Annotated in this window: 119 protein-coding genes, 1 tRNA gene and 1 riboswitch (2 of these 121 only partly in view); of the genes, 61 read left to right on the forward strand and 59 right to left on the reverse strand. The window is 63.8% G+C overall.

Annotation, left to right across the window (positions count from 1 at the left end; translation table 11 throughout):
• Window positions 1–372 carry the 5' end (the start) of a phage tail protein gene (locus tag U4Z64_RS22905; RefSeq protein WP_321821170.1) on the reverse strand. 594 nt of this gene lie to the left of the window's left edge, so 372 of the gene's 966 nt are visible here — the first part of the coding sequence; its start codon is at window positions 370–372; the stop codon falls past the left edge of the window.
• Between the two features lie 121 nt (window positions 373–493).
• Here U4Z64_RS22905 and U4Z64_RS22910 point away from each other — a divergent pair, with 121 nt between their 5' ends.
• From U4Z64_RS22910 to U4Z64_RS22930, 5 genes are all read left to right on the forward strand, one after another.
• On the forward strand, window positions 494–1,339 hold the full coding sequence (locus tag U4Z64_RS22910; RefSeq protein ID WP_321821171.1) for a M15 family metallopeptidase: 846 nt from the start codon (window positions 494–496) through the stop codon (window positions 1,337–1,339).
• Between the two features lie 301 nt (window positions 1,340–1,640).
• Window positions 1,641–5,582 (forward strand): type VI secretion system membrane subunit TssM, encoded by a 3,942-nt coding sequence (gene tssM, locus U4Z64_RS22915; protein ID WP_321821172.1) that lies wholly within the window; start codon window positions 1,641–1,643, stop codon window positions 5,580–5,582.
• On the forward strand, window positions 5,579–6,568 hold the full coding sequence (gene tagF, locus U4Z64_RS22920) for a type VI secretion system-associated protein TagF (protein ID WP_044845917.1): 990 nt from the start codon (window positions 5,579–5,581) through the stop codon (window positions 6,566–6,568). Before tssM ends, tagF begins: the two co-directional genes overlap by 4 nt.
• A 4-nt stretch (window positions 6,569–6,572) precedes the next feature.
• Window positions 6,573–7,523, forward strand: a complete 951-nt coding sequence (locus U4Z64_RS22925) for an OmpA family protein (protein ID WP_321801752.1) — start codon at window positions 6,573–6,575, stop codon at window positions 7,521–7,523.
• Window positions 7,524–7,659: 136 nt separating this feature from the next.
• Entirely contained in the window at window positions 7,660–8,235 is a 576-nt protein-coding gene (locus tag U4Z64_RS22930; RefSeq protein WP_321821173.1) for a DUF3592 domain-containing protein, read from the forward strand.
• Window positions 8,236–8,567: 332 nt separating this feature from the next.
• On the opposite strand, the gene U4Z64_RS22935 is transcribed toward U4Z64_RS22930, so the two are convergent.
• The 12 genes from U4Z64_RS22935 to U4Z64_RS22990 form a co-directional block, all read right to left on the reverse strand.
• Window positions 8,568–9,029 carry a hypothetical protein gene (locus tag U4Z64_RS22935; RefSeq protein WP_321810688.1) on the reverse strand — a complete coding sequence of 154 codons (462 nt, stop codon included), beginning with the start codon at window positions 9,027–9,029 and terminating at the stop codon, window positions 8,568–8,570.
• Window positions 9,030–9,041: 12 nt separating this feature from the next.
• The gene (locus U4Z64_RS22940) at window positions 9,042–10,484 is read right to left on the reverse strand and encodes a LysM domain-containing protein (RefSeq protein ID WP_321821174.1); all 1,443 of its coding nucleotides are present in this window, start codon (window positions 10,482–10,484) and stop codon (window positions 9,042–9,044) included.
• Window positions 10,481–13,273, reverse strand: coding sequence for a type VI secretion system Vgr family protein (locus U4Z64_RS22945; RefSeq protein ID WP_321821175.1), 2,793 nt, complete (start codon window positions 13,271–13,273; stop codon window positions 10,481–10,483). Before U4Z64_RS22945 ends, U4Z64_RS22940 begins: the two co-directional genes overlap by 4 nt.
• Before the next feature lie 67 nt (window positions 13,274–13,340).
• Window positions 13,341–14,462: a type VI secretion system protein TssA gene (tssA, locus tag U4Z64_RS22950; protein WP_321810691.1), complete on the reverse strand. Its 1,122-nt coding sequence runs from the start codon at window positions 14,460–14,462 to the stop codon at window positions 13,341–13,343.
• A gap of 44 nt (window positions 14,463–14,506) precedes the next feature.
• The gene (gene tssH, locus U4Z64_RS22955; protein ID WP_321821176.1) at window positions 14,507–17,176 is read right to left on the reverse strand and encodes a type VI secretion system ATPase TssH; all 2,670 of its coding nucleotides are present in this window, start codon (window positions 17,174–17,176) and stop codon (window positions 14,507–14,509) included.
• A 40-nt stretch (window positions 17,177–17,216) separates the two neighbouring features.
• Entirely contained in the window at window positions 17,217–18,317 is a 1,101-nt protein-coding gene (tssG, locus tag U4Z64_RS22960) for a type VI secretion system baseplate subunit TssG (RefSeq protein ID WP_044845927.1), read from the reverse strand.
• The gene (gene tssF, locus U4Z64_RS22965) at window positions 18,281–20,116 is read right to left on the reverse strand and encodes a type VI secretion system baseplate subunit TssF (RefSeq protein ID WP_124487868.1); all 1,836 of its coding nucleotides are present in this window, start codon (window positions 20,114–20,116) and stop codon (window positions 18,281–18,283) included. Before tssF ends, tssG begins: the two co-directional genes overlap by 37 nt.
• A 77-nt stretch (window positions 20,117–20,193) precedes the next feature.
• Window positions 20,194–20,679: a type VI secretion system baseplate subunit TssE gene (gene tssE, locus U4Z64_RS22970; RefSeq protein ID WP_044845929.1), complete on the reverse strand. Its 486-nt coding sequence runs from the start codon at window positions 20,677–20,679 to the stop codon at window positions 20,194–20,196.
• Between the two features lie 62 nt (window positions 20,680–20,741).
• A complete protein-coding gene (locus U4Z64_RS22975; protein ID WP_006477093.1) occupies window positions 20,742–21,245 on the reverse strand; it encodes an Hcp family type VI secretion system effector in 504 nt (167 codons plus the stop codon).
• Between the two features lie 70 nt (window positions 21,246–21,315).
• The gene (tssC, locus tag U4Z64_RS22980) at window positions 21,316–22,806 is read right to left on the reverse strand and encodes a type VI secretion system contractile sheath large subunit (RefSeq protein ID WP_006751237.1); all 1,491 of its coding nucleotides are present in this window, start codon (window positions 22,804–22,806) and stop codon (window positions 21,316–21,318) included.
• 15 nt (window positions 22,807–22,821) lie between these two features.
• A complete protein-coding gene (gene tssB / locus U4Z64_RS22985) occupies window positions 22,822–23,337 on the reverse strand; it encodes a type VI secretion system contractile sheath small subunit (RefSeq protein WP_044845930.1) in 516 nt (171 codons plus the stop codon).
• A 44-nt stretch (window positions 23,338–23,381) separates the two neighbouring features.
• Window positions 23,382–24,023, reverse strand: a complete 642-nt coding sequence (locus U4Z64_RS22990; protein ID WP_044845931.1) for a tetratricopeptide repeat protein — start codon at window positions 24,021–24,023, stop codon at window positions 23,382–23,384.
• Window positions 24,024–24,401: 378 nt separating this feature from the next.
• Between U4Z64_RS22990 and tssJ the strand changes: the two genes are divergently transcribed.
• The 3 genes from tssJ to icmH all read left to right on the forward strand — a co-directional run bounded on the left by tssJ (window position 24,402) and on the right by icmH (window position 27,241).
• Window positions 24,402–25,013, forward strand: a complete 612-nt coding sequence (gene tssJ / locus U4Z64_RS22995; protein ID WP_044845932.1) for a type VI secretion system lipoprotein TssJ — start codon at window positions 24,402–24,404, stop codon at window positions 25,011–25,013.
• 102 nt (window positions 25,014–25,115) lie between these two features.
• Entirely contained in the window at window positions 25,116–26,462 is a 1,347-nt protein-coding gene (tssK, locus tag U4Z64_RS23000) for a type VI secretion system baseplate subunit TssK (RefSeq protein ID WP_124487867.1), read from the forward strand.
• Window positions 26,459–27,241 (forward strand): type IVB secretion system protein IcmH/DotU, encoded by a 783-nt coding sequence (gene icmH / locus U4Z64_RS23005; RefSeq protein WP_044845934.1) that lies wholly within the window; start codon window positions 26,459–26,461, stop codon window positions 27,239–27,241. The genes tssK and icmH overlap by 4 nt, the downstream gene beginning before the upstream one ends.
• A 161-nt stretch (window positions 27,242–27,402) precedes the next feature.
• On the opposite strand, the gene U4Z64_RS23010 is transcribed toward icmH, so the two are convergent.
• The 3 genes from U4Z64_RS23010 to U4Z64_RS23020 form a co-directional block, all read right to left on the reverse strand.
• Window positions 27,403–27,702, reverse strand: a complete 300-nt coding sequence (locus U4Z64_RS23010; protein ID WP_321821177.1) for a hypothetical protein — start codon at window positions 27,700–27,702, stop codon at window positions 27,403–27,405.
• Window positions 27,703–27,875: 173 nt separating this feature from the next.
• Window positions 27,876–28,406, reverse strand: coding sequence for a hypothetical protein (locus tag U4Z64_RS23015; protein WP_321810697.1), 531 nt, complete (start codon window positions 28,404–28,406; stop codon window positions 27,876–27,878).
• A gap of 238 nt (window positions 28,407–28,644) precedes the next feature.
• A complete protein-coding gene (locus tag U4Z64_RS23020; RefSeq protein ID WP_321821178.1) occupies window positions 28,645–29,175 on the reverse strand; it encodes an imm11 family protein in 531 nt (176 codons plus the stop codon).
• Window positions 29,176–29,832: 657 nt separating this feature from the next.
• Here U4Z64_RS23020 and U4Z64_RS23025 point away from each other — a divergent pair.
• Entirely contained in the window at window positions 29,833–30,150 is a 318-nt protein-coding gene (locus U4Z64_RS23025; RefSeq protein ID WP_321821179.1) for a hypothetical protein, read from the forward strand.
• Window positions 30,151–30,208: 58 nt separating this feature from the next.
• On the opposite strand, the gene U4Z64_RS23030 is transcribed toward U4Z64_RS23025, so the two are convergent.
• The 3 genes from U4Z64_RS23030 to tssI all read right to left on the reverse strand — a co-directional run bounded on the left by U4Z64_RS23030 (window position 30,209) and on the right by tssI (window position 38,513).
• Complete coding sequence (locus U4Z64_RS23030; protein WP_321801720.1) at window positions 30,209–30,568, reverse strand: SMI1/KNR4 family protein; 360 nt, start codon at window positions 30,566–30,568, stop codon at window positions 30,209–30,211.
• Window positions 30,569–30,639: 71 nt separating this feature from the next.
• Window positions 30,640–35,283, reverse strand: a complete 4,644-nt coding sequence (locus U4Z64_RS23035) for an RHS repeat-associated core domain-containing protein (protein WP_321821180.1) — start codon at window positions 35,281–35,283, stop codon at window positions 30,640–30,642.
• 50 nt (window positions 35,284–35,333) lie between these two features.
• Entirely contained in the window at window positions 35,334–38,513 is a 3,180-nt protein-coding gene (gene tssI / locus U4Z64_RS23040) for a type VI secretion system Vgr family protein (RefSeq protein ID WP_321821181.1), read from the reverse strand.
• A gap of 360 nt (window positions 38,514–38,873) precedes the next feature.
• Here tssI and U4Z64_RS23045 point away from each other — a divergent pair, with 360 nt between their 5' ends.
• Entirely contained in the window at window positions 38,874–39,674 is an 801-nt protein-coding gene (locus tag U4Z64_RS23045; protein WP_044845938.1) for a cystine ABC transporter substrate-binding protein, read from the forward strand.
• Between the two features lie 79 nt (window positions 39,675–39,753).
• Here U4Z64_RS23045 and U4Z64_RS23050 read toward each other — a convergent pair whose 3' ends face one another.
• From U4Z64_RS23050 to U4Z64_RS23065, 4 genes are all read right to left on the reverse strand, one after another.
• A complete protein-coding gene (locus tag U4Z64_RS23050; RefSeq protein WP_044845939.1) occupies window positions 39,754–39,957 on the reverse strand; it encodes a hypothetical protein in 204 nt (67 codons plus the stop codon).
• Between the two features lie 300 nt (window positions 39,958–40,257).
• Entirely contained in the window at window positions 40,258–41,385 is a 1,128-nt protein-coding gene (locus tag U4Z64_RS23055) for an acyltransferase (RefSeq protein ID WP_321821182.1), read from the reverse strand.
• Between the two features lie 278 nt (window positions 41,386–41,663).
• Window positions 41,664–42,149 carry a hypothetical protein gene (locus U4Z64_RS23060; protein ID WP_321821183.1) on the reverse strand — a complete coding sequence of 162 codons (486 nt, stop codon included), beginning with the start codon at window positions 42,147–42,149 and terminating at the stop codon, window positions 41,664–41,666.
• A 21-nt stretch (window positions 42,150–42,170) separates the two neighbouring features.
• Window positions 42,171–43,052 carry a helix-turn-helix transcriptional regulator gene (locus U4Z64_RS23065; protein WP_321821184.1) on the reverse strand — a complete coding sequence of 294 codons (882 nt, stop codon included), beginning with the start codon at window positions 43,050–43,052 and terminating at the stop codon, window positions 42,171–42,173.
• 32 nt (window positions 43,053–43,084) lie between these two features.
• On the opposite strand from U4Z64_RS23065, the gene U4Z64_RS23070 reads away from it, so the two are divergent.
• The 49 genes from U4Z64_RS23070 (at window position 43,085) to U4Z64_RS23310 (ending at window position 80,369) form a co-directional block, all read left to right on the forward strand.
• Window positions 43,085–43,402, forward strand: a complete 318-nt coding sequence (locus U4Z64_RS23070) for a helix-turn-helix domain-containing protein (protein WP_310999048.1) — start codon at window positions 43,085–43,087, stop codon at window positions 43,400–43,402.
• A 61-nt stretch (window positions 43,403–43,463) separates the two neighbouring features.
• Window positions 43,464–43,943: a hypothetical protein gene (locus U4Z64_RS23075; protein WP_310999050.1), complete on the forward strand. Its 480-nt coding sequence runs from the start codon at window positions 43,464–43,466 to the stop codon at window positions 43,941–43,943.
• Window positions 43,943–46,120 (forward strand): DNA-binding protein, encoded by a 2,178-nt coding sequence (locus tag U4Z64_RS23080; protein WP_321821185.1) that lies wholly within the window; start codon window positions 43,943–43,945, stop codon window positions 46,118–46,120. Before U4Z64_RS23075 ends, U4Z64_RS23080 begins: the two co-directional genes overlap by 1 nt.
• A 17-nt stretch (window positions 46,121–46,137) precedes the next feature.
• Window positions 46,138–46,884, forward strand: coding sequence for an ATP-binding protein (locus tag U4Z64_RS23085; protein WP_321821186.1), 747 nt, complete (start codon window positions 46,138–46,140; stop codon window positions 46,882–46,884).
• An 11-nt stretch (window positions 46,885–46,895) separates the two neighbouring features.
• A complete protein-coding gene (locus tag U4Z64_RS23090; RefSeq protein ID WP_321821187.1) occupies window positions 46,896–47,129 on the forward strand; it encodes a hypothetical protein in 234 nt (77 codons plus the stop codon).
• Window positions 47,122–47,748, forward strand: a complete 627-nt coding sequence (locus U4Z64_RS23095; protein WP_321821188.1) for a helix-turn-helix domain-containing protein — start codon at window positions 47,122–47,124, stop codon at window positions 47,746–47,748. Before U4Z64_RS23090 ends, U4Z64_RS23095 begins: the two co-directional genes overlap by 8 nt.
• Entirely contained in the window at window positions 47,735–48,067 is a 333-nt protein-coding gene (locus tag U4Z64_RS23100; protein WP_321821189.1) for a LacI family transcriptional regulator, read from the forward strand. Before U4Z64_RS23095 ends, U4Z64_RS23100 begins: the two co-directional genes overlap by 14 nt.
• Entirely contained in the window at window positions 48,064–48,378 is a 315-nt protein-coding gene (locus U4Z64_RS23105) for a hypothetical protein (protein ID WP_321821190.1), read from the forward strand. Before U4Z64_RS23100 ends, U4Z64_RS23105 begins: the two co-directional genes overlap by 4 nt.
• A gap of 80 nt (window positions 48,379–48,458) precedes the next feature.
• Window positions 48,459–48,887, forward strand: a complete 429-nt coding sequence (locus U4Z64_RS23110) for a hypothetical protein (RefSeq protein ID WP_321821191.1) — start codon at window positions 48,459–48,461, stop codon at window positions 48,885–48,887.
• A complete protein-coding gene (locus U4Z64_RS23115; RefSeq protein WP_321821192.1) occupies window positions 48,884–49,171 on the forward strand; it encodes a hypothetical protein in 288 nt (95 codons plus the stop codon). The genes U4Z64_RS23110 and U4Z64_RS23115 overlap by 4 nt, the downstream gene beginning before the upstream one ends.
• Window positions 49,171–49,797 (forward strand): hypothetical protein, encoded by a 627-nt coding sequence (locus tag U4Z64_RS23120; RefSeq protein ID WP_321821193.1) that lies wholly within the window; start codon window positions 49,171–49,173, stop codon window positions 49,795–49,797. The genes U4Z64_RS23115 and U4Z64_RS23120 overlap by 1 nt, the downstream gene beginning before the upstream one ends.
• The gene (locus U4Z64_RS23125) at window positions 49,790–50,407 is read left to right on the forward strand and encodes a DUF3164 family protein (RefSeq protein WP_321821194.1); all 618 of its coding nucleotides are present in this window, start codon (window positions 49,790–49,792) and stop codon (window positions 50,405–50,407) included. The genes U4Z64_RS23120 and U4Z64_RS23125 overlap by 8 nt, the downstream gene beginning before the upstream one ends.
• A 9-nt stretch (window positions 50,408–50,416) precedes the next feature.
• Complete coding sequence (locus tag U4Z64_RS23130) at window positions 50,417–50,875, forward strand: hypothetical protein (protein ID WP_321821195.1); 459 nt, start codon at window positions 50,417–50,419, stop codon at window positions 50,873–50,875.
• A 78-nt stretch (window positions 50,876–50,953) separates the two neighbouring features.
• Complete coding sequence (locus tag U4Z64_RS23135; protein ID WP_321821196.1) at window positions 50,954–51,355, forward strand: regulatory protein GemA; 402 nt, start codon at window positions 50,954–50,956, stop codon at window positions 51,353–51,355.
• A complete protein-coding gene (locus tag U4Z64_RS23140; RefSeq protein WP_321821197.1) occupies window positions 51,352–51,795 on the forward strand; it encodes a Mor transcription activator family protein in 444 nt (147 codons plus the stop codon). The genes U4Z64_RS23135 and U4Z64_RS23140 overlap by 4 nt, the downstream gene beginning before the upstream one ends.
• Window positions 51,796–51,891: 96 nt before the next feature.
• Complete coding sequence (locus U4Z64_RS23145) at window positions 51,892–52,377, forward strand: lysozyme (protein WP_310999066.1); 486 nt, start codon at window positions 51,892–51,894, stop codon at window positions 52,375–52,377.
• Between the two features lie 5 nt (window positions 52,378–52,382).
• A complete protein-coding gene (locus tag U4Z64_RS23150) occupies window positions 52,383–52,625 on the forward strand; it encodes a hypothetical protein (RefSeq protein ID WP_321821198.1) in 243 nt (80 codons plus the stop codon).
• On the forward strand, window positions 52,615–53,232 hold the full coding sequence (locus U4Z64_RS23155; protein ID WP_321821243.1) for a hypothetical protein: 618 nt from the start codon (window positions 52,615–52,617) through the stop codon (window positions 53,230–53,232). Before U4Z64_RS23150 ends, U4Z64_RS23155 begins: the two co-directional genes overlap by 11 nt.
• The gene (locus U4Z64_RS23160) at window positions 53,233–53,466 is read left to right on the forward strand and encodes a TraR/DksA C4-type zinc finger protein (protein ID WP_321821199.1); all 234 of its coding nucleotides are present in this window, start codon (window positions 53,233–53,235) and stop codon (window positions 53,464–53,466) included.
• A complete protein-coding gene (locus tag U4Z64_RS23165) occupies window positions 53,457–53,738 on the forward strand; it encodes a hypothetical protein (protein WP_321821200.1) in 282 nt (93 codons plus the stop codon). Before U4Z64_RS23160 ends, U4Z64_RS23165 begins: the two co-directional genes overlap by 10 nt.
• Window positions 53,735–53,941: a hypothetical protein gene (locus U4Z64_RS23170; protein ID WP_321821201.1), complete on the forward strand. Its 207-nt coding sequence runs from the start codon at window positions 53,735–53,737 to the stop codon at window positions 53,939–53,941. The genes U4Z64_RS23165 and U4Z64_RS23170 overlap by 4 nt, the downstream gene beginning before the upstream one ends.
• Window positions 53,942–53,946: 5 nt before the next feature.
• Window positions 53,947–54,447 carry a DUF1804 family protein gene (locus tag U4Z64_RS23175; protein WP_321821202.1) on the forward strand — a complete coding sequence of 167 codons (501 nt, stop codon included), beginning with the start codon at window positions 53,947–53,949 and terminating at the stop codon, window positions 54,445–54,447.
• Window positions 54,448–54,456: 9 nt separating this feature from the next.
• A complete protein-coding gene (locus U4Z64_RS23180; protein WP_310999075.1) occupies window positions 54,457–54,654 on the forward strand; it encodes a hypothetical protein in 198 nt (65 codons plus the stop codon).
• Between the two features lies 1 nt (window position 54,655).
• Window positions 54,656–56,434, forward strand: a complete 1,779-nt coding sequence (locus tag U4Z64_RS23185) for a hypothetical protein (RefSeq protein WP_321821203.1) — start codon at window positions 54,656–54,658, stop codon at window positions 56,432–56,434.
• 11 nt (window positions 56,435–56,445) lie between these two features.
• Complete coding sequence (locus U4Z64_RS23190) at window positions 56,446–58,035, forward strand: DUF935 domain-containing protein (protein ID WP_321821204.1); 1,590 nt, start codon at window positions 56,446–56,448, stop codon at window positions 58,033–58,035.
• 133 nt (window positions 58,036–58,168) lie between these two features.
• Window positions 58,169–59,329 carry a phage minor head protein gene (locus U4Z64_RS23195; RefSeq protein WP_321821205.1) on the forward strand — a complete coding sequence of 387 codons (1,161 nt, stop codon included), beginning with the start codon at window positions 58,169–58,171 and terminating at the stop codon, window positions 59,327–59,329.
• 3 nt (window positions 59,330–59,332) lie between these two features.
• Window positions 59,333–59,929: a phage virion morphogenesis protein gene (locus U4Z64_RS23200; RefSeq protein WP_321821206.1), complete on the forward strand. Its 597-nt coding sequence runs from the start codon at window positions 59,333–59,335 to the stop codon at window positions 59,927–59,929.
• Window positions 59,930–60,129: 200 nt separating this feature from the next.
• Window positions 60,130–61,239: a phage protease gene (locus U4Z64_RS23205; protein WP_321821207.1), complete on the forward strand. Its 1,110-nt coding sequence runs from the start codon at window positions 60,130–60,132 to the stop codon at window positions 61,237–61,239.
• A gap of 42 nt (window positions 61,240–61,281) precedes the next feature.
• Window positions 61,282–61,692 carry a hypothetical protein gene (locus U4Z64_RS23210; RefSeq protein WP_321821208.1) on the forward strand — a complete coding sequence of 137 codons (411 nt, stop codon included), beginning with the start codon at window positions 61,282–61,284 and terminating at the stop codon, window positions 61,690–61,692.
• Window positions 61,693–61,733: 41 nt separating this feature from the next.
• Window positions 61,734–62,627, forward strand: coding sequence for a Mu-like prophage major head subunit gpT family protein (locus tag U4Z64_RS23215; protein WP_321821209.1), 894 nt, complete (start codon window positions 61,734–61,736; stop codon window positions 62,625–62,627).
• Window positions 62,628–62,745: 118 nt separating this feature from the next.
• On the forward strand, window positions 62,746–63,297 hold the full coding sequence (locus U4Z64_RS23220; protein ID WP_321821210.1) for a hypothetical protein: 552 nt from the start codon (window positions 62,746–62,748) through the stop codon (window positions 63,295–63,297).
• Between the two features lie 6 nt (window positions 63,298–63,303).
• Entirely contained in the window at window positions 63,304–63,717 is a 414-nt protein-coding gene (locus U4Z64_RS23225; RefSeq protein WP_321821211.1) for a DUF1320 domain-containing protein, read from the forward strand.
• 4 nt (window positions 63,718–63,721) lie between these two features.
• Entirely contained in the window at window positions 63,722–64,390 is a 669-nt protein-coding gene (locus tag U4Z64_RS23230; protein ID WP_321821212.1) for a DUF1834 family protein, read from the forward strand.
• A gap of 3 nt (window positions 64,391–64,393) precedes the next feature.
• Entirely contained in the window at window positions 64,394–64,669 is a 276-nt protein-coding gene (locus U4Z64_RS23235) for a hypothetical protein (RefSeq protein ID WP_321821213.1), read from the forward strand.
• 2 nt (window positions 64,670–64,671) lie between these two features.
• Window positions 64,672–66,099: a phage tail sheath C-terminal domain-containing protein gene (locus tag U4Z64_RS23240; protein WP_321821214.1), complete on the forward strand. Its 1,428-nt coding sequence runs from the start codon at window positions 64,672–64,674 to the stop codon at window positions 66,097–66,099.
• A gap of 36 nt (window positions 66,100–66,135) precedes the next feature.
• Entirely contained in the window at window positions 66,136–66,513 is a 378-nt protein-coding gene (locus U4Z64_RS23245) for a phage tail protein (protein ID WP_321821215.1), read from the forward strand.
• Window positions 66,510–66,905 carry a hypothetical protein gene (locus U4Z64_RS23250; protein WP_321821216.1) on the forward strand — a complete coding sequence of 132 codons (396 nt, stop codon included), beginning with the start codon at window positions 66,510–66,512 and terminating at the stop codon, window positions 66,903–66,905. Before U4Z64_RS23245 ends, U4Z64_RS23250 begins: the two co-directional genes overlap by 4 nt.
• Before the next feature lie 137 nt (window positions 66,906–67,042).
• Window positions 67,043–69,289: a phage tail tape measure protein gene (locus U4Z64_RS23255; RefSeq protein ID WP_321821217.1), complete on the forward strand. Its 2,247-nt coding sequence runs from the start codon at window positions 67,043–67,045 to the stop codon at window positions 69,287–69,289.
• Between the two features lies 1 nt (window position 69,290).
• Window positions 69,291–70,577 (forward strand): DNA circularization protein, encoded by a 1,287-nt coding sequence (locus U4Z64_RS23260; RefSeq protein ID WP_321821218.1) that lies wholly within the window; start codon window positions 69,291–69,293, stop codon window positions 70,575–70,577.
• Window positions 70,561–71,688, forward strand: coding sequence for a phage baseplate assembly protein (locus U4Z64_RS23265; protein WP_321821219.1), 1,128 nt, complete (start codon window positions 70,561–70,563; stop codon window positions 71,686–71,688). Before U4Z64_RS23260 ends, U4Z64_RS23265 begins: the two co-directional genes overlap by 17 nt.
• Window positions 71,685–72,284, forward strand: a complete 600-nt coding sequence (locus U4Z64_RS23270; protein ID WP_321821220.1) for a phage baseplate assembly protein V — start codon at window positions 71,685–71,687, stop codon at window positions 72,282–72,284. Before U4Z64_RS23265 ends, U4Z64_RS23270 begins: the two co-directional genes overlap by 4 nt.
• A 58-nt stretch (window positions 72,285–72,342) precedes the next feature.
• A complete protein-coding gene (locus U4Z64_RS23275; RefSeq protein ID WP_321821221.1) occupies window positions 72,343–72,693 on the forward strand; it encodes a phage GP46 family protein in 351 nt (116 codons plus the stop codon).
• On the forward strand, window positions 72,693–73,757 hold the full coding sequence (locus U4Z64_RS23280) for a baseplate J/gp47 family protein (protein ID WP_321821222.1): 1,065 nt from the start codon (window positions 72,693–72,695) through the stop codon (window positions 73,755–73,757). Before U4Z64_RS23275 ends, U4Z64_RS23280 begins: the two co-directional genes overlap by 1 nt.
• A complete protein-coding gene (locus tag U4Z64_RS23285; protein WP_321821223.1) occupies window positions 73,754–74,350 on the forward strand; it encodes a putative phage tail protein in 597 nt (198 codons plus the stop codon). Before U4Z64_RS23280 ends, U4Z64_RS23285 begins: the two co-directional genes overlap by 4 nt.
• A gap of 1 nt (window position 74,351) precedes the next feature.
• Window positions 74,352–76,940 (forward strand): hypothetical protein, encoded by a 2,589-nt coding sequence (locus tag U4Z64_RS23290; protein ID WP_321821224.1) that lies wholly within the window; start codon window positions 74,352–74,354, stop codon window positions 76,938–76,940.
• 44 nt (window positions 76,941–76,984) lie between these two features.
• Window positions 76,985–77,950, forward strand: a complete 966-nt coding sequence (locus U4Z64_RS23295) for a hypothetical protein (RefSeq protein WP_321821225.1) — start codon at window positions 76,985–76,987, stop codon at window positions 77,948–77,950.
• Window positions 77,951–77,956: 6 nt separating this feature from the next.
• Complete coding sequence (locus U4Z64_RS23300) at window positions 77,957–78,688, forward strand: DUF4376 domain-containing protein (protein WP_321821226.1); 732 nt, start codon at window positions 77,957–77,959, stop codon at window positions 78,686–78,688.
• 141 nt (window positions 78,689–78,829) lie between these two features.
• Window positions 78,830–79,624 carry a DNA adenine methylase gene (locus tag U4Z64_RS23305; RefSeq protein WP_321821227.1) on the forward strand — a complete coding sequence of 265 codons (795 nt, stop codon included), beginning with the start codon at window positions 78,830–78,832 and terminating at the stop codon, window positions 79,622–79,624.
• An 85-nt stretch (window positions 79,625–79,709) separates the two neighbouring features.
• Window positions 79,710–80,369, forward strand: a complete 660-nt coding sequence (locus U4Z64_RS23310; RefSeq protein WP_321821228.1) for a hypothetical protein — start codon at window positions 79,710–79,712, stop codon at window positions 80,367–80,369.
• A gap of 184 nt (window positions 80,370–80,553) precedes the next feature.
• On the opposite strand, the gene U4Z64_RS23315 is transcribed toward U4Z64_RS23310, so the two are convergent.
• From U4Z64_RS23315 to U4Z64_RS23345, 7 genes are all read right to left on the reverse strand, one after another.
• Window positions 80,554–80,629: transfer RNA gene (locus tag U4Z64_RS23315), tRNA-Thr, on the reverse strand.
• 19 nt (window positions 80,630–80,648) lie between these two features.
• Entirely contained in the window at window positions 80,649–81,170 is a 522-nt protein-coding gene (locus tag U4Z64_RS23320; RefSeq protein ID WP_321821229.1) for a ClpXP protease specificity-enhancing factor, read from the reverse strand.
• 71 nt (window positions 81,171–81,241) lie between these two features.
• On the reverse strand, window positions 81,242–81,853 hold the full coding sequence (locus U4Z64_RS23325) for a glutathione S-transferase N-terminal domain-containing protein (protein ID WP_006400565.1): 612 nt from the start codon (window positions 81,851–81,853) through the stop codon (window positions 81,242–81,244).
• A 94-nt stretch (window positions 81,854–81,947) separates the two neighbouring features.
• On the reverse strand, window positions 81,948–82,706 hold the full coding sequence (locus U4Z64_RS23330; RefSeq protein ID WP_257775419.1) for a cytochrome c1: 759 nt from the start codon (window positions 82,704–82,706) through the stop codon (window positions 81,948–81,950).
• A 21-nt stretch (window positions 82,707–82,727) separates the two neighbouring features.
• Complete coding sequence (locus U4Z64_RS23335; RefSeq protein WP_321821230.1) at window positions 82,728–84,110, reverse strand: cytochrome bc complex cytochrome b subunit; 1,383 nt, start codon at window positions 84,108–84,110, stop codon at window positions 82,728–82,730.
• Complete coding sequence (gene petA / locus U4Z64_RS23340) at window positions 84,107–84,727, reverse strand: ubiquinol-cytochrome c reductase iron-sulfur subunit (protein WP_321821231.1); 621 nt, start codon at window positions 84,725–84,727, stop codon at window positions 84,107–84,109. The genes U4Z64_RS23335 and petA overlap by 4 nt, the downstream gene beginning before the upstream one ends.
• Window positions 84,728–84,945: 218 nt before the next feature.
• A complete protein-coding gene (locus U4Z64_RS23345) occupies window positions 84,946–85,692 on the reverse strand; it encodes a Nif3-like dinuclear metal center hexameric protein (RefSeq protein WP_044845946.1) in 747 nt (248 codons plus the stop codon).
• Between the two features lie 21 nt (window positions 85,693–85,713).
• Here U4Z64_RS23345 and U4Z64_RS23350 point away from each other — a divergent pair, with 21 nt between their 5' ends.
• On the forward strand, window positions 85,714–86,919 hold the full coding sequence (locus U4Z64_RS23350) for a Do family serine endopeptidase (RefSeq protein ID WP_044845947.1): 1,206 nt from the start codon (window positions 85,714–85,716) through the stop codon (window positions 86,917–86,919).
• A 242-nt stretch (window positions 86,920–87,161) separates the two neighbouring features.
• On the opposite strand, the gene tatC is transcribed toward U4Z64_RS23350, so the two are convergent.
• From tatC to U4Z64_RS23495, 29 genes are all read right to left on the reverse strand, one after another.
• On the reverse strand, window positions 87,162–87,944 hold the full coding sequence (tatC, locus tag U4Z64_RS23355) for a twin-arginine translocase subunit TatC (RefSeq protein WP_044845948.1): 783 nt from the start codon (window positions 87,942–87,944) through the stop codon (window positions 87,162–87,164).
• Between the two features lie 41 nt (window positions 87,945–87,985).
• Complete coding sequence (gene tatB, locus U4Z64_RS23360) at window positions 87,986–88,516, reverse strand: Sec-independent protein translocase protein TatB (RefSeq protein ID WP_044845949.1); 531 nt, start codon at window positions 88,514–88,516, stop codon at window positions 87,986–87,988.
• 26 nt (window positions 88,517–88,542) lie between these two features.
• Entirely contained in the window at window positions 88,543–88,773 is a 231-nt protein-coding gene (gene tatA, locus U4Z64_RS23365) for a Sec-independent protein translocase subunit TatA (RefSeq protein WP_044845950.1), read from the reverse strand.
• 93 nt (window positions 88,774–88,866) lie between these two features.
• A complete protein-coding gene (locus U4Z64_RS23370; protein WP_044845951.1) occupies window positions 88,867–89,232 on the reverse strand; it encodes a histidine triad nucleotide-binding protein in 366 nt (121 codons plus the stop codon).
• Between the two features lie 29 nt (window positions 89,233–89,261).
• Complete coding sequence (locus tag U4Z64_RS23375; protein WP_044845952.1) at window positions 89,262–89,654, reverse strand: DUF4870 family protein; 393 nt, start codon at window positions 89,652–89,654, stop codon at window positions 89,262–89,264.
• Between the two features lie 71 nt (window positions 89,655–89,725).
• Window positions 89,726–90,091: a phosphoribosyl-ATP diphosphatase gene (locus U4Z64_RS23380; protein ID WP_044845953.1), complete on the reverse strand. Its 366-nt coding sequence runs from the start codon at window positions 90,089–90,091 to the stop codon at window positions 89,726–89,728.
• The gene (gene hisI, locus U4Z64_RS23385; RefSeq protein ID WP_044845954.1) at window positions 90,088–90,504 is read right to left on the reverse strand and encodes a phosphoribosyl-AMP cyclohydrolase; all 417 of its coding nucleotides are present in this window, start codon (window positions 90,502–90,504) and stop codon (window positions 90,088–90,090) included. The genes U4Z64_RS23380 and hisI overlap by 4 nt, the downstream gene beginning before the upstream one ends.
• Window positions 90,504–91,277, reverse strand: a complete 774-nt coding sequence (hisF, locus tag U4Z64_RS23390) for an imidazole glycerol phosphate synthase subunit HisF (protein WP_044845999.1) — start codon at window positions 91,275–91,277, stop codon at window positions 90,504–90,506. The genes hisI and hisF overlap by 1 nt, the downstream gene beginning before the upstream one ends.
• Window positions 91,278–91,381: 104 nt before the next feature.
• On the reverse strand, window positions 91,382–92,137 hold the full coding sequence (hisA, locus tag U4Z64_RS23395; protein ID WP_034183653.1) for a 1-(5-phosphoribosyl)-5-[(5-phosphoribosylamino)methylideneamino]imidazole-4-carboxamide isomerase: 756 nt from the start codon (window positions 92,135–92,137) through the stop codon (window positions 91,382–91,384).
• 163 nt (window positions 92,138–92,300) lie between these two features.
• The gene (hisH, locus tag U4Z64_RS23400) at window positions 92,301–92,942 is read right to left on the reverse strand and encodes an imidazole glycerol phosphate synthase subunit HisH (RefSeq protein ID WP_044845955.1); all 642 of its coding nucleotides are present in this window, start codon (window positions 92,940–92,942) and stop codon (window positions 92,301–92,303) included.
• A complete protein-coding gene (locus tag U4Z64_RS23405) occupies window positions 92,939–93,559 on the reverse strand; it encodes a YchE family NAAT transporter (protein ID WP_044845956.1) in 621 nt (206 codons plus the stop codon). Before U4Z64_RS23405 ends, hisH begins: the two co-directional genes overlap by 4 nt.
• Before the next feature lie 62 nt (window positions 93,560–93,621).
• Entirely contained in the window at window positions 93,622–94,209 is a 588-nt protein-coding gene (hisB, locus tag U4Z64_RS23410) for an imidazoleglycerol-phosphate dehydratase HisB (RefSeq protein ID WP_006751804.1), read from the reverse strand.
• Between the two features lie 63 nt (window positions 94,210–94,272).
• On the reverse strand, window positions 94,273–95,346 hold the full coding sequence (gene hisC, locus U4Z64_RS23415; protein ID WP_321821232.1) for a histidinol-phosphate transaminase: 1,074 nt from the start codon (window positions 95,344–95,346) through the stop codon (window positions 94,273–94,275).
• Between the two features lie 124 nt (window positions 95,347–95,470).
• Window positions 95,471–96,787: a histidinol dehydrogenase gene (gene hisD / locus U4Z64_RS23420; RefSeq protein ID WP_044845958.1), complete on the reverse strand. Its 1,317-nt coding sequence runs from the start codon at window positions 96,785–96,787 to the stop codon at window positions 95,471–95,473.
• Between the two features lie 24 nt (window positions 96,788–96,811).
• Window positions 96,812–97,465: an ATP phosphoribosyltransferase gene (hisG, locus tag U4Z64_RS23425; protein WP_006751807.1), complete on the reverse strand. Its 654-nt coding sequence runs from the start codon at window positions 97,463–97,465 to the stop codon at window positions 96,812–96,814.
• Complete coding sequence (murA, locus tag U4Z64_RS23430) at window positions 97,462–98,811, reverse strand: UDP-N-acetylglucosamine 1-carboxyvinyltransferase (protein ID WP_321821233.1); 1,350 nt, start codon at window positions 98,809–98,811, stop codon at window positions 97,462–97,464. Before murA ends, hisG begins: the two co-directional genes overlap by 4 nt.
• 14 nt (window positions 98,812–98,825) lie before the next feature.
• Window positions 98,826–99,065 carry a BolA family protein gene (locus U4Z64_RS23435; protein ID WP_006477131.1) on the reverse strand — a complete coding sequence of 80 codons (240 nt, stop codon included), beginning with the start codon at window positions 99,063–99,065 and terminating at the stop codon, window positions 98,826–98,828.
• Window positions 99,066–99,115: 50 nt separating this feature from the next.
• Window positions 99,116–99,871: an ABC transporter permease gene (locus tag U4Z64_RS23440; RefSeq protein ID WP_044845960.1), complete on the reverse strand. Its 756-nt coding sequence runs from the start codon at window positions 99,869–99,871 to the stop codon at window positions 99,116–99,118.
• The gene (locus tag U4Z64_RS23445; RefSeq protein WP_044845961.1) at window positions 99,868–100,794 is read right to left on the reverse strand and encodes an ABC transporter ATP-binding protein; all 927 of its coding nucleotides are present in this window, start codon (window positions 100,792–100,794) and stop codon (window positions 99,868–99,870) included. Before U4Z64_RS23445 ends, U4Z64_RS23440 begins: the two co-directional genes overlap by 4 nt.
• 192 nt (window positions 100,795–100,986) lie before the next feature.
• The gene (locus tag U4Z64_RS23450) at window positions 100,987–101,262 is read right to left on the reverse strand and encodes a lipid asymmetry maintenance protein MlaB (RefSeq protein ID WP_044845962.1); all 276 of its coding nucleotides are present in this window, start codon (window positions 101,260–101,262) and stop codon (window positions 100,987–100,989) included.
• Complete coding sequence (locus tag U4Z64_RS23455) at window positions 101,259–101,888, reverse strand: phospholipid-binding protein MlaC (RefSeq protein ID WP_044846000.1); 630 nt, start codon at window positions 101,886–101,888, stop codon at window positions 101,259–101,261. The genes U4Z64_RS23450 and U4Z64_RS23455 overlap by 4 nt, the downstream gene beginning before the upstream one ends.
• A 110-nt stretch (window positions 101,889–101,998) precedes the next feature.
• A complete protein-coding gene (locus U4Z64_RS23460; protein WP_321821244.1) occupies window positions 101,999–102,964 on the reverse strand; it encodes a VacJ family lipoprotein in 966 nt (321 codons plus the stop codon).
• A gap of 32 nt (window positions 102,965–102,996) precedes the next feature.
• Window positions 102,997–103,557, reverse strand: coding sequence for an outer membrane lipid asymmetry maintenance protein MlaD (gene mlaD, locus U4Z64_RS23465; RefSeq protein WP_044845964.1), 561 nt, complete (start codon window positions 103,555–103,557; stop codon window positions 102,997–102,999).
• Between the two features lie 24 nt (window positions 103,558–103,581).
• Entirely contained in the window at window positions 103,582–104,349 is a 768-nt protein-coding gene (gene mlaE / locus U4Z64_RS23470) for a lipid asymmetry maintenance ABC transporter permease subunit MlaE (RefSeq protein WP_006762098.1), read from the reverse strand.
• On the reverse strand, window positions 104,346–105,167 hold the full coding sequence (locus tag U4Z64_RS23475) for an ABC transporter ATP-binding protein (protein WP_044845966.1): 822 nt from the start codon (window positions 105,165–105,167) through the stop codon (window positions 104,346–104,348). The genes mlaE and U4Z64_RS23475 overlap by 4 nt, the downstream gene beginning before the upstream one ends.
• Before the next feature lie 84 nt (window positions 105,168–105,251).
• A complete protein-coding gene (thiE, locus tag U4Z64_RS23480) occupies window positions 105,252–106,376 on the reverse strand; it encodes a thiamine phosphate synthase (protein WP_321801619.1) in 1,125 nt (374 codons plus the stop codon).
• Window positions 106,373–107,188, reverse strand: a complete 816-nt coding sequence (locus U4Z64_RS23485; RefSeq protein ID WP_039322226.1) for a thiazole synthase — start codon at window positions 107,186–107,188, stop codon at window positions 106,373–106,375. Before U4Z64_RS23485 ends, thiE begins: the two co-directional genes overlap by 4 nt.
• 38 nt (window positions 107,189–107,226) lie before the next feature.
• Window positions 107,227–107,424: a sulfur carrier protein ThiS gene (thiS, locus tag U4Z64_RS23490; protein WP_014898319.1), complete on the reverse strand. Its 198-nt coding sequence runs from the start codon at window positions 107,422–107,424 to the stop codon at window positions 107,227–107,229.
• 32 nt (window positions 107,425–107,456) lie between these two features.
• Window positions 107,457–108,593, reverse strand: coding sequence for an FAD-dependent oxidoreductase (locus tag U4Z64_RS23495; RefSeq protein WP_321821234.1), 1,137 nt, complete (start codon window positions 108,591–108,593; stop codon window positions 107,457–107,459).
• A 234-nt stretch (window positions 108,594–108,827) separates the two neighbouring features.
• Window positions 108,828–108,951, reverse strand: a riboswitch (TPP riboswitch).
• 268 nt (window positions 108,952–109,219) lie between these two features.
• On the opposite strand from U4Z64_RS23495, the gene U4Z64_RS23500 reads away from it, so the two are divergent.
• Window positions 109,220–110,971, forward strand: the 5' portion of a protein-coding gene (locus U4Z64_RS23500; protein WP_044845970.1) for an ABC transporter ATP-binding protein/permease. The gene runs 18 nt beyond the window's last position; only the first 1,752 of its 1,770 coding nucleotides appear in the window; its start codon is at window positions 109,220–109,222; the stop codon falls past the right edge of the window.

A 110,971-nucleotide genomic window follows, 5' to 3' on the forward strand; every position in this document is an offset into this window, starting at 1 on the left:
ATCGTCGTTGACGATCGTCGCCGTTTGCACGACGGGCGCAGCCGACGCGGCATTCTGCGCGACCTGCACGGCGGCGGCGCTGGCCGGCTCGGCCTTTGCCGGTGCCTGCACGGGCGCGGCGGCCACGACGGCCGCCTCGCCGGATTGCTGCTGCCAGCGCCATGCGCCCCAGCCGCCGACGGCGACCACGAGCGCGACGACGGCCGCGATCGGCCCCTTCAGCGAACGGCGCGGCGGTTCGGCCGGCGGCGTGACACGTCCTTCCAGATTCGCGAGAATGCGCGACTGCTGCGGTTCGCCCCCGCCTGCCGGTTTGGTATCGGATAGCAGGCTGGGCGGGGTTTTCGAATTTGAATTTTCCGGCGCACTCATTCAGCGTCTCATTGAATCCTGGTTTAATTCACCGCGATAATATAGCCCGGCCTCTCAAAGCAGCCTGATTCTAAGAGCAAGCATTGCAAAACACAATCAATTCCAATTTCCGGGGATTTCGTTGATTGCCGTCGCACTCGTCGCCTATTTCGCCCTTGCCGTCGCGGTTGCGGCACTGTTGCTTTTACCGGGTATCCGCGCGACCGTTTTCGAATCCGTCGCCCAGTTTCGCGGCCGCCTGACGCGCCGCGCGAACGATCACGCCGCACGTACGCGAAGTCAAATTGTTAAATCGGCAAGCGTTACGCGCGGCGCATTAAGTGACGTGCAAAATTTACTGATCCGGCGGCGCTTGATGATTATGGTGTCGGCAGGTATTCTTGCGACGCCGCCATTGGTGGCCATTGCGTTACGCGGTCGGCAATTATTTCAGTACGACGACACGGCGCGCGTGCCTGACGAGAAGATCGCCGCACTGCTGCAGGGCGAACAGCTCGTGCCGCCGCCGCCGTTGCCGCCGGAAGTCTTTGCCACGAAGGAAGTCGAACAGGTGCGGCCTGCGCTGAGAGATGCAAGCCGCGACTGGAACCTGCTGGATCCCGATTTCCGTACGCGTTTGCTGCTGGTCTACAAGATCATGCACGAACAATATGGTTACGAGATGGCGCTGCTGGAAGGTTATCGGAGTCCGGAACGACAGAACCGGCTCGCGCAGATGGGCACCAACGTGACCAATGCGGCGGCCTTCCAGAGTTATCACCAGTTCGGGCTCGCGGCCGACAACGCGTTTCTGCGCGACGGCAAGCTGGTCATTTCCGAGAAAGATCCCTGGGCGATGCGCGGCTACCAGTTGTACGGACAGGTCGCCGAGCAAGTCGGCCTGACCTGGGGAGGCCGTTGGAAAATGATGGATCTCGGGCACGTGGAATACCATAAACCCGGTTTTAAACTGGGACGCGGCAGCTAGTCAGGGCTGCCGGACAAGAAATAATGAGGGCGGCATGGGGCTTTTTAATCACCCGGCAGGAAACGATTTGGGCGGTGCAAACGATCGGGCATTCCGTTGCGCGATTTTTTCAGGCAGCCGCTTCCGTTTTAATTCTCACAGCGTCCTTTCATTATTGCGCGCGCCTTCTCCGATGCCGCGGGCGCATTGATGCCAGCCCCCTTCATCCCGTTTGACAGCATGGCGACACATCGCGGCGCCACGCTTGCCGCTCGGCGCGCCTGCGTCGCCTCACCGAATCGCACCGGAACCTGAACGTCCTATGCAACGCATCCTCAACGTGCTGACTCATCCGCGTACGCTCTCGATTGTCGGGATCGTCGCGCTAGCGGCGATTCTCTTCATCGCTGCCGACATGCTGCAGCTGCCGCTCCTGTGGGCGGCGGTCGCCTTCGCGGCGATCCTCGTGCTGTGGCTCGGCGTCGCACTGGTGCGCCGCTGGCGCGTGAAGCGCGCGAACCGGCAGCTCGGCCAGGTGCTCGAAGAGCAGGCGGAAACCGGCAAGATCGCCGCGCCGGCCGCGGCCGCGCTCGCACCCGACACGAAAACCGCCGACCTCGACGTGCTGCGCACGCGCCTGTCCGACGCGGTGAAGACGATCAAGACGTCGAAGATCGGCCAGGTGTCGGGCGGCTCCGCGCTGTACGAACTGCCGTGGTACATCGTGATCGGCAACCCGGCCGCCGGCAAGAGCAGCGCCGTGCTGAACTCCGGCCTGCAGTTTCCGTTCGCGGACAAGAACAGCGCGGTGATCCACGGCATCGGCGGCACGCGCAACTGCGACTGGTTCTTCACGACCGAAGGGATCCTGCTCGACACGGCCGGCCGCTACTCGGTGCACGAGGAAGACCGCAGCGAATGGCTCGGCTTTCTCGGCCTGCTGAAGCGCTATCGTCCGAAGGCGCCGATCAACGGCATCATCGTCACCGCGAGCATCGCCGAACTCACCGGCAACCGCCCCGAGTTCGCGATCAACCTCGCGAAGAATCTCCGTCAGCGCGTTCAGGAGCTGACGGAAAAGCTCGAGGTGTTCGCGCCGGTCTACGTGATGTTCACGAAGGCCGACCTGATCACCGGCTTCACCGAATTCTTCAGCAGCAGCGACAAGCACGAATACGACCGCGTGTGGGGCGCCACCCTGCCCTACGAGCCCGATGACAAGCGCGACGTGGTCGCGCAGTTCGACACGCACTTCGAGGAACTGTACGAAGGGCTGAAGGAAATCAGCGTCGCGCAGCTGTCGCTGTCGCGCGGCAACCAGCTGTCGCCGGGCCAGCTGAGCTTCCCGCTCGAATTCTCGACGATCAAGCCGTCGCTGCGCGCGTTCCTCGCGACGCTGTTCGAGAACAACCCGTTCCAGTACAAGCCTATTTTCCGCGGCTTCTACTTCACCAGCGCGCTGCAGGAAGGCGAAACCAACAGCGCCGCCGCGCAGCGCATCGCGCACCGCTTCGGCCTCGACGCGAGCGCGCTGCCGAAGCCGCACAGCGCGTTCTCGAAGAACGGCTTCTTCCTGCGCGACCTGTTCTCGAAGGTGATCTTCGCGGACCGCCAGACCGTGCGCCAGTTCGCGAGCCCGACCAAGACCCGGCTGCGCTACGCGACCTTCTTCGGCTTCGTCGCGGCGCTCGCGCTCGCGCTCGGCGGCTGGACCTGGTCGACGATCGGCAACCAGCAGCTCGTCGCGAACGTGCAGGCCGACCTCGACAACGTCACGCGCCTGCAGCAGGGCCGCAACGACCTGCAGTCGCGCCTGCAGGCGATGGACATCCTGGAAGACCGCATCGAACAGCTCGAACAGTTCCGCCGCGACAAGCCGGTGTCGGTGTCGCTCGGCCTGTACCAGGGCGACCGTCTCGAGCAGCACCTGCTGACCGAGTACTACAACGGCGTGCGCCAGATCCTGCTGGCGCCGGTCTCGCAGAACCTCGCGTCGTTCATGAAGGACGTGAACGCGCATCCCGAACAGCTCGTGCCGATGACGCGCCCGCCGGAATCGGGGGCCGTGCAGGGCGGCGCGATTCCCGTGTCGACGAACCCGCCGGGCGCCACGCCGCTCGCCGGCGCCGCGCAAGGCGCATCCGCGGCGGCGGCCGCCGCGCCGCAACAGCCGGCCGCGCCGCAAGGCGGCCTCTACAGCGACGCGTCGCCGACCAACGTGCAGGACGCGTACAACGCGCTGAAGACCTACCTGATGCTGTCCGACAAGCGTCACGTCGAACAGGCGCACCTGACCGACCAGCTCGCCCGCTTCTGGCGCGGCTGGCTCGAGACGAATCGCGGCAACATGCCGCGCGACGAGATGATCAAGAGCGCCGAGCGCATGATCTCGTTCTATCTCGCCCGCGTGAACGACAACGACTGGCCGATGATCGACGCGAACCTCGCGCTCGTCGACCAGACCCGCGAGAACCTGCGCCGCGTCGTGCGCGGCATGCCGGCCCGCCAGCGCGTCTACGAGGAAATCAAGGCGCGCGCGTCGACCCGCTTCGCGCCGATGACCATCGCGCGCATCGTCGGCGACGGCAACCAGGGGCTGGTCGCCGGCAGCTATGCGATTCCGGGCACGTTCACGCGCGAAGCGTGGTTCGACTACGTGCAGCCGGCGATCCGCGACGCGGCGACCAAGGAACTGCAGGCGAAGGACTGGGTGCTGAACACGTCGACGCAGGACGACCTGACGCTGGAAGGCAGCCCCGAGCAGATCCAGAAGACGCTCGTCGGGATGTACAAGACCGAGTACGCGCAGCACTGGCAGAAGTTCATGCAGGGCATCGCGGTGCAGGGCTTCAGCAGCTTCGGCCAGGCCGTCGACGGGATGAACCGCCTCGGCGACCCGCAGGATTCGCCGATCCGCAAGATCCTCGAGACCGCGTACGACCAGACGTCGTGGGACAACCCGTCGCTGGCGAACGTCGCGATCAAGAAGGCGCAGACCGGCGTCGTGAACTGGGTCAAGCAGCTGTTCACGCGCTCGCAGGCCGGCCAGGTGGCGGCCGCGAACATCGACATCAACGGCAATCCGGCCGAGGTGCCGATGGGGCCGATCGGCCAGGAGTTCATCGGGCTCGCGCGGATCGTCGCGACGCACGACGGCACGTCGATGCTCAAGGGCTATATGGACTCGCTGTCGAAGGTCCGTACGCGCTTCAACGTGATCAAGAACCAGGGCGACCCCGGCCCCGGCGCGCGCCAGCTGATGCAGCAGACGCTCGACGGCAACGGCTCGGAACTCGCCGATTCGCTGAAGTTCGTCGACGAGCAGATGCTGACCGGCCTCACCGATTCGCAACGCAAGTCGCTGCGTCCGCTGCTGGTGCGGCCGCTGATGCAGGCGTTCTCGGTGGTGATCCAGCCGGCCAGCGCGGAAGTCAACAAGGTATGGAACGCGCAGGTCTACCAGCCGTTCCAGAGCTCGCTCGCGACCAAGTACCCGTTCGCGGCGAACGCGAAGGTCGAGGCCGGCGCCGGTGAAATCGCGCAGGTGTTCGGTCCGGACGGTGCGATCGCGAAGTTCGTCGGCACGACGCTGGGCCCGCTCGCGGTGCGCCGCGGCGACACGCTCGCCGCCCGCACGTGGGGCGACATGGGCATCGGCCTCACGCCCGACTTCACGAACGGCTTCGCGCGCTGGGTCGCCCCGCTCGCCGGCGGCGCCGCGGGCGGCGCCGCCGCGGCGGCCGAACCGCAGACCGTGTTCCAGATCCTGCCGCAGCCGAGCACGGGCACGACGGAATACACGATCGCGATCGACGGCCAGCAGCTGCGCTACCGCAACACGCCGCCGCAGTGGACCAACTTCGTGTGGCCGAACCCGCAGGGCTCGCCGGGCGCGACGCTGTCCGCGACGACCTTCGACGGCCGCACGGTGCAGCTCGTCAACGAACCGGGCCGCTACGGTCTCGAGAAGCTGATCAACTCGGCGCAGCGCAAGCGCCGTCCGGACGGCACCTTCGACCTCACGTGGGTCCAGGGCAGCGTGAACGTGTCGGTGACGATGCGCATCATCAGCACGTCGCAGCCGACCAGCAGCGTCGGCGACCAGCCGCAGCAGCAGAGCCTGCGCGGCCTGCAGCTGCCGTCGTCGGTCGCCGACGCGAGCGCGGGTGCCGCGCAGAACGCGACGCAGGCCGGCTCGGGCGCGCCGGCGGCCGCACCGGCCGTCGCGGCCGCCACCGCAACGAACGCACAGGGGGCGCAATGACGCAAACCGTTCAGGCGCAGATCGCCTACTTCGGCAAGATTCCGTCGCGCGGCGACTTCGTGAAGAGCCCGCACAATCCGCAGTTGCTGCAGACGCTCGATCGCTGGATCGCGCAAGCACTCGAACTGCTCGCGGAGGATCCGCGCTGGAAGATCGTCTACGAGGATGCGAAGCCGATGCATTTCGCGTTCCTCGGCTCGCGCAGCAAGCTCGCCATCGCGGGCCACATGGTCGCGAGCCACGACGTGTCGATGCGCCGTTTCCCGTTCCTCGGCGCGACCGCGCTCGAGGTCGACCGGCCGCTCGCGTTCCTCGCGCGCAGCCCGCTGGCGTTCGCGCGGCTGTGGTCGCGCGTCGCCGCGCAGATGCCGGCGCTGCTCGCGAAGGAGGAGCCGCCCGGCGCGCTGCAGGCGCTCGGCGATACGCAGGTGCCGATCGACGTCGGCGGCCCCGGCACGTCGCATGACGGCACCTTCAACGACTTCATCGAACACCAGTCGCTGTACGGCCTGCAGCAGATGCTGCTCGAAAGCGGCCATCCGGTGCGACTGCGCGGCGCGATGCTCGCGCTCGGTTCGCTGTTGCGGCCCGTGATGCAGAGCGGCTCGTCGCACATCGAGCGCGGCCTCACGCTGCCGCTGCCGGTCGACCCGTTCTATCGCAGCCTCGTCGCCGCGTTCTGGCTCGAACTGATCGCACCGTTCGTCGCGCAGGCCGACTTCGAGCTCGCGATCTTCATCGGCACGATCGCCGAACGCGAACGGCTGATCATCGGCTTCAACGGCGCGTCGTCGAAGACGCTGCTGAGCGTCGTCGATCCGCAGACCTACGCCGCCCACAACATCGATATCGACGATCCCGAGTGGATCGACGCCCATGCGCAAAACGATCACCAGATCAGCAAGCTCGTCAGCTACCTCGACCAACCGCAACTGTCGCTGCGCGTCGCCATCGACGCCTTCCGCGAAGCGTTCATCGGAGGCTGACGGGATGCAACGCACGATTCAGGTCCGGCGCACGCGCTTGTCGCCCTTCGTATCCGCTCTCGCCGCCGCGGGCCTCGTCGCCTGTGGCGCGGCCCATGCGCAGAACACGGGCGGCGCGACCGTCACGCCGGTCGGCAACGGCACGGTCGCGACCGCCGCCCTGCCCGCGAACGCCAACCCCGGCGCCGCGCCGGCCACGGCGTCCGGCACGGTGGTGCGCGGCACGGCCGGCACGATCGCACCGCCGCCCGCGAACGCGTCGCCCGGCCAGGTGGTGGTCGGCGGCAAGGTGCCCGACGAGGCGACCAAGGCCGCCGTGCTGCAGAAGCTGCGCGACACCTACGGCGCGGCGAACGTGGTCGACCAGATCGAGGTCGGCGACGTCGCGACGCCGCCGAACTGGAGCGCGAACGTGCAGAAGCTGCTCGGCGCGCAGTTGAAGCAGATCAGCAAAGGCCAGCTGAAGATCAACGGCACGCAGATCGAGATGAAGGGCGAGGTGCACAACGAGGCGCAGCGCCAGCAGCTCGCGAGCGACATGGCCAATACGCTGAATCCGACTTATACGATCAAGAACGGTCTGCGCGTGTCGGCGTCCGAGCAGGGGCTGCTCGACCAGACGCTCGCGAATCGCACGATCGAGTTCGAAACGGGCAGTGCGACGCTCACACCGCAAGGCAGGCAGATTCTCGATCAGATGGCGGCCGCGCTCGCGAAGATGCAGAACCGCACGGTCGACATCATCGGGCATACCGACAACTCCGGGAACCGGACGTCGAACATCGCGCTGAGCCAGGCGCGTGCGGATGCGGTGAAGGGGTATCTGATCACGAAGAGCATCCCGCCGCAGCAGATGACGACGACAGGGGTCGGGCCGGATCAGCCTATTGCGCCGAATGATACGGCCGAAGGGCGGGCGAGGAATCGGCGGATCGAGTTCCGGGTGGGGCAGTAGGCGCCGATTCGGAGATATCGCGCGCCGGGACCGGATAGCGGCAGACTCGTCCCTCGGATTGCGCACGCCCCATCTGCTCGCGCATGGTCAACAAGCCGGTCACCTCACCGCCCCACTACTAAATCCAGCGATTCCAGTGAAATACGCAATCCGCTGCTTGTGGTCGGCCATTCTTCTGTTCGTTGGTGGGCTCTTCGTACTGGTGGGTATAGATGGCACGATCAATTCCGCCATCCTCGTTCGCGCTCGTGCGTGGCCTCACGTCCCCGCCATTGTCGAGCGATGCGAGTTGTCTCTGCGATACGGAAAATCCGATGCGACATGGGAGGCGCGCGCCCTGTTCCGCTATGGCGCGGGACAGGCGCAGCAGTACGATACGACGTGGCAGCCTGCCGGGTCGCCGGTGTATTCGCGTTCGGCCGCCGAGAACATCAGCCGCGAACAATTCGCCGCGTTCACGAAGAAGTATTGCAGCGCCGCAGCGAACGATGACCTGCGCGTTTCGCCGATGTTTCCGGGTATTGCGCGGCGCAACGAAGCGGTTGTGGGCGGGGAATGGGTACGAGAAATCGGATTCGGTCTGTTTGCTCTGGTCGCCGGGTTGATGCTGTCTGCGGCAAGCATTTCGCTGCTGCCGTGGATCGAGGATCGCAAAAAAAGCGCGGCGAAGCGGAAAGCGCGGCGTGCACGGAATCGCGTCAGTGGTTCGTGATGCGGATGTGCATGGCGGGTTCGGATCGCGCCTGGTCACGATCGTTCATGCGAGGCGCCGATCGCCGTTGTCGGTAGCTGAGGACCGGCCGTTCACTGATCGTGCGCGTGTTTAAGGTAATCCAAGCGTCTTCATTCGTTGCTCCGTCAATTCGGTCAAACACTGCGGATGCATTTCCCCAAAGCCGGTCTCGAACATGCTCGGATAGGGCACCATTCCGATCAGTGTTCCGGCTCCCTCTGACATGACGGGCGAAACGGCATCGAGCAGTCCGACCAGCTCCGCCTGGATCGACACGCCTTCAACCAGGCTGAACCCACGGACATGTCGGGTTATTTCCTTCTATTGTGAACTGCCACGAGCTTTCCGTTCGCGAAAGCAAACCACTTCCCCCCCACACTAAGCAGTACGCGGCCAGGCAGCCATCGGACATCGTCAATATCCAACTTGTCGCTAACCGACCAGACTGCGGCGGGTTTTTGGCGGAAATCGTACAGGGAGACCGCCGGTGGATCCGAAAAACCGCCGCTGAAGTCTTCGACGATCAACCGCGAGACGGCCTTATCCTGTTCTTTCGAATCCGGATAGTACACATAGCGTGAACCGTAAAGGTGATCGAATTGCTTGCCATCGAGCTCGACATTAAATGTAACGCCATCGCTTCCCGGTTGGACGATCTTTGATATCTGCAATGTGCCCGCAACGGTACGGATCGTATCGTGATCTCCCCCGGATGTCTGCGCCTTGACACTGATGCAACAGATCGCCATCAACATTACAACAAACGACTTCAACAAACTCGCCTCCTAAAAAGTGGGGTTCGTACCACCGACGACAGTCACAAGATCCAGCAGCGGACGAACATCTTCAAGTTTCGAAGGGTCACATGCGAAGTTCTTGAAGTTGACACCTGTGTCGATGAGATGGCTCAACCACAGGCGGTGAGCCTTGACATAGTTCCCACCGTTCTCTTCCGCACGCTTCGCTGCTGCCGCGCTTCCCACCTGCGCCGTCAAAAGCGTCTTGGCCCCGCGGGCAATGAGTCTGGGAGGATGGTGCGGCTTTGCTTCGGTGTACGTATCCTCCGCAGCAATTGTTCCGGCCAAGTACCGTTTTGCATCGCCTGCTCCTAAGTGGTGAGACAAGTACAGCATCTTCGCGCGCTCCCCATCATTCAATTTCGAGAAATCGTAGCCACCACCTTCGAGTGCCTTGAAATTCGACATACCGTAATCCACCGCCGCCATGATCGCCGCCTCGGCATTCATCCGCAACTCCAGAAGTTCGGCCTTGTGCTCAGGAACCACGCTGAATCGCCCGGCTGCGTCCTTCTTCACCCACCCGTTTGCTTCGGCCTTTTGGTTGATAAAAGTTCCAGGCCTGATCGCCTCGCCCAGCCATGTACCCGCGAGAAATTGCGTGAGCCCTCTCGCTGTCGACTTCGACGCTGCCGAATTGGGATCCCATTCGCCAGTGGAAACGCGCACCTTTTTCGTCTTTTCCTTACCTTTGACCTTGATTTTTTTTTCAACAACAACTGAAAGCTTCGCTGCCTCGATATTCACAACCGACGCGACGGCCTGCGGCTTGAAATTACTTTTCTTGCTCGCGGCAAGGATGTAGTCGCGAAACTTGCTGTTCGGCCCCAAACGCAGATTGTCCTTATTAGGACATTCGACACCTGCATTTACGACCGGATTTCCTGAACTGTCGCGATTGTGTTGCACCTCTCCTGGAGGCAGGGGCAACGGCGCCTTCTCTTGATGATCACTGCCACCTGTGTGGACACGCAGCGGGATCTGCGCCTTCAGCTTTGGGCTTTGTAACGTCGCCTGATGCACGCCTGCAGGCGGTTTAAGTTCAGCTACCTTCTTTCTCCCTCCATCCATCTTCGCCACATATACGTGAATCTTTTCGTCAGCCTTTCGCGTTCTCACGGGCGGCACGACCCCGTGTTCATCGGTAGCATGCTTGTGCCGACCTGCAGCTGTCACGATCGTCGTCTTCAGGTTTTGAATTGGCAAGCCTTTTGCGTCCGTGACGCGAATCCACAATTCGGCAAAGAACGCTTCGACAGGGTCCGCAGCGGGAGAGGAAAGGACAAGCTTTTGTCCTGGATAGATCAAGCGGGAGTTCTCGATCCGATTCAATTTGACGAGATCATCGACTGTCGTTCCGTGAGTGTGCGCAATGGCACTCAGGGTATCGCCGGGGCGGACGACATATTCGTTTTTAGTCTCCATTTTCATGCAACTCCAGCATCGCCTTCTTGTCCGAAATCTGTCATCGATTCGTCGTTTTCCCGATCGATATTGAAGTCGTATATTGCACCCCACTCGCCTTGACCGTAAAGCACTGTCAGATGTTCGGTCTCAGCAGGGTTAACTCTTCGCTCAGAACCCTCGTCAGCAGACACCCCCATGACGATACGCCGCGCCGCTTCCGGCGACACGGCGAACATCGAGTACTTTACTTGACTGACAGACTGACCATCGTCTATCGATCTGAACAAAACTCTCTGGCTGAATTTTGTGGGCGACGATTGAGGCAAGTCGGGTAATGGATAACTTAAACGCGCCGGACCAGCAAAACTATGTTGGCTTCCCTTTACATCGACACGACCAGGTGCATGAATTTCGATATCTCCGCCAGCAATTCGGATATACGCACCCCCGGACGTTAACAAAATCTCCCGCGCCGCCGCGATTTCCGTGTTCTCGGTCGCAGAGAGAATTTTCACCGTCTTCTGCGCGGTGATTTCGATATTGTCCTCATGCGCCTGCACCTCGACCTTGCCTTTCCCGGCAAAGAGCTTCACGCCCGCGTTCTGCGCGAACAGGCTGAGCTTCTCCTTGACGCTCGCCACCAGCGATTTGCCGCTGACGAGATGCGTGCTCTGACCACTCACCACGTTCACGTGCCGGTCCGCAGCCAGGTGCGTACTTTGTTGCGACGCCACCCCGATCCCCGCCGGGCTCGCGAACAACATCACCGGCTCCTTGAACGCATTCGCATTCCCCGTCCCGCCGCCTGCAGTCCTGCCGCCGCCCGCAGTCGCCCCCGCCACGCTGTTCTGCGTCGCCTCGGCGAATTGCTTGAGCGCATCGCGACCGGTGCCGAGACTCTCCGCCTGATGCATCTCGCTGACCTGCGACATCGATTCGATCAGCCCCTCGGCATTGCCAAGCTGCTGCTTCGCCTCACTCACGTCGAGCGGCTGGCTGTTCGCCTGCTTCGGATGCGTCGTCACGTACAGGCCCTGCCCGGCCCGCATCGCACCGTATGCATCCGTGCGCAGGTCGAAACCGGAGCCGAGATACGCACCGCGCGTGTTCCCGTTCTGCTCGATCAGATAGCCGAGATGAAGCAACGAATTCGCACTGCTGCTGAACAGGCGCGCGCGGTTCTGCCCGGTCGCGTCGTCGAGCACCATCTCGTTGTGCCCCGATCCCGCATACTCCTTCGACCGGAAGCCCGACAGGATCCCGTTGCTATGCCACTGCGGCCTGGTCGCACCGTTGTACACGCGATGCATGACGATCGGCCGGTCGCAGTCGCCGCCGATGTAGCCGATCAGCACTTCCTCGCCGACCCGCGGAATATGCACGCCGCCGTACCCGCCGCCGGTATCGGACTGCACGACACGCATCCAGCACGACGCGTTCTCGCGTCCTTCGCTCTGGCGGTCCCAGACGAACATGACCTTGATCCGGTTCAGCTCGTCCGTATAAACCTCTTCGCCCTTCGGCCCGACGACGATCGCCGTCTCGAGCTGCATCGCAGGCTTGCGATGCTCGAACGGGCTGCGGTACGGCACGCTCGCGCGCTGCGCTTCGACCTCGACGAGATAGAACCCGGCAGAGCCGTCGTCATGCCCGACTTCGAACGCCGCCGCTTCCCCGTGACCGGCCTTCACCTGCGCCAGCTGGTCCTGCAGGCTATGTGGAAAACTCGCTTCGTGGTCCGAAACCGGCAGATTGTTCTCGATGTACCGCGTGACGCCGATGGCCGCGAACTCGCGCTCGCTCGCCGAATCGCGGTCGTGCTCGGGATGACCGCTCAGCGTGAAGCGCCGGCCGGCATCGATCGCGCGTACGCCGCCCACGCCGAAGAAGCGCTTCGCGCGCGACTCCCATTCCTCGAGACGAATCTTCGACAGGTGTTCGCCGCGGTCCTGGCCCGGATACGTGTACGCGCCGGTGTATTCGTAGATTTCCGCCTGGCCCGGCAGGTCGCCCTGGCCGGCCTTGGTCGGCAGCGACGTGCCGTTCGGATTGCCCGCCGACGACGGCGCTTTGTAGTCGAACGTGCGCGTCGTGTGCAGCGTGCTTTGCAACGTCCGCGATGCGGTCCATTGCGTAAACCCGGCGGTTTCGGTGCCGCTGCCGGAACGATCGAACGTAACGACATTCGGGGACAGCGCATCGACCGCATGCACGTCGTCGGTGATGACGAGCGTATGCGCGTTCCCGTCTTCGCTGTGCCGCCAGAACCCGAACAGCCCTTCGTCCTCCATCAGCCGGTGCACGAAGTTCCAGTCGGTTTCGCTCTGGCGACAGTACGACCGGGACGGCAACGGTTTCGACAACGCGAACTGGTATTGGCCTCTGGCCTGCGGATGCGTATCGAACACGTCGGAGAGAATCGCGTCGACCGGCTGGTCCTGCCAGTACCGCATGTCGCTGCGGAACTTGAGGAAATGCATCCACGACGCGAAGCGCAGCTGGTAACTCGACAGGCTGCCGTCGGCGCCGAGCCGTCGCGCCGTGTGGACATAGCCGTTGATCGGCAGATACGACTTGTCCGGCTGCTGGATCCACAGCGTGATCGGCTGCGCGATCAGCGTCTTGAGCTCGACGTCGCTCGCGGTGGACACCAGATCGAGCGCCACGCTGAAATCGCGGCCGAGCGCCGAACGGGTCACGGCGCGGCGCGGCACGAGCGCATTGTTCGGCAGCGACGGGATGTCCGTCTTCAGCAGCCGATCCTGCTGGATCAGGCCACCACGAATCGCCTGTGCCAGTTCGGTCACGTTCATGCGTCACCCTTCTTCTCGTTCATCGCGAGCCCGCCGGGCCCGCGCTCTCAGGTCAACAAGCGGCGGCTCACGACTGCTCGTCGGGCCTCACCCCCAGCAGCTCGCGGATGTGCGACAGCGACCCGTCGTCCTTCACGACGCTCTCGAGCCACTTGTGCAGCGGCATGTCGGCCCATTCGGCGGCCTTGTCCGCGAGATACGCGACCGGGCTGTGCGGCTCGGTCTGGCGGAAGTAGCGCGCGACCGCACGCAGCTGGTCGACGGCCTGCGCACGGTTCTGGATGCCGGCGATCATTTGCGTCACCGGCGGACGCGGAGCGGTCTGCGACTGCACATGGGTCTCCTCGGTGTGGAACGCGTCGCCGAAGCTCGGCTCGATGCGCTCGGGCTGCGCCTGCGGCGCCGACGGCGCATGCGGCGCGCTGCCCGTATAGCCCTGCTCGCGCGCGAAGCGCTCGACGAGCCGGTACACGGTCTCGAACGCGTCGCGCGTCTGCCGGAAGCTCGGCGCCGAATCGCCGGCGCGTTCGACGAGCCGCTCCTCGAACGCGTCGAGCGCGATTTCGAACGCCTTCAGGTTCGCGAGCAGCGTCGTGTAGAACGCGATCGACGTCACGCGCCGCGACGCATCGACCTGCTCGACCGACGGCTTGCCGCGCGCGATGTCGTCCGCGTGTTCCGGATCGCGCTTCACGGCCTGCGCCACATGCTGCGCGACTTCCCAGTCGAGCGTGGTGAACGCGTTCGATGCGCCGTCCGTCACCGGAATGCCGCGCAGCAGCTCGGCCGTGCGGCCGGACAGCCACGCGACGTTGCCGAGCCGGTATTCGACGTCGTCGCCTTCCGGCAGCGGATGCACGGTGTCCCAGTAGTCGCGGCACAGGCCTTCCAGCAGCGCATAGCCTTCGGTGAGGCCGGTGATGCCGTCCTCCAGCGCGAGCGCCTCGGTCAGCCATACGGCGAGCCGCAGGTCCTTGGTGCGCGTGCGCAGCAGCGCGCCCGCGTGATCGACGACGAAGCCCCAGTCGGCCTCCTTGATCTCGGTCACCCACTCGCCCTGGTCGAGCGTCGGATCGTCGTAGCGCCGCGCGTCCTGGATCGCGTCGAATTCGTTCGAGAACAGCAGGTCGTCGCCGCTGGGCGATGCATCGCTGATCGGCGTCAGCAGCTCGGGGAGATTGATCGGCATGGTTCAGTGAATCCGTTGATGCATGAGATGTCGCGTGCGGAGGCTCATTCGACCGTATAGGCGAATTCGCCGGCCTCGTCCGCGCGCACCGCGATGCGCGCGATGGCCGCGCCGTCGGCGATCCGGCCGAGCACGTGGCCCGCGATCTCCGGCAGCAGCGTGCCGTTCAAAATGTGGTCGACGTTGCGGGCACCCGAATCGACCTCGGTGCAGCGCGCGAGCACCGCGTCGACGAGCGATTCGTCCCACTCGAACGCGGCCTTGTGGTTCGCTTCGATGCGGCGACGGATCCGTTCGAGCTTCAGCTCGATGATCTCGGCCAGCACGTCGTCGGAAATCGGGTAGTACGGCACGACCTTCATCCGGCCGAGGAACGCCGGCTTGAACGTCTTGTACAGCTGCGGGCGCAGCGCCTCGGCGAGCGCGTCCGGATCGGGCAGTTCCTCGGCCGGCTTGTTCAGGCACGCCTGCATCACCGCAGCCGATCCGACGTTCGACGTCAGGATGATCAGCGTATTGCGGAAGTCGATCTCGCGCCCTTCGGCGTCGTCCATCGTGCCCTTGTCGAACACCTGGAAGAACATCTCGAGCACGTCCGGATGCGCCTTCTCGACCTCGTCGAGCAGCACGACGGAATACGGGTTGCGGCGCACGGCCTCGGTCAGCACGCCGCCCTCGCCGTAGCCGACGTAGCCCGGCGGCGAGCCCTTCAGGCCCGACACGCTGTGCGCTTCCTGGTATTCGCTCATGTTGATCGTGACCATCTTGCGCTCGCCGCCGTACAGGATGTCGGCCAGCGCGAGCGCCGTCTCGGTCTTGCCGACGCCCGACGGCCCGACGAACATGAACACGCCGCGCGGCTTGTTCGGATCCTCGAGGTTCGCGGTCGCCGTGCGCACGCGCTGCGCGATCGCGTCGAGCGCATGGTCCTGGCCGATCACGCGCGCGGTCAGCAGCGGCTGCAGGTTCAGCACGGTGTCGATCTCGTCCTTCACCATCCGGCCGAGCGGAATGCCCGTCCACGCGGCGACGATCTCGGCGACGACGTGACCGTCGACCTGCAGCGGCACCATCGGCTCGCCGCCCTGCAGCGCGTGCAGCGCCGCGACGCGTTCGGCCAGCTTCTCGCGCATGGCCGGCACGTCGACCGGCTCGCCGCCTTCCGACGGGCCGCGCGCCCGGTCGAGCGTGTCGCGCAGTTCGGTGATCTCGACGACGATCGCGCGCTCGGCTTCATAGCGCGCTTCGTCCTCGGTCAATTGTGCGAGCGCCGTGTCGCGCGCGCCGCGCAGCTCGCCCAGGCGCTCGTCGTGCGCGGCGCCGCCTGCCGCTTCGCGCTCCAGCGACGCGATTTCCGCGTCGATGCGCTCGATGCGCTTCTTCGTGTCGTCGATCGCCGCGGGCGTCGCGCTGTGCGCGAGCGCGACCTTCGCGCACGCGGTGTCGAGCACGCTGATCGCCTTGTCCGGCAGCTGGCGGCCACTGATGTAGCGATGCGACAGGCGCACGGCCTCGGTGATCGCGTCGTCGAGGATCCGCACGTTGAAGTGCTTCTCCATCAACCCGGACATCCCGCGCAGCATCGCGGCTGCGAGCGGCTCGCTCGGCTCCTCGACCTTCACGACCTGGAAGCGCCGCGCGAGCGCCGCATCCTTCTCGAAGTACTTCTTGTATTCGCTCCAGGTCGTCGCGGCGATCGTGCGCAGCTCGCCGCGCGCGAGCGCCGGTTTCAGCAGGTTCGCCGCGTCGTTCTGGCCGGCCTGGCCGCCCGCGCCGATGATCGTGTGTGCCTCGTCGATGAACAGGATGATCGGGTGCGCGCTCTTCTTCACCTCGTCGATCACGCTCTTCAGGCGGTTCTCGAACTCGCCCTTCACGCTCGCGCCGGCCTGCAGCAGACCCATGTCCAGCACGTGCAGTGCGACTCCGCGCAGCGGCGGCGGCACGTCGTCGGCCGCGATCCGCAGCGCGAGCCCCTCGACGACCGCCGTTTTGCCGACGCCGGCCTCGCCGGTCATGATCGGATTGTTCTGGCGGCGGCGCATGAGGATGTCGATCGCCTGGCGAATCTCGGCTTCGCGGCCGATCACCGGGTCGATCTTGCCGTCACGCGCGCGCTGCGTGAGGTTGGTCGTGTACGTGTCGAGCGCGGGCGTCTTCGACGGGCCGGCCGCGGGCGCGGCGCCGTCGGCGGCCGGCGCGACGTCGCTGCCTTCCGCATCCGCCTGGCGCGGCTCGGCTTCGCTCGAACCGGCCATGATCTCGTCGAACTTGTGCTTCAGGTCCGTCACGTTCATTTCCGCGAACTGCGACGACATGCGCTGCGCGAACTGCGCGAGATCGGGCGCGGTCAGCAGCGCGAGCAGCAGGTGCCCCGAACGGATGCGGCCGAGCTGCGAATCGAGCGACGCGATCAACCAGGCCTGTTCGAACAGCGCGATCAGGTGCACGGAGAACACCGGCGTGCGCGTGTTGCCCGTCTTCAGGCGCGTGAGTTCGCGCTCGAGATCGGCGCGCAGCGCATGCGGATCGACGCGGCTCGCGCGCAACGCGAGCGGCAGGTCGCCCGTCGCCTGGTCGAGCAGCGCGAGAAACAGATGCTCCAGATCGACCTCGTAATGGCCGCGCGCCAGGCACGCGCTCGCCGCGCGCTCGGTCGCGTGCCGGCACAGCGGGTTCAGTTTCGTGATCAGGGTCTTCAGAGGCGTGCTCATGGCGTCGATCTCAGGTTCGATTGTTTGTTGTCATTCGGAATCAGTGAATCACGTGCAGTTCGTAGCGGGCGTCCCAGCGGTCTTCGGCCGCGTCGCGCGTGCAGAGGAACGCGTCCCAGCCGAGCCGCGAGCCCGCGCCGAGCACACTTGCACCGACCTCGGTGCGTTTCAGCACGAGCTTCACCTCGTATTCGAGCGTGACGCCGGCGAGCAGCGTCAGCATGCGTTCGAGCGCGACGGCCTGCGCGCCGCCGGGCAGGAACGCCTCGTAGTCGCGCTTGGACAGCGGGCCGACGACGATCCGCGCGCGCATGTCGCGCTGCCATACGCGTTCGCCGACGAGCGCCGTCGCGCCGAGCACCGCGTTGACCTCGCCGAGCACGCTCAGCTGGTCGGGCGGCACGTCGTACCACTTGCCGACGAACTGGTCGATCTTCACCGGCACGCGGAAGTAATCGGACAGCGTGCGCTGCAGGTAGGCGGCCGACATCGGCCGGTGCCGCGCGGCGAGCGCGTAGCCGGCGACGGCCTCGTCGAGCACGCCGCCCGCGCCGGCCGCGAGGCTGTCGCGCACCTCGTCGCTCGGCACGCCGGCGATCGCGAGCAGGAGCGGCAGGTAGCGCTCGTCGCGGTCGAGTTCGTAATGGAACGGCAGCCGGTATTTCTTCCACGCCGCGTAGAACAGCGCGGTCGCGCGGTTCGAGAACACGTCGAAGAAGGCGCGCGCCGCGTGGTCGCGCTTCAGGTGCTCGCGCGCGACGATCTGCTCGGTGTAGTGCAGCGGCAGCGCGCCCTGCCCGCCGAGCAGCCCGAAGAATGCGGGTGTCAGTTCGACGTGACCGAGCTCGCCGGCCGCGAGCGCGGCGCCGCGATCCTCGCCCGAGTCGAGCAGCGTGCCGTCGTCGTCGAACGAGCGGGCGCCTTCGATCTCGCTCGGCGGAAAGCCGAGCGACAGCGTGTTGCGGAATTCGATGCGCTGCGCGACGACGTCGCCCTGCCGCCACGCGCCGGGGGCATCGGACGCCTGCCGCGCGAACAGCCCTTCGAGCACGCGCACCGCCTGGAAGAACTCGAAGCGGTGCGGCTCATCGAGCAGCGCGTCGACTACGCCAGGATCGATTCGCCGGTGCGGGGCTTGCATCGAATGATCTCCTCGCCGGTGCGCTTCGACACCACGACTAGTTGAACGAAACTGTTGAGATGGACGTACAGCCCGAAGAAGCTGTCGAGCACGCGCACGAACGACGCGAGGCTCGCACCGACGAAGTGCTCCTCGTCGATCGTCAGGCGGATCTCGATGCCGCGCACGAAGGTCGCGAACGGCTTGCCGGGCAGCCACTGCACGGCGCCGCGCTGCTCGACGCCGGCGAGGCCGTCGATCTGGCGCATCGACACGGCGGTGCGCCGCAGGTCGTAAAGCGTCAGCATTTCCTTGAGCGGCGCGAGCCCGTGCGCGACCAGCGACACGTGGTTCAGCGCGAGATGCGACACGAGCCGCCAGTGCGCGGCGCGGCCGCGCTCGAAGCGCACGCTCTGCGTCGGGCGGCGCAGCATCGAGATGCCGCTCGTCTGCGCGCCGCCTTCCTGGAACAGGTCGCCGCCTTCGAGGCCAAAGGCGAGCATCGCCGGCAGGTCGCGGTTCGTGCAGGTGAGATCGAGGCTCAGCGTGTCGGTCTGCGGCGAGGTCGGCTCGAAGTCGATGTCGACGATCGAGATCTCGGTTTCGTAGCCGGGGCTTTTCTGCGCGACCCAGTCGTTGCGGCGCGCGAACCAGTAGTGACCGATCCGTGCCGATTCGCCGTGATGCAGCGAATAGAACGGCCGGAACTCGATCACCGATTCTTCATGCGCCTGCTGCCGGACGAGCTTCACCGAATCGATCGAGTACACCTCGTACGCGAACGCGCGGCGCGCTTCGGCGATCACCGGATACGACACCGCGCGGTGCGTGATGCGGATCGGCTCGCCATGCTGGCGGAACAGGTTGACGATCGGCGTGCAGAACAGCCGGAAATGGCTGGCCGTCAGCAACTCGAGCAGCCGCGCGACGTGCGAATCGCTGCGCACGTCCTGCAGCACCAGATGCAGCGTCGCGCGCTGGCATCGGCCCGACGCGCGCGCGATCGCCGCAAGATCGAAATCGACGAAATCGAACTTGTCGGGGAACGCGAAGTATTCGGTGAGCAGGCGATACGCGGGATGCGACTTCGCCGGGTAGTCGATCAGCGCGTCGTCCTCGTCGAAGCCGGCGTGCGCGATCGGCAGCTTGCGCAGCGCGGTCCAGCGGCCGTTGCGCTCGGGCTCGACGTACGCGCCGAGCACGTTGACGAACAGGCAGTCGGTCAGCGCGGCGACGAACGACTGCTCGCCGTGCAGGTGCGCGCGCAGCGTCGGCAGCTTCAGCGCGCCGAGATCGAGCTGCGCGGCGAGCGATTCGAACGTGATCGAGATCACGCCCGTCGCGTTGGACGGCAGCACCGTCGCGCTCGGCGCGAGCGCGACCGGCGTGTAGCGCGCCTCCGAGATGCGGATCGGCGCGAGCGTCACGTCGTACGCGGTGCGGAACCGGCACTGCACGCCGCGGATCGGGCGGCTCTTCAGCTCGGTGCCGCGGTCGATCACGACCGGTTCGGTCTGCTGGCCGGGCGACGCCGGCGTGAACTGCGCGATCGAGCACGACGGGAACGGCCGCAGGTAGTGCGGATACAGCACTTCCAGCAGCGCTTCGGTGAATTCCGGGTAGTCGTCGTCGAGCTTCTTGTTGATGCGCGCGCCGAGCAGCGCGAACGACTCAATCATCCGCTCGACGTGCGGATCCTCGCAGTGCTCGCCGGACAACGCGAGCCGCGCGGCGATCTTCGGATAGCGCTCGGCGAAATCTCGCGAATAGCGCCGCAAAAACGATAATTCGCGCTCGTAATACGGCAGCAATTCTTCCATCGACGACCCCGAACCTCAATATTTCCTGCCGGACCCTGATCCACCACCGGGCGGTCCGGCCCGCTCGGCAGCTCGATTCACAGCATTCTGGCCGCGCGTGCGCGCGTGACCGAATACTGCAGCGTCGACGGCTGCAGCATCGCATCGAAACTCACCGGCTCCTCGGCCGGGTGCACGACGAGCAGCGCCTGGATCGCGAAGTAAAGCGCGTTGGTCGACTGCTCGTTCAGCTCGAACGTCACCTGCACCTGCTGCAGCCGCGGCTCGTGGCGCGCGATGGCCTGCTGGATCGACTTGCAGATGAACGCGCGGTCGTAGTGACTCGCGAGGCTCAGCCCCGCGAAATCGTTCAGCCCGTAGGTCAGCACCGACTTCTGGCATTCCGGCAGCGCGGCCAGCTCGATTTCGGTGTGCGCGATACGGGTGTTGAGGATCGCCTCGACGTCGCGGGCGACCGTGTTCTTGAGCTCGTCCAGCGACAATTGCCGCATCGCGGCCGAGGCCGGCAGGTGCGGTTCGTCGTCGAACAGCTTGTCGAGAAAACTGGGTTCGAATCTTTTCATCGGCCGGCGTGCACAGCGAAAACGGCAACGGGACGCCGAGCGCCCCGTTGCCGCAACCGACCTTAGACCGCGTAGGTCTTGTCGTTCTTCGTCAGGCTCCAGGCGCCTTGCGTGTTGCCGCCCTGGTTGCCGCCGATCTTCTGCTGGGTCTGCTTCCACTGCACGGCCGCGTACTTCAGCGAGAACGTCTCGAGCGGCAGACCTTCTTCGCGAACGCTCGGTGCGATGCTCGAGATGATCACGTACTTGAGCTTCACTTCCAGATACTGCACGCGCTTGCCTTCACCGTCCGCGCGCGAGAAATGGACCGTCACTTCATCGAACGTGGTGCCGCCCGACGCGTGCTGATACAGCAGCGGGCTCGACGAATCGATTTCCTTCGTGAAAATCATGTCGCCGTGCTCGCAGCGCGTCATCGTGTGACCGCCTGCGGTCGATGCCGTTGCCGAACGCGGCTGAACGATCGAGTGATCCCACGATTTCAGCTCGATCCAGCCTTGATGGTCCTTGTCCGCGGATTCGCCCTTCACCGCCGGACTACCAAACTGCAAGTGCATATGTAACATGGCCCTTCGACTCCCCAAAGAGGTGGTTTTAACGTCCTACCCAGGCGGCCCGCCCGGGCGATTTACTCGCTTATGAATTTGCCGGTTTGGGCAGATCAGCGACAAGTCGCAGAGAAATCGAGAGTTCGTCGAGCTGAAAGTGCGGACGCAGGAACGCGACCGAACGATACGAGCCCGGCTTGCCCGGAATCTCCGACACTTGTATGGATGCCTCGCGCAGCGGAAATTGCGCCTTCTGTTCCTGCGATGCGTTGTCGTCGAGCAGGACGTACTGCGAAATCCACCGGTTGAGGAAAGTCTCCACGTTCTGCGCCGATGCGAAGCTGCCGATCTTGTCCCGCATCATCGCCTTCAGGTAGTGCGCGACGCGCGATACCGAGAAGATGTACTGAAGCTGGGCGGACAGGACGGCGTTCGCATTCGCGCTGTCGGTGCTGTATTTTTTCGGTTTCTGCACCGATTGCGCGGCGAAGAACGCAGCGTAATCCGAGTTCTTGCAATGCACGAGCGGGATGAAGCCGAGGTCGCTCAGCTCCTTCTCGCGGCGATCGGTGATCGCGATTTCGGTCGGGCACTTCAGCGCGACTTCACCGTCGTCGGTCTTGAACGTGTGGGTCGGCAGGTCCTCGACGAGACCGCCGCCCTCGACGCCGCGGATCGCCGCGCACCAGCCGAAGTCGTCGAACGCGGCCGTCAGGCGTGCCGCGAAGGCCCACGCCGCGTTGCACCACAGGTACTTGTCGTGCTCGGTGCCGTCGACGTCCTCGACGAAGTTGAAGTTCTCCGCCGTCTGGCCGTCCTTCGGATTGAACGGCAGGCGGCCGAGGAAGCGCGGCAGCGTGAGGCCGACGTAGCGCGAGTCTTCCGAATCGCGGAACGACTTCCACTTCGCGTATTCGACGGTGTCGAACACCTTGCCGAGATCGCGCGGCTTGCCGAGGTCGGAGAACGACTCGAGGCCGAGCAGCTCGGGCGACGCCGACGCGATGAACGGCGCGTGCGCGGCCGCCGCGACGTGCGACATCTGCTCGATGAAGTACATGTCTTCCGGCTGGCGCGAGATCTCGTAATCGCCGATCAGCGCACCGAACGGCGAGCCGCCGAACGTGCCGAACTCTTCTTCGTAGACCTTCTTGAACAGCGCGCTCTGGTCGAACTCGCTCGCGCCCTTGAAGTCGCGCACGAGGTCGCGCTTCGGTGCGTGCAGCGCCTTGATCTTGATCGTCTGGCCGGTGTTGCTTTCCTTGACCAGGTAATCCATCCCGCGCCACGTGCTTTCGAGGCGCTGGAATTCCGGCGCGTGCATCACCGCGGACAGCTGCGTGGAGATCAGGCGATCGAGTTCCGCGACGCGCGCGTCGATCGTCGCCGACAGGTTGTCCGACACGATCACCGTGCCGTCGAGCACCTGGTGCACGAGTTCGCCGATCAGGTCCTTCGCACGTGCATGCTCGGAATCGGATTTCGCGACCTTGCTCTTCTCGACGATGTCGTCGAGCAGCGAAGTCCCGGCGGCGTATTCCGCGCCGCTCGCTTGGGCCGCAGCCGTTTGCTGGTTCATCTCAACACTCCGTCGTCATTCGCCGTCTTTGTCGCCGCCGGTGCCCTTCGCGAGCTCCTGCAGCTGCTGCGTGTTCTTCAGCACTTCGGACAGCAGGTCCTCGAGCTTGTCGTTGCCGGCGAGCTTGTTGCGCAGGTCGGCGAGCTTCGAGCGCGCCTCGAGCAGGCGGCGCAGCGGCTCGACCTGTTCGACGACTTCGTCCGGGCTGAAATCCGACAGCGAACGGAACTTCAGGTCGACCGCGAACTTGCCGCCTTCCGGGCTCAGGCGGTTTTCCACCTGGAACGCGGCACGCGGCTCGATCGCCTTCATCACGTCGTCGAAGTTGTCACGGTCGATGTTGACGAACTTGCGGTCGCGCAGCTTCGGCTGCTCGACTTCCGACTGGCCCGCCAGATCGCCGACGACCCCGACGACGAACGGCAGTTCCTTTACCTCGATCGCATCGCCCTTCTCGACCTCGTAGGTCAGCTGGACGCGCGGCGGCCGTATTTTCTGCAAGCTTTTCTGAATGCTTTCTTTCTTGGCCATCTCGACGGCTCCCAGGTTAGTTGTGGTTATCGCGTCAGTTGCGGTCAGTTGCGCAGTGCGCTGAACGGATCGGCGCCGCCCTTCTGCGGCGCGGTGTTGCCCGACGCCGTCGGCGTGGTGGCAGCACCGGCGGCGACCTCGGTTGCAGCGCCGGCGCCGGCCTTCGGACGGTGAATCTGGCGACGCACGACCTTGCGCGTTTGCGTCTTCTGCTCCGGCGGGAACAGCGCCGATTCGCCGAGCGTGTCGCGCAGCTGCTTCGCGAGCGCCTGCGCGTCCGACTTCGCATCGCCCGCGAGCGACGAATCCTGGCGCAGTTCGCCGAGCGACTGCGTCGCGATCCGCAGCCCCGCGACCGCGAGCACGCTCTTCGCCTGACGGTCGGTCGCATCGCGCTGCAGTGCTTCCTGCGCGGCGACGATCGCCTGGCCGTAGTGATTCTGGGCAAACTGGATCTGCGCGATGCGCGACCACGGTTCCTCGCGCGTCGGATCCGACTTCGCGAGCTGCTGGTACAGGCCGAGCGCCTTGTCCTGGTCACCCGATTTCGCGACGGCGTCCGCATCGGCCAGCGACTTGTTGAACACCTCGGCAGACGGCGGCGCCGGCGGCTGGCTCGCACAACCGGCGATCACGCCGCAAGCCAGCACTACCCCAGAAAGTTTTGCGAAGAGACGGTCTTTCATCGTTATATCCACCGGCGCGTGAGTATTAAAATCGTTGAGAATCTGGTTCTTTTGCTTTGCAAGAAGCGCGCGGGTATAGTACCGATCAATTTTTCATAATTCAATCGCTGCGTGCAGAGTAATTCCTTTTAAAATCGTGCGCCACCCCCTCGAAACGCCTCTGGCAGCGGCTCGCCGACGGCTTTCGCATCGACCGGAATGCGCAAGTTTTACTTGGCCTGCAACGCTTTGCGCGAACGACGGAAAAAATTTCCGAAGGCACGCTGCCGGGCGCGTGTGCTTAATAGTTGAACGGCCGATACGCCGGGGATTCGCGGCGAACGCGGAAATACCCGGCAGTTTTGACAGGGAAGTTAAAGGCGGCACGCCGGAAATACGATGAGATCGTCCATGATTCGCTATGCGCTGCCGCTGATTGCCTGCGCGCTCCTGGCCGGATGCGCGGCCGCCCCGCTGCTCGGCTCCGCCGCGAGCGCCGTCATGCAGGCCGCCGGCGTCGGCAAGCCCGACGTGCCGGATGCCCAGAAACCGCCGCGCAACATCGGGCTCACGCTCGCCGCCGCGCCGAACCTCAATGCCGCGAACGATCACAAGCCGCTCGCGTTAGTGGTCAGGCTCTACGCGCTGAAGGATCCGACTTCATTCCAGCAGGCGCCATTCGACGCATTCACCGATCCGACCAAGGAAAAGGCCGCGCTGGGCGCCGATCTGCTGAACGTGCGTGAAATCACGCTGATTCCGGGCCAGCGCTATACGGCAACCGAAAAGCTATCGCGCGAAGCGCAGGCATTCGGCATCGTCGCGCTGTTCCGCGATCCCGCAATCCAGCGATGGAAACTGACGTTCGACCCGGCAAAGTCGGAGAAATCCGGCATAATCATCGGCCTGCATAATTGCGCGATGACGGTCACCGACGGCTCTGTCATCGCACCGCAACAGGGTGCGCCTTCGCAACCGCTGAATTTGCTTTCGTCGGTGACCTGCGGTTAAACATGACGCACGAATGTCATTTAACAAGAGTTAACAAAATGGCGATTAATTCGGGCACGAACAAATCGATTACATCGCAACGCGACATTAACCGGATTTGACATGAGTTATTCGGCCAAGGTGCTGTGGGGGGAAGGGCTGTTCCTCCGGCCTCAACACTTTCAGCGGCAGGACGCGTACCACGAGGCGCGCCTGTTCGAATCCATCCAGGCGATCCAGCCGTACAACTGGGGCGTGCGCTCGGTGCGCATCGACCGCGATGCGCTCGGCAGCAACGTGCTGCGCGTGGCCGAGCTCGCGCTCGTGTTCCCGGACGGCGCGCTTTACGCCGCGCCGCAGGCCGACGACCTGCCGCCGCCGATCGCGCTCGACACGCTGCCCGACGGCATCAACGAATTCGTGTTCTACCTCGCGCTGCACCCGCTGCGCGAGAACGGCACCAACTACAGCGACGATCCCGCCGCCGGCTTCATGACGCGTTTCGTCAGCGAGCAGACGAGCGTCGCCGACAACTTCACCGACGCCGCCGAAGCCGACATCACGTTCCTGAAGACGCAGGTCAAGCTGATCGCGCACAGCGAGCCGCGCGACCAGCTGCTGTCGGTGCCGCTCGTGCGCGTGCGCCGCACCGCGACGTCCGGCTTCGAGATGGACGACAGCTTCGTGCCGCCGTGCCTCGCGATCGACGCGTCGCCGATCCTGCACCAGCGGCTGCGCCAGCTCGTCGACGCGCTGCAGGCGAAGGTGAACGCGCTGTACGGTTTTCACCGCGAACCGTCGAAGAACATCATCGAGTTCCGCTCGGGCGACATCGCGTCGTTCTGGCTGCTGCACACGGCGAATGCCGCGTTCGCGACGCTCGCGCACCTGCACCAGCACGCGGCGCTGCATCCGGAGCGGCTGTTCCAGGAACTGCTGCGCCTCGCGGGGCAGCTGATGACGTTTTCGAAGGGCTACACGCTCGCCGACCTGCCCGTGTATCGCCATGACGATCCGGGCCCGAGCTTTGCGCGTCTCGACCTGATGCTGCGCGAGCTGCTCGACACCGTGATCTCGACGCGCTACTTCGCGATCACGCTCGACGAGGTGCGTCCGTCGTTCCACCTCGGCCGCCTCGATTCGGGCAAGATCGACGACAAGACCGAGTTCTATCTCGCGGTGTCAGCGGACATGCCGAACGTCGAGCTCATCGATGCGGTGCCGGCGCGCTTCAAGGTCGGCGCGCCCGACGACGTCGACAAGCTCGTGCTGTCGGCAATGCCCGGCGTGCGGCTGTCGTACATGCCGCAGGTGCCGCCCGCGATTCCGGTGCGGCCCGGTGCATGCTATTTCCAGCTCGACTCGCGCGGCGCGTTGTACGAGCGCATGCTGCAGGCCCAGTCCGCGATGATCTACGCGCCGACTGGCATCAATGACCTGAAATTCGAACTGATCGCGGTCACATCATGAGCTACGCGCCTTCCCTGTTCGGCGACAACGCGCCGGCCCCGCTGCATACCCCGGCGTCGACCGACGCCGCGTTCCAGGCCCGTTCGCTGCTCGACCTGCTGTACGACGGGTTCTTCATGCTGTTCCTGCTCAAGAACGGCCGCGAGCCGGACAGCGCGAGCGAGTTCAGCACGAAGATCCAGGAGTTTCTGGCGGATTTCGAGCGTGGCGCGAAGAAGCTGAACATCCCGGCCGAGGACGTGTATGGCGCGAAGTTCGCGTATTGCGCGGCGGTCGATGAAATGGTGCTGTCGTCGCAGTTCAAGATCCGCACCGACTGGGAACGCCGGCCGCTGCAGCTCGTGCTGTTCGGCGAGCAGCTCGCGGGGGAGAAGTTCTTTCAGTATCTCGAGGAATGTCGCGCGCAAGGCGCGGCGCGGTTGCAGTCGCTCGAGGTGTTTCATATGTGCCTGCTGCTCGGGTTCCAGGGCAAGTATCTGCTCGAGGGGCCGGAGAAGCTCGCGTATCTGACCGCGCGGCTGGGGGATGAGATCGCGCATATGAAGGGCAAGCGGGCGGCGTTTGCGCCGCATTGGCCGCTGCCGGATCAGATCGCGCATCGGCTGAAGCGGGAGGTGCCGGTTTGGGCGATCGGGGCCGTGTTTGCGCTGGTGGCCCTGCTCGGGTATCTCGGGCTCAATACCTATCTCAAGGACAAGACGCTGCAGGCGTTGGCGCCTTATTCGCAGGTGATCAAGGTCGGGCCGGAGTCGGCGAATTTGACGATTTCGTTGCCTTGAGGGGCAGGCTTTTCGTTCGGATGTTGACGCTTCGTGAAGAAAGGACCGCTCGGCGGTCCTTTTTTACTGTGGTGCGTGGGGCGCGTCGTCGTGCGTCGTGCGTCGTGCGTCGTGCGTCGTGCGTCGTGCGTCGTGCGTCGTGCGTCGTGCGTCGTGCGTCGTCAGAGCAGAATGAATTCCTCGTTGTCGACGTAGAACACGAACGCGTCGAACAATTGCGCGACGCTCGGTTCGTCGACCTGGTCATGCGCGTTGATCACGATGTCCTCGATCGTCGCGCTATTCAGCGTGACGCGCCAGCCGGGTTGCGGTGCGGTAGCGGGCGGCGTGGCGGCTTCGGTGAATGCGCCCTCTGTATCGAGCGTCCACGGCATCGGCGGCAAACAGAGCCAACCGGAAAAATCGCCGGGATGTTCGAGAATGTGTTTCAGCGACGCGGCGGTCGCGGTGATGGTCGACATGGGTATTGCGGTGGTAACGGGACTGGAGTCAATACGCCCGAGCCAAGATGCGGCGGTTGCACAAGCGTGTCTGCGCAGCGGCGCTCGTGTCGAGCAAGGCGTGATTATGCCAAGTTCGTATGCGCGGGGTTGGCGCTGTGGCGGCTGTCGGTCAGTTGGCTCATGTAATACCGTCATTCGGGACCACGTCTAGTTTCCCGCGTCGGACTGCCCTTCAGGGTTGGTAGCGGACCGTTTCGTAGATCTTGGCCATGCCCTGCTTCGGCGGCGCGCTCGTTCGCGGCCAATCCGGACGAGAAGATCACGCAGGTCCAGCCCTTGCCACAGACCTTGCTGGTGACGAGATCGAGACGATGCGCGTAGAGTTCGTCTTGATTGAAGATCGTGTGCATATAGCGCGAAGCAAGCGCCGGATACTTGCCGTTCAGCATGAACGGTGCAAATTCCGGCTTCGTGTACTGGGCGGGCTTGTCGTCGACCTGGCTCTCGTACAGGTACTGCGCCGTACCTTCGGAAGAAGGTGCGACCTTGGTTCGCAGCACCTGAACGACGACGTCCAGATTCAGTACCTCGAATGCGGATTTGTCGGCTTCGATACTAACTCCTCGGCCATCGGTGCCCTGGAGCGGATCGTTTGCCGTGATCCGCCAATCTGCCGGAAGCTGGAAACTCAAACCATTGGCTTTGAAGAGCTTCGGATGCATCAGATCAGGGGCCGCTGCAGCTCTCGGCCAGAAATCGTCGGCATATGACGCTGTTACGAACGACAAGAGGATAAAAATTACGGAACGGATCGCATAATAACCATATCAAGTCACATCCTGGCCAATCCCAGTCTGACTCCGCCAAGACTACTTGCGAGTTGCTTCGCCTCGCCCCAACTATCGAACCCAATGGCCGAATGTGCGCTCTGCTCCGGGGGAGCAGTCGGTCAGTTTGGCATCAACCGGCCGGCGGGATACCCGTTGTGAACCTGACTCCCTTCTTCGTGGCACGCAATACAGCGTCAGCCAGTTGATCCCCCACGACAATGTATGTCGGAGAGTCGTATTGCCGGCCAATACCATTGGCAGAGAAATCGGAGCGCAAGATCATCTTTTTGAAGCCGACTTTGGCATCAGGGAATCCCGATATTTTCACCACTATCGGCTCAGAAGCGTCGTGATCGACCACGTCAACTTTCCTCATCGGATTGAGAAGAAAGTATGAGCCACCGATAGCCTCTCCATTCGATTTAATAACTGCCGGAATGAACTGTACGTCGCCGTCAATCGCCAGCTCCTCAATCGCAATACGCACCGCTTCGCTTACGAGCGGAATCAAGATGTCCGACCAGATGACGCCGTAATCTTGAATCTTTGAAAGACCCTTTTTGGGAAGCTCGAATACCAATGGATCAGATCTTACGAGGCGAGTTGCCGCCTGCAACTCGAAGCGATCCACGCCATTTTTTACCTCATCGTAGAGCGCCATCCGACTTTCCGGATAGTCCGCCTCTGTGGTCCAGATTTTCGTCATATTTCCTCACTCAGTTTGGACACGCCCATGATCGATGGTTCTTGTTGAGCATACGGTTCCCTGCTTTCAGCTCGGCCCGCTCTCGTGCAATGATTCCGCGCAGAGCCTGGTCATACTGTTTCTGGCCCCAACCCTGCTGCTTTCCTATCGTCACGTCATTGTTGATTTCTCATTCATCTGCGAGATCTTCTCGCAGTCATCGGCGTATGGGCGTTTCGTGATGCGTATCGATCCACCGCATCGGGGTCGGCGCATATTGATAGAGGTTATCGCCACCCGCAAGATCGATCGAATCCTTTGATACGATTCGCGCTTGCAAGGCTAATTTCTGAGAACAAAAAAAGTATCCACGACCTTGCCCTTCGATTTCAAATTTCTCAACCGTACGAATTCAGGCGTCGAAAATCCTCCACCCATCTTCAACTCCTCCAGTTTGTGACCGGCATATTCACACGCCTCGGCCGACAAAATAACCTCCGCACCATCTTTTGTATTTCTAAAGCCATCGTCACTTCCCCGCCCGATCTATCACTCACGAGCGTTTCGAATTTTTGACGTTCCTTGAGACCATTGAGCGTCCCGAGGAATACCTCACCCTCTTTCAAATCAAAGATGAATGAAATTCCACCAAATTCCCGCAACACCGCCAACATCGCTGCCCTTTATTTTCAACATCTGACCCCGAAACTACAGCGGGTTCTTCGTACGATGCCCGCGGCCTTCGAAATTCGCGCAATCATCTCCCCGCTTCGCCCCACGCCTTATACGACGCCGTTCGATCGTGTGGGTCAAAATTCGATGAAAATTGCTGCCTCAGGTGGGTCAATTTTGCGTGGACATCAACAGCTGGTTCACAATGCAGGTTTCCACGCTAGTCAGAAGGTTCGCGTTCATTTCGAACACGGCAAGCTCACCATCACCGCCACCTGAACGCCGAGTTTCAACACATCACACAAACAACAAGGGCCGCTCTCGCGGCCCTTTTTATCTATACCCGTGACTCAAAATACCATATCAAGAAATCATTAAATGTAGCCCAGCGAGCCGGGATCTTCCCATTTATGAAATCGTTTAAAACCGAAATATCGAGATCGTAGACAGCACCATCATCCTTACTGTACAGGTACATACCTTCGCTTTCATCCGACGTTAAAGCCAGATACTGCTCCGGAATACCGTAGCGATCCCTAACATAATCCGTTTGGTCCGGAATTGCGGGAATAGATGGCCCCTCGATATCAAGCAACTCAGCAACAGGTCGCGAACTTATAAAGCCACCCTGATACTTGAGGTAGAACTGCCCAAAATCAGTATCCGAAGCAACGCCCAGATCTTGAAGTGCCCTCATGGCTGCTTTCGGATCACCTCTGGCGACGTCACCGGTAGATCCAGCCAGATACTGATCGACTGTTGATGGAATCACAGATTACACCCTCCATTTTTTGATGCATTTGCCTCTGCCGCGCGATCCTGCCAGTATTGCTTTCGATCAATGTCAAAGGCATCGCGATCAACGGGGAAATCAGGATTCTTTTGATTTCCATACGGATGCAATGCCTCGCGACCTGCGCCCCTGGCAGCCCTATGTGTGCTGGTTGTTACTTCGAACAAGGGACCGGTTGATTGTTGACGAGAATGGTGCAATTGAATCTGCTGAGGCACGCCGTCTTTCATCATAAATGGCGCACCACCTTCCATTGCTCGTTGCAAATTGGTTTTCCCTCGATGCTCCATATCCCAATCAATATCCTGCTGAAAAACAGTGTACGTGAGACCTGTACCTTTCTTACACGGCCCCCAGCTCCCTTTCTTGAAGCGACTCAAACCCAGCGGATCGATCCACTCTACAGGGTTGAGCGCGTATTGATAGACATTGATACCTCCCGCGAGACCGATCGGGTCCTTGCTAATAAACCGGCCACTACTCGGATCATAGTACCGATACCGGTTGTAATGCAGCCCCGTCTCGTCATCTCCCTGCTGCCCCTGAAACCGCAGCGGATTCCTCGCCGTGATCCCAGCTGCCTTCGACACTCGCGCAATGACCTCCCGCGCTTCGCCCCACGCCTTATATGACGCTTCCCACACGACATCGCCGTCGTCATCCGTCAGCAACTGCGGCGTCCCGATCTGATCGCAGTGGTAATAGAACGGCACCGCGTCACCCCGCCGCTCCGGCATCTTCTGCAGCGGATCATCCTCCGGCACGTAGCGGTCGGTACTCTTCCACTCCGGCGTCGAGATTCCCTCAACCGGTTCCGCCACATACTGCGCCAGCGGCACAAACGTTCCCGGCTCGTACAGATAGTGTGTGCCACGCTCGCCATCGCTCTCGTACGCCAGCGTGTCGCCATCCCATCCGAACACCGTCCGCTCGCCATTCACCTCCTTCGCGATCCGACGACCGAACGCATCATAGAAATACCGTGACTGACTCTGCCGCGACGCCTCCGCAACCCGCGCCGACAGCAAGCGATTGAACTCGTCCCACTCGTATTCCTGCTCCCCCGCCGGCGTGCGCTTGCGCACCAGATTCCCGCGCGCGTCGTACTCGAAGTGCATCCCCGCATACGCCTTCAGCAGATTGCCCAACACCTTCGGCACCTCGACCGGCAACGTGCTTTCCGGCCGCACCGGGCTCGAACGGGAGGCCGGCGTTTCGGTGGATCGCACCGGATCGATGATGTTGCTCGCCGGGTCGAACGCAAACCGCTCCTTCGCGACCGGACTGATCGCCTCGATCAGCCGCCCGACCGGATCGTATCGATAGTCCGTCCCGCCCTTGCGACTATCCTCGATCCGCGACAATTGCCCGACCGCGTCATAGCGATACCGCCGCTCGGCGAGCGGCGCGGGCGAGGTCGATCGCTGGATCGTCTGCTGCAGTACGCGTCCTGCCGGATCGTAATGCGTGCGCTGTCCGACCTTGCTGGACAACACGCGTACCGTCTCGCGATGCAGGTCATCGCGCTCGAATTGCACACGCTCCTCGCCATCGAGCAGCATCCCGTGCACATGCCCCGAGCCATACATCAGCCAGTCAACCGCATGCCCATCCGGCCGCACGGTACGTCGTCGGTTGCCGAGCTCGTCGTATTCGTGGTGCCAGACGTAGCTACGCCGCTCGCCGAACAAATCGTACGCGTGATGTTCGCGCACCAGATTGCCGACCGGATCGAAGAAGAACTGCACGCGGCTGTACCGGTTCACTGCGTCGATCAGCCTGCCGCTCCGGTCGTAGGCAAACCGTTCCTCGCTTTCCCCCGCCACACGCTTCATCAGGCGACCGTTTGCGTCGACGTCGATCGACGTCACGCAACCCGCTTCATCAACCGAAACAAGGCTGCCGCTGTCCGGGTCGTATTGATAACGCGTCGACTTGCCGTCAAAACCGATTTCCTCGATCAACCGCCCTGCCGGATCGTAGTGGAACTGGTACGTCGCAAGGTTCGCATCGGTCAGCGCGGTCAAGCGGCCGAGACGGTCGTAGCGATACGCAATCGTCTGCCCGAGCGCATCCGCGCGGCTCGCAATACGACCCGCTGCATCGTAGCCGTATCGGGTCGATCGATTGAGTTGATCCGTATGCCGCAACAACCGGCCTTCAGCATCGTATTGCACGTGCTCGACACCGGCCGGCGAACGCGTCTCCGTCAATTGGCCATTCGGGCCATAACCATAGGCAACCACGCCACCGGACGCGTCCTTTGTCTCGATCACGCGGCCGATATCGTCGTACCGCCACTCCGTCTTCTTTCCGGAGCAGTCCGTGTAGCTCGTCAATTGCCCGGCGTCGTTGTATCCAAGCGCCTTCGAGCCGCCCTTCGCATCGGTGATCTGCGTAGGCAGCCCCTTGTCGTTGTAGGCGTACTTCGTCGCATGCTCGAGCGGATCGATTTCCTCGACGAGATTGCCCGCATCGTCGTACTTGCGCTGCCACACATGCCCGTTCGGATCGACGAGCCGGATCATCCGATCCTTGTCGTCGTATGCCATCTCGACGATGCTGCCGTCCGCGCGCTCGTGCCAGGTCCGGTTGCCACGTGCGTCATAACGCATCTGCTCGATGCTGCCGTCCTGCAGAATGTGCAGCGTCAGATTGTTATGCTCGTCGCGCCGGAACCATTCCTCGCTGCCGTCCGGATAGGCGATTCGATAAACGTATCCCTTGATGTTGAAGTAATAGCGTGACATCTGACCGAGCGCATCGGTCACGTAGGTCAGCCGAATGTTCGGATGCCATGCAAGGCGGATATCGAGGCTGCCGTCGTCCGCGTACTCGCGCACACATTTCGCGTTCGCGTTGTCTTCAGCGTCCGCGCCGTCCCATTCAAGCGTCATCCCGCGGCCGGTGCGATCGGTATAGCGTGTCACGAGATGGCGGTTGTACTGATAGCTCCACGCGTTGCCATACCGGTCGGTTGCGCGCACGAGGTCGCCCGCTTCGTCATAGGCGTAACTCGCAAGCGTACGGCGCTTTCCATCGTCGAGCACCTGCTCGATCAGCACGATCCGGCCTTGCTTGTCGTGCTCGAACGACAGCACGTTGCCGCTCGCATCGATCAGGCGTGCCACGCGGTCGAGTGCGTCGTAATCGAGCGTGATCGCATTGCCCGCACGGTCCTTCTGCATCGCCAGCCGGAACGCATTGCCGCGCCGTTCATACACGTGAAGCTCGTCGTGGCCGTATGCGATCGCGACCCACGTCTCGTCCAGACGCGTCAGCGTCAGGTTTTCCGCGAGATCGTCATGCACACCTCCGGCTGCAAGCGCTCGATATTCGATGCTGCGCCCGCTGGCATCGCGAAAGAACCATGTATCGCCTTCGACATCGAGGCGCGTCGTATACGGCGTGAGCCACCGCGCGCCAAGTTCCCCGTTGTCGTATGCGGAAAGGCGCGACCGGTACGTGCGCGCCCAGACGAGCGGCAGTGCGCCGGGCAGTTCAAAGTCCGTGTGAGTGAAAGTCTCATCGCCGAAAGCAAAATCGATCGACCCGGTCGACGCGCCAATTCCGCAACTTTTACAAGGACTCTGGCCGGCACCTTCCGCATGCGCCTGCTGTCCGATCGCACCCGCCGGCTCCTGAGGACGATCGTGCTGCGCGCGCCCCTTGCCGCCGGGCGGCACGTCGGCGGTCTTTTCGTGAAGCTTCCCGCGTGCGCGCACCCTTGCCACGGCCTCGATCACTTGCGCGATCAGCCACAGCATCTTGCCTTCTTCGCTGCCGTTCAGATCGCGGATCGCCTTCGCGACTTTCGGCGCCTCGTCCTTCAGGAACGCGACGATATCGCGGAACGGTTGCAGCCACGAATCCGGAGCAAGCTTCGCAGCAGTCCCGACCGTCGCGTTCCCGGCTTCCTTCCCCAACGCGATCGAACCTTCGTAACCGTACTCGATCGCATCAACCACCAGCATCGGGTTGTACCAGGACCGCTTGTCCATCTTCCGGGCGATCTGCGCAGTACGCCGCACGTTGGCGCTGCTGTCGAAAATTTGCCCTTTGAGGGCGAGTTCCAGCCCGGTAGCAATACCGAGCATCAACTCCTGCGCCTTATGCGCGCAGTCGTTCAGCAGTTCGACAAGAACGTCCTGCAGGGTCTTCAGGAAGTTCTCGATTTCGGTCGCGGCCGCGGCGTTGACATGCGTGACGAGCACCGAAATGAGCGCCGCGCCGAGATTGCCGCGAGACACCAGCAATTGATTGCGCACGAGCGCCAGCAGCGGCCGTGCCGACAGTCGAAACGATGCCAGCGGCGGCGGAACCGGAATGACGCCGATCAGGTTGATCGCAAGCCCAAGGTAATCGAGCAGATTGGCGTGGCGCTTCTCGACGATCATCACGATGTCGCACACCGCATCGTAAAACGCCATCAGGTTGCCGATGATCGGCACCGCGCTTGCGAAGGTCTTGAGATCCTCGAACGAAATGTGATTGCCGCTGATCTTGAGCAGCCACTTGTTGAAACGGTCGCCTCCCGCCGCTACGTCTTTCGGCGAAATATCGCTGAGCCAGGAAACGGCCTGTTCCTTCTCGGCGCCCGGTGGAAGTTGTTGTGCCATGTCGTTGTTCGTTCAATTCGTTTTTTCAAGACGGCTGACAAGCCGCCCTCTCAGGATTTCAGCGGTCCGCCGAACCCGCTCGTCGGCAGCTTCATGCCGGTCGCACCGGCGGCTGACGCCACCGTCGTAGCGCCCTTTCCGGCGATCCCGGCGACACCAGGTAGCGCGCCCTGCAGCGCACCGGATGCCGCCTTCGCGGCCGGCGCGGCCAGCGCCGCGAGCCCACCTTGGCGAGCTGCCTGCACCATCCCGGCCACCTGCTTCGCGGCACTGCCCAGGCTCGATGCCGTCTGTAGCGCGGAAACCGCGCCTGCCCCACCCAGCGAACTTGCGGCAGCCGGCAACGCGGAACTCGCCAGTCCGCCCAACGCAGCACCGGCTCCACCTCCGCTCGCAAGCCCCATCGCAGCCGTTGTCGCCGCAGGCGCCATCCCCTTCAACTGGCTCGCGAGCTGGTCCGTCGCCGCGGCTTGCGCCGCCTGCGGCGACGGCTCGACGGGCTCGACCGGCCACTGCGCCTGCTTGAAGTAATTTGCGGGTTGAGCCGACTCGCGCGGATCCTTCCCGAACTCGACACGCACCGCACCCGGCGGCAAACCGCTCACCGCCGTATAGCCGCTGTTGTCGAGCGCCCCTTTCTTCAGCACGGCGCCGTTCACGTCTCTCACCGTGAACAGGCCGCCCTTCACCGCCTCGCCGTTCACGTACTTGTGAAACAGCTCCAACTGCCCCGGCTGGTCCGGCCGCGGGCTCGGCAGCGGATAACCCATGTTCGCCGGCCCCGCGAACGTATGCGACGCGCCCTTCACATCGACCGCACCCGGCGTATGAATCTCGATGTTGCCGTCCTTGATGCGGATATAGCCGCCGCCGCTCGTCAGCAGAATCCCCTGGTCGGCCGCGATCTCGATCCGGTCGGTTGCGGACACAACCTTCACCGCCTTCTGTGCCGTCACCTCGACGTTGTCCGACTGCGCCTGGATCTCGACCTTGCCCTTGCCGGCGAACAGCTTCATCCCCGCGTTCTGAACGAACAGGCTCAGCTTCTGCCCGATGCTGCCGATCAGCGACTTGCCTGCGGCGACGTGCACGCTCTGTCCGCTCGCGACGTTCACGTGATCGTTCGCGACCACGTGCAGCGACTGCTGTGTCGACATCCCGATCCCCGACGGGCTGCCGAACAGCATCACCGGCTCCTTGAACGCATTCGCGCTGCCCGTGCCGCCGCCCGCCGTGCGTCCACCGGACGCGTTGCCCGACGCGCTGTCCTGCGTCGCGTCGGTGAACGCGCGCATCGTGTCGTGGGCTTCCTTGAGGCTTTCCGCCTGATGCTGCTCGCTCACGCCCGACATCGCCTCGACCAGGCTTTCGCCCGTCACCAGTTGCTGCTGCGCTTCCTTCACGTCGAGCGGCTGGCTGTTCGGCGCCTTCGGGTGCGTAGTCACGTACAGGCCCTGACTCGCCCGCACCGCGCCATACGCATCCGAACGCAGATCGAACCCGCTGCCCAGATACGACCCGCGCGAATTGCCGTTCTGGTCGATCAGGTAGCCCAGATGCAGCAGGCTGTTCGCGCTGCTGCTCATCAGCTGCACGCGGTTCTGCCCGGTCGCGTCGTCCATCACGAGATGGTTGTAGCCGCTGCCCGAATACTCTTTCGATCGATACCCGGACAGAATCCCGTCGCTATGCCACTGCGGCTGGTTCGCGCCGTTGTACACGCGCCCGACTGCCAACGGCCGGTCGCAATCGCCACCCACGTAGTCGATCAGCACTTCCTCGCCGATGCGCGGCACGTGCACGCCACCGTAACCGCCGCCGGTATCCGACTGCACGACGCGCACCCAGCACGACGCGTCCTCGTTGCCGGGGTTCAGACGATCCCATACGAACTGCACACGAATCCGGTTCAGCTCGTCCGTATAGACTTCCTCGCCCTGCGGCCCGACGACGATGGCCGTCTCGAGATGCATCTTCGGCTTCTCGTGCTCGAACGGGCTTCGATACGGCACGCTCACGCGCTGCGCTTCGACCTCGACGAGATAGAAGCCGACCGAACCGTCGTCATGCGGGACGCGAAACGCGGCGTCAGCACCGTAGCCCTCCTGCGCTTGCGTCAACGCGTCGCGCAGGCTGTACGGAAAGTCCGCGCTGCTGCTCGCGACGGGCAGGTTGTTCTCGATCCACCATTCGACGCCGATCGCCGCGAACTCGCGCTGGTCGGCCGGATCGCGATCGTGTTCGGGATGATCCGCCAGCGTAAAACGACGGCCAGCATCGATCGCGCGCACGCCGCCCGCGCCGTGGAAGCGCTTCGCTTGCGACTCCCATTCCTCCATCCGCAGCTTCGTCAGATGGTCGCCGCGCGTCTGCTCCAGATACGTGTACGCACCGGTGTACTCGTAGACTTCGAGCTGGTCGGGCAATTCGCCCTGGCCGCCCATCGTCGGCAGCGTCGTGCCCTTCGGGTTCGACGGTTGCGACGGATTCTTGTAGTCGAACGTGCGCGTCGTCCGGGTCACGCTCTGCAGCGTGCGCGAGCCCGACCATTGCGTGAACGCGTCGGCTTCGCTCGCCGCGCCGCCCCGATAGAAGCGCACGGTCTCCGGCGACAGCGGCGCGAACGCCTGCAGGTTGTCGGTGATCACGAGCGTATGCGACTTGCCGTCGTCGGCCTGCTGCCATGTGCTGTAGAGGCCTTCGCTCTCCATCAGCCGATGCACGAAATGCCAGTCGGTTTCGTGCTGACGCGTGTATGAACGGCTCGGCAGCGGTTTCGACAGCGCGAAGCGGAAATGCCCCTGCGCCTGCGGATGCTGGTTCAGCACGTCGCTGATGATCTGGTCGACGGTCGTGTCGTTCCAGAGCCGCTGGTCTCGGCGAAACTTCAGGAAATGGGAGAAATCGGCGAACGTGAGCTGATAGGTCGTGAGCCCGCCGTCGGCGCCGAGGCGGCGCGCGGTGTGCACGTACCCGTTGATCGGCCGGTAGCTGCGATCGCCTTGCTGGATCCACAACGTGACCGGCTGCGCGATCAGCTTTTTAAGCTCCAGATCGCTGTCGGTCGACAGCACATCGAGCGTGAATTCGTACGCGCGCCCGATGCGCGACCGGCCCACGGCCCGCTGCACGGTCAGCACGTTGGCGCCCAATGGCGTATCGAGCTTCAGCAGCCGGTCCTGCTGAAGCAACCCGCCGCGCAATGCGGCAACAGTGTTCTGCATGTTCATGGCAACGGCCTTTTCTTCTTTTGACGCGCCCTCGGATGGCGCGTGATGCGATTTTCGCTCGCGCGATTTTACAGACAAATTACTAGCCGACTCGGAAAATGACCTGATTTAAAAGAGTATTTTTAATCGTCGGTCCGAACGTCCACGGCAAACCTTTCTAACGCGCGTCCAGCGCTCACGTGCCACGTCGTCACACCGCGCTGCCACCCCGCCGTCCGCTGAAATCGATTGCAATCAGGGCCAATTCGACTTCCGGCGCCGCCCGGTTGCGAGTAGTGTCTACGTGCCCGTCATTCGGCCCGGCCCGGGCACGATCGATGCCCGGTGCGCCATCACCACACTGAACACTGGAGATCCACGATGAAACGTTCGAAGTTCCTGCTATCTGGCCTGCTGCTCGCGTCGGCCCTCGGTTTCACGGCCGTCGCCGCGCACGCGGAAGACCTGCTCGACTCGGTGAAGAAAGCCGGTGTGCTGCGCGTCGGCCTCGAAGGCACGTATCCGCCGTTCAACTCGCGCGGCACGTCGGGTCAGCTCGAGGGCTTCGACGTCGACGTCGCGAATGCGGTTGCCGGCAAGCTCGGCGTGAAGACGCAGTTCGTCCCGACCGAATGGAGCGGGATCATCGCGGGGCTGCAGGCCGGCAAGTTCGACGTGATCGTCAACCAGGTCACGATCACGCCGCAGCGCAAGGAAGCGCTCGACTTCAGCGAGCCGTACACGTACTCGGCCGCGCAGCTGATCCAGCGCAAGGACGACACGCGCAACTTCAAGTCGCTCGAGGACTTCAAGGGCAAGAAGCTCGGCGTGACGCTCGGCACCAACTACGACCAGATGGCGCGCAGCGTGCCGGGCATCGAGGTGCAGACGTATCCTGGCGCACCGGAAAAGCTGCGTGATCTCGCGGCAGGCCGGATCGAGGCGACGCTCGACGACCGCCTGATGCTGCCGTACATGATCAAGACGTCGAACCTGCCGCTGCGCTCGGGCGCGGTGCTGAACGGCGGCAAGCAGGAGATGGCGATCCCGTTCCGCAAGGGCAATCCGAAGTTCGAGAAGGCGATCAACGATGCGCTGGAGTCGCTGCGCAAGGAAGGCACGTTGAAGAAGATCTCGATGCACTGGTTCGGCAGCGACGTGACGGTGCCGGTCGCGCAGTAAGCGGTTCGCCGCGCTTGCATTGCGTCACGTCACTCGCTACGGCGAAGGCGTGACGCCTCTTCTCTCCCGCTCTCTTCGCTCAGGCCGCTTCGTCGAAGCGCGCGAGCAGCATCTGGCCGATCGGCGTCAGCGCCGGGCGCGCAGCCACCTCGTTCACGCGTACCTGCGTATCGTCGACGAGCCGCTTTTCGACGAGCACGGCGAACGCGGGGTTCGCCAGGTCGACGCTGTCCGGTGCGCGGGCTATGCGCAGCAGCATCGAGAATTCATGCGGACTCAACATGGTCCTTGTCTCCTGATCGTCCGCGATCCGGTTCGAACCGGCGTCGATCCTGTCTTTTGATGAAATGGCGCGAAGGCATGATGAACGTGAAAGTGCGCGGCCATATACGACGAGAGCACGTCGTCGCGAGACGCCAGGCGCTCCCTGATCGCGGCAATGTCCCCGATCCGCCGGATGCATGCATCACGACAGGGACGTGCAACCTTATTGGGGCATCGTGACGTGGCCGTGACAGCAAAACAGGAGCGCAACAGTGGCGGCAGACCTGACCGGCCACAGCGGGCTGGGCATGACGCCGCGCTACGTCCGCGGCGCGCGGCCAGTGTAGGCGTCGCGCTGATCGGCGTGCTGCGCGTGCCGACGACGCAGGGGCGCCGGCGCGCGGCGTTCCAGCGCGTCGAGCGCGCTCAGCAGGGTGCGTTTCAGCACACCGGCTACCGGTTTTTCGACAGTCACGTGCACCAACATCGCCGCGCCGATCGCCGCAGCGACAACGCCCCAGAACAGCACGTCCTGGCTGACGAACGGAGCGGCTTGATCGAAAACCATGTAACCGACGTTCTGGTGGATCAAGTACAGCGGATAGCTGACCGCACCGAACCAGACCCATCGCGGACTGGCGAGCATAGGCTTGCGGCGCAATGCGAGCGCCAGGATCACCACGAAGAACGCGGTCATCGCGATTGCGACGATCACTGGATTCAGTTCCCTCCCGAAGTTCTCGCCAAAGTTCGGCAGCAGCTGGAATTCGTGGTAGAGCGAAAGCCCCCAGGATGCGCAAACGAGCGCGACGCGCGATCGCGACAGGCCGCGGTCACGAATGAGGAAGCATGCGGCGCCGGCGATAAAAAAGCCCGCATAGTCCGTCACGAGGAAGCCCTTGAGTTTGATGAACGGGAACAGTTCGACGAGCACCGTACCAATCAACCAGGCGAACAGCCAGCGCTCGGCGCGGTCGATCTGGCCAATGATGAGCAGAATGCACACCAGACGGTAGAACCGCAGTTCCGCGCCAAGTGACCAGTACGCACCGTCGATTGGATCGGCACCGAATCCCCCGCCGAGCGTGATCATGTTCACGACGTACTGCCTCCACGTCGCGCCGAATCGATCCCCGCCAATCGCGAGGGTCACCAGGAAGGTGATCGTGCAGCAAACCCAGAAGGCAGGCAGCAGGCGAGACGCTCGCGAAGCGATGAAGCGCTTCACGCTTCCGTCGCCCGCCGTCATCAGAATCACGAATCCGCTGATCATGAAGAACAGGTGCACGCCGAGGAAACCATACTGCGCAACCGGCTCGAGCGCCGGATAGTGCATCGTCGTCAGATCGTCTGCCGCGTAGCCGCGAAACGCGTAGTGAAAGAACACGACGGCGATCGCGGCAACAAAGCGGAGCAGATCGAGCTCGGGAATACGGGAAGACTTCACGGTTCGATTTTGTTGGATTTGTCGTGGTGGGCTGCGCCGGCCGGGCGACAGTTTGACCTCGCACGACGGTCTGATCGTGCGCGCCCGTTACCTTGGTGTGGGGGGGTGATCGATTTGACACCGGGAGCCCAAAAAAACAAAAACCGGGAAAAGACCGCCAGATAAGGCGAACCGGTCAATTGGCTAGAAACGGTGCCCTATGAAGATTTGCAAAAAATAAGCGCGAAACAACCAGATTTCGCGCTTATTTTGGCACCATTCCAGGTAGATCATGAGCACTACGATCCCCAAACCGGGAGACTCGTATGGTGAAGGCAGTTCTCGCGTAGCCGGGCCGACTGGTCGGCAAGGTCGCGTTTCTTGTCCAAATCCCGCTGGAGAGGCTGGCCGTTCAACGGGTATGCCTGCTTCCAGGCCAAATAACGCGCCCGCACGAACATTTCGCAGGTGTTGTCGCGCGCAGCCTGGAAAAGCGCGACGCCAGTCGTGGCCCATTGTTCAAGATGCTCGCCGTCAGCCTTGTACAGATCCTGTGCGACCCGCATTTGCTCCGCCGAATCCTTGAGCCCATACGGCGTCCGATCAATGGCCGCCTGAGTGACGGCGACATATTTGTTAATAAAATCAACGGCAACGGCAGCAGTCGGCGCGTTCCCGTCCGCGACAAAATGCGGGGGGGCTGGTCGCTCCACACGGGCTGTTGAGGCTTCTTTACTGCAGCCTGCTACCAGAACCATGACGAAAACAGCGAAAAAGCGAGTCATATCAGGAACCTATGCCGACAGTTAAACCTGGCGTCCAAACCAAACGACGCGACCGATGATCGCGAAATCATCCGGCGGTTGAGCCGCATTTACCTCGAATGGCTTGTATGCCGGGTTGGCGCTGCTCACCTCGAGAATGCCGCCTGGTAGGCGCTGCAACGTTTTGACGATGATCTCGCCATCGATCCGCAGGACATAAAGGCCAGCCGATCCCGAAGTCTGGCTTCGGTCAATCAATATCACGTCACGGTCGTTCAGCACCCCCTGTTGAGAGTCGCCCCTCACTGAGAGGACCGACAGATCAGCGGGCTTCGCGTGCAAATAGTTTTCGACCCAGTAGCGGCGGAACGCCATCGTGTGTGTGGGAGCTTCGTCCGTGATCGACTGGCCGTGACCAGCCGCCGCCTTTACGCCGTACCGAGGGATAAACACGAACTCGGAAATATCTACGGCGTTCCCGAGCGTATCGGACAAGACGTCATCCTGGGGCACCACTTCCGGTCCCGGAGCATCGGACACCCGAGGCTTATCCCCGAAGGCTACCCAGTCCAGGCTTACGTTCGCACGGCCCGCAAGATTTGCGATCACCTCAAACGGGGGCTTGCTCTCCCCCTTAATGTATCGACGCAGCATCACCGCCGAGACACCGGCCGCCATCGCCGCCTGTTCGCGCCCACCGATCCGGCGACACAGCTCGTCGATCCTGCTTTCGATTCCTGGGGCAAGAAACGAAAGCGACACATCCGATTGCTCTTCAGCTTTCGAGTCTTTCATAAGTATTTGACCTGAAAAGATATTTTTCTTTTTGTGCGACAGAAACGATCGTCCCGAACCGAAAAAGAAAAGAAAGTTTCGCCTCACCGCAAATTTTCGATTGCTCAATCGAAACAATCTGGCTAACATGCGTGCATATGTTTAGCCACATGGGTGAGCAAATGAACACATCTGTTGCCGCAAAAAAAACCACCTTGGACTGGGACAAGGCGGACATCAAGCACGCTCTCGAAAAGAAGGGCTGGAACATCCTTCAACTTGCAAAAGCGAGCGGTTACAGCAACGCAAGTGCACTTCGTAAGGCGTTCGACAGTTCATATCCGAAGGCCGAACGCATCATCGCCACTGCGATCGGCGTCACCCCCGAAACCATCTGGCCGAGCCGATACGAGAAACGCAATTTTACGCCCGTTTTGTCACCGTCTGCGCCTGTTTGTGTACCGCGCCGCGAGCGCCATGCCGTCGTGGCCATGGATTGAATCGTACGCACCCCGAATCCTCCGCGCTACCGCCGAGATTCTCAAACTGGACGAAACGATGATGAGAAAACGGACCTGGAAATCACTGCACGCCACGAGCCTTAGCGAGGCCTTCGAGCTGTGCATCGAATTTGCGGCCGAGCGACGCAGGCCCGCCAAGGTGTTGGCTGACCTCATGGGCGTCGAACTTAAAACCATGTACCGATGGCTCGCCGACACTTCGATGCCTCTGAATCGTGTGCGCCAGTTCGAAGAATTCTGCGGCGCACGCTTCGTCAGCGAATACCTTTGTATCGCTGATGGCCGGCGTGTGGTGATCGAAATCCCAACCGGCCGCCGGCCCGGTGTTGTGGACCTCGCGTCGCTGCAGAGCGCATTTGCCGAGGCTGCTGCAGTTCTCTGCCGTTACTACGCATCCGGTCATGAACAAGCCGAAGCGATTACGGCGCTCACGCACGCAATGACGCAGGCCGGATATCACCGAGAAAACGTCACGAAAGATCGTGCTCCCGAGCTGCCGTTCGAGTCGGAGGCCGACTGATGGAACGTCTGACGCCCGTCATCAAATCGCACTACACCGCGCCAGAACTTGCGACGCTCGGGTTGCCTGGCGTCCCAGGAACTGAACAAGGTGTGCGCTATAGCGCCACCCGAGAAAAATGGGTCGCTCGCCGCCGTTCAAAGGGAAAGGGGCTGGAATACGCCTTTGATAGCTTGCCGGACGAAGCACGGGCCGAGATTCGCCGACGTGCGGCTGAATCGTTAGTGTCATCCGGGGAGGCACCCGCAGCGATCCCGGCGATCCGCCGCGAAAATCAGTTGCAGCTCGTAAATACAGACTCGCAACGCCTGCGCGCTGATGCCCGTCAGGGAATCCTGACGTGGCTGGATCGCATCATGGCGCAGTGCCACGTCTCGCGAGAAGCGGCGATGACGACGCTACTCACGCAGGCCAAGGCCGGGACGCTCGACGATCACCTCGTCATGATGCTGCGCGCCGCGCGCGACGAGCGCGGCCGCAAGGGCGACGGCTTTCCGAGCATCCGCACGCTCAAGCGCTATCTCGGGCAGGCCAAGGTCGGCGCACTCGCCCCCAAAGTGCCGCAACGGGACTTCACGGTGCCGGCATGGGCGAAGGCATTCCTCGGCTTCTATCAGCAGCCGCAGAAGCCGTCCGTCGAGCTGGCGTATCGCGAGTTCGAGACCGCGTACCGCATGAGCGATCGCGATTGGGAGTTCCCGACGATTCACCAGGTCCGCCGGTTCCTCGGCAAGATGGGTCGGGTCGCCGTCGAGGCGGGCCGGATGGGCGCGCGCGAGCTGAAGACGATTCGCCCGTTCATTCGCCGCTCGTTCGACCAGCTGCTGCCGAACGACGTCTGGAGCGCGGACGGTCATACGTTCGACGCCGAAGTCCAGCATCCGCTTCACGGCCGGCCGTTCCGCCCCGAGATCACGACGATCGTCGACATCGCGACGCGTCGCGCGGTCGGCTTTTCGATCGGCCTGGCGGAATCGGCGATCGCGGTAATCGACGCGCTGCGCCACGCCTCGACGCGCAATGGCGTCCTCGCCATCTTCTACGTCGACCGCGGATCGGGCTATGCCAACGCGATGCTGCAGGCCGAAGGCACCGGCATCACGGGCCAGCTCGGCATCGAGGTGTCGCACTCGCTGCCGTACAACTCCCAGGCGCGCGGCGTGATCGAACGCCTGCACCAGACCCTGTGGGTCACGGGAGCAAAAACGCTCCGCAGTTACATGGGCGCACCGATGGATCGCGAAGCGAAGCTGACGCACTTCAAGGTCACGCGCAGCGCGATCAAGAACGGCGGCGCGATGCCCCTGATGGGATGGGACGCGTTCATGCAGTTCTGCAACGACCAGATCGACGCGTACAACGCTCGCCCGCATCGCTCGTTGCCGATGACGAACGACCCATCGAACGGTCACCGTCGTCACATGTCGCCGGACGAAGCGTTCGCCGCATTCCAGGCGAAGGGCTGGCAACCGGTCACGCTCACGGCCGACGAAGCGGACCGCGTGTTCCGACCGCGCGTCGAGCGCACGGTCCGGCGCGGCGAAGTGCAGTTGCTGAACAACCACTACTTCAGCGGGCTGCTCGAAGAATTCCATGGCGAGACGGTCCACGTCGCCTACGACATCCACGACGCGAAGTTTGTGTGGGTCTACGAAGGTGAAACGGGTCGGTTCATCTGCAAGGCCGAGGCCGGCGCGAACACCGCCCACTATATGCCGATGTCGTATGTCGAGCAGGCCCGCGAGAAGCGTGCGGACGCACGGGCGCAGCGCCTGCAGGTGAAGCTCGACGAAGTCGAGGCCGAGCGCATCGGACAGCCGGCGCTCACGATCGACACCCCCGAGGTAATCACGATCCCGGGCTTTGGCGACATCACGCGTGACGCGCTGAACCGGCGTTTCGTCGACGCCGAGCCGGTGATCGAAGTCACCGCCCCGCCCATTCACGCCAGCGAGCCGACACCGGTCGCACCCACGGCCGAGATATTCGAACTGCCGGAAAAGGCTGAACACCGGTTTGCCCGGTGGCGGACCGTTAATCAACTCATCGAATCAGGAGGTATTCCCGACCAAAACGATTTGCAGTTCTACGGCAAGTACGCGTTGAGCAAAGAATTCGCGGCGCAAAAGCGCCGCGCAGAACAGGCTGAAGAGTTGCAGCTCGCCAGCCAGCAATAAGACCAACAGGACCAATCATGACACAACACGAAACCACACTCAAACCGGTAGCCGGCGGCATCGCGCAGATCACCAACCTGAACCTGTGCGACATCGCGATCGAGCGCGCCATTTCGCGTAGCGCGAACCTGCCCGGGCTGGTGTGTTTCTACGGACCGTCCGGCTACGGCAAGAGCATGGCCGCGAACTTCGTCGCGAACCAACGCCGCGCCCGCTACGTGCAGGCGAAGTCGGTGTGGACGAAGAAGCACTTCCTCAAGGCGATCCTCTTCGAGATGGGGATCAAGCCGGCCGGCACGATCCCCGAGATGGCCGACCAGGTCGCCGAAGAACTCGCATCGAGCGGCCGGCCGCTGATCATCGACGAGATGGATCACCTGGTCGATCGCAACGCGGTCGAGCTGGTCCGTGATCTATACGAGTCCAGCCAAGCGCCGATCCTGATGATCGGTGAAGAAGCGCTGCCGGCAAAACTGAAGCGATGGGAGCGCATGCACGGCCGCGTCCTGGCATGGATTCCGGCGCAGCCCGTCACGATCGACGACGCGCGCCAGCTTGCCAGGCTTTATTGCCGCCATGTGCAGGTAGCAGACGATCTGCTGACGCGCCTGGTCGAGCTGTCGCACGGCTCGGTACGCCGCGTCTGCGTCAACCTCGAACTCATCCAGGAAGAGGCGTTGACGGCTGCGAAGGATGCGATGGACCTCGCGCAATGGGGTAAGCGCGAGCTGTACACCGGTGAAGCACCGAAGCGACGCGCATAAGGAGACACGCCATGTTGAATAAGGACAAGAGCGCATCGCAGAGCAACTGCCCTGCAGTCGAGCGCGCCAATGGGCTGGCGACGGGTATGTTCGCGCTGGCGCTGGTCATCATGCTTGTTGGTGTCTTCACCGCCGAGACGCTGCTGGAAATCATCGAGTGGACGGCAATCGCAGTCGTGACCACGTTCCTGGCCGCTGTACTTGCTTTCCTCGCGGGTGCGTCGGAAGGAGGTGACCGTGGCTAGACGACCTGCACACCTCGAACTGACCGGCGGCAAGGGGCCACGCCAACGCATGTGGGAAGCGATCCGGAACCAGCGTGCCGATTTCACGCCGCACACCATCGTCCGCGCCACTGACGTCGACAAGTCGACCGTTCACACGTACCTGCAGACGCTCGAACTCGGTGGCTTTGTCGAACCCATCGGCGCGCGCACGGCGATCAACGAACGGAAGCACTATCGGCTCGCACGCGACGTCGGCGTCGAAGCGCCGCGCCTCGACCGCTACGGAAAGCCGGTGACGCAGTCGCGTGGCAACGAAAACATGTGGCGCACGATGCGCATCATGGGCGACTTCACGCCTCGCGAGCTGGCGATGCGCGCGTCGACGCCGGAGATCGCAATCACCGACTCGACAGCGCAGTCATACGTCAAATGCTTGTCGCACGCCGGCTATCTGACGGTCGTCGATCCGGGGCATGCGTACATCCGTGGCAAGGGCGCAAAACAGGCGCGGTATCGCCTGATCGCGTCCAAGTACACCGGCCCACGCCCGCCGATGATCCAGCGCACGAAGTCGGTGTACGACCCGAACCTCGGGAAGATCGTGTGGCAAGAGGAGCCGGACCATGACGCATGCTGACCCGGATTGGCTCGCCATGCTTCGTGAGGCCGTGGCCGCGACGTCGCAAAGCGACGTGGCCAAGCTGCTCGACGTCTCGCGAACGACCGTTTCGCTTGTGCTGTCGGGCAAATACCCCGGCAAGACCGATCGTGTCGCCGCCCGCGTCCTCAAGACGTTCGGCCAGATGCAGTGCACGCATACCGGGCAGCCGATTTCGCTGACGGTATGCGTGTCCTACGCCAATCGCCGCGCCCCGATCAATAACCCGATGGAACTGAGTCACTGGCGCACGTGCCGCAACTGCCCGCTGCGCCCCGTTAAAGGAGAGTCGAAGTGAACCCGCAATCCCTCGCCAAGGTATCCGCGACCGGCACGGTCAACATCAACCAGATCATGCAGCTCGCGGCACTGCGGATCGCCTCGACGATCGAGACGCTGACTGAGCGCGGCTTCGTCGTGGTCGGCATCGAATTCTCAAGCGGCTCGAAGCCGACGATCCAGATCCAGACGTGCGCTGAGTGCGCGCGGATGGTCGAGGCAGGCGAAGCCACCTACTACCGGACCGGCGTCAGCGAAAACAACCGCTATCGCACCGGGCAGTTCAAGGTCGGCGAAATCCGCGTCCTCTGGACCGAACAAGGTCACTAGGAGGAAATGAGCTGCTGTAACCCATCGATACACGTTAGTAGATAAGTAGTCCTTTTTAAATAAACGAGAATGGAGCCACCATGGCAACGGTAAAGCAGATTCTGCAGGCCATCATCGATCATCCCGGATCGTCGGGTTCGCAACTCGCCGAGCTGCTCGACATTGACGCTAAAGATATTCAGCCCCGCATCGACCTGTATATCCGTCAGGGGCGCGTCATCCGAGACAAGAAGGTTCAGGACGGCGCGTCACCGTTCAACCTGTACTACCCCAGCGATGAACTGATCCGTGAGTTCGATGGCACGAAACAGATCGTGACAAAAGCACCGCGAAAAGTGGTGAATCTGCCGCCCGCATCTGACGACTTCGTCTGCGGCTTCTCCACGGACGGCCGGCTGACGATCACGAAGGGCAAGAAAACGGTCGGCCTCACGCGCGAGGAGACCGCTCGGCTGTTGGCGTTCATCGACGCAATCAACATCGAAGCCATCGCCGGGAGCCACGCATGACGACGGTGATTGTGGATCCCATGTTGATTGACTCCGTCGAGGAGCTGCGGAAGTGTCTGCACGAAGCGAACGACGCGCTGATACGGCAGTTCTCTCGGATCACCATCGCGGATTCGATGGGCAATCAACTTGCTGGCTCGCTGAACCGCATCCTGACGCTTCACATTCAGGAAAACGCCCAGGCTCTCGTCGAATATCTAGATGCGTACCTGGCTGACCGACCGAAACTGCGCGAGCACCTTGAAGAGGACATCGAAGGCGCTGCATTGCGGAAGGGGCACTGATGCCGCTTCCGCAAATCTGCTGCCCGAACTGCCGCGCGGTGATGAGCCTCGATGTGGTGTTTGCTGATGACGCACCGCGCGAGGCACTCAACGCGATCGTTGACGCGCACCCGGCCGGTGAGTCGTTCATCAAACCGCTGCTGCGTTACATCGGCCTGTTTGCTCCGGCCAAGAGCCAGATGAGCCACACGCGCATCGCGGCCCTGGTCAACGAGCTGGCCCCGATGATCCGCTCCGCGCAGATCGAACGGAACGGCCGCACGTGGGCGTGCCCGATCGACTACTGGCGGCAGGGCTTCGAGCAAATGCTGTCGCAGCGCGACCAGGGCCGATTGAAGCTGCCGCTGAAGAGCCACGGGTATCTGTTGGAGGTGCTCGCTGGCTTTGCAGACAAGGCCAAATCGCGTGCGGAAGCCCATACCGAACACCAGCGCCAGGGGCATTCCGGTCTCGGCACGCCCGAAGCACGCGCCTCGCCTCCACCTGACATCGCTGACATTCTCGCCGCGCCACAACAGACCGGCCCGCGTCAGGTGACGGAAGGCGTCGCACAGAGCCTGTCCGCACTGCGACGGATCACGAAAGAAATGAACTCGTTTTCGAAGGAAGGAAAAATCCATGACTAAGAATCAACTCCCGGCCGGCTACGTGATGGACGCACGCGGCCGTCTCGTTCCGGAATCGCTCGTCGCGCCGATCGACCAACTGCGCGATCAAACGATCACGTCGCTGATAGACGAAGCGAAGCGCGTGCAGACCTCCATGGTCGACTTCAAGGCACGTGCATTCGGCGATATCGAGGCCTTTATCGAAACCAGCCACGAACAGTACGGCGTCAAGGTCGGTGGCGCGAAGGGAAACATTTCGCTGATCACGTTCGATGGGCGCTACAAGATCGTGCGCCAGATCGCAGAGCACCTGCAGTTCGACGAACGCCTGCAGGCAGCGAAAGAGCTGATCGACGAATGCCTGCGCGAATGGACCGAGGGCAGCGACGACAAGGTCAAGGCACTGATCAACGAAGCCTTCCAGGTCGACAAGGAAGGCAACGTGAACACCGGCCGGATTCTCGCGTTGCGCCGCCTCGCGATTAACGATTCGAAGTGGATGAAGGCGATGCAGGCGATCGGCGACAGCATCCGCGTCACGGGCAGCAAGCCATACATCCGTCTGTACGAACGCGTCGAGGACACCGAGGAGTATCGCTCGATCAGCCTCGACCTCGCCGCGATCTGAGGAGGCCATATGTCGAAACTGTCGAAAGAGGACATTCAGCGAATCGACACTGAGCTGTCGTTCCCATTCGGTTGCGTCGTGCTTCGTTGTGATGGCAACACCATCACGATCCAGGTAACGCGGACGAAGCCGCGCCGGTATGACCTCATGGTCTACGTCAATGGCTGGTTCAAGGGCGACTACCTGAAGGAAACCGCGCCCGAGCATCGGTTCTATCGCCCGGTGAAGTTCAGCGCATACAAGCCGTCCGAGCGAGCAAAGATCGAAAAGCAGTTCGGGAAACGCAACGCGCGGAAGTACTTCCCGGGCCTGGACAAAACGTCGACGTACTACATGCCGTCGTGGAACACGCCCAGCACGATGCTTCGTCACTTCGCGCGAGTGTGTCAGTCGGTGACGCTCGTTTCAGTCGGCGTGGCGGTCAATACGTCCGTCGACGTCACCGCACTGGAGGCTGCCAATGTCTGACGTGCTCATCATCGCGGCCGGCGTCCTGTTCCTGGTCTGCCTCTGCCGTCGCGAGCTGCGGCGCTGGTGGAGGTCGTAATGCTGATCGCGAAAACGACGCTGTCGAAGATTCACATCGCGAAGCAGCAACTGGCGATGACCGACGGCGAGTACCGCACGGTGCTGCGTAGCGTCGCCGGCGTCAGCTCGGCCAAAGACCTGACGCCGGAGGGCGCGCACAAGCTGTTGAAGCACTTCGAGCGCTGCGGATTCCAACCGAAGCGCCCGAACGGTCGACGGCCGAACGTCGGCGGCTCGCGCGAGCAGCGCCTGAAGAAGATCGAGGCGCTGCTCGCGTCGGCCGGCCGGCCGTGGTCGTATCTCGACGGCATGGTCAAACGCATTTGCAAGGTCGATGCGATCGAGTTCTGCGACGGCGAGATGCTTGGCAAGCTGATCGCCGCACTGCAGATCGCCGCGACCCGGAGGGAGCGTGTATGAGCGCCGATCTGCGTGATGTGCAGCACCTCTTCCCACCGCTGGCCAAGACGCTTATTCGGCTGATCGGGATGGACGCGACGCTGACGCTTGTCGAGAAGATGGGCGGCAGGAAGTTTCCGATTCCGTTCCGCAAGAATCGCCACGGCGAAGCGCGCTTCGAGGAGTTGGCCGAGGTGATCGGCCCCGATGCTGCGACGAACCTGTGTAAAGCGTTCGGTGGCGAAGACCTTGAAATCCCGATTTGCGCGAAAGCGAAACGGGAACTCATGTTCCGAAGCCTGCGACGCGAGTTCGATCACATCACGCGGGATCACAGCAGCCACTATGCTGTATCGAAGCTCGCTGTCAAATTCGGCACGACCGATCGACAAGTTCGCCGGATAATCGGCATCGGTGACAATACCTGCGATACTGCTGATAATCAGCTCTCGCTGCTTTGACCTGACGTAGTCTTCCCCGCTGCGGCAGGGACAGCGATCAAGGTGGTTTGCTGTCCCTACCTATAATGAAATTCATGTCATCCAATCGGGGGTGGCATGAAGCAACAACGAATTTCCGCAGCAGGCAGTGACCTGATCGAATCCTTCGAAGACGATCGTCTCGAAGCCTATCCCGACCCGGCAACGGGCGGCGCACCCTGGACCATCGGTCGCGGCCATACCGGCCCCGATGTCCGTCCCGGCCTGAAGATCACCCAGGCGCAATCCGATGCGCTGTTCTCCCAGGATCTCGCTGCGCGCGAGAACATCATCAACGGCCTCGACCTCGAACTGACGCAAGGCCAGTTCGATGCCTTGGTGTCGTTCGTGTTCAACGTCGGCACCGGCAAACCGGGCGTCAAGGACGGTCTCGTCTATCTGCGCTCCGGTGGTCCGTCGACGTTGCTCCGCATGCTGCGTGCGAAGAACTACGCGGGCGCGGCCGACCAGTTCCCGCTGTGGAACAAGGCGAATGGCCAGCCGATGGCCGGCCTGACGCGTCGCCGTCTCGCCGAGCGCGCGCTGTTCCTGAAGGCGGCCTGATCCTCATGCGTATCGCCGACCTCATCACCGGCCACGACGGCAAGCTGTCGCATTCGAAGCTCTGGCCGAACGTCGCGTCGCTAGTCGCGACCGGCATGTTCATCTACCAGGGCGTCACGAAGCAACTCACGATCGAGACCTGGTTCATCTATCTCGGCTGCGTCGGTGGCTATTCCGCAGTCATCCAGGTCATCGGTGCATACCGTGGCCGCGCACCCAAGGAGGCATCCAGTGGAAATGATCAGTAAGTATGCGAAGGCCGTCGCGGCCATCGCCGCAGCGGCGCTGATCGCCTTCGCGTTCGCCGCGACGTACCAGCACGGCTATGACGTCGCCGAAGCGAAAGGCAATCAGGCGCTATCCGCCTACAAGGCGAAGCAAGCCGGCGCCGCTGCTACGGCCGCGAGCCAGGCGTTCGGCAAGTACGCCGACAACGTACTGCGCGGCCAGCATGCCGAGGTTCTATTCCTCGCTGACCAAGGCAAGACCACGACCCAGATCGGCACACTGAAGGAGCACATCGATGCAGTCGCTCAACCTCACATTTCCGCGCCGTCACCTTCGGCGTCTCAACCGGCTGTCGTTACGGTTAATCGGTGCGTGTTCACTCGCGGCTTTGTGCGCCTGTGGAACGCAGCAGCCGGCATCCCCGATTCCGCTGACGGTACCCTGCAGGCAAGCGCCGATTCCGGCAGCGTTGCTGGACTTGCCGGACCCGATGCCGCCGCTGACTCCGGGGTATCACAACAAGACGTCCTCGACTGGTTCACCGACTACGCAGCCCGCAGCCGAAGCACCGAATCGAAACTGAAAGGCGTGAAGGCTGCTGTTCCCGACCAAGAGGACAAGCAATAGATGGATGACTTCGACCACGCGAGCGACATGGAAGAGCAGCATCGCGCGCTCGCGATCGCAGCGGCGACCCGGCCCGCACGGAGCACTGCCGAGTCCGCAGCGTTCTGTCAGAACCCGGCATGCGGCGAGCCGATTCCCGACGAGCGCCGCCGCGCGGTACCTGGTTGTCGCTTCTGCATCGAATGCCAGGAGCGGCGTGAGCAAGTACTGAACCGGAGGTATGCATGCAAGTGACGCTCGATCCGGCCGCGATATTTATCGGTGTATTCACGCTGCTGATCGGAGCTGTACAGCTTTTCGGCGTGTCGTGGATTCGAAGCGTGCAGGAGAACCTGAAAGCCCTGCAACGCGAGCTTGGCACGTTGCGTGAAACCGTCGCGCGCGATTACGTTCCGCGTGCCGAGCATCAAGCCCAACGCGATGAATTCCGAGACGGTCTGCGAGGTATCGACCAGAAGCTGACCGACATCAACAACAAGCTGGACAAAAAACAGGACAAGCAATGAGCGACGAAAGCACGGTTGACAGCCCCGAAATGCAGATGCTGCGCAAGATCGACGCCGGGGTCGACGAACTGAAAGACAGGATGGCCAAGGTCGAGAAGCGCGCGATCAAGTACGGCGCAGCGGCCGGCGCTGGCGCAGGCGCAATCGCGGGCGGCATCGTCGCGATGGGCGTCTCGTTTGCCCGGGCGAAGATGGGGCTGTAACGCGCATGGCCTACCCGAAGGAAGTCCGTGACAAGGTGCGTCGAGCCTTCGTGTTCGATCGTCTGTCGCTCGAAGTCGCCGCTATGAAGAGCGGCGTCAACTATTCCACCGCGCGGCGGTGGAAGGATGACGCACGCGCAGCCGGCGACGATTGGGAAAAGGCACAGGCCGCGCAGCTGCTCGCCGGTGGCGGGATCGAAGGTGCGGCGCGCCAGATGCTGACCGGCATGATCACGCAGTACCAGGCGACGATGGACCAGCTCGACGCCGATGTCGAAATGAAGCCGGCGGACAAGGTCTCGATGCTGGCCAGCCTCGCCGACGCGTACAACAAAACGATCAATGCATCGAAACGCGTGCTGCCCGAGACGAACGAGCTGGCGATCGCGATGGGCGTCGTGCAGCGCCTCGCGACGTTCATCAAGGATCGCTACCCGGAACACGTTGGCGCGTTCGCCGACGTCCTCGGCCCGTTCGGTGACGAGCTGGCCACCGCCTACGGTTGAGGTGACGACATGCTGATCAAACTCACCCGCGACAACGCGGTGAATCCCGCTCACGTAGTTTTCTCACAGATCGAACACCGGGAACGTGATACCCGCCTCGTTGTCGAGATGGTCACCGGCAGCATTATCTACGTGACGCACAATCTGTATGACGGCGTCGACGTGTACAAGGTCCATCAGGTGCTGCTCGACGCGAAGGCGGACTGACATGGTCCAGAAGTTCACCGAGAAGGATTTCCACAAGGAAATCGAGGAGCTGCAGGCCGAGCTGCGGCGCGACATCGAGGCCCACGCAACGGGCCTCGATCCGTCACCGGCCGCGCGCCTGGAACGCCGTCGACGCGTGCTTGTCGACGGCGATTATCAGTTCTTCGCGTACACATACTTCCCGCACCACATTCGCGGCACGCCGTCGCTGTTCCAGGGACACTTCTGCAGTCGGTTCCCGAAGCTGCTGAGCCAGGCCGGCGGCTCGCGTGAATGGTGGGTCGCGCCGCGTGGCGAGGCGAAGTCGTCCATGTGTACGAAGATCGGCCCGGTGTACATCATCGTGCAGGGGCTGCTGCAGCGCGAGGAAGTCCGGCGTGAAGTCGGCTGGGCCGGCGAGCCGCCGTCGTTCCTCGACTACATCATCCTGCTCGGCGCGGAGACGTCGCTGCCGACCAAGCTGCTCGAAGTCGTTAAAACGGAGCTGACCGCTAACGCTTCGCTCCAGCTCGACTTCCCGGAAGTGTGTGGCAAGAGTTCGAAGTGGAAGGTTGGCGAGTTCGTCACGAAGAACGGAGTGAAGGTCGAGCCGTTCGGTGCCGAGCAGGCGATTCGCGGAACGTTCCACGGCGCGAGCCGCCCGAAGGTACTGATGGGCGATGACCTGATCACTGACGCCGAGGCGAAGAGTCCGACCGAACGGCAGAACCGCTGGACGTGGCTGGAAAAGGCGATCGACTATCTCGGGCCGCCTGACGGCAGCGTGAAATACATCGGTGTCGGTACGGTGCTGGACAAGAATGACCCGATCTCGCGTGCGAAGCGCACGATCGGCCACATCGTCCACCACTTCCGCGCGATCGCGCAGATGCCGACGAACATGGATCTGTGGCAACAGTGCGAAGCGCTGATGCTGAACGACGACAAGCCCGCGATCGAAGAAGCTGCTGCGCGCGGCGAGGCGATCGCCGATACGGATCTGCCGTCGTATCAGTTCTACGTCGCCAATCGCGATGCGATGGACGCTGGCGCCGTTACTTCATGGCCGTCCGTCCGCACGCTGTTTTACCTGATGCGCCAGCGGGCAAAGTCGCCGCGCGCGTTCGCAACCGAGATGCAGGGCGACCCGCGTACCGAAGAAGACAAGGTATTCGGTCACATCACGTTTTGGGTTCAGCGGCTGCAGTCCTGGCTGATGTTCGGCGCGTGCGACCCGTCGATGGGGAAAGATCGGAAATCCGACCCGTCCGCGATCCTGGTCGGTGGTCTCGACATCGTCAGCCGCAAGCTGCACGTCGTCTATGCGGAGATCAAGCGACGTGTGCCGTCGAAACTCGAATCGGATCTGATCAAGGTCCAGCGCGAGTTTCGCTGTCGCGCGTTTGGTTTCGAAAACAACAACGCCTACGAGTGGGCGCGGCAGGATTTGCTGAAGTCCAGCCTGCGTGCTGGCGTGCCGCTACCGCTGGTCGGCGTCACAGCGTCCATTGCGCCCGAAGTGCGGATCGACTCCCTGGAACCGTTCGTCACCGATCGTATCTCGCCGTCGATTCTCTTCCATGCCGGGCTGACCACGCTGCTCGCCGAGCTGGACGAGTGGCCCGAGCCTCAGAGCCATCACCACTTCGACGGACTGACCGCGCTGCACATCCTCTGGATGATCGCGCAGTCTCGTGGCTACGGCATCGGCGACGGATACGAGGCAGTTGCATCCCGCCCGCTCGAGCGCGGTGCTGACGAAGACTACGACACGCCGACGTCGAGCCGGCGCGGGTATTGAGGAAACGGAACATGGCACAGATTGTTGATATCTACGGGCAGCCGATCCAGCGCGAAGCGCTGTCCGAACCGCAGACGTCGAAGCTCGGTTGGATCACGCGTGACTTTGCGCAGCATCCGTCGCGCGGCCTGACGCCGAAGAAGCTGCATTCGATCCTGGAAGCCGCCGAGTACGGCGACCTGATGGCGCAATCCGATCTCTTCACCGATATGGAAGAGAAAGACGCGCATCTGTTCGCCGAGATGAGCAAGCGCAAGCGTGCGCTGCTGACGCTCGACTGGCGCATCGCAGAGCCGGACAACGCATCGGCCGAGGAGAAGAACCAGACGGCGCAGCTCAAGGAATGGTTTACCGATCTCCCTGCGTTCGACGACGTGTTGTTCGATTCGATGGATGCAGTCGGCCATGCTTTCTCAGCCCAGGAGATCGCATGGCACCAGGTCGAAAAGGTGTGGCTCCCGCAAACGCTCACCCACCGCCCGCAGCGCTGGTTCCGCACGCCGCTGTATGACGGCAACGATCTGCGTCTGCGTGACAACTCGTCGGACGGCCAACCGCTCTGGCCGTTCGGATGGCTCGTCCACAAACACCGCGCGAAGAGTGGCTATCTGACCCGTGGCGGCCTGCATCGCGTGCTGGCGTGGCCGTATCTGTTCAAGAACTACGCGGTATCTGATCTCGCCGAGTTCCTGGAGATTTATGGCCTGCCGCTGCGCGTTGGCAAATATCCGCCTGGGTCGACGAAGGAAGAGAAAGCGACGCTCCTGCGCGCGGTCGCGGAGATCGGTCACAACGCGGCCGGCATCATCCCGGAAAACATGCTGATCGAGTTCCAGACGGCGGCCGAGGGTACGAAAGACCCGTTCGAGGCGATGATCAACTGGTGCGAGAAGAGCATGTCGAAGGCGATCCTGGGCGGCACGCTCACGACGCAGGCCGACGGCAAGACGTCGACCAACGCGCTCGGCAAGACGCACAACGAAGTGCGCCGGGATCTGTTGACGTCCGATGCGCGCCAGGTGCAGCGCACGCTGACGGGTCTCTGCTACATGCTGTCGGCGCTCAATATCGGAACGACCGATCCGCGCCGCTGCCCGCGCTTCGAGTTCGACACGCGCGAAGCGGAGGATTTGGCACTGTACGCGGACGCACTACCGAAGCTGGTCGGTGCCGGAATGAAGATCGGGCGCAGCTGGGCGCAGGACAAGCTCATGATCCCGGAACCGGCCGCCGGCGAGGACATCCTCACGATCCCGAAGCCGCAGATGGCGCTGCCGCCCGAGGAGCGCCCGGACGATCCGCCGCGTACCGCGACGATGCGATACCGCGCAGTGTTGCGCAACGCGGCCGGCGAGATCGTCTATCCCGACCAGGACGTACTGGATCAGACGATCGCCGCGCTGCCGGCCGACGCGATCACCGAGGCACTGCGCGCGACGCTCGAACCGGCGATCGCAGCATTGCGCCGTGGCGCGACGCCTGATGAAGCGACCGAGCTGCTGCTCGAGGCGCAGCCGGAGATGGATGACACGGAGATTCGGGCGCTGCTCGAGCGCTGCATTTTCGTGGCCGACGTCTGGGGGCGCCTGAATGGCGGTTGACCTGGCTTACGCGATCGGCCTCGAGCCGGAGAAGGCGATCGCCTACTTCGAGTCGAAGGGCTACAAGATCGGCTTCCGCTGGCAGGATGTCGCGGCTGAAGCGCACGCGAAGGCGTTCACGGTCGCGGGCGTGATGAAGACCGACGTCCTGCAGGACATCCGCCAGGCGCTCGACACCTCGTTAAAAAAAGGCACGACGTTCGACGAGTTTAAACGGCAGCTCTCGCCGGTGCTGGAAAAGAAAGGCTGGCTCGGCCAGGGCATGATCGTCGACGAGGACACGGGCGAGATCGAGGGGAAGCGGCTCACCCCGCGTCGGCTGCAAACAATCTTCCAGACCAACATGCAGTCGGCCTACATGGCCGGCCGCTATGCCACGCAACTCGAACAGGTCGACACGCACCCGTATTGGGAGTATGTCGCCGTCCTGGACAGCCGCACGCGGCCCGCGCACCGTGCGCTGGCCGGCCAAATCTACCGGTACGACGATCCTTTCTGGCAGACGTTCTATCCGCCGAACGGCTACCGGTGCCGCTGCCGCGTGCGTACCAGGACGCGAGCATACGTTGAGCAGAACGGCGTCCCGGTCCTCAACAGCGACGGCAAGCTGGTCGAGGTCGAGATCGTCGACCGCTCCGGAGCGAAACAGCCGGCGCTCGCCTACAAAGACCCGACGACCGGTCAGAAGCTGCTCCCCGATCCGGGCTTCGGCTCGAATCCTGGGTCGCAATGGGCGAAGCCGTTCACGCCACCGCCGATGGACACGCTGCCGCAGACGTTGCCGGCCGGCGCGTCATTGCCACCGCCGCCGCCGACGCGCGTGGCACCGAGCGCCGTGATGCCTGCCGGGTTGCCGCCCGAGCAGTACGCCCAGACGTTCATGCGAGAGTTCGGTGCGACGATGGGCAAGCCGGCCACCTTCACGGACGTCGCGGGCGAGCAGCTGCAGATCAATCAGTGGCTGTTCCAGAATGGTGCCGGGCGATGGGCGGCCAGCCAGGCCGAAGCCGGCCCGTTCGTGCAGCTCCTGGCCGAGGCGGTCAAGGAACCGGATGAAGTCTGGCTCGGCTGGGCGCAGATCGACGGCGCATGGTCGCTGCGCCGGCGTTACATCCGCACGCTCGAAACCGAAGACAGCCGGTGGGGCGTCGCGGTATTCGATCACGGGAAGGACGGCTGGAGCGGTGACGTCACGTTCCCGGGCGACGTCGGCACATCCGACGACGATCGCCAGGCGTACCTGGACACCCGGCGCGGGACGTTCCTGCGCTACCAACGGCCGACTGGAGCGTGACGCATGGCACTCGACATGATTGAGATCGAGATCGACGACAGCCGGTACGAAGCAGCGATGGCGCGTGTGCGCACGTTGATGCGGGACGCATCCCCCATCACGTCGCTCATCGCCGCGTTGATGCTGGACGCCGTCGAAGAGAACTTCGCGCAGCAAGGGCGACCGAACTGGCTCGGTCTCAGTCCGAAGACGGTCAAGCGCCGCCGCGAGGAAGCCGGCACCGGCAAGATTCTGCAACGGTCGGGCCGGCTGGCCTCCAGCATCACGTCGGCACACGACGCGACGTCGGCCCGCGTCGGCACCAACGTCGTCTATGCGGCGATCCACCAGTTCGGCGGGACGATCCAGCGCCATCCCATGTCCGGCTACGTTAGACTTCGCAAGGGGCGCGACGGCATGATCATGCGGCAGGCCGATCATCCGCACCTGGCGGTGTTCGCGAAGAACGGCCACAAGCGCGTCAAGATCGTCAAATGGACCCGCACCCAGGGCTGGACGATCAAGATTCCAGCGCGCCCGTTCTTCGCGCTGACCGAGTCCGACAACGTCGCGATGGAGACCGAGGTTTCCGCCTACCTGCGTCGACTGTTCGACGAATGATCCGTCAGGCGATTTGAGCCGTTTGTGGGGGTCGGATAACCCGATGTAGCCGACCGGGGGTAAGAAGCCCGTTAAACCCCCGTTAAAATCGGTCCTATCGGCATCGGCTATCGGGTGCCTCCCCGCGCATCACACCCTCTACCCGTCCCAGGGACGGGAATCCTCTTATTTCTCAGGCCGCCGACCGCCACCATGGCGGCATGGCTACTTTCTTCATCGCGGCGCTTTCGGCGCAAATCCAATCCACGGGTCCGGCACTCAAGCTGCTGCCGGCCGGCGACTTCCGTGCGCGGGACGGCCGGCCGACCGAGTGCGCTGCGTGGCGGCTCGATGCGGCCGGTGCTGCGCGCCTGATCGCGGCGGCTAATGCCCGCCATACGCGATATGTGATCGATTACGAGCACCAGACGCTGAATTCGGCGAAGAACGGCCAGCCGGCCCCAGCGAGCGGCTGGTTCAAGACGTTGGAGTGGCGCGAAGGTGACGGCCTGTACGCGATCGATGCCAACTGGACGGCCCGCGCGTCCGCAATGATCGACGCGGATGAGTATGCCTACATCTCGCCCGTGTTCGCCTTCGACAAGGCGGGCAACGTCATCTCGCTGCTCAACGCGGCGCTGACCAACGATCCCGCGCTCGACTGCCTCGACGAGCTGCAGCTCACCGCTGCGTGCTCGGCGATGTCGGGCGCGCTCGACCCTGCCGCGATCGCGGCGCTTTCCTCTGTCCCACCTATCGAGGCTCCCAATATGGATGAACTCCTGGAACAACTTCGCTGGCTGCTGAACATGCCGGTCGGCGCGACCGCCGAAGACGTCACGGCGCAACTGAAGAAGCTGATCGAATCGCTGTCCGGCGGCCAGGGCGTCGCGGCGGCCAGCGCGAATCTGCCGGTGCTGCTCGACTCGCAGCGCGCGCAGATCGCGACGCTGTCGGCCAATCAGGTCGACCCGGCTCGCTTCGTGCCGATCGCGGTGATGACCGACCTGCGCTCGCAGCTCGACGCGGCCAATGCAAGGCTCGCCGGCACGGAAGTCGAGGAGCTGGTGACGGCCGCGCTGAAGGACGGCCGTTTGCTGACGGCCCAGGAGACCTGGGCGCGCGACCTCGGCAAGAGCAATGTCGTCGCGCTGAAACAGTTCCTGTCGACGGCGCAGCCGATCCACGCGCTCGGCGGCACGCAGACCGGTGGCAATCCGCCGGCTGGCGCGAAGCCCGATGCGGTCGAACTCAGCGAATCGGAGCTGGCCGTGTGCAAGGCGATGGGCCTCGATCCGGCGACCTACAAGGCCGCGAAGACGACGGCCTGATCACGGCCCGGCGTTTTCTTTCACTTCCACCAGGAGATTCACATGACTGCATTGACCGCCGACCGCGACACCGTCGCCCGGGCCGGCCTGCTATTCGGGTACCCGGCCAAGGGTGGCGTGTTGTTCTTCACCGGTGCGATCGCCGCGATCGACACGGCAACCGGCTTCGCGACCAAGGGTGCGGCGTCGACCACGCTCAAGGGCGCCGGCATCGTCCAGGAGCAGGTCGACAACACGGCCGGCGCGAACGGTGCGGCGAACGTGGTGATCAAGCGTGGCCAGTGGCGCGTCGCGAATTCGGCCGGCGCAGACCAGCTCACGCTGAAGGATGTCGGCTCACCCGCGTACATCGTCGACGATCAGACCGTCGCGAAAACGGACGGCGGCGGTACGCGCTCGGTCGCCGGCACCGTCGTCGACATCGATCAGGTCGGCGTCTGGGTCGCGTTCTAACGCGGCCTGCTGTACCACCCTGACTACCATAAGGAACGCACATGGAAATCAATCGCGCCAACCTGCGCGCTATGTTCACGGGATACAACACCGTATTCCAACAAGCCTTCGATGGCGCACCGTCCGACTGGAACAAGGTCGCCATGCCCGTGCCGTCGACCACGTCGCAGGAAGTCTATCCGTGGCTCGGCCAGACGACGCGTTTTCGCGAATGGATCGGCGATCGCGTGATCCAGAACCTGACCACGCACGATTTCTCGATCAAGAACAAACCGTTCGAGAACACCGTCGGCGTCAATCGTGAGTCGATCGAAGACGACACCTATGGCGTCTACAAGCCGGTGATCGCGCAGATGGGGCTGGACGCGAAGCAGCATCCCGACGAACTGGTGTTCGGTCTGCTCAAGCAAGGCACGACGAAGACCTGCTACGACGGCCAGTACTTCTTCGACACCGATCACCCGGTGCTGCAGGCAGACGGCACGGTCGGCTCGGTCTCGAACTTCCAGGCCGGCGGCGGCCCGACGTGGTATCTGCTCGACATGACGCGTGTCGTCAAGCCGATCATCCTGCAGCAGCGCAAGCCGTACACGTTCGTTCCGATGGACCAGGAAACCGACGAAGTCGTGTTCTCCGCGAAGACGTACCGCTACGGCGTCGACGCACGGTGCAACGTCGGATTCGCGCTCTGGCAGCTCGCATACGCCTCGAATGCCGAGCTGAACGAGGACAGCTATCAAGCTGCGCGTGAAGCAATGACCGGCATGAAGGGCGACAACGGCCGCCCGCTCGGCATCCGCCCGTCGCTCCTGGTCGTGCCGCCGATGTACGAAGGCATCGGCCGGAAGATCCTCCACGCCGACGCGAACAACTACGGCGCGACCAACGTCTGGAAGGGTTCGGCCGATCTGTTGACGACGCCCTGGCTGGCGTAACGGGATAACACCCCCGCGAGAGACTGCCGCGCGACGCCGATAAGCGCGGAGGAAGACCGTCCCGGAGCTGCGGCGCGATGGTGGGCTCCGGTTGGGTTCGAATTCACAGGAGAGGTTCATGAGCAACAAACATCCGGCGATCAAGGTGGCGTCGGCGAAGGAAGGGTTTCGCCGCGCTGGGCATGTGTTCGGGCTTGTGCCGAAAACGATCGCGCTGGCAGCGCTTCATCCGGACGCACACGCCGCGATCGTCGCCGACAAGTCCCTGGTCGTGGTCGACACGGCGATCCGACTCAGCGAAGAAGAAGCGGCGGCGCTCCCGCATCGCCAAGCCGCGCACGTGACGGCCGCACTAACCCATGCCGACGCGCTGACGCTCGACGTGAGCGAAGACGACGCGAAGCGCGCTCTGGCGCTCGCCGACATCGAAGCGGAGCTGAATCAGCGCGAAGCGTCGATCAAGTCGCGCGAGGCCGAGCTGAAGGCTGCCGAAAACGAGTTCGAAGCGGCCGAAGCGGACCTGAAGCGCCGCACCGCCGAACTCGACGAGTCGGTCGCCAGCCTGGTCACGCGCGAAAACGACCTGATCGCCCGCGAGCAGGCATTCGAGATCGCGCAGGCAGCAGCATCGGGCAAGGCCGCGTCGACGTCGGGCAAGGGGCGGAGCTAATCCGGTATGTACGCCACCGTCGAATTCATGACGAAGCGGTTCGGACAGCGCGAGGTGATCGCGCTGTCCGATCGCGAGCAAACGGGTGAAGTGGATTCGACCGTGCTGGCCGATGCGCTGGATGAGGCATCCGCCGAGATCGATACGTATCTGGCCGGCCGGTACGCCCTGCCGCTCGACCCGCAACCGAAGATGCTCGCGGGCATTTGCTGCGACATCGCACGCTATCGCCTGTGTGGTGGCGAAACGGTCATGACGGAAGAAATCGACAAGCGTTACAAGGCCGCGATTGCCTTCCTGAAGCTCGTCGCATCGGGTGATGTCACGCTTGGTTCGACGACGACGGGTTCGGTCACGCAGCCCGACAACTCGGTCCAGTTCGTGACCGGCACCCGCGTGTTCAACCGAGAGAACCGATAACGCCATGCCATACGTCCCGATCGTTACTGCTGTGGAACTCGCCATCGTCGATCGCCTGAAGCGCGGTCTCGGCAAGATGGTCACCGAAGTGAAGACCTACGGCGGCGAGTTTGACGATGAGGAGCTGGACACCGTCGTGCGTAGATTTCCGGCCGCCTGGGTGACGTTTGGGGGCGTCCCCCGCACCGAACCATACAGCGCCAGCCGTTCGAAGTGGAAAGCCTCGGCGCTATTCGTTGTCATGGTCGGCGCGCGCAGCATACGGAATGAGGAAACGAGTCGTCACGGTGGCCCAGCGCAATCCGAGGTCGGCACGAACCTGCTGATCTCGTGCGTGCGGCACCTGCTGAACCAGCAAGACATGGGATTGCCGATCGCGCACCTGCAACCCGGCGCAATTCGGACGTTGTTCAACACGAAGGTCCGTAACGATGCGATGTCTGTCTACGCACTCGAATTTAGAACGGCGTGGATCGAAGACACGCTGTTCGTCGGCGCATTTCCCCAGGGCGCGTCCGATGGACCGCTCGGGCAGGTGTTCCAGGACTACGGTGGCCAGATCGACCCGCCCACGCCGGACTGGAAGGCAACGTTGTTCAGCTATTTCCTGAAGCCCGGTGAGTCGACTCAACCGGACGCCCAGGACTGGGTGCAGAAACCACCACAGGAGTGATTCATGAAGGTTATTGCGAGAAAGGGGCTGCGTGTCCCGATGGAAAGCGGAATGCGCCGTTACGTCACCGACTCGGCAGTCGTCGATGTTCCGAACACGGTGTATTACCGCCGCCGCATCGCCGAAGGCGATCTGATCGACGATCCGAAGATCATTGCCGCCGCTGAAAAAGCCGGGCCGGCTCCGGCACCGGCCCAACCGGAAGCCGCCGAGACGAACGCGGCAAAAGAAGCCAGCCCGGACGATGCTGGTGTCAAAAACGCCGCGAAGGGAGTGTGACAATGGCAAGCAAAAGTGTGAGTTTCAGCACGATTCCCTCGGGCATCCGCTCGCCGGGTCAGTACATCGAGTACAACACGACGCTCGCGCTTCGTTCGCTGCCGACCAACGATCAGAGTTTGTTAATCGTCGGACAGCGGACCGCTGCGGGAACCGTGCCGGCACTCGTGCCGACCGATATCTATTCGAGCGATCAGTCCGCCCTCTATTTCGGCGAGGGATCGCTCATCGATATTGCCGTGCGCGCTGCAATCAAGGCAAATCAATACCTGTCGATTACCGCGATCGCTGTCGACGACGACGCTGCCGGTGTCGCTGCGCACGGCACGGTAACGTTAGCCGGGACGGCGACGCAGGACGGCGCGTTTGCGCTCTATGTCGGGCGGCAACGAATCAATATTGCCGTGAACACGGGCGATACCGCCGCCGACGTCGCGGCCGCGATGGTCACTGCGATCGCGCAAACGCCGTCGCTTCATGTCTCGGGCGCTGCCGCCGCTGCCGTCGTGACCATTACCGCCAAGAACAAAGGCGTCACCGGAAACGGCATCGTATTGTCGCAGCTCAATCAGGCTCCCGGCATCACGGCCGCGATCGCCGCGATGGCTGGTGGTCTGAATGATCCCGATCCGCAGCCGGCGCTGGATGCCGTATTCGCCTCGAGCTACACACTCGTCGCGGCGTGCTGGTCGCAGCTCGACGCGCTGACGAAAATTCGCACCTTCGCCAACTCGATCTCGGGCGCGATGGAAATGCGGCCGTGCGTCGTGGCCGCCGGGTTTGTCGGAACGATTTCGGCAGGCGCAACGCTTGCCGGTTCGATCAACAATGGTCGCATCACGATCGGCTGGTATCCGAACTCGGTGAGCCACGTGGCCGAAGTCGCGGCCGGCTATGCCGCCGTGCTTGGCAGCGAGCCGGACCCGGCACGCCCGTTCAATACGCTTCCGATTGAGGGTCTCGATATCGTGCCCGTCGACAAGCGCGCGAGCCGTGGCGAGAAGGAAAAGGCGTTGCACGAGGGTCTCACGCCGCTCGAAGTCGGGCCGGACAACAACTCCGTGCAGATCAAGCGCGCGATCAGCTCGTACTTGGTCAACCCGCAGGGCGTGAACGATCCGTCGCTGCTCGACATCACGACGATCCGTTCCCTGGACTACTCGCGCAAGGCATGGCGAGAGCGCTTCGCACTGCGCTTCCCGCGTTCGAAACTGGCACCGCGTACTCCGGACCGGGTGCGTAGCGAGATGCTGGACGTCGCATACAAGCTGGAAGATCTGGAGATCCTGAAGGATATCGACGTGTGGAAGAACTCGTTCATCTTCGAGGAGGATGAACAAAGCATCGGCCAGTTGAACGGCAAATTGCCGGCGCCGGTCGTTCCGGGGCTTCACGTGTTAGCGGCCGAGATCGATCTGATTCTCAGCTAACGGGACACGTCCCGTTCGCAACAACAGGAGAAAAAAATGGCACTTGAAGAATACGTCGGCGCGATCGTGCTCGAAGTCGACGGCAAGGAAGCCGAGGTGGTGTCGGTCAGCCCGACATCGTCGACGGGAAAGAAGCCGGTTCGGACCATGAACCGCACCGGCCGCGCGAAGGGATTCGCGCGCGGCGTCGAGTCTCACGATCTGAAGATCACGGTCGTGATTCCCCTCTCGGGCGACGAGATCGACTGGTGGAACATGGAAGGCGGCAAGCTGACCTTGTTCCCGGCGTCGCCGGGTGGCAAGCGCGTGACCTATCAGGACTGCGTCACGCAGGAAATGGGTGATCAGTATTCGGTGGACAACGAAGCGCGTCGCGATTTGACGATCTTCTCGATTCGACGGGTGGAAGAATGAAACTGACGGAAAAGGGTTCGCTGGAATACGGCATCGAATATCCGGTCGACAGCGGCAAGCTGCACTACGACTTCGAGCTGCGCCTCGCCACGGTTGCGGACAACATCGCCGCATACGAGGAACCGACCATCATCGGTGGTGGCGTCTGCAACATGCGCGTGAACGCTGCGGTGCTGGCGCGCAGCATCGTGTCGCTCGGAACGATCCCGGCCGAAGCCATCACGGTCGAGCTGATCGACACGGCCGTCGACAGCGATTACGACATGTTGTTCGCGGCGCAGGAACGGCTCAAAAAAAAGCGAAAGGAGCTGAAACCCGGCTACGTCCCCTCCGACTTGCCGCCGTCATCCTCGGCCAGCACGGCGTCAGCGACGAGCGATTCCGGCAACTGAGCGACGTCGAGTTGGAGGGATACCTCGACGCGATCGCCACGCTTCGCGGCAAGCGGCCGAAGCGTGGCGATCAGCACACTGAAGCCCGGACCATCACGAGCTTGCGCCGCAAGCGTCCAAAACTAAAGACCTGAGCTATGTCCCGCGATCTCGAAATTGGCATGACAGTACGGATGCGGGACCAGGTCTCCGCACCGTCTCAGCAGGCCGAGCGAAACGTCCAGCGCGGCGTTAAACAAACCGCCCAGGCATATACGGATATGTCTCGCGTCGCGGTCTCGTCGAGCCGGATGCTGTACGACGTGCGGATGACGCAATCCGCACGTTCCGAGCAGGCTGTCCAGCGCAACATTCAGCAGACAGAGGCCGCTGCCGTGCGCGCCGATCGGAACATCCTCACGTCCTCGCAACGCCTTGCAGCAGCTCGTCTGGCAATTGATGTGCGATCGGAGCACACGATCCGGCGCGAGATCGACCAAACGGTCGCAGCGTACAACCGTCTCGCGCGCGCCGGCTTCGCGTCGACCAACGAACAGGCGCGCGCGTTCGCAGCGCTGAGTGGTCGCGTCGCCGAGCTGCGTCGCGAGTTGAATGGCGTCCAGCAACAGGAAAGCGCGCTCGCTCGCACGGGACGCGGGATCGGCATGGCGTGGAAGGCTGGCGCGGCCGTCGCGGGCGCAGCGGCCGGAGCGATGGTCGTCGCGCCCGCCGTCAATGAAACGATGGCCTACGATCGCCGCCTGGCGATGATGGCGAACACCGCGTTCTCCGATCGTGATATCCCTGGTCGACGTCGCGGTGCGAAGGAACTGGATACGGCTATTCGTTCCGCTGTTCGCCAGGGCGGTGGTTCGCCTGACCAGGCCGCCGACACGCTCGACAACCTGCTCGCCTCGGGTGCCGTCAGCGACAAGACGGCAATGCAGTTGCTCCCGACGCTGCAAAAATTCGCGACGGCCACAGGTGCGAATCCGAACGAGCTGGGCAATATCGCAATCCGTGCGATGCAGAACTTCGGCATCAAGGAAGCTGAGATCCCGCGTGCGCTCGACATGGCGCTCAAGGGAGGTCAGGCCGGCGGCTTCGAACTGCGCGATATGTCGAAGTGGCTGCCGCAGCAAATGGCGCTTGCGAAACAAGTCGGTATGTCCGGTCTGAAGGACTTCGGGCAACTCGTTGTGGCCAACCAGGCGTCCGTTATCACGGCGGGTACTCGAGATGAGGCCGGGAACAACCTCGTCAACCTGCTCGAGAAGCTGAATTCGCAGGACACTCAGCACAAGGCGAAGACGCTCGGCATCGACCTGACGGGAAGTCTCGCATCGTCCCGAGCCAAGGGCGTCAACGCGATCGACGCCTTTGTCGGTATCGTCCAGCGTGTGATGTCTCACGACAAGCGCTACCAGCGCAATCAAGCGCAACTCAGGAATGCCCCCGAGGGTGAGCGTAAGGCGATCCTCGAAAGTCAGGCTAACCTACTGGAAGGCACTTCGATCGGAAAGCTGATCCACGATCGCCAAGCGCTCGGTGCCCTCGTCGGTTATATGGGGCAGGCCGACTATCGAAAACAGGTCTCGGCTCAGGTATTCAACGAGCAGTCTGCTGTCGATCCGAGCTTCGGGAATATCCGCGACACGCCGTCGTTCAAGGTTGAGCAAGCGGACAATGAACTGTTCTTCGGCCGCATCGATGCCATGTCGTCGTTCAACGATAAGGTCGGAAAAGCGGCGTCAGCGCTCACCGACTACGCTTCGAAATATCCGGGTCTGACGGCCGCAATCGAAGCCACGACGATCGGTCTCCGGACGTTGACTGCGGCACTCACGCCGTTCGCCTTCCTCGCCGTGATACGCGGTGGTGCTGGCGTGGCCGGTGGCGCTGCGGCCGGTGCAGGCGTCGAGGGTGCTATAGGCGCTGGTGCGGCTGGTGCTGCGTCGTTCGGCGCGCGCATGTCCGGAATGGCTAAGACACTCGGCCCAATCGGCGCCGCGATCCAGCTCGGCGCCAGCGGATTCGAGGCGTACTCGATCTCGAACGACGCGTCGCTGACGCCGGACCAGAAAAAGGCCGGCTACTTCGGCGCGGCCGGTGGCGCAGTCGGCGGTCTCGCCGGCATGGGCGCGGGCCTGATGGCAGGCGCAGCGGCCGGATCTGTCGTGCCTGGCTTCGGCAATGTCATCGGTGCCGGCGTCGGCGCTGTCGCCGGCTACTTCGGTCATGACCTGGGCGAACGCCTCGGCAAGATGATCGGCGACGCGATCTACGCACAGAAGAAAGACGAGAAGCCGCCGGTCATCGAGAACCACATCGCATTGAACATTGATGGCCATCAGCTCTATGAGTTCGTCACGGTTGCTGGTCAGAAGGCCGCGTTGAGGAACTGACATGGCGTGGAAAGATACCCTGCAGGATGCATCGTTCCGGGGCGTCGTGTTCGACGTGCAGCGCACCGACGATCCGATCGAGCGCGAGGTCGCGCGCTACGCGTATCCCTACGTCGACGGCGAAGACATCGTCGACTTGGGACAAAAAGCCCGCGAAACGTCGCTCACGGCGATTTTCTTCGGCGACGACTACGAAGAACGGCTGAAGAAGTTTTTAAACGCGATCTCGCAGCCGGGGCCAGGCGAGCTGGTGCATCCCGTGTTCGGCAGCATGCCGAGCATGCAATTTCTCGGTGGTCACGTTTCGCATACGGCCGACGACGTCGACGCGTGCCAGGTCGAGCTGCGCTTCGCGAAGGCGAATCCAGGCAATCCGTTCTTCACGGGCGTCCTCGCGTCGCAGCGTGCCGACGCAACTGCCCAGGTGGCCCAGACAGCGCAGAGCAGCAGCGTGAGCGCGTTCGCTACAGCGATGGCCGCGCTGAAGTCGGCGAAGGCTGGTCTGCGGCGTCTCAACGCGCTGCGCGACCTGATGTCCGACACGCTCGGGCCGATCCGTAATCTCGTGACTGGCTTCCGGTCGACGGCGCTGGATTACGTTGACTTCCCGCGCGCGTTTGCGAGCGACCTGATTGGCCTGGTCAGCGGCGTCACAGACTTCCGCGCGTTCGACGCCGGGCTGGTCATGTCCGATTGGGGTGGCCTGCTGTCGCAGATGGATACCATCGTCAAGCTTCCGGCATCGGCCGCGGCTGGCGACACGGTGACGATTCCTGGCACGCCGGCATCGGCAACGACCAGCTCGTCGACCGCCGCTGCCTCGCGATCTCGCGATGCTGATCCCGCAGACGTCGCGATGGTCGCCACACTGGTCAGCGCTGTCGTCGCCACGACGCTGGCCGGCGTCGCGTCGGACGTGATGGCGAACGAGCTGGACAAGCCGACACTGACGCCCGACGACGTCGAGTCGATATCGAACGACGCGCGCACGCGTCTGCAGGCCGCGATCGACGATGCGCGGGAGTCGATGACTCTCGTCGACTATCGCCCCGTCGTCGAGCCGATGAAGGATACGGCGCTCGCCGTGCAAGAGCTGGCGATCGACGTGATCGACCAGTTGCCGCCGATCGTGTCCCGAACGATCGACACGCCGTCCAACCTGACGCTGATCGCTTTCCGGTGGTACGGAGACTCCTCGCGTTCGAGCGAGCTGATGCGGCTCAATCCGGGTATCCGCAATCCCAATTTCATCTACCGTGGGGACGTGCTGCGTGGCTACGCAAGATGACACCGTATCGGTCCTGATCGGTGGCCGTGTCCATAGCAACTGGACGGCTTACAACATCGATTCTGACCTGCTCACGCCGGCCGACGCGTGGGAAGTTCGCCTGGCCAAACCGAATGGCCCGATGCCAGCCTCGATCGCGGCCGGTGCGCCGGTCCAGGTCAAGGTGGGTTCCGAGACCGTCCTCGTCGGTTACGTCGACGGCCGCCGTCGCCGAACGAGCAAGTCGCAGAAATCGCTGTCGATCCACGGCCGTGATTTGGCTGCGATCCTTCGAGACTGCTCCGCACCCATCTTTACCGCGAAGCAAGTCACCCTGCATGACGTTGTCGCGAACATCGTGCGGCCGCTCGGCATTACCAAGATCCGGATCGACACCGAGAAAGAGATTCCTGCGTGGGACAAGGTGTCCGTCGATCCGGGTGATACAGCATGGGATGCGCTGGTTCATGCAGCCGAGGGCGAAGGATTGTGGCCATGGTTCGACCCGGACGGCACGCTCGTCATCGGCGGCCCGGACTACAACGCCGCGCCGGTCGCGAAACTGATCATGCGCAACGACGGCGTCGGCAACAACGTTGTGTGGTTCGACGAAGAAGAGTCAATCGCCGAGCGTTATTCGGAAGTCACAGTGTTGGCGCAATCGCATGGCAGCCGTGCCGAGCGCGGCAAGAATGCGCTGAAGGCTACCGTCAAAGACACGCAGGTAACGGTCTACCGACCGAAGGTCTACGTCGACCATGACGCACCGAACCTCGATGCCGTCACCGCACGCGCGCGCAAGATCATCTCCGATTCGCGGCTCCACGCGCATACGTTGAAAGCCGAGGTCAAGGGGCATCGAACGGCCGGCGGGACGCTTTGGAAGCCTGGTCAGCGCGTACATATCGTATGGGAGGAATACGGTGTCGACGCCGTCTACTTCCTGATGGGTCGCAGGTTCGAGGGCGGTCGCGATGTCGGCTCTCGAACGACACTCACGCTCAAGGAGGACGGTGTGTGGGTGCTCGACGCTCACCCGCACACGAAGCGGAAGCACCGGCACAAGGAAAGCGGCCCGCTGTCGATCATTACGACCGACGCGAGCGGCAACACATCGGAGTCGAAGCAATGATTCGCCAGGTCCAGAAACAGATCGATCGCGCGCTCTCGGGCGTGCGCCAGGCGTACCGGGCCGTGATCTCGCTTTGTGCGAGCGACACGCCCGTGCAGCTCGCCCAGGTCGACGGGCTTTCCGGCGAGACCACGCCGGACCTTGAACTGTTCCAGCACTACGGATTCACTTCCAACCCGCCGGCCGGATCAATGGCAGTTGTCATTCCGCTAGGCGGCAAAACGAGCCACGGGGTGATCGTGGCCACCGAACATGGGACTCGAATCCAGAGTTTAAAGACGGGGGAGACGGCGATATATACGGCCGAGGGTGATTCGATCGTGATGCGCAACGGTCGTGTCATCGACATCACAACCGAGACGCTCAACATCAAGGCGGCCACGGAGGTGAACATCGACACTCCCACCGTCAACATGACGAAGCGCCTCAACGTCAAGGAGCAGATCACTGGCCAGGGCGGCATGGCTGTATCGGGCGGTGACGGTGTCGAGGTCGACGGCAGCATGAGGGTCACGCAGGACGTAGAGGCCGGCGGAAAGAGCCTTGTCCATCACAAGCACCCGTACGACGACGGCATAACGGACGAGCCAATCTAGCCGTCCCAGGGACAGCAAACCACGCGTTTCCAGCGTCCACGCTCGCCACAATCGACGCATGGACGCGCTTCTCAATCCGACCACCGCAGACTACGCCGGCACGCGAACGCAATCGCTCGCGAACGCCGTGTATCTGCGTCTTCAGACGCCACTCGGTTCGTACTGGGCCGATCCCGATCTGGGATCGCGCCTGCACGAACTCCAACGCGAGAAGGACACGCCGCGCGTGCGTGGCCTCGCCATCCAGTACGCCGAGCAGGCGCTGCAGCCGCTCCTAGACGACCGTCGCGCGACCGCGATTGCGGTCAGTGCCGTGGACTCTCAGCCTGGCTGGATGGCCTTGCTGATTGAGGTCACCGACGCGACGGGCGATACGCAGCATTTCAAACATCCGGTGAAGGTGTCCTGATGCCCCCGACGATCAAGACGCTCGACGAGATTCGCGCCGACCAGCTGCGCGAAATCAAGAACCTCCTGCCTGACGCCGACACGGGTTCCGACTCCGACCACTACGTGCGCGCAAGCGGTGTCGGCAGTGCCGTCGAGGGACTGTATGCCTACGGGCAATGGCAGACCAAACAGATTTTTCCGGACACGTCGGATCCGGAATTTCTGTTGCGCCACGCCGCGCTCTACCGCATGTCGTTAAAGCCGGCTGTTTCGGCAAGCGGCACATTGAAGGTGTTCGGCGTGGCCACGACGCCAGTTCCGTCTGGCCTCCGATACAACGTCGGCGCATTGAGCTATACGACGACGTCGGCCGGGACACTTGGTGCCGATGGAACGGCGATCGTGACGGTGGCCGCCGATGCAACGGGCTCCGCAAGCAACATCACGGACTCAGTAGCCGTTCAGCTGATGTCGGTGCCGCCCGGCATGCAGAGCCAGGCCACGATGCTCACGATGACGGGCGGCTTGGAGATCGAGACGTACGATCAGCTGCTCGCGCGCCTGCTCGATCGACTACGCAATCCGCCCGGGTCTGGGAAGGTGTCCGACTATCGGCGCTGGGCGCTCGAGGTGCCTGGCATTACCGATGCGTTTGTGTTCCCGCACCGCACCGCGGTCGGCCACATCGACATCGCGGTCGTCAGCGGAAACGCGCTGCCGAGCCAGGCCGAGATCGACGCGGTGAAGCTCAATATCGATTTGAATCGGCCGGGAGCGGCTCGCGGTATCAGCGTATTCGGCCCAGAGCTTGTCGTGGTCGATCATGTGATTCAGGCCAAATTGAGCGGCATCGAAGGGGATGCCCTGGTCGAGCTGCTGACGACGCAGTTCGCGAGCTATTACAGCGCATTGATTCCAGGCGCGACGGTGGTCAAGTCGAAATTGGAGGGGATCGTTTCCGACACCACGGGCGTCGTCGATCGGCTGTTTGTGTCGCCAGCCGCGAATGTGCCAACGATCGTGAGTTCGTCTGTCGTGCAGTGGGCGCGTATGGGTTCGATTTCGATCGAGGATATGGCATGACGCATGCGGAGTTGCTCGCGCTGCTGTTGCCGCCCTCGAGCTATGACCCGAGTGCGCCGCGCCTCGCGGCCGAACTTGCCGCTGAAGGCAAGACACTCGATCAAGCTCAGGCCGACGTGCTCGCAACGCTTGACGCGCTCACGCCCGATGGTGACCTCTCCATGCTGCCAGCATGGGAGCGAGTATATGCGCTGCCCGATCCTGCACTCGGCTCCAATCAGTCTGTCGCGCTGCGTCTCGCTTCGGTCATTCAACGCATCAATGAGACGGGTGAGTTTTCCCGCGATTCGATGGTATGGGTGGCGCTCGCTCTCGGATACAGCATCACGTTCACTGAGTTCCATCCGTTCCAGGTCGAGAGTCCCGTTGAGCAGCCGCTTTACGGCGACGACTGGATATTCGCGCTGCAGATCAATGCAGCGGAGAACGAGAACCCGCTCGGAACCGCGCTACTTGAATCCACGATGAGACGGATCGCGATGGCGCACATTGTGTTGATCTTCAAATACGGCGGCAGCCCGAACCTGTTCATGTTCGAGGAAGGTGACGGGTTTCTGCTGTCGGAAGACGGTGACTATTTGGATATGAGCTGACATGGCGGAAACTGCAACTACGAAGCTTTCGGAAAAGCTGCGCGTCACGGAATTTAACGGAGACGAGCTATTCCCTGTCGTGGCCGATGGGAAGACGCTTGCCGGCACGCCGCAGGTACTTGCTGAATACGTGGCACCGATAGCTGCCGAATTGGCTCCGGTTACGGAAGAAGCGAAGGCCAGTGCTGCTGCTGCAGAAGATGCCAAGATTGGGGCGCAGCAGGCCCAACAGTCAGCGGGTGACAACGCGGACGCTGCCGACGCGGCGCGGATCTTGGCACAGCAGGCCGAGCAGGCATCGAGCTTGAATGCAGTCCAGGCGGTAGCCGCAGCGCAGGCTTCGTCACAGGCGTCCACGGCTGCGCAGGCGGCACGCGATGCTGCGTTGATTCAGGCGGGTGTCTTCGCTGACGAACCTACCGGCCGAGCAGCAGTCGCTGACGGTCAGGCATTCAAGGTCCAAGGCGACGGTGCAATCATCGCAGCGTATGAATACCGAAGAATGAGCGCGGCCTCGTCCGTGTTGATCGGTACGTATCCTGCGTCGGGATCGGTCAGTGCGCTGAGTTCATTGGCAGGTCGTCTTTCGAACGTCTTTGCATCAGCGCAATACGACTACTACGTCGATCCGATCCTCGGTAGCGACGCGAACGATGGAAAATCACGCCTGAGAGCATGGGCTGGCTTTGCAAATTTTGCATCTATCGCAGGTCCGATCAACGGGCTACGAATTGGCATCGTATGCGGAAGCAAGATCTACGATCAGCTCGTCATGACCGGGACGCATATCGTCGTCGGAGCATATGGTGTCGGCGATCTGCCGATCGTCGACGCAACGGCGCCTGTAAGCGGCGGATGGGCGCTCGCCAGCGGGAAGACCTACACATACCAAGCGACGATCGCATTGCCGAACAACGTAAAGGCAATGGGCAACGTCTTCGTCGACGACGTGCCGATGAAACAGGTAACGACGCAAGCGTCGGTAGAAACGACGCCGGGTTCGTATTACGTTTCGAGTTGGACTGGTGCTTCTGCGACGCTGTACTTACACACCTCTACCGGGGTTAGTCCGGCGGCGGACGGGCACGCATATACGTATTCAAGGCGTCTGTATTGCATTTCGTTGACCGGCACTGATTGCGAGGTGCATGGTGTCATCCAGCGCGGCCAGGCACACCAGGACGGCTCGATGTCTCTGTATGGGAATCGCGGATACGCGAGCTACGTGCAGGCCGTCGACGGTGGGCGTCATTGCGCCTACATTCAGCCAAACTCACTCATAGAGGACTCAGTCTTCATTGGTGGACGAGACGATATTGAGGCACCAGGCTATGCGAACACGCTTGTCGTGAACGCACCGGCGATCGTCGGGACTTGGTATAGAACGAGGCGTTGCTATTTCGGTGCGAAGAACGGTCAACTTGTCACTGGGCCGGATAACCACGGAGCCGTGCCGACCGACCTCTTTGCATCGATCGTTCACGAGCTTCCGATATTCGATGCTCTTCAGTCCTGCGCCACGATGAGCGCGGTCTATGGTCTCATCGACCGACCGAGTTTCTGGAACTCATGCCTGAGCGGTTCTATTCTCAACGCCGGATCGACGACGACGTGTCAGTACGGTAGCGGCTTGCTTAATCAGATTTGTGCATCGGCTGGCGCAGCGACATTTGTCAGTAAAGGGAACGCCATTACGGTGTCGCTGCTTGCCAACGGCTTTTACCAAAGCACGGACACGTCGGGCAACGGAAATCTGACAGTCGACAGCGACAGGATCACGGTTAAGGCGGCGAATTTCCCTTCGAACGTTCGCTTGCTCAACTATGCGAGCGGGCACATTACTGTCAAAAACAGTGTCTTCGGACCGGCAGTTTGTTTCCCGGCGACGAACGTCTTCGTTGCGGGTAGTGGTGGTCCTGCGACCTACTCGGCCGACAGTGATGGGAATGTCTATCCGATTGGCGCCGACTTCGTATTCAACGGCGTGACCTATCCGACGCTCGCGGCATGGCAGGCTGCCGGGCACGAGCCGAACAGTACGACAGCGGTTCCGACCACCTTGTTCGCGGACAACTTTCAGCGTGCGGATGCGTTCCTTGACGGCAATAACGGCTGGACGCGCATCGGCGGCGCTGCAAATATGGCCGGCATTCGCAGCAACGCTCTGGCTATCCTTGGCTCGACCCAGACTCTGTATGCGTCGCCAGCTCAATTATCGAAAGGCCCACACTTTGCCCGATGCACGATTGCTGCCGTCCCGGCGACGGCAGGCAGCTTCCTCGTGATATGCGCCGTTGACTCGAACAATTGGATTGGCGTGCGATGGAGCGCATCGCAGTTTCAAATCTACACGTGTGTTGCAGGGACTTTGAGCCAGATTGGGACGAGTTCTGCAGTTGGACCCGCTGTCGGTCAGGACGTGATTCTGGGCGTGCGCGGGAACTACGTGTACCTGTACGTCAATAACCAAAAGCTGACGGCAGTAACCGGGTCGAGCGTGGCGGGACTCGTCAACAATGTGCTGACTGGCATTGTGTGTCGCGCGATTCAGAACCCTCTCATGAATTCATTCTCGACCGGTCCTGCGTAACTGCGCGGAAGCTAACGAGCAAAGTTACCGATGGGGTATACACAATGCATCGAATTGACCATCAAACCGCTGTAGCAGAACGGCCCGCTCCGCTCGCGGCCGGTGCGCCTGGCTACTTCGGTCGTGGCGATCCATTGAGCGGGAAGCCTGCGACATTCCTGACGGCCGATTGGGGCAATGACGTGCAGGAGAACATCTGCCAGGCGATCGAGGCGGCCGGTATCGACCTGTCGAAAGGCGACGGCCGGCAACTGCTGTTGGCGATCCTCGCATTGTCGAATCGAGCCGGACTGCCGATCGGTGTTCCGGTTCCGTTCATCGGCACGCCGGACAAGATTCCATCGAATTGCGTTGTCGCGATGGGTCAGACGGTTCTCCGGTCGGACTACCAGACGATCACGGCATTCGCACTCGATAGCGGTGTCGTCGTCGACGATGCTTCATGGCTTGGCTCGCCGGTCCATCGGACGAAGTTTTCGCTCGGTGACGGCGCGACGACGATTCGCTTGCCTGATCTGCGCGGCGAAGCGATCTATGGTGCCGATCTCGGACGTGGTGTTCGCGGTGCAGCGATTGGTGATTGGCTCGCCGGTGACATGCTGCCGCACATTCACGGGGCTTCGACCGGCGCGTCCGGTGGACACGCACATACTGGCTCTACGGACTCGCAAGGCAACCATGACCACGGAGGCGAGACCGGTGCTGCTGGTGCATGGGACCCGGCTCCGGATGGATTCACGCGCCTCCTGAAGCCGCCCTATGTCGGTTCGATCACGGGTAGCGATACGACGAACAGTGGTACCGAGCAGGCTGTCGGCCCTGGAGATTCGGCTGACATTCTTCCCGCGACGGACCATAGGCACGGGATTCCAGCTGCTGGTTTGCACTTCCACAATTTCAACACCAGCGCCGCCCCCGATCACGATCACACGGTCACGATCAACAGCGCCGGTGGCACTGAAACGCGCCAGCGCGGCACCGGCTACGTGTTCATCATGCGAGTTATGTGAGGCTGTATGGAAAGCAAACAGGCCGTGGCCGTCCATCACTTTGATCCGAATTCCCTGGTCTACGCGGGCAGCAGCGTCGCGTACATCGGGCCGGCCGGCGACTGTCAGGTGCCGGCGTTCGCCATGCTCGAAGCTGCGCCCGAAGCACCGGCCGGAAGCGTCGCGCGCGCGACGTCGATCGTCGACGGCACGTGGGAAATCGTCCGGGACTGGCGATCGACGCCGGTCTATCGGATCGTCGACGGCAGCCGATACGAGTTCCGTACGTCGGACGCGCGATCTGCCGCATGGGACGGTATCGGCGACATGCCGGCCGAGTTCACCGCGCTGCAGAAGCCCGATGGCTTCTATACCTGGGACGGGGCGGCCTGGGCATTTGACATCGTCACGGCGCGCGCAGCGGCCACGGCTGCCGTCGACGCGAAGCGCGCCGAAGTTCTGGCATCACCATTCGAGTACGGCGGGAACCGCTTCAGCGCGGACGTCGGGTCGATTACGCAGATCGCCGCCATGGCGCAGCTCGCGGCGGTCGCGAAGCTGGCCGAGCAGCCGTATACGGTGATCTGGACGTCCGTCGACGGCGTCGACGTCACGCTCGATGCGGATGGGATGGTAGGGCTGGCGATGGCGGCGGCTGCGCGGCAACCGGCCGCCTATCAGATCGCGACGCAGCTCAAGAGCGAGATCGTGGCGGCCGGCGACGAAGCGGCGCTCGCCGCAATTGTCTGGCCGCAGTAGGAAAAGGACGCGGCGACGTGCCTGGTGTTGGAGCACCAGGCACGCCCCGCACCCGCAGCATGCACTGCGAATCCGGCAAGGCCACGTCACCCCTGCAGAGGCGGACGAAGGCTATCACGGCTGGACTCGATTAGCCAATAAATGCAACCATCACCGATCATTCCGTGGCTCGGCGGCAAGCGCCGTCTGGCCGACAAGCTGATTCCGCTGTTTCCGCCGCACGAATGCTATGTCGAGGCATTCTGCGGCGGCGCTGCGCTTTACTTCCTGCGTCCGGTGCCTGCGCCGGTCGAGATCATCAACGACGTCAACGGCGAATTGGTCAACCTGTATCGCGTCGTGCAGCACCACCTGGAGGAGTTCGTCCGCCAGTTCAAATGGGCGATCAGCAGCCGGCAGGTGTTCAAGTGGCAGCAGATGACGCGGCCGGAGACCCTGACGGACATCCAGCGCGCTGCACGGTTCTTCTACCTGCAGCACCATGCGTTCGGCGGGAAGGTGGCCGGGCAGACGTTCGGAACAGCCACGACAGCGCCATCGGTCAACCTGTTGCGTATTGAGGAGCAGCTCTCAGCGGCCCATCTGCGCCTGGCTGGAACGCACGTCGAAAACTTGCCCTGGCGCGAGTGCGTGCAGCGATACGACCGCTCCCACGCCTTCATCTATCTGGACCCGCCGTACTGGCAGACCGAGGGCTACGGGGTTCCGTTCGAGTTCGAAGAATATGAGGCGATGGCCGAGTTGATGCGTCGCGCAAAGGGAAAGGTCATGGTGTCGATCAATGACCACCCTGACATCCGGCGGGCGTTTGACGGGTTCCACATGCTCGAGCTGGACATCCGCTACTCGGTCGCCAACAGGCTTGGACGTCCGGATACGAGCAGCGAGCTGGTGATCACGAATTGGAACGCGGCCGACAGCGGCGGGCTCTTCTAAACCGTGCGCTAAAGTAGCGTTTCGCGGATCATTTGACCCACGAGGGAAGGCCGTGCTGGTTTGAGATCAACTTGGGAGAAATGCGATGGGACAAGCGACATTGCTACCAGCAATTTTCGGGCTCATTGGCACTGTCGTCGGCGCGCTGTCGACGGCAGGCTTGACGTGGTTTCGAGAACGTTGGTTCCAGGTCAGGAAGAGCGCCAAAGACTTGGAATATTTGGTAATCCAGGTGTCATGCGAGCTGGAGCGATATGTTGCACGTTGCGCCGACGTGGTTGCCGACGACGGCCGATATCGCGGAGAAACGGACGCGAATGGCAGTCTCCGAGTTCAGGTCGAGGACCCGAAGTTTCAACCGGAACTGCTGAAGGTCGAATGGCAGGCGCTTTCCGCAAAGGACATGTATGAGATCTTGGATTTTCCACTTCGAGCGGCCGAGGCGAAATCCTATCTTGATAGCGTGTGGGAGGATTCCTCCCCGCTCGACATTGATGAGTGGTTCGTGGAACGGCAGTACCGATATGCGAAGCTCGGCGCAGACGCTTCTGCGCTCGCTGCGCGGCTACGTGGTCTCGTAGGCTTGCCTTGTCACCGCGCTGCTGAAGGCGAATGGGACGGATTGGCGTTTATGGCCCAACGCCGCGAGCAGATTGAACAACGGCGGGCAATTGAGGGGACACGGCCTTCCCCGCTGGCTTCTGTCGCGGGCGCAGCTCTTGCTGCCGACTCCAGCCAATTGTGACAAAGAGGGTGCAAAGCCGCCTGTAAGCTGAGTGACAATTCGTGCGCGAAACGATGCCAAATCGGCCGCGCCGTTACACTTGGGCGAGCTGGTCTACGACCGTCCCCGCGGCGTTTTGGAAACGTGACGGGTGTGCGGAAACGCAAAGGGGTTACGCAAACATCGCGTAACCCCTTGCTGTATTTGGTGCCGGCTGCAGGACTCGAACCCGCCACCTGATGATTACAAATCAACTGCTCTACCAGATGAGCTAAGCCGGCGTAAGCGCGAGATTCTACCTCATTTCACGATCTTGAGGCGAGGTCTGCTGCCGCCTTTCGAGCCATCCCCGTCGGTTTTCGGCGGCTCGTCGGCGCCTTCGGACGGTTCTTCGTTCGCACCTTGATCGGCAACCGGCGCCAGCACGACAGGCGCCTCGTCGCGCCGCACCTCATCCGCCTGCTCGGCATCGTCCTCGAACGCGCCCGAATCCGCGCCCTCGCCCGCCACCGCATCGACCTGGAACGCCATCCCCTGGCCGTTCTCGCGCGCGTAGATCGCGAGCACGTTGGCCACCGGAATCTCGATCTTGTGCGCCTTCCCGGAGAACCGGGCGGTGAACTCGATCCACTCGTTACCCATCTGCAGCTGGCTCGTCGCCTCGAAGCTGATGTTGAGCACGATCTCGCCGTCACGCACGAACTGACGCGGCACGCGCGTCGAGTTGTCGACCCTCACCGCGATATGCGGCGTGTAACCGTTATCGGTGCACCACTCGTACAGCGCGCGCAGCAGATAAGGCTTCGTTGAAATCTCTTGCATCACAATCCTCGAACCCGGAGCGGGCACGCGGCACGCCGCGCCGCCCGCTCCGTCTTGCCCTCATTGCATCATCAACGACGCATGACCTTTTCGGACGGCGTCAGTGCTTCGATATAGGCCGGACGGCTGAAGATCCGCTCGGCATACTTCATCAGCGGCGCGGCGTTCTTCGACAGTTCGATGCCGTAGTGATCCAGACGCCACAGCAGCGGCGCGATCGCGACGTCGAGCATCGAGAACTCCTCGCCGAGCATGTACTTGTTCTTCACGAAGATCGGCGCGAGTTGCGTCAGGCGATCGCGGATCGCGAGGCGTGCCTTCTCGTGGTTCTTCTCCGCTGCCTTGCCCTTCTCGTTCTCGAGCGTGCTGACGTGAACGAACAGCTCCTTCTCGAAGTTGAGCAGGAACAGGCGTGCACGGGCGCGCTGCACCGGGTCGGCCGGCATCAGTTGCGGGTGCGGGAAGCGCTCGTCGATGTATTCGTTGATGATGTTCGATTCGTACAGGATCAGGTCGCGTTCGACCAGAATCGGCACCTGACCGTACGGGTTCATCACCGAGATGTCTTCCGGCTTGTTGAACAGGTCGACGTCACGGATCTCGAAATCCATCCCCTTCTCGAACAGCACCAGCCGGCAACGCTGGGAGAACGGGCAAGTTGTGCCGGAATACAGAACCATCATATTTGCGTTTCCTCAAAAAAGCCGAGGGCCGGCACGCGGCGCAACCCCTTTCACGGGTTCCGCCTTGCGCCGGCCCCACGCCGGTCAGGCGTGTTTACTTGATATCTTTCCAGTACGCGGCATTGAGCCGCCAGGCCAGGAAAGTCAGGACACCGAGAAAGACCAGCACCCACACGCCGAGGCGTTTGCGGGTCTGCTGGGCCGGCTCGGACATCCATGTCATATAGGCCACCAGGTCGGCCACCGCAGCATCATAGTCCGGCGGCGACAACGTCCCCGGCGTGACCTGCTGGAAGCCGACGAGCGTGTGGACCTTCTCGCCCGTCTCCTCGTCCGTCTTGTCTTCGAATTTGGCAGTGCGCTGCCCCTGCAGTTGCCACAATACATGGGGCATGCCGACGTTCTCGAACACCGCGTTGTTCCAGCCGCTCGGCCGCGTATCGTCGCGGTAGAAACTCCGCAGATACGTGTACAGCCAGTCGCGACCGCGCGCCCGCTCCTCGACCGACAGGTCGGGCGGCGTCGTGCCGAGCCAGTTCTTCGCGTCTTCGGGCCGCATCGCGACGGACATCGTGTTCCCGACCTTGTCGGTCGTGAACAGGAGATTCGTTTCGATCTCCTTCTGGGATATGCCCAGATCCGTCAGACGGTTGTAGCGCATCAGGTTCGCGCTGTGGCAGTTCAGGCAATAGTTTACAAACAATTGCGCGCCGTGCTGAAGCGAAACGAGATTTTCCGTGTTATCGGGCGCCCGGTCGAGCGGAAAATTACCCTCCGCGCGCACGGCCGGCGCCGCCAGCAGCGCGACGGCCGTCGCCCCGATCAGCGCGAGCGTCGAAAGCAGTTTCTTCATGTCGTTCTCTCCTCGCTCTCGTTAATGGGGCTTGAAGCGCACCCGCTCCGGCGGCTGCTTGAACGTGCCAAGCGGCGTCCAGACGGGCATGCCGAGGAAGAACGCGAAGTAGATCAGCGCACAGCCCTGCGCGATCAGCGTCGAGACCGGCGATGGCGGCCGCGTGCCGAGGAACGCGAGGATCAGGAACGCCGCGACGAAGATCCCGAGGAACACCTTGTGGAACAGCGGCCGGTAGCGGATCGACTTCACCGGGCTGCGGTCGAGCCACGGCAGGAAGAACAGCGTGATCACCGCCGAGCCCATCACGACGACGCCCCAGAACTTCGATTCGGTCAGGAACATGAACACGACGATCGCCGCGGCCAGCACCGGCAGCCCGATCTTCCACTTGCCGCGCGCGCGGATCAGCGCGAGCACGCCGAGCAGCGCGATCACGATCATCAGCACGATCTTGAACGGGTCGGTGGTCGCGCGCAGCATCGCGTAGAACGCGGTGAAGTACCACACCGGCGCGATTTCCGGCGGCGTCTGCAGCGGATTCGCCGGGACGAAGTTGTTCGACTCGAGGAAGTAGCCGCCCATCTCCGGCGAGAAGAACACGATCAGCGCGAACACCATCAGGAACACGCAGACGCCGAAGAAATCGTGCACCGAGTAGTACGGGTGGAACGGGATGCCGTCGAGCGGAATGCCGTCCGCGTCCTTCTTCGCCTTGATCTCGATGCCGTCCGGGTTGTTCGACCCCACTTCGTGGAGCGCGACGAGGTGCGCGATCACGAGGCCGACCAGCACGAGCGGAATCGCGATCACGTGGAACGCGAAGAAGCGGTTCAGCGTGACGTCGGACACGACGTAGTCGCCGCGGATCCACAACGACAGGTCCGGGCCGACGAACGGGATCGCCGAGAACAGGTTCACGATCACCTGCGCGCCCCAGAACGACATCTGGCCCCACGGCAGCAGGTAGCCGAAGAACGCCTCGGCCATCAGGCACAGGAAGATCGCGCAGCCGAAGATCCACACGAGTTCGCGCGGCTTGCGGTACGACCCGTACATCAGCCCGCGGAACATATGCAGGTACACGACGACGAAGAACATCGACGCACCGGTCGAGTGCATGTAGCGGATCAGCCAGCCCCACGGCACCTCGCGCATGATGTACTCGACCGATGCGAACGCGAGCGTCGAATCGGGCTTGTAGTTCATCGTCAGGAAGATGCCCGTGACGATCTGGTTGACGAGCACCAGCAGCGCGAGTGAGCCGAAGAAGTACCAGAAGTTGAAGTTCTTCGGCGCGTAGTACTCGGAAACGTGCTTCTTCCAGGTGGACGTGAGCGGGAAGCGCTGGTCGACCCAGCCGGTGAGACCTGTCGTGGAGACTTCCTTGTTGTCGGCCATCACGCTTCTCCTTTCTCGTCCTTGCCGATCACGAGGGTCGTCGCCGACGTGAACATGTAGGGCGGGATGTCGAGATTCTGGGGCGCCGGCTTGTTCTTGAACACGCGGCCGGCGAGGTCGTAGGTCGAACCGTGGCACGGGCACAGGAAGCCGCCCGGCCAGTCGTCCGGCAGGTTCGGCTGCGGACCCGGCGTGAAGCGTTGGCTAGGCGTGCAGCCGAGGTGTGTACACACGGCCATCACGACGAGAATGTTCTTGCGATCGGCCCGCGCGCGATATTCGTTCGCGCAATACGCGGGCAACGGCATCGAATACGGGGATTTCGAGGTCGGATCGGCCACTTCCTTGTCGGCCTTGACGACGTCGGCCAGCATCGAATCGGTGCGATTCAGGATCCAGACGGGTTTGCCGCGCCACGGCACCGTGACCATCTCGCCGGGCTTCAGGCCGCTGATGTCGACCTCGACCGGGGCTCCGGCCGCTTTCGCTTTCGCGGACGGCGCAAGCGACGCCGCGAAAGGTATGACGGTGGCTACGCCTCCCACGCCACCTGCTACGGATGTCGCAATCAGCCAGGTACGGCGGCCGCTGTCGACGCGTTTCTCTTCCTTGTCTCGCATCACACGCCCCACTTCTGAGTTGGATTTTCCGTCACGACTTTTCATTCCGCCGCTAGTTTGCGCGAATGGAGTCGCCATTTACAAGGCCCGGAGACGAAAATCCCTTCGAAGTAATTGATAGTTAAGGGTTTTCCCCCACTATCGGAGCGATTAAATCATTTCACTTTTAAGCATGCGCTACATTGCGAAATTTCGATGCACCGCCGCAAATCCGGCGTTCAGACCGGATTATGAATATCGATAAAAAGGTGTTCGAGATCGAATTCTTCGGACAAGTGGGCGCCGAGCGCCTGGATTCCGTAGCGCTCGGTCGCGTGGTGCCCTGCCGCAACGAACGCGACGCCGCTCTCGGCCGACGCGTGCGTGACGGATTCCGACACCTCGCCGGTCAGGAACACGTCGGCGCCCGCGTCGATCGCCGCGTCGAAATAGCTTTGCGCGGCGCCCGTACACCATGCGATGCGGCGCAACTGCATCTCCGGATCGCCGAGCACGAGCGGCGTGCGGCCGAGCGTGCGCTCGACCTTCGCGACGAAGTGCTCGAGCGAGACGGGCATCGGCAGCGTGGCCATCCAGCCGAGGTCGCCGTCGCCGAAACGCTGCTCGCCGAGCAGCCCGAGCTTCTCGCCGAGCTGCGCGTTGTTGCCGAACTCGGGGTGCGCGTCGAGCGGCAGGTGGAATGCGAACAGGTTCAGGTCGTTCGCGAGCAGCAGCTTCAGCCGCTGGTACTTGCGGCCGGTGATCTGCGGCGCCTCGTTGCGCCAGAAATAGCCGTGATGGACGAGCACCGCATCCGCGCCCCATTCGAGCGCGGCTTCGAGGAACGCGACCGACGCCGTCACGCCGGTAGCGATCTTCTCGATCTTGCGGCGCCCCTCGACCTGGAGGCCGTTCGGGCAATAGTCCTTGAAGCGCGCGATTTCAAGGGTATTGTTCAAGTACAATTCAAGTTCGATCCGATCCATATAAACCTCTAATCCTTTCAGATGCTTAGACGCTTCTGGCTGTTCTTCGCGCAGGCGGTGACCGTACTGCTCGCGCTGATGTTCATCGTCGTGACGCTCAAGCCGCAATGGCTGCAACGGCAAGGACAGCTCGGCAAGCAGCTCGCCACGCCGATCGTCGCGCTGCGCGAAGTCGCACCGGGCATCGGCGGCGCCCCCGCGACCACGTCGTACGCCGAGGCCGCGCAAAAGGCGATGCCCGCCGTCGTCAACGTCTTCTCCAGCAAGGACGGCTCGCTGCCGCCCGATCCGCGCGCGAAGGATCCGCTGTTCCGCTACTTCTTCGGCGACCGCAATGCGCGCAAGCAGCACGACGAGCCGGCCGCCAACCTGGGCTCGGGCGTTATCGTGAGCCCTGAAGGTTACATTCTAACGAACCAGCACGTCGTGGACGGCGCCGACCAGATCGAAGTCGCGCTCGCCGACGGCCGCACGGGCACCGCGAAGGTGATCGGCAGCGACCCGGAAACCGACCTCGCCGTGCTGAAGATCAACATGACGAACCTGCCGACGATCACGCTCGGCCGTTCCGACCAGTCGCGGGTCGGCGACGTCGTGCTCGCGATCGGCAACCCGTTCGGCGTCGGCCAGACGGTCACGATGGGGATCATCAGCGCGCTCGGCCGCAATCACCTCGGCATCAACACGTTCGAGAACTTCATCCAGACCGACGCGCCGATCAACCCGGGCAACTCGGGCGGCGCGCTAGTCGACGTCAACGGCAACCTGCTCGGCATCAACACGGCGATCTACTCGCGCTCGGGCGGCTCGCTCGGCATCGGCTTCGCGATCCCCGTGTCGACCGCGCGCACCGTGCTCGAAAGCATCATCACGACGGGCTCGGTCACGCGCGGCTGGATCGGCGTCGAGCCGCAGGACGTCACGCCGGAAATCGCCGAATCGTTCGGGCTCCAGCAGAAGTCGGGCGCGATCGTCGCGGGCGTGCTGCAGGGCGGCCCGGCCGACAAGGCCGGCATCAAGCCGGGCGACATCCTCGTGAGCGTGAACGGCGACGACATCACCGACACGACGAAGCTGCTGAACACCGTCGCGCAGATCAAGCCGGGCACGCCGACCAAGGTGCATGTCGTGCGCAAGGGCAAGGAGTTCGACGTGAAGGTCGTGATCGGCAAGCGCCCGCCGCCGCCGAAGCAGGCGCTCGACGAACAGGACAGCGACAGCGAATGACCTCCGGCGGGCGGCGTACCGGCGCCGCTTGCCGGCCAAGGACGGAAACAAAAAAGGGCAGCCTGATCGGCTGCCCTGTTGCTTTGGTCCGGCGGCGTTGCTCCGGCATGCCTTCTTCACGGTGAAGAAGCTGCGGGCGCCCTCGCGATCTGTACCATCCGGTCGGCCCGGCCGGCTTCAACGCTGTCGAGGGGCCGTATCGACGACCGCGATCATGCCGGCCGCCGCGCACCGGTCCCGCATCAACTCGCGGCGCCGTTCTCCGCCTCGGGTTCTTCCGTCGGCTTCGGTACGAAGAATCGCGCGGCCAGCAGCCCGATCTCGAACAGCACGACGAGCGGCAACGCGAGCATCAGCTGCGAGAACACGTCCGGCGGCGTGACGACCGCCGCGACGACGAACGCGCCGACGATCACGTACGGCCGCATCTCCTTCAGCTTCTTCAGCGTCAGCACGCCCATCCGGACGAGCAGCACGACGACGATCGGCACCTCGAACGTGACGCCGAACGCGATGAACATCCCGAGCACGAAGCTCAGGTAGTTGTCGATATCGGTCGACATCTCCGCGCCGAGCGGTGCGTTGTAGTGCGCCATCACGCGGAAGATCGTCGGGAACACGAGGAAGTACGCGAACGCCATCCCGCACAGGAACAGCACATAGCTGCTGCCGACGAGCGGCGCGACGAGCTTCTTCTCGTGCTGGTACAGCCCCGGCGCGACGAATGCCCAGATCTGGTACAGCACGATCGGCAACGCGATCACGAGCGCGACGAGCATCGTGACCTTCATCGGCACGAAGAAGGAGCCGGTGACGTCGGTCACGATCATCCTGCCGCCCTTCGGCAGGTTTTCCATCAGCGGCCGCGCGAGCAGCCGGAAGATGTCGGGCGCCCAGTACACGAGCCCGAGGAACACGACGATCACGGCCAGCCCCGCGCGAATGATGCGATCGCGAAGCTCGACGAGATGGGAAATGAAGGTTTCTTCCGGGGCGTCGCCCGGGTTCTGCTGGGGGTCGCTCACACCGGCCCTCGGTAGGATTGACGAGCGAGCATGCGCTCGGCTCAGAAGAAGCGCGTCGGCCGGCGCAGGCTGGCCGGCTGGTGGCGCGCGACACGCGCGGCGCCCGACTGCACGTGCGTGCGGCGGGTCGTCGCGCGCTTGTACCAGACAGGCGTCGCCGCCTGTTTCACACGCCAGTTGCGACGCTTCGGCGCGAGTGCGGCCGTGCTGCCGCGCCACGACGGCGCCGCGGGCGTGTCGGAGCCGTACGTACCGGCATCGACCGAGCCTTCGTTAAGGCCGCCGACCGCGGAGTTCCACGTGTCGTTCAGTTCCTTCTCGTGCTCGCGCAGGTTGTCGTGAATCGTCGTCTCGACATTGCGCGCGGCCGTCTCGAAATCGGTCTTCATCGTCCGCAACGCGTCGAGTTCGATTTCGCGCGAGACCTCGGCCTTCACGTCGTTGATGTACCGCTGCGCGCGGCCGAACAGTGCGCCGGCCGTACGCGCGACGCGCGGCAGGCGCTCGGGGCCGAGCACCACGAGCGCGACGACGCCGATCAGCGCCATCTTCGAAAGACCGAGATCCAGCATCGCGAATGCCTGTCAGCGTGCCGGCGTTACGCCTTGTTCGAGTCGGAACGCGTCGTTTCCTTCGCGTTGACGTCGACCGAGCCGTTGCGCGGCAGCTGCTGCGCGTCCGCCGGCGTCTCGCCGTCCTTCATGCCGTCCTTGAAACCCTTCACGGCGCTGCCGAGGTCGTTGCCGATGTTGCGCAACTTCTTCGTACCGAAAACCAGCGCGACGATCAGCAGCACGATCAGCCAGTGCCAAATGCTCAATCCACCCATGATGAAACCTCTCCTCAACCACGCCGCGTCGCGGCGCAAATCGCCGGCGGCACGCCGGCTTCGACTATCGATGCGGGGAAACGCCCCGCGACGTCAACCCATCCGCAGCCAGGGGCGCGGGCCGGCCAGAATGTGCGCGTGCAGGTGGTAAACCTCCTGCCCGCCGCCGGGGCCCGTGTTGATCACCGTGCGAAAACCGGTTTCGCCACCCGTGTACGCGACGCCGAGCTGGTCGGCCAGACGCGCGACCAGCAGCATCAGCCGGCCGAGCATCGGCGCGTCGGCCTCGCTCGCCGCCGACAGCGTCGGCACGTGCCGGCGCGGAATCACGAGCACATGCGTCTCGGCCGCGGGGCGGATGTCGCGGAACGCGACGAACTCGTCGTCCTCGTGCACCTTCGTGCTCGGGATCTCGCCCGCCGCGATCTTGCAGAACAGGCAATTCGGATCGTGACTCATGTTGCTCCTGCGAAACGCCCGCGCGCCGGTCAGAACCAGGCCTGCGAATCGAGCGTCTTGTTGTCGTTCAGGTACAGCCAACCTTTGATGATACGGTACAGCGTCCAAATCCACGTGACAAACATGATGACGAATCCCACGCCCACGAACATCAGCGCGAAGCCGATCACGTAGGCGATCAGCGCGCGCCAGAACGTGCGGATCTGCCACTCGAAATGGTCGGCGTACGGCGTGCCGGCCACGTCGCCGCGCTTCACGTAGTTGATGATGATCGCGATGAGGCCGGTGACGCCGCCCGTCAGCCAATGAATCGCGTAGAGGCCGTACAGCACGTGCGTCAACGTGCGCAAACCGTTCAGCCGCTCGGCGTCCGCTGCACCCGGCACCGACGGCGTCGGAAGCTGGCTCGGCGTATCGGTCATGATGCTACCCCCGTTGGATGACAATTCTTACAGCTTACCGCACTGTCGCCGGCGCGGCAGGCCGCGAGCCGTCAACCGCCGTTTTCCTCGCGCTCGCGGCGCTTGCGCAGCGCCTTTTCCTCGATGCCGGACAACCCTTCGCGGCGCTCGAGTTCGGCGATCACGTCGGCCGGGCTCAGGTCGAAATGCGACAGCATCACGAGGCAGTGGAACCACAAATCGGCCACCTCGCCGACCAGCGCCGTCGGCGCGCCGCCCTGGCGCACGTCCTTCGCGGCCAGCACGACTTCGGTCGCCTCTTCGCCGATCTTCTTCAGCACCGCGTCGTCGCCCTTGTGGAACAGGCGCGATACGTACGATTGTTCGGGGTCGCCGCCCTTGCGGCTATCGATCACGGCCGCGAGGCGCAGCAGCGTGTCTTCGGTCGATTGCGTCATTTGTAGATGTGTTCGGGGTCTTTCAGCACCGGATCGACCGCGACCCAGTCGCCGCTGTCCACCGTACCTTCGAATTTCTGGAAGAAGCACGAATGCCGGCCGGTGTGGCAGGCGATGCCCGACACCTGCTCGACCTTCAGCAGCACGACGTCCTCGTCGCAATCGAGCCGCACCTCGTGCACGTGCTGCACGTGGCCCGACTCCTCGCCCTTGAACCACAGGCGCTTGCGCGAGCGCGAATAGTAGACCGCGCGCTGCGTCTCGATCGTCTTCGCCAGCGCCTCGCGGTTCATCCACGCGAACATCAGCACGTCGTTCGTCGACGCTTCCTGCGCGATCACCGGCACGAGGCCGTTGTCGTCCCAGCGGACCTTGTCGAGCCACGCGGGCAGGGATTTCGTTTCCGTATTCATCACAGCCTCACCGCGATGCCCTGCTCGGCCATGAAGCGCTTCGCCTCGCCGACCGTGTGCTCGCCGTAGTGGAAGATGCTGGCGGCCAGCACCGCGTCCGCGCGGCCGTCCTTGATGCCGTCCGCGAGATCCTGCAGGCAGCCGACACCGCCCGATGCGATCACCGGCACCGGCACCGCGTCCGACACGCCGCGCGTGAGCGCGAGGTCGAAGCCCGACTTCGTGCCGTCGCGGTCCATGCTCGTGAGCAGGATCTCGCCCGCGCCGAGTTCGGCCATCTTGCGCGCCCATTCGATCGCATCCAGGCCCGTGCCCTTGCGGCCGCCGTGCGTGAAGACTTCCCAGCGCGGCGCCTCGCCGTCGGCCGACACGCGCTTCGCGTCGATCGCGACGACGATGCACTGCGAGCCGTACTTGTCGGCCGCGTCGCGCACGAGCTGCGGGTTCGCGACCGCCGACGAATTCATGCTGACCTTGTCCGCGCCGGCGTTCAACAGGCGCCGCACGTCCTCGACGGCGCGCACGCCGCCGCCGACGGTCAGCGGAATGAACACCTGCGATGCAACGGCTTCGATGATCGGCAGGATCAGGTCGCGCTGGTCGGAGGTCGCGGTGATGTCGAGGAACGTCAGTTCGTCGGCGCCCTGGTCGTCGTAGCGGCGGGCGATTTCGACGGGGTCGCCGGCATCGCGCAGCTCGACGAAGTTGACGCCCTTGACGACACGCCCGGCAGTCACGTCCAGGCAGGGGATGATGCGTTTAGCTAGAGCCATGATGTACGCCATAGGCCGCGGTGGAACGGCCGGTTACGGAAGCCTCGCGCGAGGCTTCCGGTCGGGGCCGCCTGCGGGCAGCCCCGGCGAACGGGACACCGCGGTTACGCGTTGTCGAGTTCGCCGTTCAGTTCGTCCGCGCGCTTTTGCGCGGCCGCGAAATCGAGATCGCCGGAGTAGATCGCACGGCCGCAGATCACGCCTTCGACGCCGTGCTCTTCCACTTCGCACAGGTTCTCGATGTCCGTGAGGTTCGACAGGCCGCCGCTGGCGATCACCGGAATGCCGACCGCCTGCGCGAGCTTCACGGTCGCCTCGATGTTGATGCCCTGCAGCATCCCGTCCCGGCCGATGTCCGTGTAGACGATCGACTCGACGCCGTAGTCCTCGAACTTCTGCGCGAGATCGATCACCTCATGGCCCGTCAGCTTGCTCCAGCCGTCGGTCGCGACCTTGCCGTCCTTCGCGTCCAGGCCGACGATGATGTTGCCCGCGAACGCGGTGCACGCGTCCTGCAGGAAGCCCGGATCCTTCACGGCCGCGGTGCCGATGATCACGTAGGACAGGCCCGCGTCGAGATACTTCTCGATCGTCTCGAGGCTGCGGATGCCGCCGCCGAGCTGAACGGGGATTTCGTCGCCGACTTCGTCGAGGATCGCTTCGATCGCCTCGAGATTCTTCGGCTTGCCGGCGAATGCGCCGTTCAGGTCGACCAGATGCAGCCGCCGGGCGCCGAGATCGACCCACTTGCGGGCCATCGCCGCCGGGTCCTCGGAGAAAATCGTGGCCTGGTCCATATCGCCCTGTTTGAGGCGCACACACTGACCGTCTTTGAGATCGATGGCCGGAATCAGCAACATAGCAATCGGGTGTCGTCGTGGAAAATGAAAAGAATCCGGCGCGCACCGGCCAAACCGGTGCCGCGCCGTCTCGCTAGTTTAGTACAACTCTTTCGGTGCTTAAGCGTGCGAGCCCCGCACGACAGGCGTTTGCGCCCTGTCAACTGTGGCTCGCGCACCACGTTCACGGCTTCCAGTGTACGAAGTTGCGATACAGACGCAACCCGACTTCCGCGCTTTTCTCGGGGTGGAATTGGGTCGCGAAGAGATTGTCCCGCGCGACCGCTGACGTAAACGGCGCGCCGTAGGCCGTTTCGCCGACCGTGTGCGCCGGGTTGTCCGGGCTCACGTAATAGCTGTGAACGAAGTAGAAATACGCGTCGTCGGGCACGCCGTCCCACAGCGGGTGCGGCTGCGACTGGCGCACGCGGTTCCAGCCCATCTGCGGCACCTTGAAGCGCGAGCCGTCGTCCTGCAGGCGGCCATCGAGCTCGAAACGCACGACCTTGCCGGGCAGCAGGCCCAGGCCCTTCGTGTCGCCTTCCGCGCTCCAGTCGAACAGCATCTGCTCGCCGACGCACACGCCGAGCAGCGGCTTCGTGCGCGACGCCTCGATCACCGCTTCCTGCAGCCCCGATTCGCCGAGGCAGCGCATGCAGTCGGGCATCGCGCCCTGGCCGGGCAGCACGACGCGGTCGGCCGCGCGAATCGCGGCCGGCGTGTCGACGATCGCCACGTCGGCGGCCGGTTCGGCCTTCTTGAGCGCCTGCGCGACCGAGCGCAGGTTGCCCATCCCATAATCCACAATCGCAATCGAAGTTTTCATCTCAGTGCAGGCAGTAGCGCCCTCAGTCCATTGACGATGAATTCCACCGCCAGCGCCGACAGCATCAAACCCATCAGCCGCGTGGCGATGTTGATGCCGGTGCGGCCGATCCAGTTCGCGATCGGCTCGGCAAGCCGCATCGCGAAGAAACACAGCAGAGCCAGCGCCGCGCCGATCGCGACGAGCCCGGCTCGCTCATACCAGTGATGCGAGTTCGCCGCATAGATGATCACCGTGCTGATCGAGCCAGGGCCCGTGAGCAGCGGAATCGCCAGCGGCACGACCGCGATGTTGTCCTTCTGCTCGGCTTCGTGGCGCTCCTCCGGCGTCGAGCGGGTGTTGCCGGCCTGAGCGTTCAGCATGCTGATCGCCATCAGCAGCATGATGATCCCGCCGCCCACTTCGAGCGAGCCGACCGATATGCCGAAGAAGTCGATGATCTGCTGCCCGAGCAGCGTCGTCACCGTCATCACGCAGAACACCGACACCGACGCGATCCGGATCGTGCGGCGCCGCTCGTCGTCCGTCTGCTGCGCCGTCAGGCTCAGGAAGAACGGCACCGCGCCGACCGGATTGATCAGCGCGAGCAGGGAAATGAACGATTTGAGCAGATCCATCGCAAGCCGGCGCGCCGCGCCGAAGCCGTGAGGTTATCCGTGGCGTCCTGTCCGTTCGAAAGTTAGAGGCTGCCCTTCGTCGACGGAATCTGCCCCGCCGCGCGCTCGTCGAGCTCAACCGCCGCACGCAGGGCCCGGCCGAAGGCCTTGAACACCGTTTCGAGCTGGTGGTGCGCGTTGATCCCGCGCAGGTTGTCGATGTGCAGCGTGACGCCCGCGTGGTTCACGAACCCGCGGAAGAATTCGATCGACAGGTCGACGTCGAACGTGCCGATCCGCGCGCGCGTGAACGGCACGTGGAATTCGAGACCCGGCCGGCCCGAGAAGTCGATCACGACGCGCGACAGCGCCTCGTCGAGCGGCACGTACGAATGGCCGTAGCGGCGGATGCCCTTCTTGTCGCCGATCGCCTTCGCGACGGCCTGACCGAGCGTGATGCCGACGTCCTCGACCGTATGGTGGTCGTCGATATGCGTATCGCCATGCGCTTCGACCTCGAGATCGATCAGACCATGTCGCGCGATCTGATCGAGCATATGGTCGAGAAACGGCACGCCGGTGGCCAGCTTCTGCCGGCCCGTACCGTCGAGATCGAGCTTCACACGGATCTGCGTTTCGCTGGTATTGCGAACGACTTCCGCCACACGCATGGCAATTCCTTGATTGAGTCTGATGTAAATGGGGATTGATCGTCGCGCGCCGCCGCCCCGGGGTCAACCGGGCAGCGCGAGTTTCAAGGCAGCCAGCAGGCGCGCGTTTTCGTCGGGAGAACCGACGGTCAGCCGCACGCATTCGGCCAGCAACGGATGCATTTTACTCACGTTTTTGACCAGCACCCGCTCGGTGAGCAACGCATCGAACACGGCCGCCGCGTCCGGCACGCGCACCAGCAGGAAATTGCCGGCGCTCGGGAACACCGTCGCGCCCGGCAGCGCGGCCACGGCCTGCGCGAGGCGCGTGCGTTCCGCACGCAATTCGGCCGCCTGCGCGTCGAGCACGTCGAGGTGGTCGAGCAGGAAATCGGCGGTCGCCTGGGTCAGCACGTTGATGTTGTACGGCGGGCGCACCTTGTCGAACTCGGTCAGCCAGGTCGGCAGCCCGGCGAGATAGCCGAGGCGGATTCCCGCGAGGCCGAGCTTCGAGACCGTGCGCATCACGACGACGTTGTCGAACTCGGCGGCACGCGGCAGCCACGAGTGCTCCGCGAACGGCTGGTACGCCTCGTCGATCACGATCAGGCTGTGCCGCGCGGCCGCGATGATCCGCTCGACGTCGGCTTCGTCGTACAGCGTGCCGGTCGGGTTGTTCGGGTACGCGAGATAGACGATCGCGGGCCGGTGCTCGGCGATCGCCGCGATCATCGCGTCGGCGTCGAGCGTCAGGTCGGCCTTGAGCGGCACGCCGACGAATTCGAGCTGCGCGAACTTCGCGGACAGTTCGTACATCACGAAGCCCGGCACCGGCGCGAGCACCTTCGCGCCCGGCTTCGCGCATGCCACCGACATCATGCTGATGATTTCGTCCGAACCGTTGCCGAGCAGCACGTCGCACGCGGCCGGCACGCCCATCGTGCGGCGCAGCTTGTCGAGCAACGCGCCCGGGCGCGGCGCCGGGTAGCGGTTCAGCGCGACCTGCGCGAGGCGCTCGCCGAGCGCCGCCGCGAGCGGCGCCGGCAGCGAATACGGGTTCTCCATCGCGTCCAGCTTCACGAACCCGCTCGCGTCGGGCACCGGGTAGCTCGTCATTGCGAGCACGTCGCGGCGGATGATGTCTTGTGGCGTCGTCATGGTCTCAAGCCGGCGTGCGTCGCGCCGGCGTCAAATTGGTCGGCAGGGCGGCGGCTGCCGCCCTGCGCTCGCGGTCTCCTCGTCGTCCGGAGTCGATGCGTCGGCATCGGCTCCGGCGCGCGGGTCACCCCTTCATCCGGAGCTCGGCGCTGCGCGCGTGCGCCTGCAGCCCTTCGCCGTATGCGAGTTCGGAAGCAATCTCGCCCAGCGTCTGCGCACCTTCGGCGCTGACTTCGATCAGGCTCGAGCGCTTGATGAAGTCGTACACGCCGAGCGGCGACGAAAAGCGCGCGGTGCGCGAGGTCGGCAGCACGTGGTTCGGGCCGGCGCAGTAGTCGCCGAGGCTTTCGCTCGTGTAGCGGCCGAGGAAGATCGCGCCGGCGTGGCGGATCTGCTGGCCCCATTGCTGCGGCTCCAGCGCGGAAATCTCGAGGTGCTCCGGCGCGATGTCGTTCGCGATCCGGCACGCCTCGGCCATGTCGCGCACCTTGATCAGCGCGCCGCGGCCTTCGAGCGACGCGCGGATCACGTCCTGGCGCGGCATCGTCGGGAGCAGCTCGTCGATCGCCTTCTCGACGCGCTCGAGGAACGCGGCGTCCGGGCACAGCAGGATCGACTGCGCGAGTTCGTCGTGTTCGGCCTGCGAGAACAGGTCCATCGCGACCCAGCTCGGATCGGTCGTGCCGTCGCACAGCACGAGGATTTCCGACGGTCCGGCGATCATGTCAATGCCGACCGTGCCGAACACGCGGCGCTTGGCCGACGCGACGTACGCGTTGCCCGGCCCGCAGATCTTGTCGACCGCCGGCACCGTGGCCGTGCCGTACGCGAGCGCGCCGACCGCCTGCGCGCCGCCGATCGTGAACACGCGATCGACGCCGCCGAGCAGCGCCGCGGCGAGCACGAGGTCGTTCTTCACGCCGTCCGGAGTCGGCACGACCATCACGATCTCGCCGACGCCCGCGACCCGCGCGGGAATCGCGTTCATCAGCACCGACGACGGATAGGCGGCCTTGCCGCCCGGCACGTACAGGCCGACGCGGTCGAGCGGCGTGACCTTCTGGCCGAGCACCGTGCCGTCGCTTTCCGTGTACTGCCAGCTATGCGTGCCGCACTCGATCTTCTGTTTCTCGTGGTACGCCCGCACGCGTGCGGCGGCGGCTTCCAGCGCCGCGCGCGCCTTCGGCGCGAGGCCGTCGAGCGCCGTCTGCAGCGCGTCCTGCGGCAGTTCGAGCGCGGCGACGCTGCTGGCGTCCAGCCGGTCGAAGCGGTTCGTGTACTCGAGCACCGCGGCGTCGCCGCGCGACTTCACGTCGGCGAGAATCTGCGCGACCGACTGCTCGATCGCTTCGTCCTCGCTCGCCTCGAACGCGAGCACCGCACGCAGCGCGGCGTCGAAGCCGTCGCTGGTCGAATCGAGTTTGCGGATGGTGATGGCCATGGAAGTTCCGTTACGGTGATGCGCTCAATTGCCATTCTGCGACGCGCGTTCGAACGCGTCGAGAATCGGCTTGAGCGCCGCGCGCTTCAACTTCAGCGCAGCCTGGTTCACGACGAGGCGCGACGAGATCGCCATGATCTCCTCGACCTCGACCAGATTGTTCGCCTTCAGCGTGCCGCCCGAGCTGACGAGGTCGACGATCGCGTCGGCCAGCCCGACCAGCGGCGCCAGCTCCATCGAGCCGTACAGCTTGATCAGGTCGACGTGCACGCCCTTCGCGGCGAAGTGTTCGCGTGCCGTTTCGACGTACTTGGTCGCGACCCGCAGGCGCGCGCCCTGGCGCACCGCGTTCGCGTAGTCGAAACCGGCCGGCACGGCCACCGACATCCGGCAGCGTGCAATGTTCAGATCGATCGGCTGGTAGAGGCCCGAGCCGCCGTGCTCGACCAGCACGTCCTTGCCGGCCACGCCGAAGTCGGCCGCGCCGTATTCGACATAGGTCGGCACGTCGCTCGCGCGCACGATGATCACGCGCAGGTTCGGGTCGGTCGTCGGCAGGATCAGCTTGCGCGACGTTTCCGGATCCTCGGCCACTTGCACGCCGGCGGCCGCCAGCAGCGGCAGGGTTTCCTCGAAAATCCGGCCCTTCGACAGGGCGAGGGTCAGCGGCGCGGTCATGCTTGGCTCCCGGAGAGGCGGCGCACGTTCGCGCCGACGGCGGTCAGTTTGGTTTCCATGCGGTCGTAGCCGCGGTCCAGGTGATAGATGCGGTCGACGAGCGTTTCGCCTTCGGCGCGCAGCCCGGCGATCACGAGGCTCGCCGACGCGCGCAGGTCGGTCGCCATCACGTTCGCGCCGGACAGCTTGTCGACGCCCGTCACGAGCGCCGTGTTGCCGTCGATCGTGATGTTCGCGCCGAGCCGGTTCAGCTCCTGCACGTGCATGAAGCGGTTCTCGAAGATGGTCTCGACGACCTGCGCGGTGCCCGTCGCGACCGAATTGAGGGCCATGAACTGCGCCTGCATGTCGGTCGGGAACGCCGGGTATTCCGACGTGCGGATCGTCACCGCCTGCGGGCGGCGGTCCATCTTCACGCGCAGCCAGCTGTCGCCTTCCTCGATCGACACGCCGGCCTCGCGCAGCTTGTCGATCACCGCGTCGAGGATGTGCGGGCGCACGCCCGTCAGCATCACGTCGCCGCCCGCCGCCGCGACCGCGCACAGGAACGTGCCGGCCTCGATGCGGTCGGGAATCACCGAATGGCGTGCGCCATGCAGCCGCTCGACGCCCTGGATCACGAGGCGGTCGGTGCCGATGCCGTCGATTTTCGCGCCCATCGCGACCAGCAAGTGTGCGAGATCGCTCACTTCCGGCTCGCGCGCCGCGTTCTCGATCACCGTCTCGCCGTCGGCCAGCGTCGCGGCCATCAGCAGGTTTTCCGTCCCCGTCACCGTGATCATGTCGGTCACGATGCGCGCGCCCTTCAGGCGCTTCGCGCGTGCCTCGATGAAGCCGTGCTCGATGCTGATCTCGGCGCCCATCGCCTGCAGGCCCTTGATGTGCTGGTCGACCGGCCGCGCGCCGATCGCGCAGCCGCCCGGCAGCGACACCTTGGCCTCGCCGAAGCGCGCGAGCAGCGGCCCGAGCACGAGGATCGACGCGCGCATCGTCTTGACGAGCTCGTATGGCGCGACGAGGTTGTCGACGCGCGATGCGTCGAGCTGCACGCGGCAGCCGTCCGCTTCGCTCTTCACGCCCATCTGGTTCAGCACCTTCAGCGTGGTGCGCACGTCCTTCAGGTTCGGCACGTTGTCGAGTTCGACCGGCTCGGCGCTGAGCAGCCCCGCGCACAGGATCGGCAGCGCGGCGTTCTTCGCGCCCGACACGACGATCTCGCCCGACAACCGGCGACCGCCTTCGATCACCAGCTTGTCCATCCCATGTCCCTGCGATTCCCCGTTGGCGGCCGGGTGTGCCGTGGCGACGCTCTGGACGGCGTCGCGCTCGTTGACGGTGACTTGCACTCAGTGGTTCCGGTTTATGCGTTCTGCCATTCGGCGGGCGTCAGCGTCTTCATGCTGAGCGCGTGAATTTCCTGCTTCATGCGATCGCCGAGCGCCGCATAGACGAGCTGGTGCCGCTGGATCGGCCGCTTGCCTTCGAAGGCCGCCGACACGATCGTCGCGAAAAAATGCTGGCCGTCGCCTTCGACTTCCAGATGAGTGCAGGCGAGACCGCCGGCGATGTATTGCTTGACCTGTTCGGGAGTCGGCAACATGAGGGGCTCCTGTCGGCGCGCGCCGCCCGTGGCGGCCGCCGCCGTCGATATCAATGACGCAGTTTGTAGCCGGTCGCGAGCAGCCGCATCGCGAACATCGCGAGCAGCACGAAGAAACCGGTGACGATCGCGAGGCTCGCGAGCGGGTTGATGTCGGACGCGCCGAAGAACCCGAAACGGAAGCCGTCGATCATGTAGAAAAACGGGTTGAGACGCGAGATCTCGCGCCACACGGGCGGCAGCGAGTGCGTCGAATAGAACACGCCGGACAGGAACGTCAGCGGCATGATCAGGAAGTTCTGGAACGCGGCGAGCTGGTCGAACTTCTCGGCCCAGATCCCGGCGATCAGCCCGAGCGTGCCGAGGATCGCCGAGCCGAGCAGCGCGAACGCGATGATGAACAGCGGCGCCGCGAAATGCATCGGGATAAACCAGATCGTCACGACGAACACGCCCGCGCCGACCGAGAGCCCGCGCACGACGGACGCGAGCACGTACGCGCCGAAGATGTCCTTGTAGGACAGCGGCGGCAGCAGCACGAACACGAGGTTGCCGGTGATCTTCGACTGGATCAGCGACGACGAGCTGTTCGCGAATGCGTTCTGCAGCACGCTCATCATCACGAGGCCGGGGACCAGGAAGCTCACGTACTCGACGCCCGGATACACCTCGACGCGGCCCGACAGCGCGTGGCCGAAGATCGTCAGGTACAGCAGCGCCGTCACGATCGGTGCGCAGACCGTCTGGAACGACACCTTCCAGAAACGCAGGAGTTCCTTGTAGAACAGCGTTTGAAAACCGCTCATGCCAATCCCTCGACGACTTCTGCTCCGTTCATCACCTGGACGAACACATCCTCGAGGTCGGCCTTGCGGACCTCGATCTCGTCGAACGTGCAGCCCGCCGCGCGACACTGCGCGAGAATCCGCTCGACATCGTCGTAGCTCGCGAGACGCAGCAGATGCTCGCCCGGCGCGCGTGCGGCCGGATCGGTCTCCAGCCCGCGCAGCTCGGCGGGCAGCGCGCCCGTTGCCAGCCGCAGGTACAGCTGCAAGCCCGCGAAGCGGCGCAGCAGCGCGTCGGTGCGGTCGAGCGCGACGACTTCCCCGCGACGCAGCATCGCGATGCGGTCGCACAGCGACTCGGCTTCCTCGAGGTAATGCGTGGTCAGGACGATCGTGTGGCCTTCGCGGTTCAGCCGCGAGATGAATTTCCACAGCGTCTGGCGCAGCTCGACGTCGACGCCGGCCGTCGGCTCGTCGAGCACGATCACGGGCGGCCGGTGCACGAGCGCCTGTGCGACCAGCACGCGGCGCTTCATGCCGCCCGACAGCGCGCGCATGTTCGCGTCGGCCTTCTCGGTGAGGTCGAGATTGGCCATCACTTCGTCGATCCAGTCGTCGTTGCGGCGCAGCCCGAAATAGCCGGACTGGATCCGCAGCGTCTCGCGGACGGTGAAGAACGGGTCGAACACGAGTTCCTGCGGCACGACGCCGAGCGCGCGGCGCGCACCGCGGAAGTCCTTGACGACGTCGTGGCCGCGCACCGAGATACTGCCTTCATCGGCCCGGGCGAGCCCGGCGAGGATACTGATGAGCGTGGTCTTGCCTGCGCCGTTCGGGCCGAGCAGACCGAAAAACTCGCCCTCCTCGACCGACAGGCTGACGCCCTTGAGCGCCTGAAGCGATTTGTAGCGCTTCTTGACGTGACGGATTTCTATGGCTGACATGACTGTGCGCGGCGCAAGGGCCGCGACGCCTATTCTGTGCTTGCTGCGAAAGAAAATGGGGGCCGGACGCCGATTGGCTGCCCCGCAAAACGCTTGATTATAGGGCAAACCGGCTGGTGGAGCCGGCGCCTAAGGCGTACGGCCTGAAGCGTGCGCGCGCCGGCTGGCGCGGCAGGCTTCGGTCGGACAGGGTCAATGTCGCCCGGTGCCGTCGATGAGCGCGTCGACGCCGTAGGCGCGCGCGAGGCTGGCGAGCTTCGAGGGGAGATTGAGGATGTCGAGGGTCGCGCCGCGCGCTTTGGCGGCACGTTGCCATGCGAGCAGCACGGCGAGCGCGGACGAGTCGAACTGCGTCAGCGCCGCGCAGTCGACGGCGGTTTCGCCCGCGTCGATGCGCGCGAGACCGTCCGCGAGCGCGGACTTCGCGCTCGCGACGGTCAGCGAGGAGCCGGCCGCGAAGCCGCTCACGACGCCTGCTTGCCGGCGGCAAGTTCCTGGTTGCGCTGCGTCAGGAACTTGATCAGGCCGTCCACGCCGCTTTGCTGGATCTTCTCGTTGAACTGCTGCTGGTACGTCTGGATCAGCCATGCGCCCAGCACGTTCAGGTCATACACCTTCCAGCCGTTGGCCGTCTTGTACAGGCGGTAATCGATCTGGACCGGCTGGCCGTTGTTCATCGCGACCGTCTTCACGACGACGTCGGTGTCGGCCGGATCGGCACGGAACGGCGGGTACTGGATCTGCTGGTCCGGCTTCAGCTGCGCAAGCGCGCCCGAATACGTGCGGATCAGCAGCAGCTTGAACTGCTCCTGAACCTGTTGCTGCTGCTCGGCCGACGCCGTGCGCCAGTTGCGGCCCATCGCGAGCTGCGTGGTGCGGCGGAAATCGGTGTACGGCAGGATGTCCTTGTTGACGATCGTAATGATGCGGTTGGTGTCGCCCTGCTTGATCGTCTGCTGCTTGACCTCGTCGAGCACCTGCTGCGTCGCCGTCTTGATCAGCGCCTGCGGGTTCGACTGGTCGACTTGCGCGTGAGCTGCGCTGCCGAACGAGAACAGCGCCGCGAAAACGGGAATCAGGAACAGTTTTTTCATCATGGAGACCTGCATGAAGAGTCGATGCGAAGGTTGGAGCCGGTAGATTACGCGAAGGTTCGCGTGCGCTACCGACTGAATCGTTTCCGGCTGTAACGAATGTAAGCGCGTCAGTGCAGCCGGATGCTCGGGAAGCGGAATCCGCCCGGCGACGGCGGCGCCACCTGCATCGGCGGCACGGTCGTCGCGCTGGCCGGGTTCGGCGCCTGGGCGGCACCCGACGCCGGTGCGGCAACGGCCGCGCCCGATGCGCCGGCCGGCGCCGTCGCGCCACCGACTGCCGCGGCGCCCGCCGTCCCGGCCGCACCGGCTGCCGCCGGTGCCGCGCCGTCGTCCGGCAGGTCGTACTTCGGCAGCGCATCGTTGCTCGAGGTCGTCGCGGCCTCGCCGCGCGCGTTGTCGATCAGCATCTGGCGGCGTTGCAGGTACGCGTTGCGCACGAACGAATACTTGTCGAGCGCCGCGGCATCCAGCACGTCGCCCGCGCCGAGCAGGTTCGCACGCGTGTTGACGAGGTTCACGCCGAACAGGCCCCAGCTCAGGCCGTCCGGCTTCACGTAGGTGAGCGGGTTGCCGACGTAGTCGACGCCGAGGCCGGCCGTGTCGCGCAGCGTGCTCGGGCCGAGCAGCGGCAGCACGAGATACGGACCCGACGGCATGCCGTAGCGACCCATCGTGATCCCGAAGTCGGCCGTGTGCTTCGGCAGTTTCGCGATCGTCGCGACGTCGAACAGGCCGCCGACGCCGAACACCGTGTTGATCACGACGCGCATGATGTCGCCGACGCCGTCCGCGATCCGCAGCTGCACGATATTGTTCGCCGCGATGTAGACGTCGCCGATGTTCGAGAAGAAGTTCGTCACGCTGTCGCGCACCGGCTGCGGCACCACGTACTGGTAGCCCTTCGCGACCGGTTTCAGCGCGTACGTGTCGACCGTGTCGTTGAACTTGTACATCGACCGGTTGAAGCCTTCGAGCGGATCGCCCTTGGTCGGCGTCTGCACGGTCGCGCAACCGCTCAACGCGGCGACTGCCGCCACCGCGAGCGCGGCGTGCCTGATGCGGATCGTCTGCATGGTCATTACCCTCTGGTCTTTCTCTCGTGTGGTTATTGGGCGGCCGAACCGGACACCGCGGAGGCCGGCACCGCGACCGGTGCGGGCGCCGCCGGTGCAGCCGAGGCGCCGGATGCCGGCTTCGCGCCACCCGCGTCGGCTGCCTTGCTGTACAGGAACTGGCCGATCAGATTCTCGAGCACGATCGCCGACTGCGTCATCGTGATCGTATCGCCCGCCTTCAGCATTTCGGTGTCGCCGCCCGGATCGAGGCCGATGTACTGCTCGCCGAGCAGGCCCGACGTCAGGATCTTCGCGGACGAATCCTTCGGGAACGGATACTGGCCGTCGATATCGATCGTCACCAGCGCCTGGTAGGTGTTGGGATCGAAGCCGATCGCCTTCACACGGCCGACCACGACACCCGCGCTCTTCACGGCCGCGCGCGGCTTCAGCCCGCCGATGTTGTCGAATTTCATCCGCACCGAGTAGGTCGGCTGAAACGACAGCGAGCTCATGTTGCCGACCTTGAGCGCCAGGAACAGCACCGCAAGGAAGCCCACCACCACGAACAGGCCGACCCAGAAGTCGAGAGCAGTCTTTTTCATCGTCATCCCAAAATTTGGCTTGGCTGAGGCTTAGCTGAACATCAGCGCGGTCAGCAGGAAATCGAGGCCGAGTACGGCGAGCGACGCGAACACGACCGTCTTGGTCGTCGCGCGCGACACGCCCTCGGGCGTGGGCTTCGCTTCATACCCTTGAAACAGCGCAATGAAGGTCACGGCGAACCCGAACACGATGCTCTTGATCACGCCGTTGCCGACGTCGGCCCATACCTGGACCCCGCCCTGCATCTGCGACCAGAACGCGCCCGGATCGACGCCGATCAGCACGACCCCGACGAAATAACCGCCGAGCACGCCGACCGCGTTGAAGATCGCGGCGAGCAGCGGCATCGCGATGATGCCGGCCCACAGGCGCGGCGCGATCACCGTCTTGACCGGGTCGACGGCCATCATCTCGAGCGCGGTGAGCTGCTCGCCGGCCTTCATCAGGCCGATCTCGGCCGTCAGCGACGTGCCCGCGCGGCCCGCGAACAGCAGCGCGGTCACGACCGGGCCGAGCTCGCGCACGAGCGACAGCGCGACCAGCAGGCCGAGCGCCTGCTCGGACCCGTAGCGATTCAGCGTGTAATAACCCTGCAGGCCGAGCACGAAGCCGACGAACAGGCCCGACACGGCGATGATCACGAACGAATAGTTGCCGAGGAAGTGGATCTGCTTCGTGACCAGCCGCGGCCGGCGCAACAGCGGGAAGAATTCCAGCACGAGGCGCACGAACAGCCGCGTGCCGTAGCCCGCGCGCTCGAGGCCGCCGATGACGTAACGTCCGATCGCGCTGATCATGCGCGCCCTCCGCCGAGCCCGAAATCCGCTGCCAGCGGCGGGCTCGTGTAATGAAATTTGAACGGGCCGTCCGGCGCGCCGTCGATGAATTGGCGCACGCTCGGGTCGGTCGATGCGCGCAGCTCGTCGGGCGTACCCTGCGCGAGCACGCCGCCGTTGGCCAGAAAATACACGTAGTCGGCGATCGCGAACGATTCCGGCACGTCGTGCGTGACGAGGATCGACGTCGCTCCGAGCGCCTCGTTCAGCGTGCGGATCAGGTTCGCGGTGATGCCGAGCGAGATCGGATCGAGGCCCGCGAACGGTTCGTCGTACATGATGAGCTGCGGGTCGAGCGCGATCGCGCGCGCGAGCGCGATGCGGCGCGCCATCCCGCCCGACACCTCGGACGGCATCAGGTCTCGCGCGCCGCGCAGGCCGACCGCATTGAGCTTCATCAGCACCAGATCGCGGATCAGGTCGTCGGGCAGGTCGGTGTGTTCGCGCAGCGCGAACGCGACGTTCTCGAACACGGACATGTCGGTAAACAGCGCGCCGAACTGGAACAGCATGCCCATCTTGCGGCGCAGCGCGTACAGGCCGTCGCGCGTCTGCGCGCCGACGTCGGCGCCGTCGAACAGCACCTGGCCGCGGCGTGCGCGCACCAGCCCGCCGATCAGGCGCAGCACGGTCGTCTTGCCGCAACCCGACCCGCCCATGACGGCGACGACCTGGCCGCGCCCGAAGCGCATGTTCAGGTTCGACAGGACGAGGCGGTCGCCGTAGCCAAAGTCGACGTCGCGAAGTTCCAGCAGGGTCTCGGTAGGAGTGGGGCTCACGGAGCTGACAGTCCTTTTACGCAGAACGCCGAATTATAGGGCCTGCATTGGAATGATGTCGTGACGCCGTTCCGGGCCCTGCGGTCAATGATTGTCAAATTGTCGGGCAAAGCATTGCTGCAATGCAACAATCGCCGCCCGATAATCGATCGCGCCCGTTACCGCACTGACGACCGCGACGCTGCCGACGCCCGTCGCCAGCACGTCCGGCAACGCGTCGAGCCCCACGCCGCCGATCGCGACGAGCGGCGCCCGCGCCCCCGCGAAGCGCGCATAGCGGACAATTCTCGCCAGGCCCTGCGGCGGCGCCGCGACTGCCTTGGTCGCGGTCGCGTAGACGGGACCGAGCGCCAGATAGCTCGGGCGCTCGTGCAAGGCCCGCAACATCTCGTAATAACCGTGGCTCGACAGCCCGAGCCGCAGGCCGGCGCGCGCGATCGCGGCCAGATCGGCCGTTTCCAGATCCTCCTGGCCCAGATGTACGCCGTACGCACCCTCTTCTACTGCGATCTGCCAGTGATCGTTGATGAACACGCGCGCATCGGGATAGCGGCGCCCTGCCGCGACCGCGCGCGCGATCTCCCGGCGCAATGCGTCCGGCTCCGCGCCTTTCACGCGCAGCTGCACGGTCCGCGCGCCGCATTCCAGCACGCGCTCGACCCATTCGGCATCCGGGACGACCGGATACAGGCCCAGTTGCGCGGGGCACGGCGGGAATGCCGGCTCCGGTGCGGCGGCCAGGCCGGCGACACGCGGAAACCGTGCCGCGTCGACCGGCCACGCATCGGCATCGCGCGTTTCGTCGCCGTCGCGCCACGCCAGCGCGAGCACCAGCGCGTCGATCGGCGCGAAACCGCAGTCGAGGAACGCGGCGAGCGCCGCGATCCAGTCGTCGGCGAGCGGATGCGCGGCTTCCAGCGCGTGGCGCACGCCCGCGGCATGCAGCACGGCGCCGCGCTCGTCGAATTCGATCGCGACCGCATCCGGCGATGCGGGGCGCGATGCGGCCGACGCGCGCGCCTGCGCGGCACGGTCGCCGGCCGACACGATCAGCACGTCGCCGTCGGCCGGCACGTCGGGCGCCACGACGCAGAGCCGCCACGGCGTCGTGCCGGCCGGCCAGTCGCCGAGGCGCGCGCGAATCCGCTCGGCCGCTTCGGCCAGCTCGTCGGCCGGCGGCCAGAAGGCATCGGCGAAGCGCGCGCTCATGCGCCGCCCCCGTCCTGGTGCCAGAACGGCATCCCGACGACCGGCGTGCTCGCATGCGCGGTCTCGCGCGCATCCATCGGCCCGGCGAGGTAGGCCGCACGGCCGGCCTCGACGCCCTGCGCGAACGCGCGCGCCATGATCTCCGGGTGCGTGGCCTGCGACACGGCCGTGTTCAGCAGCACGCCGTCGAAACCCCACTCCATCACCTGGCACGCGTGCGACGGCACCCCGAGCCCCGCGTCGACGATCAGCGGCACGTCCGGCAGCCGCTCGCGCAACACGCGCAGCCCGTACGGGTTCACGACGCCCTTGCCGGTGCCGATCGGCGCGCCCCACGGCATCAGCGCCTCGCAACCGACGTCGAGCAGGCGCCGGCCGATCACGAGATCCTCGGTGCAGTAAGGCAGCACCTTGAAGCCGTCCTTGACCAGTTGCGCGGCCGCCTCGATCAGCCCGACCGGGTCGGGCTGCAGCGTGTAGTCGTCGCCGATCAGCTCGAGCTTGATCCAGTCGGTGTCGAACACCTCGCGCGCCATGTGCGCGGTCGTCACCGCCTCGGCGACGGTCTGGCAGCCGGCCGTGTTCGGCAGCAGCGGCACCGCGTGACGCTTGAGCAGGTCGAAGAAACCGGCCTCGGCGGTGCCGCCGGTCATCTGGCGGCGCAGCGCGACCGTCACCATCCCGGGGCGCGACGCGGCGATCGAGTCGGACAGCGACTGCAGCGACGGATAGCGCGACGTGCCAAGCAGCACGCGGCTTGCGAAGGTTTCGCCGTACAGCGTCAGCGCGTCGGCGGAAGTGAGGGACGTCATGTCGTTTTCCTGGAAGAGCGGGGGCGAACCGGCGGCGCTCAGCCGCCCGCGACGGGGTGCACCACGTCGAGCTTGTCGCCCGTCGCGAGCGCGCGCGCCGCATGCTGCGTGCGCGCGACGAAATTGCCGTTCAGCGCGACCGCGTACGGCGGACGCGCGCCGTACGCGGCGAGCGCGTCGGCCACCGTCGCGCCGTCGGGCAGCGTCAGCGTCTGTTGGTTGATCTGGATATCCATGAGGCTTGATCGAATTCGGTCGGCGGCGCGCGTCAGGCCGGCTGGCGCGCGTCGTCGCGGTGATGAAGGAGCGTCGGCCAGCGCGCGGCATCGCGCCACGCGGCGAACGCGTCGGCATCGGCGAACGTGCCGCCGAGCGCGGCGTGCGCGAACGCGACCGCCGCATGCGCGACTTCCGGCGCGATCATGAAGCCGTGCCGGTACAGGCCGTTGACGGCGAGCGTCGTCGCGCCGTCCCAGATCACCGCCGGGCGATGGTCGGGCAGCGTCGGGCGGCACTGCGCGTTGAGTTCGAGGATGCGCGCCTCGCCGAATGCCGGGTGCACGGAGAACGCCGCGCTCAGCAGTTCGAGCGCCGAGCGCACGCTGACGGGCGACATGTCCTCGCCCTCCACCTCGGTTGCGCCGATCACGTACAGGTCGTCCTGTTTCGGCGCGATGTACAGCGGATAGCGCGGATGCAGCAGCCGCACGGGCCGCGTGAGCCCGATGCCGGGCGCATGCACGCGCGCGACTTCGCCGCGGATGCCGCGCAGCGCGGGCAGCGCGGATTTCGCGCCGAGCCCACGGCAATCGATCGTGAAATGCGCGTCGGGCCGGTTCGCGTCGTCGATCGTCGCGTGCCAGTGCAGCTCGACGCCGCGTTGCGCGAGGCCCGCCGCGAGCGCGCACAGCGCCTGCCGGTTGTCGAGCTGCCCTTCGCGCGGCAGCATCAGGCCGCGCGCGAAGCGCCCCGCGAGCGCGGGCTCGGCCGCGTCGACCTGCGCACCGGCCAGCGCGACGAAGCCGCCGTCGAACAGCTCGGCCGGCGCGTTCGCGCGCACGCGCCGCTCGAACAACGGCGCCTCGGCACGATCCGCGTGATGCCAGACGACGAGCGTGCCGTGCTGCTGGAAGAACACCGGTTCGGGCAGTTCCGCGAGCCATTGCGGCCAGCGCGCGAGCGATGCGGCGCCGAGCTCGGTGATCAGCAGCTCGGCACTCGCCGCCTCGGCGAGCGGCGCGAGCATCGCGGCCGCGACCCACGCGGCCGACTGCTCGCCGTCCGGGCCGCCGCGTTCGTACAGCGCGACGCGATGCCCGTCGCCCGCGAGCCGCCACGCAATCAGGCGGCCGACGAGGCCGCCGCCGAGTACCGCGAAATCCGGCCGGGAAGCATGGAGGTTCATCGCGCCCCCTCCCCGCGAACCAGGCGGGCGCATGCGACGGACGTCGACGCGCGCACACGGTCCCGTGCAGACGCACGCGACAGCGGATCGGGAACAGCGCAAAAGACTGAAGATTGAGCGGTCATCATTCCTTCCGTAACGCGCGACGCGCGTACCCAAAAGGACGAAACCGGCAGCAAAGGCCGGCCGGGCGGGACTCGGGCGCTGACCATGTGGGATGGCGGCCAGCGCGGCCCGGCGGGATCAGAAACTTCCCTCGCCGGTATTACCCGGATCGGGTGCGAAGGGTCTTTCTCAGCCTCGCCGCGTTGCCCGGAACTGTCCGTCGGCCGCGCTCGAAGCACCCCTGTTTCGTCGTCGGCCATTAGACCATAAAAGCGGAAAGCGCCGCAAACTGTCCCCTTGCGGCAAATTCGCCGTCGGGCCGCGCCGCTCTGGCACAATGCCCGCAGGCCGGCCGCGCGAGCGGCCGGTTGCCGCGTCACCGCCGGCCTTAAGTGCCGTTTAAGACGCGCGGGCCACCATCCGGACGCCCGCCGTCAGTCGGCACCTCGTCCCGGCATGCCGTATCGCGGCGCGCGTCCGGCTCCGCCCGGCCCGCGCGCCGGCTACTCATCAGGAAGCACATGACCCAATCGATCGATCCCGTCCGCTCCGCCTCCGACGCGCCGCAGGACGAGCGCCCGGTATCCGCATGGAGCCTCATCAAGCCCTACTGGGTGTCGTCCGAATGGAAAGTCGCGTGGGGGCTGCTGGTCACGATCATCGCGATCAACCTCTGCGTGGTCTGGATCAACGTCAAGCTGAACAAGTGGAACGCGCAGTTCTACAACGCGCTGCAGTCGAAGGACGTCCACGACTTCCCGAACCTGCTGATGCAGTTCTCCGCGCTCGCGTTCGGCTTCATCATCCTCGCGGTGTACGGACGCTACCTGCGCCAGATGCTCGGGTTCCGCTGGCGCCAGTGGCTGACCGACCGCTTTCTCGGCCAGTGGCTCGGCGATCGCGCGTTCTACCGGATCGAACGCGACCGCCTCGCCGACAACCCCGACCAGCGGATCACCGACGACCTCCAGTCGTTCGCGACGACGACGCTCGCGCTGTCGCTCGACCTGCTGTCGACGGTCGTCACGCTCGTGTCGTTCATCACGATCCTGTGGTCGCTCGCCGGCGCGCTCACGCTCTCGCTCGGCGCAACGCCGATCACGATCCCCGGCTACATGGTGTGGGCGGCCGCGCTGTACGCGGTGGTCGGCTCGCTGATCATCCAGAAGGTCGGTCACCCGCTCGTGTCGATCAACTACCAGCAGCAGCGCGTCGAGGCCGACTTCCGCTTCGGGCTGATCCGCGTGCGCGAGAACGCCGAGCAGATCGCGTTCTACGATGGCGAAAAAACCGAGACCGCCAACGCGCAGAGCCTGTTCACGCGCATTCGCGACAACTGGTGGCGCGTGATGAAGTACACGAAGCGCCTCACGTTCGTGCTGAGCTTCTACGGGCAGATCGCGATCATCTTCCCGCTCGTCGTCGCGGCGCCGCGCTATTTCGCCGGCGCGTTCTCGTTCGGCGTGCTGATGCAGATCTCGTCCGCGTTCGGCACCGTCAGCGATTCGTTCTCGTGGTTCATCAACAGTTACTCGACCCTCGTCGAATGGCGCGCCACCGTCAACCGTCTGCGTGAATTCAAGCGCGTGATGGGCACGTCGCACCTGAAGGAAAGCCTGTCGCCCGCGACCGAGCACGGCGGCATCAACCTGCACTACGTCGATGCCGCGAAGCTGTCGACGTCGTCGCTGAAGCTCGCGCTGCCGAACGGCAACGCGCTCGCGAACATCGGCAACGTGACGATCGAACCCGGCTCGCGCTGGCTCGTGATCGGCAAGTCGGGTTCCGGCAAGAGCACGTTCATGCGCGCGCTCGCGGGCCTCTGGCCGTTCGGCGACGGCGCGATCGACGCGCCGGTCGGCGCGCGGATGATGTTCGTGCCGCAGACGAGTTACCTGCCGATCGGCACGCTGAAAGCAGCGCTCACGTATCCGGCCGCGCCCGACACGTTCACCGACGACGCGTGCCGCGACGCGCTGCGCGCGTGCCGCCTCGAAGACTACGTCGAGCGCCTCGGCGAGACCGGCCACTGGACGCGCGTGCTGTCGCCGGGCGAACAGCAGCGTCTCGCCGGCGCGCGCGTGCTGCTTCACAAGCCGGACTTCCTGTTCCTCGACGAAGCGACGAGCGCGCTCGACGCGGACAACGAAGCGCGGCTCTACCACCTGTTCGCCGAACGGCTGCCGAAGGCCGCGATCGTCAGCATCGCGCACCGCGAGTCGCTGGCCGCGTTCCACGTCGGCACGATCAACGTCGAACGCGTGAACGACAGC

The organism is Burkholderia sp. BCC1996 (assembly GCF_905339955.1).
In the GTDB taxonomy this organism is placed as follows: Bacteria; Pseudomonadota; Gammaproteobacteria; order Burkholderiales; family Burkholderiaceae; genus Burkholderia.

What these genes read in the sequence shown, in the direction of transcription:
- mlaD (WP_044845964.1), bottom strand. Translation starts at nt 103,557, where the DNA reads ATGACGATGAAAAAGACTGCTCTCGACTTCTGGGTCGGCCTGTTCGTG.
- tssI (WP_321821181.1), bottom strand. Translation starts at nt 38,513, where the DNA reads ATGAACATGCAGAACACTGTTGCCGCATTGCGCGGCGGGTTGCTTCAG.
- U4Z64_RS23295 (WP_321821225.1), top strand. Translation starts at nt 76,985, where the DNA reads ATGCATCGAATTGACCATCAAACCGCTGTAGCAGAACGGCCCGCTCCG.
- U4Z64_RS23350 (WP_044845947.1), top strand. Translation starts at nt 85,714, where the DNA reads ATGCTTAGACGCTTCTGGCTGTTCTTCGCGCAGGCGGTGACCGTACTG.
- U4Z64_RS23025 (WP_321821179.1), top strand. Translation starts at nt 29,833, where the DNA reads ATGAATGAAATTCCACCAAATTCCCGCAACACCGCCAACATCGCTGCC.
- U4Z64_RS23305 (WP_321821227.1), top strand. Translation starts at nt 78,830, where the DNA reads ATGCAACCATCACCGATCATTCCGTGGCTCGGCGGCAAGCGCCGTCTG.
- U4Z64_RS23455 (WP_044846000.1), bottom strand. Translation starts at nt 101,888, where the DNA reads ATGAAAAAACTGTTCCTGATTCCCGTTTTCGCGGCGCTGTTCTCGTTC.
- U4Z64_RS23190 (WP_321821204.1), top strand. Translation starts at nt 56,446, where the DNA reads ATGGCACAGATTGTTGATATCTACGGGCAGCCGATCCAGCGCGAAGCG.
- U4Z64_RS23440 (WP_044845960.1), bottom strand. Translation starts at nt 99,871, where the DNA reads ATGAGCGGTTTTCAAACGCTGTTCTACAAGGAACTCCTGCGTTTCTGG.
- U4Z64_RS23300 (WP_321821226.1), top strand. Translation starts at nt 77,957, where the DNA reads ATGGAAAGCAAACAGGCCGTGGCCGTCCATCACTTTGATCCGAATTCC.
- U4Z64_RS23100 (WP_321821189.1), top strand. Translation starts at nt 47,735, where the DNA reads ATGACGCATGCTGACCCGGATTGGCTCGCCATGCTTCGTGAGGCCGTG.
- thiS (WP_014898319.1), bottom strand. Translation starts at nt 107,424, where the DNA reads ATGGATATCCAGATCAACCAACAGACGCTGACGCTGCCCGACGGCGCG.
- hisA (WP_034183653.1), bottom strand. Translation starts at nt 92,137, where the DNA reads ATGTTGCTGATTCCGGCCATCGATCTCAAAGACGGTCAGTGTGTGCGC.
- hisD (WP_044845958.1), bottom strand. Translation starts at nt 96,787, where the DNA reads ATGGCCATCACCATCCGCAAACTCGATTCGACCAGCGACGGCTTCGAC.
- U4Z64_RS23180 (WP_310999075.1), top strand. Translation starts at nt 54,457, where the DNA reads ATGCTGATCAAACTCACCCGCGACAACGCGGTGAATCCCGCTCACGTA.
- U4Z64_RS23245 (WP_321821215.1), top strand. Translation starts at nt 66,136, where the DNA reads ATGGCACTTGAAGAATACGTCGGCGCGATCGTGCTCGAAGTCGACGGC.
- U4Z64_RS23115 (WP_321821192.1), top strand. Translation starts at nt 48,884, where the DNA reads ATGACGACGGTGATTGTGGATCCCATGTTGATTGACTCCGTCGAGGAG.
- U4Z64_RS23225 (WP_321821211.1), top strand. Translation starts at nt 63,304, where the DNA reads ATGTACGCCACCGTCGAATTCATGACGAAGCGGTTCGGACAGCGCGAG.
- U4Z64_RS23325 (WP_006400565.1), bottom strand. Translation starts at nt 81,853, where the DNA reads ATGATGGTTCTGTATTCCGGCACAACTTGCCCGTTCTCCCAGCGTTGC.
- U4Z64_RS23015 (WP_321810697.1), bottom strand. Translation starts at nt 28,406, where the DNA reads ATGCATCCGAAGCTCTTCAAAGCCAATGGTTTGAGTTTCCAGCTTCCG.
- U4Z64_RS23495 (WP_321821234.1), bottom strand. Translation starts at nt 108,593, where the DNA reads ATGAACCTCCATGCTTCCCGGCCGGATTTCGCGGTACTCGGCGGCGGC.
- U4Z64_RS23285 (WP_321821223.1), top strand. Translation starts at nt 73,754, where the DNA reads ATGACGCATGCGGAGTTGCTCGCGCTGCTGTTGCCGCCCTCGAGCTAT.
- U4Z64_RS23210 (WP_321821208.1), top strand. Translation starts at nt 61,282, where the DNA reads ATGACTGCATTGACCGCCGACCGCGACACCGTCGCCCGGGCCGGCCTG.
- U4Z64_RS22990 (WP_044845931.1), bottom strand. Translation starts at nt 24,023, where the DNA reads ATGAAAGACCGTCTCTTCGCAAAACTTTCTGGGGTAGTGCTGGCTTGC.
- U4Z64_RS22925 (WP_321801752.1), top strand. Translation starts at nt 6,573, where the DNA reads ATGCAACGCACGATTCAGGTCCGGCGCACGCGCTTGTCGCCCTTCGTA.
- hisI (WP_044845954.1), bottom strand. Translation starts at nt 90,504, where the DNA reads ATGAATACGGAAACGAAATCCCTGCCCGCGTGGCTCGACAAGGTCCGC.
- U4Z64_RS23070 (WP_310999048.1), top strand. Translation starts at nt 43,085, where the DNA reads ATGAACACATCTGTTGCCGCAAAAAAAACCACCTTGGACTGGGACAAG.
- U4Z64_RS23375 (WP_044845952.1), bottom strand. Translation starts at nt 89,654, where the DNA reads ATGACCGATACGCCGAGCCAGCTTCCGACGCCGTCGGTGCCGGGTGCA.
- hisB (WP_006751804.1), bottom strand. Translation starts at nt 94,209, where the DNA reads ATGCGTGTGGCGGAAGTCGTTCGCAATACCAGCGAAACGCAGATCCGT.
- tssG (WP_044845927.1), bottom strand. Translation starts at nt 18,317, where the DNA reads ATGCAAGCCCCGCACCGGCGAATCGATCCTGGCGTAGTCGACGCGCTG.
- U4Z64_RS22945 (WP_321821175.1), bottom strand. Translation starts at nt 13,273, where the DNA reads ATGAACGTGACCGAACTGGCACAGGCGATTCGTGGTGGCCTGATCCAG.
- U4Z64_RS23380 (WP_044845953.1), bottom strand. Translation starts at nt 90,091, where the DNA reads ATGACGCAATCGACCGAAGACACGCTGCTGCGCCTCGCGGCCGTGATC.
- U4Z64_RS23235 (WP_321821213.1), top strand. Translation starts at nt 64,394, where the DNA reads ATGAAGGTTATTGCGAGAAAGGGGCTGCGTGTCCCGATGGAAAGCGGA.
- U4Z64_RS23240 (WP_321821214.1), top strand. Translation starts at nt 64,672, where the DNA reads ATGGCAAGCAAAAGTGTGAGTTTCAGCACGATTCCCTCGGGCATCCGC.
- U4Z64_RS23165 (WP_321821200.1), top strand. Translation starts at nt 53,457, where the DNA reads ATGCAAGTGACGCTCGATCCGGCCGCGATATTTATCGGTGTATTCACG.
- U4Z64_RS23160 (WP_321821199.1), top strand. Translation starts at nt 53,233, where the DNA reads ATGGATGACTTCGACCACGCGAGCGACATGGAAGAGCAGCATCGCGCG.
- tssM (WP_321821172.1), top strand. Translation starts at nt 1,641, where the DNA reads ATGCAACGCATCCTCAACGTGCTGACTCATCCGCGTACGCTCTCGATT.
- U4Z64_RS23170 (WP_321821201.1), top strand. Translation starts at nt 53,735, where the DNA reads ATGAGCGACGAAAGCACGGTTGACAGCCCCGAAATGCAGATGCTGCGC.
- tssF (WP_124487868.1), bottom strand. Translation starts at nt 20,116, where the DNA reads ATGGAAGAATTGCTGCCGTATTACGAGCGCGAATTATCGTTTTTGCGG.
- U4Z64_RS23145 (WP_310999066.1), top strand. Translation starts at nt 51,892, where the DNA reads ATGAAGCAACAACGAATTTCCGCAGCAGGCAGTGACCTGATCGAATCC.
- U4Z64_RS23215 (WP_321821209.1), top strand. Translation starts at nt 61,734, where the DNA reads ATGGAAATCAATCGCGCCAACCTGCGCGCTATGTTCACGGGATACAAC.
- tssE (WP_044845929.1), bottom strand. Translation starts at nt 20,679, where the DNA reads ATGAAAAGATTCGAACCCAGTTTTCTCGACAAGCTGTTCGACGACGAA.
- U4Z64_RS23275 (WP_321821221.1), top strand. Translation starts at nt 72,343, where the DNA reads ATGGACGCGCTTCTCAATCCGACCACCGCAGACTACGCCGGCACGCGA.
- U4Z64_RS23150 (WP_321821198.1), top strand. Translation starts at nt 52,383, where the DNA reads ATGCGTATCGCCGACCTCATCACCGGCCACGACGGCAAGCTGTCGCAT.
- tssJ (WP_044845932.1), top strand. Translation starts at nt 24,402, where the DNA reads ATGAGATCGTCCATGATTCGCTATGCGCTGCCGCTGATTGCCTGCGCG.
- U4Z64_RS23130 (WP_321821195.1), top strand. Translation starts at nt 50,417, where the DNA reads ATGTCGAAACTGTCGAAAGAGGACATTCAGCGAATCGACACTGAGCTG.
- tssC (WP_006751237.1), bottom strand. Translation starts at nt 22,806, where the DNA reads ATGAACCAGCAAACGGCTGCGGCCCAAGCGAGCGGCGCGGAATACGCC.
- U4Z64_RS23110 (WP_321821191.1), top strand. Translation starts at nt 48,459, where the DNA reads ATGGCAACGGTAAAGCAGATTCTGCAGGCCATCATCGATCATCCCGGA.
- U4Z64_RS23195 (WP_321821205.1), top strand. Translation starts at nt 58,169, where the DNA reads ATGAAGACCGACGTCCTGCAGGACATCCGCCAGGCGCTCGACACCTCG.
- tatA (WP_044845950.1), bottom strand. Translation starts at nt 88,773, where the DNA reads ATGGGTGGATTGAGCATTTGGCACTGGCTGATCGTGCTGCTGATCGTC.
- U4Z64_RS23250 (WP_321821216.1), top strand. Translation starts at nt 66,510, where the DNA reads ATGAAACTGACGGAAAAGGGTTCGCTGGAATACGGCATCGAATATCCG.
- U4Z64_RS23445 (WP_044845961.1), bottom strand. Translation starts at nt 100,794, where the DNA reads ATGTCAGCCATAGAAATCCGTCACGTCAAGAAGCGCTACAAATCGCTT.
- U4Z64_RS23060 (WP_321821183.1), bottom strand. Translation starts at nt 42,149, where the DNA reads ATGACTCGCTTTTTCGCTGTTTTCGTCATGGTTCTGGTAGCAGGCTGC.
- U4Z64_RS23090 (WP_321821187.1), top strand. Translation starts at nt 46,896, where the DNA reads ATGTTGAATAAGGACAAGAGCGCATCGCAGAGCAACTGCCCTGCAGTC.
- U4Z64_RS23140 (WP_321821197.1), top strand. Translation starts at nt 51,352, where the DNA reads ATGAGCGCCGATCTGCGTGATGTGCAGCACCTCTTCCCACCGCTGGCC.
- U4Z64_RS23010 (WP_321821177.1), bottom strand. Translation starts at nt 27,702, where the DNA reads ATGTCGACCATCACCGCGACCGCCGCGTCGCTGAAACACATTCTCGAA.
- U4Z64_RS23405 (WP_044845956.1), bottom strand. Translation starts at nt 93,559, where the DNA reads ATGGATCTGCTCAAATCGTTCATTTCCCTGCTCGCGCTGATCAATCCG.
- U4Z64_RS22975 (WP_006477093.1), bottom strand. Translation starts at nt 21,245, where the DNA reads ATGTTACATATGCACTTGCAGTTTGGTAGTCCGGCGGTGAAGGGCGAA.
- U4Z64_RS23050 (WP_044845939.1), bottom strand. Translation starts at nt 39,957, where the DNA reads ATGTTGAGTCCGCATGAATTCTCGATGCTGCTGCGCATAGCCCGCGCA.
- tagF (WP_044845917.1), top strand. Translation starts at nt 5,579, where the DNA reads ATGACGCAAACCGTTCAGGCGCAGATCGCCTACTTCGGCAAGATTCCG.
- U4Z64_RS23280 (WP_321821222.1), top strand. Translation starts at nt 72,693, where the DNA reads ATGCCCCCGACGATCAAGACGCTCGACGAGATTCGCGCCGACCAGCTG.
- U4Z64_RS23370 (WP_044845951.1), bottom strand. Translation starts at nt 89,232, where the DNA reads ATGAGTCACGATCCGAATTGCCTGTTCTGCAAGATCGCGGCGGGCGAG.
- tssK (WP_124487867.1), top strand. Translation starts at nt 25,116, where the DNA reads ATGAGTTATTCGGCCAAGGTGCTGTGGGGGGAAGGGCTGTTCCTCCGG.
- U4Z64_RS23345 (WP_044845946.1), bottom strand. Translation starts at nt 85,692, where the DNA reads ATGGATCGGATCGAACTTGAATTGTACTTGAACAATACCCTTGAAATC.
- U4Z64_RS23080 (WP_321821185.1), top strand. Translation starts at nt 43,943, where the DNA reads ATGGAACGTCTGACGCCCGTCATCAAATCGCACTACACCGCGCCAGAA.
- U4Z64_RS23435 (WP_006477131.1), bottom strand. Translation starts at nt 99,065, where the DNA reads ATGTTGCCGACTCCCGAACAGGTCAAGCAATACATCGCCGGCGGTCTC.
- U4Z64_RS23310 (WP_321821228.1), top strand. Translation starts at nt 79,710, where the DNA reads ATGGGACAAGCGACATTGCTACCAGCAATTTTCGGGCTCATTGGCACT.
- U4Z64_RS23260 (WP_321821218.1), top strand. Translation starts at nt 69,291, where the DNA reads ATGGCGTGGAAAGATACCCTGCAGGATGCATCGTTCCGGGGCGTCGTG.
- U4Z64_RS23485 (WP_039322226.1), bottom strand. Translation starts at nt 107,188, where the DNA reads ATGACGTCCCTCACTTCCGCCGACGCGCTGACGCTGTACGGCGAAACC.
- U4Z64_RS23075 (WP_310999050.1), top strand. Translation starts at nt 43,464, where the DNA reads ATGAGAAAACGGACCTGGAAATCACTGCACGCCACGAGCCTTAGCGAG.
- U4Z64_RS23185 (WP_321821203.1), top strand. Translation starts at nt 54,656, where the DNA reads ATGGTCCAGAAGTTCACCGAGAAGGATTTCCACAAGGAAATCGAGGAG.
- hisF (WP_044845999.1), bottom strand. Translation starts at nt 91,277, where the DNA reads ATGGCTCTAGCTAAACGCATCATCCCCTGCCTGGACGTGACTGCCGGG.
- U4Z64_RS23020 (WP_321821178.1), bottom strand. Translation starts at nt 29,175, where the DNA reads ATGGCGCTCTACGATGAGGTAAAAAATGGCGTGGATCGCTTCGAGTTG.
- tatB (WP_044845949.1), bottom strand. Translation starts at nt 88,516, where the DNA reads ATGCTGGATCTCGGTCTTTCGAAGATGGCGCTGATCGGCGTCGTCGCG.
- U4Z64_RS23030 (WP_321801720.1), bottom strand. Translation starts at nt 30,568, where the DNA reads ATGAGGGCACTTCAAGATCTGGGCGTTGCTTCGGATACTGATTTTGGG.
- thiE (WP_321801619.1), bottom strand. Translation starts at nt 106,376, where the DNA reads ATGAGCGCGCGCTTCGCCGATGCCTTCTGGCCGCCGGCCGACGAGCTG.
- mlaE (WP_006762098.1), bottom strand. Translation starts at nt 104,349, where the DNA reads ATGATCAGCGCGATCGGACGTTACGTCATCGGCGGCCTCGAGCGCGCG.
- hisC (WP_321821232.1), bottom strand. Translation starts at nt 95,346, where the DNA reads ATGACGACGCCACAAGACATCATCCGCCGCGACGTGCTCGCAATGACG.
- tssB (WP_044845930.1), bottom strand. Translation starts at nt 23,337, where the DNA reads ATGGCCAAGAAAGAAAGCATTCAGAAAAGCTTGCAGAAAATACGGCCG.
- U4Z64_RS23175 (WP_321821202.1), top strand. Translation starts at nt 53,947, where the DNA reads ATGGCCTACCCGAAGGAAGTCCGTGACAAGGTGCGTCGAGCCTTCGTG.
- U4Z64_RS22940 (WP_321821174.1), bottom strand. Translation starts at nt 10,484, where the DNA reads ATGAAAATGGAGACTAAAAACGAATATGTCGTCCGCCCCGGCGATACC.
- U4Z64_RS23270 (WP_321821220.1), top strand. Translation starts at nt 71,685, where the DNA reads ATGATTCGCCAGGTCCAGAAACAGATCGATCGCGCGCTCTCGGGCGTG.
- U4Z64_RS23035 (WP_321821180.1), bottom strand. Translation starts at nt 35,283, where the DNA reads ATGGCACAACAACTTCCACCGGGCGCCGAGAAGGAACAGGCCGTTTCC.
- U4Z64_RS23085 (WP_321821186.1), top strand. Translation starts at nt 46,138, where the DNA reads ATGACACAACACGAAACCACACTCAAACCGGTAGCCGGCGGCATCGCG.
- U4Z64_RS23155 (WP_321821243.1), top strand. Translation starts at nt 52,615, where the DNA reads ATGATCAGTAAGTATGCGAAGGCCGTCGCGGCCATCGCCGCAGCGGCG.
- U4Z64_RS23290 (WP_321821224.1), top strand. Translation starts at nt 74,352, where the DNA reads ATGGCGGAAACTGCAACTACGAAGCTTTCGGAAAAGCTGCGCGTCACG.
- icmH (WP_044845934.1), top strand. Translation starts at nt 26,459, where the DNA reads ATGAGCTACGCGCCTTCCCTGTTCGGCGACAACGCGCCGGCCCCGCTG.
- U4Z64_RS23065 (WP_321821184.1), bottom strand. Translation starts at nt 43,052, where the DNA reads ATGTTAGCCAGATTGTTTCGATTGAGCAATCGAAAATTTGCGGTGAGG.
- U4Z64_RS23125 (WP_321821194.1), top strand. Translation starts at nt 49,790, where the DNA reads ATGACTAAGAATCAACTCCCGGCCGGCTACGTGATGGACGCACGCGGC.
- petA (WP_321821231.1), bottom strand. Translation starts at nt 84,727, where the DNA reads ATGCGAGACAAGGAAGAGAAACGCGTCGACAGCGGCCGCCGTACCTGG.
- hisH (WP_044845955.1), bottom strand. Translation starts at nt 92,942, where the DNA reads ATGAAAACTTCGATTGCGATTGTGGATTATGGGATGGGCAACCTGCGC.
- U4Z64_RS23135 (WP_321821196.1), top strand. Translation starts at nt 50,954, where the DNA reads ATGCTGATCGCGAAAACGACGCTGTCGAAGATTCACATCGCGAAGCAG.
- U4Z64_RS23330 (WP_257775419.1), bottom strand. Translation starts at nt 82,706, where the DNA reads ATGAAGAAACTGCTTTCGACGCTCGCGCTGATCGGGGCGACGGCCGTC.
- U4Z64_RS23045 (WP_044845938.1), top strand. Translation starts at nt 38,874, where the DNA reads ATGAAACGTTCGAAGTTCCTGCTATCTGGCCTGCTGCTCGCGTCGGCC.
- tssA (WP_321810691.1), bottom strand. Translation starts at nt 14,462, where the DNA reads ATGCCGATCAATCTCCCCGAGCTGCTGACGCCGATCAGCGATGCATCG.
- U4Z64_RS23220 (WP_321821210.1), top strand. Translation starts at nt 62,746, where the DNA reads ATGAGCAACAAACATCCGGCGATCAAGGTGGCGTCGGCGAAGGAAGGG.
- U4Z64_RS23120 (WP_321821193.1), top strand. Translation starts at nt 49,171, where the DNA reads ATGCCGCTTCCGCAAATCTGCTGCCCGAACTGCCGCGCGGTGATGAGC.
- U4Z64_RS23200 (WP_321821206.1), top strand. Translation starts at nt 59,333, where the DNA reads ATGGCACTCGACATGATTGAGATCGAGATCGACGACAGCCGGTACGAA.
- tssH (WP_321821176.1), bottom strand. Translation starts at nt 17,176, where the DNA reads ATGAGCACGCCTCTGAAGACCCTGATCACGAAACTGAACCCGCTGTGC.
- hisG (WP_006751807.1), bottom strand. Translation starts at nt 97,465, where the DNA reads ATGACCGCGCCGCTGACCCTCGCCCTGTCGAAGGGCCGGATTTTCGAG.
- U4Z64_RS23205 (WP_321821207.1), top strand. Translation starts at nt 60,130, where the DNA reads ATGGCTACTTTCTTCATCGCGGCGCTTTCGGCGCAAATCCAATCCACG.
- U4Z64_RS23460 (WP_321821244.1), bottom strand. Translation starts at nt 102,964, where the DNA reads ATGCAGACGATCCGCATCAGGCACGCCGCGCTCGCGGTGGCGGCAGTC.
- U4Z64_RS23230 (WP_321821212.1), top strand. Translation starts at nt 63,722, where the DNA reads ATGCCATACGTCCCGATCGTTACTGCTGTGGAACTCGCCATCGTCGAT.
- U4Z64_RS23255 (WP_321821217.1), top strand. Translation starts at nt 67,043, where the DNA reads ATGTCCCGCGATCTCGAAATTGGCATGACAGTACGGATGCGGGACCAG.
- U4Z64_RS23320 (WP_321821229.1), bottom strand. Translation starts at nt 81,170, where the DNA reads ATGCAAGAGATTTCAACGAAGCCTTATCTGCTGCGCGCGCTGTACGAG.